Annotated in this window: 99 protein-coding genes (1 of these 99 running past the window's edge); 44 read left to right on the top strand and 55 right to left on the bottom strand. The window is 60.1% G+C overall.

Going from position 1 to position 115,343, the window contains the following annotated elements:
• The 3 genes in view from G5332_RS04150 to G5332_RS04140 are tightly spaced (at most 27 nt apart) and all read left to right on the top strand, a layout consistent with a single transcriptional unit that may run on beyond the window.
• Positions 1-925, top strand: the 3' portion of a protein-coding gene (locus tag G5332_RS04150) for a sucrose-specific PTS transporter subunit IIBC (RefSeq protein ID WP_040065997.1). 440 nt of this gene lie to the left of the window's left edge; only the last 925 of its 1,365 coding nucleotides appear in the window; the start codon falls outside the window, past its left edge; the stop codon is at positions 923-925.
• Positions 925-2,340, top strand: a complete 1,416-nt coding sequence (locus G5332_RS04145; RefSeq protein ID WP_319920198.1) for a sucrose-6-phosphate hydrolase — start codon at positions 925-927, stop codon at positions 2,338-2,340. Before G5332_RS04150 ends, G5332_RS04145 begins: the two co-directional genes overlap by 1 nt.
• 27 nt (positions 2,341-2,367) lie before the next feature.
• Positions 2,368-3,378, top strand: a complete 1,011-nt coding sequence (locus G5332_RS04140) for a substrate-binding domain-containing protein (RefSeq protein ID WP_100654144.1) — start codon at positions 2,368-2,370, stop codon at positions 3,376-3,378.
• Positions 3,379-3,468: 90 nt separating this feature from the next.
• Here G5332_RS04140 and G5332_RS04135 read toward each other — a convergent pair whose 3' ends face one another.
• From G5332_RS04135 to G5332_RS04125, 3 genes are all read right to left on the bottom strand, one after another.
• Complete coding sequence (locus G5332_RS04135; RefSeq protein WP_201990472.1) at positions 3,469-4,197, bottom strand: MgtC/SapB family protein; 729 nt, start codon at positions 4,195-4,197, stop codon at positions 3,469-3,471.
• A gap of 228 nt (positions 4,198-4,425) precedes the next feature.
• On the bottom strand, positions 4,426-4,830 hold the full coding sequence (locus tag G5332_RS04130; protein WP_266134452.1) for a hypothetical protein: 405 nt from the start codon (positions 4,828-4,830) through the stop codon (positions 4,426-4,428).
• Between the two features lie 422 nt (positions 4,831-5,252).
• Positions 5,253-5,438, bottom strand: a complete 186-nt coding sequence (locus tag G5332_RS04125; protein WP_337073604.1) for a DUF2892 domain-containing protein — start codon at positions 5,436-5,438, stop codon at positions 5,253-5,255.
• An 88-nt stretch (positions 5,439-5,526) separates the two neighbouring features.
• Between G5332_RS04125 and G5332_RS04120 the strand changes: the two genes are divergently transcribed.
• Genes G5332_RS04120 through G5332_RS04080 form a run of 9 tightly spaced genes read left to right on the top strand, consistent with a single transcriptional unit; the run spans position 5,527 to position 15,208 of the window.
• The gene (locus tag G5332_RS04120) at positions 5,527-5,841 is read left to right on the top strand and encodes an ArsR/SmtB family transcription factor (RefSeq protein WP_124243227.1); all 315 of its coding nucleotides are present in this window, start codon (positions 5,527-5,529) and stop codon (positions 5,839-5,841) included.
• Complete coding sequence (locus G5332_RS04115; RefSeq protein WP_201951797.1) at positions 5,841-6,254, top strand: YeeE/YedE family protein; 414 nt, start codon at positions 5,841-5,843, stop codon at positions 6,252-6,254. Before G5332_RS04120 ends, G5332_RS04115 begins: the two co-directional genes overlap by 1 nt.
• Before the next feature lie 13 nt (positions 6,255-6,267).
• Positions 6,268-6,714, top strand: coding sequence for a YeeE/YedE family protein (locus G5332_RS04110; RefSeq protein ID WP_160881858.1), 447 nt, complete (start codon positions 6,268-6,270; stop codon positions 6,712-6,714).
• A gap of 36 nt (positions 6,715-6,750) precedes the next feature.
• Positions 6,751-7,788: an efflux RND transporter periplasmic adaptor subunit gene (locus tag G5332_RS04105; protein WP_421311135.1), complete on the top strand. Its 1,038-nt coding sequence runs from the start codon at positions 6,751-6,753 to the stop codon at positions 7,786-7,788.
• A complete protein-coding gene (locus G5332_RS04100; RefSeq protein ID WP_335849298.1) occupies positions 7,781-10,945 on the top strand; it encodes an efflux RND transporter permease subunit in 3,165 nt (1,054 codons plus the stop codon). The genes G5332_RS04105 and G5332_RS04100 overlap by 8 nt, the downstream gene beginning before the upstream one ends.
• A gap of 27 nt (positions 10,946-10,972) precedes the next feature.
• The gene (locus tag G5332_RS04095) at positions 10,973-12,112 is read left to right on the top strand and encodes an efflux RND transporter periplasmic adaptor subunit (protein ID WP_227340905.1); all 1,140 of its coding nucleotides are present in this window, start codon (positions 10,973-10,975) and stop codon (positions 12,110-12,112) included.
• Positions 12,105-12,794, top strand: coding sequence for an ABC transporter ATP-binding protein (locus tag G5332_RS04090; protein ID WP_227340904.1), 690 nt, complete (start codon positions 12,105-12,107; stop codon positions 12,792-12,794). Before G5332_RS04095 ends, G5332_RS04090 begins: the two co-directional genes overlap by 8 nt.
• Positions 12,795-14,009 carry an ABC transporter permease gene (locus tag G5332_RS04085; RefSeq protein ID WP_227340903.1) on the top strand — a complete coding sequence of 405 codons (1,215 nt, stop codon included), beginning with the start codon at positions 12,795-12,797 and terminating at the stop codon, positions 14,007-14,009.
• The gene (locus tag G5332_RS04080; protein ID WP_227340902.1) at positions 14,009-15,208 is read left to right on the top strand and encodes an ABC transporter permease; all 1,200 of its coding nucleotides are present in this window, start codon (positions 14,009-14,011) and stop codon (positions 15,206-15,208) included. The genes G5332_RS04085 and G5332_RS04080 overlap by 1 nt, the downstream gene beginning before the upstream one ends.
• 51 nt (positions 15,209-15,259) lie before the next feature.
• Here the strand turns inward: G5332_RS04080 and G5332_RS04075 are convergent, their stop codons facing one another.
• A complete protein-coding gene (locus G5332_RS04075) occupies positions 15,260-17,722 on the bottom strand; it encodes a diguanylate cyclase domain-containing protein (RefSeq protein ID WP_421254201.1) in 2,463 nt (820 codons plus the stop codon).
• A 430-nt stretch (positions 17,723-18,152) separates the two neighbouring features.
• Between G5332_RS04075 and G5332_RS04070 the strand changes: the two genes are divergently transcribed.
• Complete coding sequence (locus G5332_RS04070) at positions 18,153-19,169, top strand: lipoate--protein ligase A (RefSeq protein ID WP_421249151.1); 1,017 nt, start codon at positions 18,153-18,155, stop codon at positions 19,167-19,169.
• 224 nt (positions 19,170-19,393) lie between these two features.
• Positions 19,394-21,088 (top strand): pyridoxal phosphate-dependent decarboxylase family protein, encoded by a 1,695-nt coding sequence (locus G5332_RS04065; protein WP_421311134.1) that lies wholly within the window; start codon positions 19,394-19,396, stop codon positions 21,086-21,088.
• Positions 21,089-21,232: 144 nt separating this feature from the next.
• On the opposite strand, the gene G5332_RS04060 is transcribed toward G5332_RS04065, so the two are convergent.
• The 3 genes from G5332_RS04060 to yiaY form a co-directional block, all read right to left on the bottom strand.
• Positions 21,233-21,862, bottom strand: a complete 630-nt coding sequence (locus G5332_RS04060; RefSeq protein ID WP_421259176.1) for an NAD(P)H-binding protein — start codon at positions 21,860-21,862, stop codon at positions 21,233-21,235.
• Between the two features lie 171 nt (positions 21,863-22,033).
• Complete coding sequence (gene bamE, locus G5332_RS04055; protein ID WP_005337980.1) at positions 22,034-22,372, bottom strand: outer membrane protein assembly factor BamE; 339 nt, start codon at positions 22,370-22,372, stop codon at positions 22,034-22,036.
• A gap of 136 nt (positions 22,373-22,508) precedes the next feature.
• Complete coding sequence (gene yiaY / locus G5332_RS04050; protein WP_005359322.1) at positions 22,509-23,660, bottom strand: L-threonine dehydrogenase; 1,152 nt, start codon at positions 23,658-23,660, stop codon at positions 22,509-22,511.
• Between the two features lie 382 nt (positions 23,661-24,042).
• Between yiaY and udp the strand changes: the two genes are divergently transcribed.
• Positions 24,043-24,798: a uridine phosphorylase gene (gene udp, locus G5332_RS04045; protein ID WP_005337975.1), complete on the top strand. Its 756-nt coding sequence runs from the start codon at positions 24,043-24,045 to the stop codon at positions 24,796-24,798.
• Positions 24,799-24,938: 140 nt separating this feature from the next.
• On the opposite strand, the gene G5332_RS04040 is transcribed toward udp, so the two are convergent.
• Positions 24,939-25,634, bottom strand: a complete 696-nt coding sequence (locus G5332_RS04040) for an RluA family pseudouridine synthase (RefSeq protein WP_421311154.1) — start codon at positions 25,632-25,634, stop codon at positions 24,939-24,941.
• 255 nt (positions 25,635-25,889) lie between these two features.
• Between G5332_RS04040 and rihA the strand changes: the two genes are divergently transcribed.
• Positions 25,890-26,825, top strand: a complete 936-nt coding sequence (gene rihA, locus G5332_RS04035) for a pyrimidine-specific ribonucleoside hydrolase RihA (RefSeq protein WP_421171985.1) — start codon at positions 25,890-25,892, stop codon at positions 26,823-26,825.
• A gap of 33 nt (positions 26,826-26,858) precedes the next feature.
• Positions 26,859-27,326, top strand: coding sequence for a hypothetical protein (locus tag G5332_RS04030; protein WP_005350434.1), 468 nt, complete (start codon positions 26,859-26,861; stop codon positions 27,324-27,326).
• A 185-nt stretch (positions 27,327-27,511) separates the two neighbouring features.
• Here the strand turns inward: G5332_RS04030 and G5332_RS04025 are convergent, their stop codons facing one another.
• The 3 genes from G5332_RS04025 to G5332_RS04015 form a co-directional block, all read right to left on the bottom strand.
• Positions 27,512-27,808: a winged helix-turn-helix domain-containing protein gene (locus G5332_RS04025; protein WP_005344341.1), complete on the bottom strand. Its 297-nt coding sequence runs from the start codon at positions 27,806-27,808 to the stop codon at positions 27,512-27,514.
• The gene (locus tag G5332_RS04020; RefSeq protein WP_005350438.1) at positions 27,805-28,335 is read right to left on the bottom strand and encodes a DUF1523 family protein; all 531 of its coding nucleotides are present in this window, start codon (positions 28,333-28,335) and stop codon (positions 27,805-27,807) included. The genes G5332_RS04025 and G5332_RS04020 overlap by 4 nt, the downstream gene beginning before the upstream one ends.
• A gap of 175 nt (positions 28,336-28,510) precedes the next feature.
• Complete coding sequence (locus tag G5332_RS04015) at positions 28,511-30,133, bottom strand: methyl-accepting chemotaxis protein (protein WP_216954225.1); 1,623 nt, start codon at positions 30,131-30,133, stop codon at positions 28,511-28,513.
• Positions 30,134-30,365: 232 nt separating this feature from the next.
• On the opposite strand from G5332_RS04015, the gene G5332_RS04010 reads away from it, so the two are divergent.
• Complete coding sequence (locus G5332_RS04010; protein WP_216954223.1) at positions 30,366-30,998, top strand: LysE family translocator; 633 nt, start codon at positions 30,366-30,368, stop codon at positions 30,996-30,998.
• Positions 30,999-31,071: 73 nt separating this feature from the next.
• On the opposite strand, the gene G5332_RS04005 is transcribed toward G5332_RS04010, so the two are convergent.
• The 8 genes from G5332_RS04005 to G5332_RS03970 all read right to left on the bottom strand — a co-directional run bounded on the left by G5332_RS04005 (position 31,072) and on the right by G5332_RS03970 (position 38,548).
• Positions 31,072-32,280 (bottom strand): cation:proton antiporter, encoded by a 1,209-nt coding sequence (locus G5332_RS04005; RefSeq protein ID WP_421205789.1) that lies wholly within the window; start codon positions 32,278-32,280, stop codon positions 31,072-31,074.
• Between the two features lie 153 nt (positions 32,281-32,433).
• Positions 32,434-33,537, bottom strand: coding sequence for a beta-N-acetylglucosaminidase domain-containing protein (locus tag G5332_RS04000; RefSeq protein ID WP_421311133.1), 1,104 nt, complete (start codon positions 33,535-33,537; stop codon positions 32,434-32,436).
• A gap of 43 nt (positions 33,538-33,580) precedes the next feature.
• Positions 33,581-35,308 carry a potassium/proton antiporter gene (locus G5332_RS03995; RefSeq protein WP_005359340.1) on the bottom strand — a complete coding sequence of 576 codons (1,728 nt, stop codon included), beginning with the start codon at positions 35,306-35,308 and terminating at the stop codon, positions 33,581-33,583.
• A 280-nt stretch (positions 35,309-35,588) separates the two neighbouring features.
• Positions 35,589-35,735: a hypothetical protein gene (locus tag G5332_RS03990; RefSeq protein ID WP_005337933.1), complete on the bottom strand. Its 147-nt coding sequence runs from the start codon at positions 35,733-35,735 to the stop codon at positions 35,589-35,591.
• Complete coding sequence (locus G5332_RS03985) at positions 35,732-36,421, bottom strand: M15 family metallopeptidase (protein ID WP_216954216.1); 690 nt, start codon at positions 36,419-36,421, stop codon at positions 35,732-35,734. The genes G5332_RS03990 and G5332_RS03985 overlap by 4 nt, the downstream gene beginning before the upstream one ends.
• A complete protein-coding gene (dapE, locus tag G5332_RS03980) occupies positions 36,418-37,545 on the bottom strand; it encodes a succinyl-diaminopimelate desuccinylase (RefSeq protein ID WP_216954214.1) in 1,128 nt (375 codons plus the stop codon). The genes G5332_RS03985 and dapE overlap by 4 nt, the downstream gene beginning before the upstream one ends.
• A gap of 19 nt (positions 37,546-37,564) precedes the next feature.
• Positions 37,565-37,915, bottom strand: coding sequence for an ArsC family reductase (locus tag G5332_RS03975; protein WP_005337930.1), 351 nt, complete (start codon positions 37,913-37,915; stop codon positions 37,565-37,567).
• 318 nt (positions 37,916-38,233) lie between these two features.
• Positions 38,234-38,548 (bottom strand): hypothetical protein, encoded by a 315-nt coding sequence (locus tag G5332_RS03970; protein WP_266134434.1) that lies wholly within the window; start codon positions 38,546-38,548, stop codon positions 38,234-38,236.
• Positions 38,549-38,833: 285 nt separating this feature from the next.
• On the opposite strand from G5332_RS03970, the gene dcuC reads away from it, so the two are divergent.
• Both dcuC and G5332_RS03960 read left to right on the top strand, forming a co-directional pair.
• Positions 38,834-40,210 carry a C4-dicarboxylate transporter DcuC gene (gene dcuC, locus G5332_RS03965; protein WP_216954209.1) on the top strand — a complete coding sequence of 459 codons (1,377 nt, stop codon included), beginning with the start codon at positions 38,834-38,836 and terminating at the stop codon, positions 40,208-40,210.
• An 84-nt stretch (positions 40,211-40,294) separates the two neighbouring features.
• The gene (locus G5332_RS03960; RefSeq protein ID WP_421311132.1) at positions 40,295-41,434 is read left to right on the top strand and encodes a M20 family metallopeptidase; all 1,140 of its coding nucleotides are present in this window, start codon (positions 40,295-40,297) and stop codon (positions 41,432-41,434) included.
• A 140-nt stretch (positions 41,435-41,574) separates the two neighbouring features.
• Here the strand turns inward: G5332_RS03960 and G5332_RS03955 are convergent, their stop codons facing one another.
• The 4 genes from G5332_RS03955 to asnS all read right to left on the bottom strand — a co-directional run bounded on the left by G5332_RS03955 (position 41,575) and on the right by asnS (position 46,389).
• Positions 41,575-42,231, bottom strand: a complete 657-nt coding sequence (locus tag G5332_RS03955) for a hypothetical protein (RefSeq protein ID WP_421171978.1) — start codon at positions 42,229-42,231, stop codon at positions 41,575-41,577.
• Positions 42,232-42,404: 173 nt separating this feature from the next.
• Positions 42,405-43,748, bottom strand: coding sequence for an anaerobic C4-dicarboxylate transporter (locus G5332_RS03950; protein ID WP_005337916.1), 1,344 nt, complete (start codon positions 43,746-43,748; stop codon positions 42,405-42,407).
• A gap of 374 nt (positions 43,749-44,122) precedes the next feature.
• Positions 44,123-44,878, bottom strand: a complete 756-nt coding sequence (locus tag G5332_RS03945) for a substrate-binding periplasmic protein (protein ID WP_421311131.1) — start codon at positions 44,876-44,878, stop codon at positions 44,123-44,125.
• A gap of 110 nt (positions 44,879-44,988) precedes the next feature.
• On the bottom strand, positions 44,989-46,389 hold the full coding sequence (gene asnS, locus G5332_RS03940; RefSeq protein WP_005344365.1) for an asparagine--tRNA ligase: 1,401 nt from the start codon (positions 46,387-46,389) through the stop codon (positions 44,989-44,991).
• 194 nt (positions 46,390-46,583) lie between these two features.
• Between asnS and G5332_RS03935 the strand changes: the two genes are divergently transcribed.
• The gene (locus G5332_RS03935; protein ID WP_216979128.1) at positions 46,584-46,934 is read left to right on the top strand and encodes a hypothetical protein; all 351 of its coding nucleotides are present in this window, start codon (positions 46,584-46,586) and stop codon (positions 46,932-46,934) included.
• Between the two features lie 23 nt (positions 46,935-46,957).
• On the opposite strand, the gene G5332_RS03930 is transcribed toward G5332_RS03935, so the two are convergent.
• Both G5332_RS03930 and bioA read right to left on the bottom strand, forming a co-directional pair.
• Positions 46,958-47,770 carry a HAMP domain-containing protein gene (locus G5332_RS03930; RefSeq protein WP_216979127.1) on the bottom strand — a complete coding sequence of 271 codons (813 nt, stop codon included), beginning with the start codon at positions 47,768-47,770 and terminating at the stop codon, positions 46,958-46,960.
• Positions 47,771-47,946: 176 nt separating this feature from the next.
• On the bottom strand, positions 47,947-49,221 hold the full coding sequence (bioA, locus tag G5332_RS03925) for an adenosylmethionine--8-amino-7-oxononanoate transaminase (protein WP_421171976.1): 1,275 nt from the start codon (positions 49,219-49,221) through the stop codon (positions 47,947-47,949).
• A gap of 193 nt (positions 49,222-49,414) precedes the next feature.
• Between bioA and bioB the strand changes: the two genes are divergently transcribed.
• The 5 genes from bioB (at position 49,415) to htpX (ending at position 54,225) form a co-directional block, all read left to right on the top strand.
• Positions 49,415-50,503 (top strand): biotin synthase BioB, encoded by a 1,089-nt coding sequence (bioB, locus tag G5332_RS03920; RefSeq protein WP_421171975.1) that lies wholly within the window; start codon positions 49,415-49,417, stop codon positions 50,501-50,503.
• Complete coding sequence (bioF, locus tag G5332_RS03915) at positions 50,500-51,696, top strand: 8-amino-7-oxononanoate synthase (RefSeq protein WP_421311130.1); 1,197 nt, start codon at positions 50,500-50,502, stop codon at positions 51,694-51,696. The genes bioB and bioF overlap by 4 nt, the downstream gene beginning before the upstream one ends.
• The gene (gene bioC / locus G5332_RS03910) at positions 51,689-52,504 is read left to right on the top strand and encodes a malonyl-ACP O-methyltransferase BioC (protein WP_421311129.1); all 816 of its coding nucleotides are present in this window, start codon (positions 51,689-51,691) and stop codon (positions 52,502-52,504) included. Before bioF ends, bioC begins: the two co-directional genes overlap by 8 nt.
• Before the next feature lie 60 nt (positions 52,505-52,564).
• Entirely contained in the window at positions 52,565-53,242 is a 678-nt protein-coding gene (gene bioD, locus G5332_RS03905; RefSeq protein WP_227340888.1) for a dethiobiotin synthase, read from the top strand.
• A gap of 110 nt (positions 53,243-53,352) precedes the next feature.
• Positions 53,353-54,225: a protease HtpX gene (gene htpX, locus G5332_RS03900; protein ID WP_069527876.1), complete on the top strand. Its 873-nt coding sequence runs from the start codon at positions 53,353-53,355 to the stop codon at positions 54,223-54,225.
• 77 nt (positions 54,226-54,302) lie between these two features.
• Here htpX and G5332_RS03895 read toward each other — a convergent pair whose 3' ends face one another.
• Together G5332_RS03895 and G5332_RS03890 are read right to left on the bottom strand one after the other, a co-directional pair.
• Entirely contained in the window at positions 54,303-56,015 is a 1,713-nt protein-coding gene (locus G5332_RS03895; protein ID WP_266134426.1) for a methyl-accepting chemotaxis protein, read from the bottom strand.
• A 224-nt stretch (positions 56,016-56,239) separates the two neighbouring features.
• Entirely contained in the window at positions 56,240-58,042 is a 1,803-nt protein-coding gene (locus G5332_RS03890; protein ID WP_421249155.1) for an MOSC N-terminal beta barrel domain-containing protein, read from the bottom strand.
• A gap of 125 nt (positions 58,043-58,167) precedes the next feature.
• On the opposite strand from G5332_RS03890, the gene G5332_RS03885 reads away from it, so the two are divergent.
• From G5332_RS03885 to yciA, 6 genes are all read left to right on the top strand, one after another.
• Positions 58,168-58,920, top strand: a complete 753-nt coding sequence (locus G5332_RS03885; RefSeq protein WP_216954185.1) for a substrate-binding periplasmic protein — start codon at positions 58,168-58,170, stop codon at positions 58,918-58,920.
• 176 nt (positions 58,921-59,096) lie between these two features.
• On the top strand, positions 59,097-60,743 hold the full coding sequence (locus tag G5332_RS03880) for an NAD(P)-binding protein (RefSeq protein WP_421311128.1): 1,647 nt from the start codon (positions 59,097-59,099) through the stop codon (positions 60,741-60,743).
• Positions 60,740-64,315, top strand: a complete 3,576-nt coding sequence (gene nifJ, locus G5332_RS03875; protein WP_421311127.1) for a pyruvate:ferredoxin (flavodoxin) oxidoreductase — start codon at positions 60,740-60,742, stop codon at positions 64,313-64,315. Before G5332_RS03880 ends, nifJ begins: the two co-directional genes overlap by 4 nt.
• A 310-nt stretch (positions 64,316-64,625) precedes the next feature.
• Positions 64,626-65,459, top strand: coding sequence for a hypothetical protein (locus G5332_RS03870; protein WP_421311126.1), 834 nt, complete (start codon positions 64,626-64,628; stop codon positions 65,457-65,459).
• Positions 65,460-65,845: 386 nt separating this feature from the next.
• Positions 65,846-66,694, top strand: coding sequence for an NAD-dependent epimerase/dehydratase family protein (locus G5332_RS03865; RefSeq protein WP_421311125.1), 849 nt, complete (start codon positions 65,846-65,848; stop codon positions 66,692-66,694).
• A gap of 59 nt (positions 66,695-66,753) precedes the next feature.
• Entirely contained in the window at positions 66,754-67,158 is a 405-nt protein-coding gene (gene yciA / locus G5332_RS03860) for an acyl-CoA thioester hydrolase YciA (RefSeq protein WP_005337875.1), read from the top strand.
• Here yciA and G5332_RS03855 read toward each other — a convergent pair whose 3' ends face one another.
• Entirely contained in the window at positions 67,159-67,383 is a 225-nt protein-coding gene (locus G5332_RS03855) for a hypothetical protein (protein WP_005337874.1), read from the bottom strand.
• A gap of 107 nt (positions 67,384-67,490) precedes the next feature.
• On the opposite strand from G5332_RS03855, the gene G5332_RS03850 reads away from it, so the two are divergent.
• On the top strand, positions 67,491-68,336 hold the full coding sequence (locus G5332_RS03850; protein ID WP_069527864.1) for an endonuclease/exonuclease/phosphatase family protein: 846 nt from the start codon (positions 67,491-67,493) through the stop codon (positions 68,334-68,336).
• Between the two features lie 127 nt (positions 68,337-68,463).
• Here the strand turns inward: G5332_RS03850 and G5332_RS03845 are convergent, their stop codons facing one another.
• The 9 genes from G5332_RS03845 to G5332_RS03805 form a co-directional block, all read right to left on the bottom strand.
• Positions 68,464-68,760 carry a GrxA family glutaredoxin gene (locus G5332_RS03845; RefSeq protein WP_223849348.1) on the bottom strand — a complete coding sequence of 99 codons (297 nt, stop codon included), beginning with the start codon at positions 68,758-68,760 and terminating at the stop codon, positions 68,464-68,466.
• A 94-nt stretch (positions 68,761-68,854) separates the two neighbouring features.
• On the bottom strand, positions 68,855-70,294 hold the full coding sequence (gene dacB / locus G5332_RS03840) for a D-alanyl-D-alanine carboxypeptidase/D-alanyl-D-alanine endopeptidase (RefSeq protein WP_005350510.1): 1,440 nt from the start codon (positions 70,292-70,294) through the stop codon (positions 68,855-68,857).
• A gap of 112 nt (positions 70,295-70,406) precedes the next feature.
• Positions 70,407-72,167: a DEAD/DEAH box helicase gene (locus G5332_RS03835; RefSeq protein WP_421249159.1), complete on the bottom strand. Its 1,761-nt coding sequence runs from the start codon at positions 72,165-72,167 to the stop codon at positions 70,407-70,409.
• A 115-nt stretch (positions 72,168-72,282) separates the two neighbouring features.
• Positions 72,283-73,320 (bottom strand): HlyD family secretion protein, encoded by a 1,038-nt coding sequence (locus G5332_RS03830; protein WP_042055557.1) that lies wholly within the window; start codon positions 73,318-73,320, stop codon positions 72,283-72,285.
• A gap of 3 nt (positions 73,321-73,323) precedes the next feature.
• Positions 73,324-73,662 carry a DUF3302 domain-containing protein gene (locus G5332_RS03825; RefSeq protein ID WP_257124649.1) on the bottom strand — a complete coding sequence of 113 codons (339 nt, stop codon included), beginning with the start codon at positions 73,660-73,662 and terminating at the stop codon, positions 73,324-73,326.
• 223 nt (positions 73,663-73,885) lie between these two features.
• A complete protein-coding gene (locus tag G5332_RS03820; protein ID WP_216954174.1) occupies positions 73,886-75,307 on the bottom strand; it encodes a carbon starvation protein A in 1,422 nt (473 codons plus the stop codon).
• A gap of 140 nt (positions 75,308-75,447) precedes the next feature.
• Positions 75,448-76,152 carry a two-component system response regulator BtsR gene (gene btsR / locus G5332_RS03815; protein WP_005350523.1) on the bottom strand — a complete coding sequence of 235 codons (705 nt, stop codon included), beginning with the start codon at positions 76,150-76,152 and terminating at the stop codon, positions 75,448-75,450.
• Complete coding sequence (locus G5332_RS03810) at positions 76,149-77,819, bottom strand: LytS/YhcK type 5TM receptor domain-containing protein (RefSeq protein WP_421311124.1); 1,671 nt, start codon at positions 77,817-77,819, stop codon at positions 76,149-76,151. The genes btsR and G5332_RS03810 overlap by 4 nt, the downstream gene beginning before the upstream one ends.
• A gap of 353 nt (positions 77,820-78,172) precedes the next feature.
• Positions 78,173-79,408: an HD-GYP domain-containing protein gene (locus G5332_RS03805; RefSeq protein ID WP_421171966.1), complete on the bottom strand. Its 1,236-nt coding sequence runs from the start codon at positions 79,406-79,408 to the stop codon at positions 78,173-78,175.
• A 226-nt stretch (positions 79,409-79,634) separates the two neighbouring features.
• Here G5332_RS03805 and G5332_RS03800 point away from each other — a divergent pair, with 226 nt between their 5' ends.
• The gene (locus tag G5332_RS03800; protein WP_421252182.1) at positions 79,635-81,251 is read left to right on the top strand and encodes a phosphoethanolamine transferase; all 1,617 of its coding nucleotides are present in this window, start codon (positions 79,635-79,637) and stop codon (positions 81,249-81,251) included.
• A 71-nt stretch (positions 81,252-81,322) separates the two neighbouring features.
• On the opposite strand, the gene nagC is transcribed toward G5332_RS03800, so the two are convergent.
• Genes nagC through nagB form a run of 3 tightly spaced genes read right to left on the bottom strand, consistent with a single transcriptional unit; the run spans position 81,323 to position 84,497 of the window.
• Entirely contained in the window at positions 81,323-82,537 is a 1,215-nt protein-coding gene (gene nagC / locus G5332_RS03795) for a DNA-binding transcriptional regulator NagC (protein ID WP_216954163.1), read from the bottom strand.
• 4 nt (positions 82,538-82,541) lie between these two features.
• Positions 82,542-83,687, bottom strand: coding sequence for an N-acetylglucosamine-6-phosphate deacetylase (gene nagA / locus G5332_RS03790; RefSeq protein ID WP_216954161.1), 1,146 nt, complete (start codon positions 83,685-83,687; stop codon positions 82,542-82,544).
• A gap of 9 nt (positions 83,688-83,696) precedes the next feature.
• Positions 83,697-84,497 carry a glucosamine-6-phosphate deaminase gene (gene nagB / locus G5332_RS03785; RefSeq protein WP_421259182.1) on the bottom strand — a complete coding sequence of 267 codons (801 nt, stop codon included), beginning with the start codon at positions 84,495-84,497 and terminating at the stop codon, positions 83,697-83,699.
• Positions 84,498-84,770: 273 nt separating this feature from the next.
• Here nagB and nagE point away from each other — a divergent pair, with 273 nt between their 5' ends.
• The 3 genes from nagE to glnS all read left to right on the top strand — a co-directional run bounded on the left by nagE (position 84,771) and on the right by glnS (position 91,051).
• Positions 84,771-86,249 carry an N-acetylglucosamine-specific PTS transporter subunit IIBC gene (gene nagE / locus G5332_RS03780; protein ID WP_421171964.1) on the top strand — a complete coding sequence of 493 codons (1,479 nt, stop codon included), beginning with the start codon at positions 84,771-84,773 and terminating at the stop codon, positions 86,247-86,249.
• Positions 86,250-86,370: 121 nt separating this feature from the next.
• Complete coding sequence (locus G5332_RS03775) at positions 86,371-89,034, top strand: beta-N-acetylhexosaminidase (protein ID WP_005334304.1); 2,664 nt, start codon at positions 86,371-86,373, stop codon at positions 89,032-89,034.
• A gap of 355 nt (positions 89,035-89,389) precedes the next feature.
• Entirely contained in the window at positions 89,390-91,051 is a 1,662-nt protein-coding gene (glnS, locus tag G5332_RS03770) for a glutamine--tRNA ligase (protein WP_216977397.1), read from the top strand.
• A gap of 116 nt (positions 91,052-91,167) precedes the next feature.
• Here the strand turns inward: glnS and fur are convergent, their stop codons facing one another.
• Entirely contained in the window at positions 91,168-91,596 is a 429-nt protein-coding gene (gene fur, locus G5332_RS03765; RefSeq protein WP_005334301.1) for a ferric iron uptake transcriptional regulator, read from the bottom strand.
• Positions 91,597-91,838: 242 nt separating this feature from the next.
• Here fur and G5332_RS03760 point away from each other — a divergent pair, with 242 nt between their 5' ends.
• Complete coding sequence (locus tag G5332_RS03760; RefSeq protein ID WP_227340874.1) at positions 91,839-92,312, top strand: DUF4442 domain-containing protein; 474 nt, start codon at positions 91,839-91,841, stop codon at positions 92,310-92,312.
• Positions 92,313-92,402: 90 nt separating this feature from the next.
• Here the strand turns inward: G5332_RS03760 and fldA are convergent, their stop codons facing one another.
• Genes fldA through G5332_RS03740 form a run of 4 tightly spaced genes read right to left on the bottom strand, consistent with a single transcriptional unit; the run spans position 92,403 to position 94,342 of the window.
• A complete protein-coding gene (gene fldA / locus G5332_RS03755) occupies positions 92,403-92,927 on the bottom strand; it encodes a flavodoxin FldA (RefSeq protein ID WP_005344430.1) in 525 nt (174 codons plus the stop codon).
• Positions 92,928-92,966: 39 nt separating this feature from the next.
• Positions 92,967-93,263: a LexA regulated protein gene (gene ybfE, locus G5332_RS03750; RefSeq protein WP_005334297.1), complete on the bottom strand. Its 297-nt coding sequence runs from the start codon at positions 93,261-93,263 to the stop codon at positions 92,967-92,969.
• A gap of 19 nt (positions 93,264-93,282) precedes the next feature.
• Positions 93,283-93,504: a DUF2788 domain-containing protein gene (locus G5332_RS03745; RefSeq protein WP_005334296.1), complete on the bottom strand. Its 222-nt coding sequence runs from the start codon at positions 93,502-93,504 to the stop codon at positions 93,283-93,285.
• Between the two features lie 55 nt (positions 93,505-93,559).
• Positions 93,560-94,342, bottom strand: a complete 783-nt coding sequence (locus tag G5332_RS03740) for an alpha/beta fold hydrolase (RefSeq protein WP_227340873.1) — start codon at positions 94,340-94,342, stop codon at positions 93,560-93,562.
• A gap of 274 nt (positions 94,343-94,616) precedes the next feature.
• On the opposite strand from G5332_RS03740, the gene seqA reads away from it, so the two are divergent.
• A complete protein-coding gene (gene seqA, locus G5332_RS03735; protein ID WP_421311123.1) occupies positions 94,617-95,126 on the top strand; it encodes a replication initiation negative regulator SeqA in 510 nt (169 codons plus the stop codon).
• Positions 95,127-95,184: 58 nt separating this feature from the next.
• The gene (pgm, locus tag G5332_RS03730) at positions 95,185-96,849 is read left to right on the top strand and encodes a phosphoglucomutase (alpha-D-glucose-1,6-bisphosphate-dependent) (protein ID WP_201994304.1); all 1,665 of its coding nucleotides are present in this window, start codon (positions 95,185-95,187) and stop codon (positions 96,847-96,849) included.
• Between the two features lie 102 nt (positions 96,850-96,951).
• On the opposite strand, the gene mltB is transcribed toward pgm, so the two are convergent.
• From mltB to G5332_RS03690, 8 genes are all read right to left on the bottom strand, one after another.
• Entirely contained in the window at positions 96,952-98,034 is a 1,083-nt protein-coding gene (mltB, locus tag G5332_RS03725) for a lytic murein transglycosylase B (RefSeq protein WP_227340870.1), read from the bottom strand.
• A 132-nt stretch (positions 98,035-98,166) separates the two neighbouring features.
• Positions 98,167-98,781 carry a CDP-alcohol phosphatidyltransferase family protein gene (locus G5332_RS03720; protein WP_042010154.1) on the bottom strand — a complete coding sequence of 205 codons (615 nt, stop codon included), beginning with the start codon at positions 98,779-98,781 and terminating at the stop codon, positions 98,167-98,169.
• A 16-nt stretch (positions 98,782-98,797) separates the two neighbouring features.
• Entirely contained in the window at positions 98,798-99,448 is a 651-nt protein-coding gene (locus tag G5332_RS03715; RefSeq protein ID WP_158113229.1) for an ATP-binding cassette domain-containing protein, read from the bottom strand.
• A gap of 23 nt (positions 99,449-99,471) precedes the next feature.
• Positions 99,472-101,106: an ABC transporter permease gene (locus G5332_RS03710; RefSeq protein ID WP_421311122.1), complete on the bottom strand. Its 1,635-nt coding sequence runs from the start codon at positions 101,104-101,106 to the stop codon at positions 99,472-99,474.
• Between the two features lie 77 nt (positions 101,107-101,183).
• Complete coding sequence (locus G5332_RS03705; protein ID WP_233267768.1) at positions 101,184-102,407, bottom strand: ABC transporter substrate-binding protein; 1,224 nt, start codon at positions 102,405-102,407, stop codon at positions 101,184-101,186.
• A gap of 17 nt (positions 102,408-102,424) precedes the next feature.
• A complete protein-coding gene (locus G5332_RS03700; RefSeq protein ID WP_421311121.1) occupies positions 102,425-104,578 on the bottom strand; it encodes an FAD-dependent oxidoreductase in 2,154 nt (717 codons plus the stop codon).
• Positions 104,578-105,159, bottom strand: coding sequence for a carboxymuconolactone decarboxylase family protein (locus G5332_RS03695; RefSeq protein WP_100654088.1), 582 nt, complete (start codon positions 105,157-105,159; stop codon positions 104,578-104,580). Before G5332_RS03695 ends, G5332_RS03700 begins: the two co-directional genes overlap by 1 nt.
• 25 nt (positions 105,160-105,184) lie before the next feature.
• Complete coding sequence (locus G5332_RS03690; RefSeq protein WP_421311120.1) at positions 105,185-105,859, bottom strand: DUF1499 domain-containing protein; 675 nt, start codon at positions 105,857-105,859, stop codon at positions 105,185-105,187.
• A 355-nt stretch (positions 105,860-106,214) separates the two neighbouring features.
• On the opposite strand from G5332_RS03690, the gene G5332_RS03685 reads away from it, so the two are divergent.
• Positions 106,215-107,456: an AAA family ATPase gene (locus tag G5332_RS03685; protein WP_216977406.1), complete on the top strand. Its 1,242-nt coding sequence runs from the start codon at positions 106,215-106,217 to the stop codon at positions 107,454-107,456.
• A 1-nt stretch (position 107,457) separates the two neighbouring features.
• Positions 107,458-108,126, top strand: a complete 669-nt coding sequence (locus G5332_RS03680; RefSeq protein WP_421311119.1) for an HNH endonuclease — start codon at positions 107,458-107,460, stop codon at positions 108,124-108,126.
• Between the two features lie 38 nt (positions 108,127-108,164).
• On the opposite strand, the gene G5332_RS03675 is transcribed toward G5332_RS03680, so the two are convergent.
• Both G5332_RS03675 and G5332_RS03670 read right to left on the bottom strand, forming a co-directional pair.
• A complete protein-coding gene (locus tag G5332_RS03675) occupies positions 108,165-108,443 on the bottom strand; it encodes a peptidylprolyl isomerase (RefSeq protein ID WP_005334269.1) in 279 nt (92 codons plus the stop codon).
• 122 nt (positions 108,444-108,565) lie between these two features.
• Positions 108,566-108,940, bottom strand: coding sequence for a hypothetical protein (locus G5332_RS03670; protein WP_213389145.1), 375 nt, complete (start codon positions 108,938-108,940; stop codon positions 108,566-108,568).
• A gap of 514 nt (positions 108,941-109,454) precedes the next feature.
• On the opposite strand from G5332_RS03670, the gene G5332_RS03665 reads away from it, so the two are divergent.
• A complete protein-coding gene (locus G5332_RS03665; RefSeq protein WP_005334265.1) occupies positions 109,455-111,230 on the top strand; it encodes an autotransporter assembly complex protein TamA in 1,776 nt (591 codons plus the stop codon).
• Positions 111,231-111,291: 61 nt separating this feature from the next.
• Complete coding sequence (locus G5332_RS03660) at positions 111,292-115,092, top strand: translocation/assembly module TamB domain-containing protein (protein ID WP_421295615.1); 3,801 nt, start codon at positions 111,292-111,294, stop codon at positions 115,090-115,092.
• Positions 115,093-115,343: the final 251 nt, after the last annotated feature.

The following is a 115,343-nucleotide window of genomic DNA, read 5'->3' as shown; positions in this document are numbered from 1 at the left end:
GATGCTCGACATGTTCAGCTCGGCGGCCTTTATCATATTGCCGATCCTCATCGGTTTTACGGCAGCGCGTGAGTTTGGCGGCAATCCGTACCTCGGGGCGACCCTTGGCGGCATTCTCACCCACCCAGCGCTAACCAACGCCTGGGGCGTGGCCGGTGGCTTCAAGACCATGGATTTCTTCGGGCTCGATGTCGCCATGATCGGCTATCAGGGCACCGTCTTCCCGGTGCTCTTGGCGGTCTGGTTTATGTCCCATCTGGAGAAACAGCTGCGCAAGCGCATCCCGGATGCACTGGATCTGATCCTCACGCCGTTCCTCACCGTCATCATCACCGGTTTCGTGGCGCTGCTCTTTATCGGCCCGGCGGGTCGGGTATTGGGGGATGGCATCTCGTTTGGTCTGAGCGCCCTCTATGAGCAGGCGGGCTGGCTGGCGGGGCTGGTGTTTGGCGGCACTTACTCGCTTATCGTCATCACCGGCATCCACCACAGCTTCCACGCCATCGAGGCGGGATTGCTGGCCAATCCGCAAATTGGCGTCAACTTCCTGCTGCCCATCTGGGCCATGGCCAACGTGGCGCAGGGCGGGGCTTGCCTCGCGGTCTACTTCAAGACTCGCGACGTGAAGATCAAGGCCATTACCGTGCCGGCTGCCATGTCCTGCCTGCTGGGTATCACGGAAGCGGCGATCTTCGGGGTGAACCTGCGCTACATCAAACCCTTCCTCGCCGGTCTGTTTGGCGGGGCCTGCGGCGGCGCCTACGTGGTGGCGGCCAAGGTGGGGATGACGGCGGTGGGGCTGACCGGTATTCCCGGCATGGCCATCGTCCAGCCCATGAGCCTGATTCATTACATCATCGGGCTGGTGATCGCCTTTGGCGCCGCCTTCGCCGCTTCCTACCTGCTCAAATACAAGGTGGAGTGATGAAGGAAAGCGATCTTCTCAACCAGATTGTCCGGTCGCTGCTGGCCGGACAGCTCAAGGCGGCGGCCGATCCCCATCGGCCCCGCTGGCATCTGGCAGCCCCGGTGGGGCTGCTCAACGATCCCAACGGCTTTATCGAGCACGACGGGCGCTACCACCTCTTCTACCAGTGGAATCCGCTGGGCTGCGAGCACCGCAACAAGGGCTGGGGCCATGTCACCTCCACCGATCTGCTGCATTGGCAGCACGAGCCGGTGGCGCTGTTGCCCACCGAAGCCTATGAGAGCCACGGCTGCTATTCGGGCTCTGCGGTGAGCGACGAGCAGGGGCGTCTGACCCTTATCTACACCGGCAATGTCAAATACCCAGATGGCAGCCGCACCGCCTATCAGTGTCTGGCCCGCGCCGACGGTGAGGGTAGTTTTGCCAAGCTGGGGCCGGTGCTGGATCTACCCGCAGGCTACAGCGGCCATGTACGCGATCCCAAGGTGTGGCACGACGGCAAACAGTGGCTGATGGTGCTGGGGGCCCGAACCCTGGATGACAAGGGGGAAGTGCTGCTCTATCGTGGCGACACCCTGCAAAGCTGGCAGCGGGTGGGGCCCATCGCCGGCAGCGGGCGAGGGGGGCTGGGTGAGTTTGGCTATATGTGGGAGTGCCCGGATCTCTTCCCGCTGGAGGAGCGCCATGTGCTGATCAGCTGCCCGCAGGGGATTGCCCCGGCAGGCGAGGATTATCGCAACCTCTACCAGTGCGGTTGGCTGGTGGGCAACTTCGACGGCGAGCGCTTCGGGCACGGGGCTTTTCACGAGCTGGACCGGGGCTTCGAGTTCTATGCGCCGCAAACCACTCTGGATAGCCAGGGTCGGCGCTTGCTGTTTGGCTGGCTGGGTCTGCCGGAGGAGAACGAGATGAGCCAGCCTACGGTCGCTCACGGCTGGATCCACCAGATGAGCTGCCCGCGGGAGCTGTTCTGGCAGGATGAGTGGCTTTGCCAGCGGCCGGTGGCGGAGCTTGCGGCGCTCAAGGGAGAACTGACCCGCTTCGAGGGGACGCTTGGCGAATTTCCGGGGCTGGCCATCGACTCGGCCTGGCTCGATCTGGATCTCTGCGGTGAGGGGAGCCTCTGTTTCGGCGCCGTGGCCGAGCTGGTGTGGCAGCCGGACCGCATCACCTTGCGGCGCCAGAACTGGCAGAGCGGAGCGTGGGAGACTCGCAGCAGCCCATGGGCTGGCGGGCGGATCACCGTGCTGTGCGATCGCTCCAGTCTGGAGTGTTTCATTGATGAGGGTCGCCACAGCCTGTCGGCGCGCTACTTCCCCGGGGAGAAGCCGCAACTATCATCAGGTAGCGGCGATGATGGCTGCAAAATTTGCCTCAATCACTGGCCGCTGTCGGCATGCCTAGTACAATAGCCCGGTTCTAGTCAGCCGGGAGGCCAGGTGGAGAAGAAGAAACGGATCACGATTGCCCAGATCGCCGAACTGGCGGGGGTGTCCAAGGCGACCGCCAGTCTGGTGCTCAACGGGAAGAGTGCGGAGTACCGCATTGCCGATGATACCCGCAAGCGCATTCAGGCGGTGGCGGAGGAGTGTCACTACCTGCCGAGCTTTCATGCCCGCTCCCTGCGCGAGACCCGCAGCTACACCTGGGGGTTGGTGATCCCCGATCTCACCAACTTCGGTTTTGCCCGCATCGCCCGCGCCCTCGAGGCGCACTGCCGGGAGGCGGGTATCCAGCTGCTGATCGCCTGCTCCGAGGATGATCCCGCCCTCGAGCAGCGGGTGGTGGACAACCTCATCAGCCGCCAGGTGGATGGGCTGATTGTCGCCTCCAGCGGCCACAGCGATGACATCTATGCCCGCATCCACGACCGCCTGCCGGTGGTGCAGCTCGACCGCCATATTGGCGAGTCGCGCCTGCCCATGGTGATCTCCGATGCCTGCAAGGCCACCGCCGAGCTGGTGCGGGATATGGCCAGCGAGTGCGGCGAGCAGATCTACTACTTCGGCGGTTTGCTGGATCTCTCCCCCAGCCGTCACCGGCTGGCGGGCTATGAGCTGGGGCTCCATCGCGCCGGTTTTGAAGCCGATGCAGCAAGGGTGCGTCATCGCGACTACCAGCCGAGCTCCGGTTATCAGCTGATGGCCGAGCTGGTGGCCGAGCTGGGAGCCCCCCCCAGGGGGCTCTTTACCGCCTCCTTTACCCTGCTGGAAGGGGTACTGCGCTACCTCAACGAGGCGGGGTTGATGGAGACAGGGATGCGGCTGTGTACCTTCGATGATCACGACTTGCTCGACTGCATTCCCATGCGCATCGACTCGGTGGCGCAGGATTGTCCGGCGCTGGCCCTCGCCGCTTTCGAGCTGATGCAGCAACTGATAGCGGGCAGTCCTCCCGCACAGACCGCCCAGGTGATCACCCCCAGGGTGCGCTGGCGCAGCCGCCGCTAGCCACTCTTCGCTCATCCATATGAAAAAGCCCCGCCATTGCTGGCGGGGCTTTTTGCTGTGGGCGGGTGGCTCGTTCCTCTGACCGGCAGCTCAGTCTGTGGTACTGGCGCGCCAGAATATCTGCTTGATATGGGGATGAATGCCGAGTTTCACCATCAGGGCATCCAGTTCGTCGCCATCAATGGAGGTGGCCAGCAGCACCGCCGAGATCTCCAGATCCCTCTCGCCAAATGGCTCGATGTCGAGCTCGCTCATGGGATAGTTGGCCTGCTCCAGCATCTCCTCGAGCCAGTGCAGCACCTCCTTTTGATGCTCACGGGGGGTCAGGGCAGTCACCTTGTAGGTGACTTCAGTATCCAGATTGTCTACCGGGCGACGGTTGATCTGGTTGACCAGTGGTCGCAGCAGGGTGTTGGCGGCCAGCACGAATAACGCGCCCAGGATTGCTTCCATGGCGAGCCCTGCGCCACAGGCGGCGCCGACCGCTGCCACGCCCCAGAGGGTGGCGGCGGTGTTGATGCCGCGTATATTGCCCGACTCGCGCATGATGACGCCGGCGCCGAGAAAGCCGATGCCGGAGACAATATAGGCCACCACATGGACCACGTTGTAGTTGCCGCCGTGCAGGTCATAGATTCGCTGGGCCAGGCTGACGAACAGGGCGGCTCCCACGGCGACCAGCACGTTGGTGCGCAGGCCCGCGGTACGTTGGCGGTACTGGCGCTCCAGCCCGACCAGACTGCCGAGCACAAAGGCGAGCAGCAGGCTAGCCAGAGTGTCGAGCAGTGAGAGCATGTCTAGTTGTTGCCACATCTTCATGGCGTACTCCTTCTTATGAAAGCTGGCTTGGCACAATCCATGATGAAACGCCGGGTGGCGGATGGATCAGAGGGGGATTGAGCGGATGGCCAGCAGAAAAACGCAGCGTCCCGGGTTTAGCTTCCGGGGCGCGAGCATCATCAGATGCCCTGACGCTCGGAGAGGACGCAACAAGTGGGGCCAGCGTGGCTGGCCCCTTGAACGGTCGTTAGTGCAGCAGGATGCGCGTCAGTTGAGTTCGGGAGCCGTGTCGATGCGCGGACGCAGCTCCCAGCGCACCGGATGCGCTACTCCGACCTGATGAACAAACTGCACCAGATAGCGGCGCTGGGGTGGAGTGCAGTGCACATTGAGCACCAGCTCTCGCCCGCCGCTGCGACCCGGTTTCATCGATTGCATCGGTTGCAGTCCGGCCGGTTGCAGGGTGTGGCTCACCATATCCAGCACTTGCTCCATATCGGCGCGATCCTCGCAACGGATCTGCAGCCTATAGTGGTGCTGGCGCGGTTTGCCGCCCAGCCAGCGTGGCAGCATGCCACGGCCGAGCCGGCTCAACAGGGGGTGAGCCCGGGTAGCAACAGAACCTGTTGCTACCGCGCGATCCGCAGCCGGTTTGATTGAGATAAAACGCATAGCAGCCTCCTTGTGGGAAGCAGAAACTATGCAGGCAAGGTGTCATGGCAAAGCCAGATCACCTGACGTCAAGTGTGAAAAAAGAGAAGAGGGGAGTGGATTTCCGCTTCTCGCAGGGTTGCGAGCATGCGGCAGAGAAAGACCTGCGGCTAGCTCGCGACCTTGGTACCGACGATGAGGGTCGGTCTACAACTGTCACTTGATGAGTTGCCCACTGATGGTCTCCGCTGTGTTAAGAACGGCAAAATGGTACTCATCCAGAGCGGTGAGGTAAAGCCTTATCGACCTTCCAGCAACATTTAGATACAAGTTTGTCAATAATGGGGCCGACTGGCTACCTCCATAAGCATCAGGGAGCGACGATAGCCATCGCCGCGCGATGACGCCCCGCTAGCAGGACCGCCCCTGTCTTGCGCGACCTGTTACTTCAGCCCCAAGCGCTTCAGGATCAGGGCTGCCGGGCAGAACCCAGTGAACGCACTCTGGATCAGGTTGACCCCGACAAAGACGCTTAGCCAGACAAAGCCCGGATGCACCCAGGTGGTAAGGATCAGCGAGAGCAGCAACATACAACCCGCGACGATTCTGACTCCGTTATCTACTGTCATGGTCTTTCTCCCCATATATTTTAGATATTGCTAATTTAGTGTTGTTTTATACAATAGAACAAATATCAGCAATTGCTAATTTACTTCTATGAGCCAATTCGACGAGATGAACAGACATGCGACAGCCGCCGCCTCCCTGCTCAAGGCGTTGGCTCACCCTGAACGCCTGCTGGTGCTCTGCCAACTGGTGGAGGGGGAGAAGGGAGTCGGGGAATTGCTGGCCCACAGCCAGCTGGGCCAGTCGGCCTTCTCCCAGCAACTGTCGGTATTGAAGCGCTACGGCCTTATCCGTTCGCGCAAGGTCTCCCAGCAGATCTACTACTCGCTGGTGAGCGAGGCAGCTGCCGATGTGCTGGGGGCGCTGCAAACCCATTTTTGTCACTCGGAAAATAAGGAATCTTGATGATGGAAAGCCAATGGCTGCTCTCTTTGGGCGGCGGCATGCTGGCAGGGCTGTCGGCCCTGATCCTGATGTTGTTCAACGGCCGGGTGGCCGGGATCAGCGGCATTCTGGCCGGTGCGTTGCAACACCGGGCGCCGTGGCGGGTACTGTTTCTGCTGGGGCTCGGGGCGGGCGCCTGGCTGGCACTGAGCTTGGGCTGGGCCAGCATGCCCGCATTCACCACCTTGCCCGGTTGGCCTGTTGTGCTGCTGGCCGGTTTGCTGGTTGGCATCGGTACCCGTCTTGGCAATGGCTGCACCAGCGGCCACGGCATCTGCGGCATGGGGCGGCTCTCCCTGCGCTCCATTGTCGCCACCCTGACCTTTATGGCGGCTGGCTTTATCACCGTCTTCATCACTCATCATCTGCTGTAAGGGGCTGATTGCCATGAAATTGCTGACAAGTTTGTTCGCGGGCCTGCTGTTTGGACTGGGGATGGCCATCTCCGGCATGGTGGATCCCGCCCGGGTCACCGGTTTTCTCGATCTGGCTGGCGCCTGGGATCCCAGCCTCGCCTTCGTGATGGGGGGGGCCCTGCTGGTCTTTATGCCGGGTTACTTCCTGCTGGTGAAACCCCGTCGTCAGAGTGTGCTGGGCGAGCCCATCGCGGCAGTACCTGCCCCCACGCTGGATCACCGCCTGATCGGTGGTGCCGCGCTGTTCGGTATCGGCTGGGGATTGGTGGGTATCTGCCCGGGGCCTGCCTTGAGTCTCATTTCCAGCGGCCAGCCCATGATAATGTTGTTTATAGTGGCCATGGTGGCCGGGATTTTGCTTGTTGATCGGGTTTGGGTGAAGGTGCGGGAGAAGCGCTGCCACCCCCGCTCTGTCTGAACGGATTGCCCCTAGTGTCGGGGAAGGAGGATTATCATGGAACAGATCCGCGTGCTGGGGGCCACCATGCTGGCCATGGTCTCCGCTCTTGTCTCTCCGATAACATGGTCTGCCGAGGCGAATGGCGATGCAACCCTGACCCTTGCCCCTCGTCAGGTGACTGACTGGCTGACGCTGGATGGCACCGTCAGTGCCATCAATCAGGGGACGGTGGCGGCCCAGACCAGCGGCCGGGTCTCCCGCATGCTGGTGGATGTGAACGATCAGGTGCAAACGGGGCAACCGCTGCTGGAGATCAGCGGCAAGGAGCAGTTTGCCGCCGTCACGGGTGCCGAGGCGCGGCTGGCGCGGGCGCAGGCTCAGCAAGTGGAAGCCGAGCGCCAGCTCGCCCGCTTTCAGGCGCTGATTGCCAAGGGGGTGATCACCCGCGCCCAGCTCGACAATGCCCAGGCGACTGATCGCGCCGCCCGCGCCGAGGTCAATGCGGCCGATGCGGCCCTCACTCAGGCCCGCGAGGCCTACGGTTATACCCGTATTCTGGCCCCTTACGCCGGAGTGGTGACCAAACGGCTGGTAGAGCTGGGGGAGACTGTCGCCCCCGGCACCCCTCTGCTCTCCGGCTTCTCCCTAGACACACTGCGGGTGGAGGTGGAATTGCCCCAATCCGCCCTGACGCTCGCTCGGTCACCTGCTGATGTGCAGGTGCTGCTGCCGGATGGCAAGTCTGTTATCCCGGTCAAATTGACCCGCTTCAACTATGCCGACAGCCAGAGCCACGCCTTCAGGTTGCGCCTCGACTTGCCGCCGCAAACCACCGGGGTATTGCCCGGCATGTGGCTCAAGGTGCAGCTCAAGCAGGGTGAACGTCAGGTGTTGCAGGTGCCGGATCGCGCCCTGCTGCGGCAAGGGGAGTTCAACGGTGTCTATCTGCAACAGCCCGCTGGCTGGGCCCTGACGCCGGTGCGGGTAGGCCATTGCTTTGAAGGGCAGTGCGAGATCCTGGCCGGTCTGCAAGCCGGTGACAAGCTGGCCCCCGATGGCTGGGCGCAGCAGCAGGAGATGGCCCATGAGTAGCGAACTGAACAGCAACAAGGAGAGGCTGGGGCCTGCCGGTCGGCTGGCTGCGCTGTTTCAGGGCTCGGCCATCACTCCGCTGCTGGCACTGGTGGGGCTGCTGCTCGGCCTGTTTGCAGTGCTGGTGACTCCCAAGGAGGAGGAGCCGCAGATCGATGTCACCTTCGCCGATGTCTACATTCCCTTCCCGGGGGCCAGCCCGGCTGAAGTGGCCTCTCTCGTCACCACCCCTGCCGAGCAGGTGGTTTCCCAGATAAAGGGCATTGATACCCTCTACTCTTTTTCCCAACCCGATGGCGCCCTGCTGGTGGTGGTATTCAAGGTAGGGGTGAGCCGCGAACAGGCCATCGTCGATCTCAACAACCAGCTCGACTCCAACCGCGACTGGTTGCCACAGGGGATCGGAGTCGGTCAGCCGCTGGTGAAACCCCGGGGGATCGATGATGTCCCTATCGTCAGTTTGACCTTATGGAGCAAAGAGGGGAGCAAGCAACTGGGGGCTCCCGAGTTGACCCAGGTCGCCCATGAGCTGGAGACCGAACTCAAGCGCATTCCCGGTACCCGCGATATTTACACGCTGGGCAGCCAGAGCGCCGTGTTGCGGGTGATGCCGGATCCGGCGGCCCTCAGCGCCCACGGCATCAGCTGGGGCGATCTGAGCCAGCGACTTGCGGCCGCCAATCAGGTGGGCCCGACACAGGCCATCGAGCAAGATAACCGGGAGATCAAGGTGCAGGTCGGGCAGTTCCTGCAAAGTGAGCAGGAGGCTAGAGAACTGGTGGTGGGGCTGCACGACGGCAAGCCGGTCTATCTGGGAGAGGTGGCCAAGGTCTCTCTGGGTCAGGAGACTCCGACCAAGCGCAGCTGGATGGGGCTGGGGCAGGCCAGTTATCCGGCGGTGACCCTGGCCATCGGCAAACAGCCGGGCCAGAACGCGGTTGATGTGGCCAAGCGGGTGGAGGCGCGGGTCGAGAGTTTGCAGAACCGACTGATCCCTGCCGGGGTCAAGGTGACGGTGACCCGGGACTACGGCGTTACCGCCGAGACCAAATCCAACACCCTGATCGGCAAGCTGATTTTTGCCACCACGGCGGTGGTGCTGCTGGTACTGGTGAGCATGGGTTGGCGCGAGGCGCTGGTAGTTGGCGTTGCCATCGTCATCACCCTGGCGCTGACCCTGTTTGCCAGCTGGGCCTGGGGCTTTACCCTCAACCGGGTGTCGCTGTTTGCGCTGATCTTCTCCATCGGCATTCTGGTGGATGACGCCATTGTGGTGGTGGAGAACATCCACCGCCATCGCGGTTTGGGCAAGGGGGCGCTCAAGGATCTGATTCCGGGGGCGGTGGACGAGGTGGGGGGGCCGACCATACTGGCGACCCTGACCGTCATCGCGGCCCTGTTGCCGATGGCCTTTGTCAGTGGCCTGATGGGCCCCTACATGAGCCCCATCCCCATCAATGCCAGCATGGGGATGCTTATCTCCCTGCTGGTGGCCTTTATCTTCTCCCCCTGGCTGGCGAGCCATTTGCTCAAGGATTCGGCGCACGGTGCCCACGGCGAGGCCAAGGCGGGTCTTTTTCACCGGCTGATGACCCCTTTCCTGATCGGTGATGGCGCCAAGCGCGCCAGACGCAAGCTCTGGCTGGCGGTGTTGCTGCTGGTCGGGGCGGCTACCGCCATGCCGGTGGTGCAGTGGGTGGTGCTCAAGATGCTCCCCTTTGACAACAAGTCGGAATTTCAGCTGGTGCTCGATATGCCGGAGGGGGCGACCCTGGAGCAGACCGAGCGCACCCTGCTGGCGGTCGGGCGGGAGCTTGCCAAGGTGCCCGAGGTGAAGGATTACCAGATCTATGCCGGTACCGCGGCCCCCATCAACTTCAACGGGTTGGTGCGTCACTACTTTATCCGCAGCGGCGCCAACGTGGGGGATATTCAGGTCAATCTGGTGGACAAGCATGAGCGGGATCGCAGCAGTCACCAGATTGCCCAGTCGGTTCGGGAGCCGCTGCAGGCCATCGCCAGTGCGGCAGGGGGTAACCTGAAAGTCGTTGAGGTGCCGCCCGGCCCGCCGGTCTGGTCCCCCATCGTTGCCGAGATCTATGGCCCGACTCAGGCCGCCCGCGAAGCGGCGGCGCGCGCCGTACAGGCCCGTTTTGTGGCCACGGCGGATCTGGTGGATGTGGATATCTATCTGACCGACCCGCAGCCCAAGTGGCGGCTGGTGGTGGATCGCAGCAAGGCGACCCTGCTCGGGGTCGATCTCGGGGATCTGGTGAATACCCTCAATGGCGGGGTGGGTTATCAGGATGCCAGCTGGCTGCAGGGGCACGGCGCCAAGTATCCGGTGCCGATCCGCATCGAACTGGCTCCCGGTGACAAACGGGATCTGGCGGGCGTACTGGCCCTCAAGGTGCGCAGCCAGAGCGGCCAGCTGGTGCGGGTCTCCGAGCTGGTGAGTCGCCGTGATGAGGTGGCCCCCAGCTATATCATGCACAAGAACATGCAGCCCATGGTGATGGTGGTGGCCGACATGGGCGGCCATACCGACAGTCCGCTCTACGGCATGTTTGCCGCCAGTGCCGATATCGACCTGCCCCAGTATTACGTGCAGCAGCCCGACAAGTTGGGAGAGGTGGCGCTGTTGTGGGACGGTGAGTGGAGGATCACCTACGAGACCTTCCGCGACATGGGGCTAGCCTACGGGGTGGGGATGATCCTCATCTACCTGCTGGTGGTGGCCCAGTTCCGCTCCTATCTGGTGCCGCTCATCATCATGGCCCCCATTCCGCTCACCCTCATCGGGGTGATGCCGGGCCACGCCCTGCTGGGGGCCCAGTTTACCGCCACCTCGATGATCGGGATGATTGCTCTGGCCGGGATCATCGTGCGCAACAGCATCCTGCTGGTGGACTTTATCGAGCAGCAGCGCAGCGCCGGAGTGGCGTTCGAGCAGGCGGTGATCGAAGCGGCACAGGTGCGGGCCAAACCCATCATGCTGACGGCGCTGGCGGCGATGATCGGGGCCCTGTTTATCCTCGATGATCCCATCTTCAACGGACTGGCCATCAGCCTGATTTTCGGGATCCTGGTCTCCACTTTGCTCACCCTGGTGGTGATACCCTTGCTCTATTATGCCCTGCTCTCCCGACGCTCATGACGGGAGTCACTAGCGAAAGGATGCGCGATGAAGAGAGGTTGGTTGTGGTGGGGAAGTGGCGCCGTGGTGGCGGTGGCGGCTGTGGCATGGTGGTGGCGACCGCAGCCGACGCCGATCAGGCTGGCTGAGGTCGGGCGGGGGGATGTGCTGGTCACCGTGGTCAACACCCGGGCTGGCACCATCAAGTCGTGTCAGCGGGCCGGACTCAGTCTGCCCGGTGGCGGCGTGGTGGAGCAGATCGCCGTCAAGGCTGGGGAGCGGGTAGCCCGGGGAGATCTGCTGCTGACCCTCTGGAGTGACGACATTCACGCCGATCTTGCCCGTGCCCGTGCCCAGCAGGCCCTCGGCAAGACCCAGCGCGAGGAGCGTTGCAGCGAGGCGGCCTACTACGAGCGGGAGGCCAACCGGCTGGCCACCTTGCTGGCCAAAAATCTCACCTCCCGCACCCTCGCCGAGCAGGCCCAGAATCTGGCCGATACCCGCCGCTATGTCTGTCAGGCATTCCGTCAGCAGGAGCGGGTCGACGAGGTGCAGGTCGCCCAGGTGGAGGCTCGCTTGAGCGAGCGTCGTCTGCTGGCGCCGTTTGCCGGAGTGGTGGCGGAGGTCAACAGCAAGTTGGGCGAATACATGACTCCCTCACCGCCCGGAGTGGCCATGCCTCCGGTGATCGATCTTATCGACGATCGCTGTCTGTATGTCTCAGCCCCCATCGATGAGGTGGATGCTGCCCGCCTCAAGGTGGGCCAGTCTGCCCGGGTGCTGCTCGACGCCATGCCCGGGCGCGATTTTGCCGCCACCGTCACCCGTATCGCGCCCTATGTGAAGGAGCTGGAGAAGCAGGCCCGCACCGTGGAGGTGGAGGCGGCGCTCACTGCCCTGCCCACCGATGTCCCCCTGCTTATCGGCTACAGCGCCGACCTTGAGGTCGAAGTGACCCGCGCCACCGATGTGCTGCGGGTAGCGGCCAGCAGCCGGGCCGACGATGGTAGCGTGTTGCGGCTGGAAGGGGATAAGCTGGTGCGGGTGGTGCCCCGTTGGGGCGTGGAGAACTGGAACTGGATTGAAGTCGCCGAGGGACTCGCCGTCGGTGATCGGCTGGCAGCCCAGCCCGGACAGATTGTCGGGGAGGGCCCTTTCAGCGCCGCCACGGAACAAACGGATGAGTGATCTCATTCGCCTCGAGGCCGTCAGCCGTCGTTTCACTCTGGGGGGGAGCGAGGTGGCCGCCCTCGATCGCGTCTCCCTGCGGGTTGCCGAGGGGGAGTATCTGGCGGTGATGGGCCCCTCGGGCTCCGGCAAATCGACACTACTCAATGTGCTGGGGCTGCTGGATCGGCCAGACGAGGGGCGCTACTGGCTGGGAGGGGAGGACACCGCCACCCTGTCAGAGCCGGCGCTGGCCCAGCTGCGCGGTCATCGCATCGGCTTCGTGTTCCAGTCGTTTCACCTTATCTCCCGCCTCACCGCCCGTGAAAACGTCGAGCTGCCGCTGATGTTGTGCAGGATCGCCCCCGCCGAGCGCCATCGCCGCAGCCAGCAGTTGCTGGGGGAGCTGGGGCTGGAGAACCGGGCCGGACACCGCCCTGCCGAGCTTTCCGGTGGTCAGCGTCAGCGGGTAGCCATCGCCCGTGCCATGGCGATGGCGCCGCGGCTGATCCTGGCCGACGAGCCCACCGGCAATCTCGACTCCCGCTCCGGGGAGGAGGTGATTACCCTGCTGGAGGGGCTCAACCGGGAGCAGGGGATCACGCTGGTGGTAGTGACCCACGATCCGCGCCTTGGTGAGCGGGCGGGCAGGCGGATCCTGATGAACGATGGCCGCATCAACATTGATAGCGGCGGTGGCTGAATGCGGCGGCCCGATGTGATCCGCTTTGCCGCCGTGGCGTTATTGCGTCAGCGTTCACGGGCGCTGGTTTTGATCCTGGCGGTGAGTCTGAGCGTCACCTCCGTGCTGCTGCTCACCGCGCTGGGGGAGGGGGCGAGGCGCTATGTGGCCGACCAGTTCAGTTCCCTTGGCAAGGATCTGCTGGTGATGTTCCCGGGCCGCAAGGAGACCACCGGCGGGCTGCCGCCGGTCACTGGCAACAGTCTGCGGCAGATCACTCTCGATGATATGCACTACCTTGGCCAGCACCAGCCAAACGTGCGGCTGGTGCCGTTGGTGATGGGCTTTGCCGAGGCCAAACAAGGGGCGCGGCTGCGCCAGACTATGCTGCTTGGCAGCAGCAACGGGCTACGCGATACCCACGGGCTGGAACTGCTCTCCGGCCGCTGGCTGCCAGGGGATGCCGCAGAGGATCGACCGGCCGTCCTGCTCGGGGCCAAGGTGGCCCGTGAGCTGTTCGGTCAGGCCGATCCGGTCGGTCAGTGGCTGCGTTTTGACAATCGCCGCTTTCGGGTGGTGGGGGTCTTCACCAGCCAGAGCAGCAATCTGGGGATGGATATGGCCGAGGCGGCGCTGATCCCGGTGGGTAGCGCCATGCGGCTGTTCAACACCGAGGGGCTGTTTCGGCTGCTGATCCAGCCGCTGGCGGGACAAGCAGTGCCCCCGCTGGTCAAGCGACTGGAGCAGCTGATGCAGGCGCGCCACGGGGTGCTCGATGTAACCGTGGTGCGCCGTGACGCCATGCTGGCCACCTTCTCCACCATTCTCTCGACCCTCACCCTGGCAGTTGCCGGCATCGGCGCCATCAGCCTGCTGGTCTCCGGCATCATGATGATGAATCTGGCGCTGATCAGCACCCGCCAGCGCACCGGCGAGATCGGCCTGCTCAAGGCGCTGGGTGCCGATAGTCGCCAGATCCGCCAGCTGTTTTTGTGGGAGGCGCTGCTTCTGAGCGGCAGTGGCGCGCTGTTTGGCACTGTGTTGGGCTATGCCCTGGTTGGCCTCGCCGGAGTGATTTGGCCCGGATTTCCGGCGGCAGTCCCTCTGCTCGCTACTTTCTGCACCATACCGGCGGCCCTGCTGACCGGGATGTTTTTTAGCTGGCTGCCCGCCTCCCGTGCAGCACGGCAAGATCCGGTCAGCAGCCTGCGCTGCGGGCAGTGGAGCGGTGGCTGATGCGCGCCGCTGATCTGTTGTTCTGGCTCTGGCGTGCCTTGCTGGCGGGGCGCAGTCGCAGCCTGCTGTCGGCGCTCGGCATTGCCATCGGGATCGCCTCGGTGACCCTGCTCACCGGCATCGGCGAGGGGCTCAGGCTCTATCTGCTCGACAGCTTCTCCCAATTTGGCACCCGGTTGATCGCCGTGACCCCGGGCAAGACCGAAACCGCAGGCGGCCCGCCCGGCATCCTCTCCAGCAGCCGTCCCCTGCTGCTGGAGGATGCCGATGCCCTAGCCAGATTGGCAGGGGTAGAGGCGGCGCTCCCTGTGGTGCAGGGGCAAGGGGAGGTGCGCAGCCGCGGATTGACCCGCAGCACTGCCATTCTGGGCACAGGTTCGGCGGCGCTCTCCGGCTGGCGACTCACCCTGGTGCTGGGACGTTTTCTGCCCGCGGACGACAGTGCCATGCCCCGCGCCTATGCGGTGCTGGGGGCCAAGGTGGCGGCTGAGTTGTTTCCCGGCGGAGATGCGCCGGGCAGTCTGCTGCGGGCCGGTGATCGCCGTTTTCGGGTGGCCGGCGTGCTGGCGCCCAAGGGGCAATTTCTCGGCTTTGATCTGGATGACATGATCTATCTGCCCGCCGCTCACGCCCAGGCGCTGTTCAACAAGGAGGGGCTGCAGGAGATCGACGTCATCTATCGCGCCGGGCAGATGGAGGCCGATATCACCGCCCAGATCCGGCGGGTGCTGATCGCCCGCCACGGCGCCGAGGACTTCACCCTCACCTCCCAGCAGGACATGCTGACCAGCCTCGACAAGATCCTCTCCATCATCAAGCTGGCGGTTGGCGGGCTCGGCATTATCTCGCTGCTGATCGGGGCGGTCGGCATCTTCAGCATCATGAGCATCGCCCAGCAGGAGCGGATCCCTGAAGTGGGCTTGCTGATGGCGTTGGGTTGCCCACGGCGGCGCATTCTATTGTTGTTCCTGCTCGAAGCCGTGGTGTTGGCGCTGCTGGGCGGGGCCATGGGACTGGCCCTGCTCGGGGGGCTCAAGCTACTGCTCACCCTGCTGGCGGCCGGCTTGCCACTCACCCTCCATCCTCTCTATCTGCTGCTGGCGCTCGGTTGCAGCGCTCTGGTGGGTCTGCTGGCCGGGGTCGCTCCTGCACTGCGGGCAGTGCGTCTCGACCCCGTGGTGGCCCTGCGCGGTGACTAGGTCGCCCCTTCCGCAAGAGGCGCATTACGCTCGGGTCTGAGCAGAGGGGGACTAGGCGACCACCTCCGAAACCGACAGGCTGCGCTCAGATCTGAACAGGGGGAAGTAGCGGCGATCCGCCTGACTCATGTGGCCGACTACCAGCTCCTGAATGATGAAGTTGAGCAGCTCGTCGTTGCCCAATGTCCCCGCTTTGGCGGCGTGCAGCAGTTGGCTCGCCTTGTTGAGCAGGCGCTGGTGATCCTGACGGTGGCTGACGAGTTCCCGATAGTCTATCTCCGCCAGCATCTGCTCTTCAAAGGCGAAGTGGTGACGAGCCATGTCGAACAGGCTCTCCAGACTCTCCAGAAACGGGGCCGGATCCTCGTGCTGATCTTTCATCCGCTCCAGCAGCCGGTTGGTCAGCACGAAGAGCTGGCGATGCTCGGCATCGATGCGCGGGTGACCGCACTCGTGGCCGGGTTGCCACAGCAGGGCGCCCTGCTCGGGATCAAGGCCTTCGGTATAGAGGCAGACCCGGCCGCGGCCGCGATTCTTCGCCTGATACATGGCCTGATCGGCGTGGTGCATCAGGGTCTTGGCATCCTCCCCGTGCTCGGGGTAGAGCGCCAGCCCGATACTGCTGGAGATGAGCAGCTCCTGCCCCTCCAGCTGGAACGAATGGCGCAGCTGCTGGTGCAGCTTGTCGGCTACTGCCAGCACTTCGTCGCCGGTCTCCGGCAGCAAGATAACGAACTCGTCGCCCCCCAGCCGTGCCACCAGATCCTGTTTGCGCACGCAGTGGCTCATCCGCTCGGCCACCATATTGAGCAGAATATCCCCGGTCTCATGACCGAAGGTGTCGTTGATCGGCTTGAAGTGATCGAGATCGATAAACATCAATGCCAGCGGACGGGGCGTCTCCTGCTCCATCAGCTCCTTGAGCCGTTGCTGCAGCAAGCGGCGATTGGGCAGCCCGGTGAGGGGGTCGTAGAAGGCGAGGCGGCGCATCATCTCCTCTCGCGCTGCCCGCTCGGTGATATCCCGGGTGACCCCGAGGATCGCCTCCGGCTGGGCATTGTGGTTGCCATGGAGGGTGGTGATGGTTTCGGTCGCCACCAGATGGCCATCCTTGTGGCGCAGCTGGGTGCGAATGACCCGGCGAGTCTGGTCATGCTCCCCCCGCTGCCAGGCCTCCAGGGTGGCGGAGATCTCCTCGCGCAGCAGTTGCCTTGAGGCATCCGGCAGCAGCTGTTTGAGGGGCAGGGCAAACAACTCGGGGGCTTCGTAGCCGCTCAGAGGGGCTATGGCCGGGCTGACGTAGCGAAAGCGCAAGCTGGCGGCATCCATGGTCCAGATCACATCGGCGCTGTTCTCCGCCACGAAGCGATAGTGCTGCTCGCTCTGGGCCAGTTCACGGGTCAGCCGCTGGCGATCCCGCGCCTCCTCACGCAGGCGCAGATAGAGGTGCAAGAAGATGCCGAGCAGGGTCATCAGGGTAAAGGTGATAAGCATGGCCACCGCCACGCTCTTGTCGAGCAGTTGCCGTTGCTGGCGCAGCCGCTCCTGCGCCGGGTCGTAGATAAAGCGGTCGAGGTTGGGCAATACCGTGAGCATGCCCGCCTCCAGATAGGTTTTGGCGATCTGCAGCCAGCGCTCCTGCTGCATGTAGCCAGGTTCGATCAGATCTGGCTGCATCAGCTCTCTGGTTTCGCGAGCCTCGAACTCCAGCTGTTCACGGCCAGCCCCGGTCGGGTACTGCTCCATGATCAGGTTGATCATCTCGTCGGGGTGGTCCATCGCATAGCGCCACCCCTTGAGGCTGGCCTGCTGGAAGGCGTAGACCCGATCCTGTCGGGTGATCAGCTCCCGTTCGGAGGTAAACAGGTTGTCGCCGTAGAAGTCGAAGTCGATGGTGCGCGGACTGAAAACCCGATAGGGGATCCCTTTTTGTTGCAGATAGAAGGGCTCGGTAGTGCTGTAGGCGCTGATGGCATCCACCTTGCCCGCCAGCAGTGCCTGTATCCCCTGTTTGTATGGGAGGGTTACCCAGTCGCGGCTGCGGGTCTGGTGAGAAAGGTAGGTCAGCAGCTCATTGGAGCCAGGCTCCAGCATCAGTCGCTTGTTGGCCAGATCGGCCGGGTTGCGAATATCTGGCCGATCCAGCGTGAGCAGAACCAGCGGCGAGTGCTGCAGCAGGGCGGCGAGCACCACCACCGGACGACCGGCAGCCCGATCCAGCAGCAGATCACTGCCGCTGATGCCAAACTGGGCCTTTCCCGAGATCACCTCGCTGACCACATCGGTGCGGGAGTCCGCTTCACGCAAGGTCACATGCAGACCGGCCTCCCGATAAAACCCTTTGGCGATGGCTGCGTAGTAACCGGCAAACTGGAACTGGTGCTGCCACGGCAACTGGACGATGACCTGCTCGCCGGCTCGCACGGGGGAAGAGGTCAGGGTCGTGATGACCATACTGACCAGCATTGGCATAAACCAGCTGAGGGGCTGGCGGGGGGCTGCGTTCTCCGTCATACAACCTTTCTCTCGGGAGCGGTGTCTAGGCTAGATTCAAGCAATTTTGTGTCACCTGCAAGGGGAGAAAAGGCGTTTGCAATGGGGTATAGGGGGGTTGGAAAGTCATTTTTGTGTCGTTCATCACACGGGATGGATACATGCCGTTTTTTTGCAAGTTATGTGACCAATAAGAGAGTCATATGGCCTATCGAAGTGGTCGCATTCTAGCCACTTTTTCCCGTTTTTATCGTTATCATTGTGGCTAAACTGCATTTTTTCCGTGGTTGCACGTCAAGCTGTGTCGTTATATCAATAGATACTTTTAGGGGGCGGTCAGGTGTGACGCAAATGTGTCGCGGCTGCTGAGCACCGGTTAATGTGCGACAGCTCAGTGATGGTACCCCGTCAGTGTTATCATGCTGCTCCCAGTTACGGATAAGGTCTTTTTATGTCCCGCTTGCGTCTGCTTGTCTCCGACTCTCACGATCCCCTGTTCAATCTGGCCGTTGAGGAGTGCATCTTCCGCCAGATGGACCCCGGCCAGCGGGTGCTGTTCCTCTGGCGCAACGCCAATACCGTGGTGATTGGGCGTGCCCAGAACCCGTGGAAGGAGTGCAACACCCGTCGCATGGAAGAGGATGGGGTCACCCTGGCGCGTCGCAGCAGTGGGGGTGGCGCCGTGTTCCACGACCTTGGCAACAGCTGCTTCACCTTCATGGCGGGCAAGCCGGAGTATGACAAGAGCGTCTCCACCGCCATCGTGCTGGACGGGCTCAAGCGATTGGGGATTGAGGCCTTTGCCTCCGGTCGCAACGACTTGCTGGTGGCGACCCCGGACGGGGAGCGCAAAGTATCGGGGTCGGCCTATCGGGAGACTCTGGATCGCGGATTTCACCACGGCACCCTGCTGCTGGATGCCGATCTCGGCCGCCTTGCCAATTACCTCAACCCCGACCCCAAGAAGCTGGCGGCCAAGGGGATCACCTCGGTGCGCAGCCGGGTGGCCAATCTGTGCGAACTGCTGCCGGGGATCTACCATCAACAGGTGAGCGAGGCGCTGCAGGAGGCCTTTTTCCACCATTACGGCGCGCGAGTTGAGCCCGAGCATCTCTCCCCGGTGCAGATGCCGGATCTGCCCGGTTTTGCCGAGACCTTCGCCCGTCAGCGCAGTTGGGAGTGGAACTATGGTCATGCCCCGGCCTTCAGCCATCTGCTGGAGGAGCGGTTCAGCTGGGGCGGTGTGGAGCTGCACTTTGATGTGGAGAAAGGGGTCATCACCCGGGCGCAGCTCTTTAGCGATACTCTGGAGCCGGCCCCGTTTGATCTGCTGGCGGCCGAACTGGCGGGTTGCGGCTATCGACCGGACGCTGTCGCCGCGCGTCTGCAGCCCTGGCTGGCGGCTTTCCCGCAGCAGCAGTGCGAGCTGGCGGAGTTTGCCGAGTGGCTGTTGACCTCCCTGCGTTGAGGGGGGGCACTGCACTGATGGCGGTCCGTTAGTGAGGGCGCTGTCAGCCAGGATGGGAGCAAGATCACGAAATATAAAGAGGCGCCTCAAAGGCGCCTTTTTGCCAGCCCTTGTCATGGCTGATACATGACAAAAAGTAGGGTAGGCCATTAGATATTGTCGCTGTAGGCCCCGCTGGTACAGGGGTATAACGGCCGCACATTTGCTGTACTAATGGTATAAAAATGAGTGACTTAGTTTATCTGCAAGACGAAAGCGTCAATGCCGTCCACCCCGATTTCTCCGCCCGTTTCGCCACCGTCAAAGCCAACTTTTTCTCGCGCAATCCCGATCTTTGGCCCGTTTTTCGCGAACCCGGATTTGCCACCCTCAATGAATTTCGGGCCCGTGGCCTGGCGCCGGATGCCCGCCTGAACGCCTGGCCTGATGGCCGTGCCCGCCTGGCCGATCTCTGCGAGACCATGCCGGTGCCCGCCACCATGCGTACCCCGGGCGAGCCGATGGCCGAGCTGCTGTTTGCCGCCGCCCTGTCGAAGGATTGGGAGAACCCCTCCAGCGTCGAGAACGTCATCACCATGTCGGCAGATCCCGCCATCTACGGCGCCCAGCTGGGCATTCTGGCCAACCCCAATCTGGTCTACTCCGAATATGCCGGGGTCGCCGAGGAGCTGGAGAAAAAGGTAGTGCGCCAGATTGCCCTGCTGGCGGGTTACGACCCGGCTCGCGCCACCGGCATCTTCACCCAGGGGGGGACCTTTTGTAACCTCTATGGCTATCTGCTCGGTATTCGCAAAACTTTGCCGGAGGCCAAGCACAAGGGGCTCGGTCACTATCAGGATTACCGCATCATCAACTCCCAGGGCGGTCACTACTCCAATATCACCAACCTCTCCCTGCTCGGGGTCGATATCGAGAACAAGACCATCCGCATTCAGGTCGGCGAGAACAACGACATCGATCTCGACCACCTCGAGCGCACCCTGACCGCCTGTTTTGCCCTGAAACACGTGGTGCCCACCATCATGCTCACCATGGGCACCACCGACACCTTCGGGGTGGATCAGGTGAAACCCGTGTTCGAGCTGCGCAATCGCCTCTGCGAGCAGTTTGAGGTGGCGGCCAAGCCCCATATCCACGTCGATGCCGCCATCGGCTGGTCGATGATCTTCTTCCTGGGTTACGACTTTGCCGCCAACCCGCTTGCCATCAACAGCGCGACTCTGGCAGGGATCGAGCGCAACGTGGCACGCTTTGCCGAGCTCAAATATGCCGACTCCTTCACCGTCGACTTCCAGAAGTGGGGCTATGTGCCCTACACCTCCAGTCTGGTGATGCTCAAGGAGCAGGATGACCTCAAGGCGATGGAGAATGACCCGGAGAACTTCTCCTACTTCGAGCGGGACATTCAGGGCCAGACCCACCTGCAATCCACCATCGAGTGTTCCCGCGGCGCGAGCGGTCTGTTCGGTGCCTATGCGGTGCTCAACTATATGGGGGTGGAGGGGTATCGCACCGTGCTGGCCCACTGCCTGCAAAATGCCAACTACTTCCGCTATCGCCTGAGTCAGCTTGGCAACGTCAAGCTGGTGGCGCAGGAGAATCAGGGGCCGAGCGTCGGCTTCAAGATCTACAACCCCGAGTGGGTGAGCGATCCGGAAGCCGAATTCGCCTTCGAGCTGGCCCGCTCCAGCGACCCTGCCTATAAGGCGCGGCTGCAGCGTAACACCGACTACCACCGCAGCCTGTTCAAGGGGCGCGGCAAGGTGGGGCTCTACACCAACTGGGTGGAGGCGGTGGCCCACTCCGACTACGATGCCCGCGGCAAATACTCCTACATCGCCGGGGAGAAGGCGGTCTTTATGAATCCTGCCTGCACTCGCGAGCAGATCGACGCCTTTATCGACCATATTCGCGGTTGATGGATGTTGCCCTGACAGTCGAGCGCGGCCTGTGATGGCAAGAGGCGGTCAGGGGACCTCGCCAACAGATAAACAAAGGGCAAGCCGGCTGGCTTGCCCTGCTGTTTTTGCGGCACAGAGCTTAAGTAGTGGGGAAGGCCTAGTTCAGAGGGCCAGCAACTGCTCGTTCTCGACAATCTCGCACCCGGCAGGCAGTTTCGAGAGGGCGATCATTGCGCGAGCCACCTGACTGGCCTCGATGGCGCGCCAGCGGGCGAGCTTGCCCACCAGCAGCGGCCGAAACAGCGGGTAGATGGTCTGAAAGATCTGCTCGGAGAGGCGCGGTGGCTGGCGATCCCCGAGCAGCATGGCGGGCCGCACGATGGCGAGCCGTGGCCAGGATTGGGCCAGCAGGGCCTGCTCCATCTCCCCCTTGGTACGCGGATAGAGAGCCGGGGACGATGCACTGGCCCCCATGCTCGAGACCACGATGAGCCGCTGACAGCCGTGACGGTGGGCCAGCTCGGCAAAGGCGACCACATAGTCGAGATCGACCCGGCGAAACGCCTCGGCAGAGCCCGCCTCCTTGCGGGTGGTGCCGAGGGCACAGAAGGCGATATCCACCGGGCGGGAGAGGGTAACGCTGGCCAGATCATCAAAATTGACCGGTAGCCAGTGGTGCGCCTCCTTGCCCGGCTTGCGACAGAGCAGGGTCAGTTCATGTTCGGCAGGCAGTTGCTGCACCAGTTCGCGACCGATCAGGCCGCTGGCTCCGGCAATCAGGATCCGGCTCATGGGGATTCTCCCTGTGTCATTCGATGGTGTTGATGCCATGGTGGCTGCTCATCAGCATCAGGCAATTTGCGAGCAGCTGCAATGGGGAGAAATGACTCAGTGTTGTCGGGCAGGATGAATTACGCGGGGCTGGATAAAACAAAACCGGCGCGAGGCCGGTTTTGCGGGATATCAGAGCGGGGTATTGAAAGCTGCTGGCAGCGGGAAGTCACCCGTCACTGTGGTCAGCCTGTCGTTGGCGAAGGTGACAGTGAGCTCTTTGCGCTCCTTGTCGCCGTGGCCCGGCTGGAATTCATAGAGGTAGTACCAGGTGTTGGGGTCAAAGCCGTCACGCAGCATGGGGGTTCCCAGTACATAGCTGACCTGCTCGCGGGTCATCCCCTGGCGCAGTTTGTCGACCTGTTTTTGTTCCACATAGTTGCCCTGGGGAATATCGATACGATAGACCAGGCTGCAACCGGAGAGGGTGAGGGCGGTCAAAGCCGCGGCAATCAGGTGTTTCATCCGCATATCGAGTTCAGATCATCCATACAGTCTTTTTGGCTCGGCAAATCATACCGACTCCCTCCACGGAAGTAAAAAGCCATTGATCCATCAGCCAATAAAAAGGGTCGCACTGCGACCCTTTCTGGCAATCCGGCTGCTGTTACATCGCCGCGCGGAAGATGGCAACGATCTCTTCGTGGCTAGCCTGTTTCGGGTTGGTGAAGCCGCAGGCATCTTTCAGGGCGTTGCTGGCCAGGGTATCGAAGTCATCGGCCTTGACGCCGAGCTGCTCCAGACCGGCCGGGATCTTCACATCCAGCGCCAGCTGCTTGATGGCGGCAATGGCAGCGGCAGCGCCCTGCTCATCGCTCATGGCACTCACGTCCACCCCCATGTAGCGGGCCACATCCTTCAGACGAGCGGCGCTTACCTGGGCGTTGAACGCCTGAACGTGGGGCAGCAGCACGGCGTTGCAGACACCGTGGGGCAGGTCATAGAAGCCGCCCAGCTGGTGGGCCATGGCGTGCACGTAGCCGAGGCTTGCGTTGTTGAAGGCCATGCCGGCCAGGAACTGGGCGTAGGCCATCTGCTCGCGGGCATGCAGGTCATCGCCATGGTGAACGGCGGTGCGCAGGTGCTTGGCAATCAGCTCGATGGCCATCACGGCGCTGGCATCGGTTACCGGGGTGGCGATGGTGGAGACATAGGCTTCGATGGCGTGGGTCAGGGCATCCATACCGGTGGCGGCGGTGAGACCGGCTGGCTTGGCCAGCATCAGCTCGGGGTCGTTGACCGACATCAGCGGGGTAACGTGCTTGTCGATGATGGCCATTTTCACGTGGCGCGCTTCGTCGGTGATGATGCAGAAGCGGGTCATCTCGGAGGCGGTACCGGCGGTGGTGTTGATGGCGATAAGCGGCAGTTGCGGTTTGGCGGAGCGATCCACCCCTTCGTAATCCTTGATGCTGCCACCGTTGGCGGCGACCAGCGCGATGCCCTTGGCGCAGTCGTGGGGCGAGCCGCCACCCAGCGAGATGACGCAATCGCAGCCGTTGGCCTTGATCATGGCCAGACCCGCTTCGACGTTGCTGGTAGTGGGGTTGGGTTTGGTCTCATCGAAAACTGCGCTTTCAATGCCATGTTCAGCCAGCAGGGTGGTGAGCTTGGCGACCACGCCGATCTGGTTGAGGATTTTGTCGGTGACGATCAGCGCCTTGCGGTAGCCGTAACCCTTGATATCGGCGGCAGCCTCTTGCAGGCAGCCGGCACCCATCAGGTTGATAGCGGGAATATAGAATTTGAATGTAGCCATGATGGACTTCCTATAGTTAGCCATTAAGTGGTATTTGAGCGCTAGGCTACCATCTAGAAAGGGATACAAAAGCATCTTGTTTACAACTTTACGGGGTCGATCACGAGTCGTTAATTAAGCGCTGAACCAGGCTTGACTTTCCCGCATCTGACTCGATTTGCAGAAAAACGTTTGTCAATTATTTCATTGAGTTAGCAAACGTTTTGCGCAATGTTTGTCACTGTCAATGCGTGGAAGTGTGAGGCGCTTCAAGGAATTGGAAAGCGCTTTCGACCATAGTTGGCGCCTCCCCGAAGAGGGGGGTAAAGGCTTGAAAGTATCATAAAGAATCATCTTAACTTGTGCCCTGACCATGCTGGCAGGGGGCAACCAGGAGTCCACTATGTCTGATGTATTTCACTTGGGTTTGAAGAAAGCGGATCTGCAAGGCGCCACCCTGGCGATCGTCCCCGGTGACCCCGAGCGCGTGAAGCGTATCGCAGAGCTGTTGGATAACCCGGTGCACCTGGCCAGCCATCGTGAATTCACTACCTGGCGCGGCGAGATGGACGGCAAGGCCGTGATCATCTGCTCTACCGGTATCGGTGGCCCGTCCACCTCCATCGCGGTAGAAGAGCTGGCCCAGCTGGGTATCCGCACCTTCCTGCGTATCGGTACCACCGGCGCCATCCAGCCGCACCTGAACGTGGGTGACGTGATCGTGACCACCGGTTCCGTGCGCCTCGACGGTGCCAGCTTGCACTTCGCACCGATGGAGTTCCCGGCTGTTGCCGACTTCGACTGCACCACTGCGCTGGTTAACACCGCCAAAGAGATGGGCTCCAAGCTGCACATCGGTGTGACTGCCTCCTCCGACACCTTCTACCCGGGTCAGGAGCGTTACGACACCGTATCCGGCCGCGTAGTGAGCCGTTTCCAGGGTTCCATGAAAGAGTGGCAAGCCATGGGCGTGCTGAACTATGAGATGGAGTCTGCAACCCTGCTGACCATGTGCTCCAGCCAGGGCCTGCGTGCCGGTATGGTGGCTGGCGTTATCGTCAACCGTACCCAGCAGGAAATCCCGAACGCCGAGACCATGGCGAAGACCGAATCTGATGCCATCAAGATCGTATTGGGCGCTGCCCGCAAGCTGATCTGATAGCACCACAAAGAGTGGGGGGTGGGGGCCGTTGCGAAAGCGCGGCCCCTATCTTTATCCGCCGTTTACCGCTTTTCCTCTCCCGTCACGCCTTTCACTGATCCCGTTGCACTCGCACTTGTTGTCTCTACCCATTGCTTCTAAAACGGCGCTGGACAGCGCGCTTGCATCGGCTCGCCGCTCACCGGATGAGTCAAATCCAGCTCGCTGGCATGCAGCATCAGCCGCGGCGCCTGTTTGCAGCCGGGGGGAAGCAGGCCACCATAGAGATCGCAACCGAGGATGGGGTGGCCCAGCAGCTGGCTGTGGATGCGCAGCTGATGGGTGCGGCCGGTCTGTGGCACCAGTCGTACCCGGGTCAGGGGAACGGTCTGCCCCTGAATCTGCTGCGCCAGCCGCTCCACCACCTGATAGCGGGAGCGGGCGGGTTTGCCGCTGGCGGCGCAGATCTTCATCAGCGGAAAGAGAGCCGGATCCTTGGCGATAGGGGCGTCGATAACTCCTTCGTCGTCAATCAGATGACCGCAGAGCAGGGCGCTGTAGGCTTTGCTCACCGCCCGCTGACTGAACTGCTGGCAGAGCAGGGCATTGATGGCCTTGTTTCTGGCCACCACCATGATGCCTGAGGTGCCAAAATCTAGGCGATGCACCAGGGTGCAGCCGGGGAAATCCTGCACCAGTCGATAGTGAACCGAGTCGAGGTTCTGCGGATTTTTGCCCGACAGACTCAGCAGGCCGCTCGGCTTGTTGATTAGCAGCAGGTGCTCATCTTCGAACAGGATCTCGATGGCGGCCTTGCAGGGCGGGGCGATAAAGGTGTCGACGATAACGGACATAGGTGGCACGGGCAGAAAACGGGGTGCGATCATACCCGAACCGGCGCGGCCGGGCGAATGGGTGGTGCGCAGCCTCGGAAAATGAACGTCATGACGCCATGCAACCTTTTGATAATGAGCCGTGTTGAGCGAGGTGGTGTACAGTGCAAACCGCCCAGGTCAGCAACAAGGCCCCGTTTTGTGACCCCTTCCCGAGTTCATCCTAGGCTTGCTTGTTAAGGTATGGCTCCCTGTTATGTTGTAAGGACTCATCCCATGGCACTGCCCGTTATTCTCGATTGTGATCCCGGCCACGACGACGCCATCGCCCTCATTCTGGCGCTGGCCAGCCCTGAACTGAAGGTGCTGGCGGTTACCACCAGCGCGGGCAACCAGACGCCGGACAAGACCCTCAACAATGCCCTGCGCATCCTCACCTTGCTGGGACGTGACGATATTCCGGTGGCGGCCGGGGCACCGAAACCGCTGGCCCGCGAGTTGATCATCGCCGACAACGTCCACGGCGAGTCGGGCCTCGATGGCCCCAAACTGCCTGATCCTGCCTTTGCGCCACAGGCCATGACTGGGCTTGAATTGATGGCCAAATGTCTGCGCGAGAGCCTAGAACCTGTGACCCTGGTGCCGACCGGCCCGCTCACCAATATCGCCCTGCTGCTGGCGGCTCACCCGGAACTAAAGGGCAAGATCGCCCGCATCGTATTGATGGGGGGCGCCGCAGGGGCTGGCAACTGGACGCCGGCGGCGGAATTCAATATTTATGTGGACCCGGAAGCAGCCGATATGGTCTTCAAGTCGGGGATCCCTATCACCATGTGTGGCCTTGATGTGACCCACGAGGCGCAGGTGATGGACGAGGATATCGAGCGGGTGCGCGCCATCACCAATCCGGTGGCCCAGTGTGTGGCCGGGCTGCTCGACTTTTTCATGATCTACCATCGGGATCCCAAGTGGGGATTTGCTGGTGCACCGCTCCACGACCCCTGTACCATTGCCTGGTTGCTGGCTCCCGAGCTGTTCCACGGGGTCGAGTGCCGGGTCGATATCGAGACCAGCGGGGAGCATACCGTGGGGATGACGGTGGTGGATCGTTATGGTCTGACCGGCAAGCCAGCCAATGCGCTGGTATTGTTGGGGCTGGATCGTCCGGGCTTTATTGATCTGCTGGTGACGCGGCTGCGGGCGTTTGACTGAGCGCCGGTTCATTTTTGCAAGAAGGGGCGGGGAATGTGGAAGAGAGGCTTGGTGCTGCTGGCCGGGTTGCAACTGACAGGCTGTGCGACGCCATTTGAGCGGATGTGGCAGGGGCTGGCGACCTGTGAATTTACCGATCTCTATGTGGATGAGACGGGCAGGCCCGCCAATCTACAACTGGCCAACTACACCCCCTACAAGGTGAGCGATGGCTTTGCCTGGTACAAGGTGCACGAGGAGCTGCACGGCCTGCCGGTGGTCGGTTTTATCGTGCCCGCCTCCAGCTTCGAAGTGCACGCCCTGTTTGTTGATACCCCCATCGCCAATGCCCGCCGCTTGACCCACAACGCCTACGGCAGCGAGTTTGGCGACGAGCAGAAGCATGACGAGGGCTCAGCCCCTCTGCTTTTGCGCGATCCCAACAACCCCAAGCGCTCCATCATTGACTGCACCCGCGGCGAGTCTGATGGGGAACTTGAGGATTCGGCCATGCCTGAGTAGGACTACCTGTCATGCTATCGGCCTGAAATAGAGGGGCCAGCCTTGCCGGCTGGCCCCTCTTTTTTATTGTTGCTTAGCGCCCTGATCAGGGATAGCTCAGCGTCTCCTTGATAAGAGGCAGCTGGGCCTTGATCCATGCCGGATTGCAATAGGTTCCCCAGTCGCAGGCCTGACTCGACATCATTTCAGGGATAGCTCAAAGTCTCTTTGATAAGCGGCAGTTGAGCCTTGATCCACGCTGGGTTGATGGGGCCCCAGTCGCTGATGCGGTAGTGTCCCTGCAGGTGGCGAGCCCCCTCGGTCTGCTCGAAGGCGCAGCTGATGTCGAGCTCGGCCAGCGCGCTCAGGGTATCCTGCGCTGTGCGGCGCGGCATGCCGGTCGCCTCCATAATGGCAGGCACCGTATCTGTGCCCTGGCTGATCAGCCAGGCCACGTAGAGCCGCCGGTAGAAGCTGGTGCGGGTCTTGCTCGGCTCACTCATAGCTCGTCCTCAAGGCGATCGAAGTAGCGCCAGGTCGCGATGGCGGCTTTGCCCATCACCAGCGCCCAGAGGCCGAACCAGAACCAGCGGAAGAAGCTCCAGGTGGAGGCGTCAGGCTCGGTACTCTCAATCTTGGTGACGTTGGGGAACATGGAGAACATGTTCACGCGCCATCCGTAGGAGGTAATGATGGCCAGGCGTTTCTCGAACTCCATGGACTTGGCCTTGGCCTGGACGTCGGCGGCGTTGAACTTGAAGTAGAAGGGCCAGCCCCACTCGGTATCTTCATTGCGAAACACCCGGATCTTCTCGCCGGGGCGCTCGGTGTAGATGTAATAGACGTCGGTGGTGGGGCCGTCTGCCGGGTTCTTTTGGCTGATGGGGCCATCCTTGTCGGTGCGCTTCACCTCGACCCCGGTGATGGTGGCGATGGTGTGCTCCGGCAGGTAGTAGTCGAGCCAGGCGGCGGAAATGAGGGCGATGAGCCCCAGTGCGATAAAAGCGGGTTTCTTGAATCTCAGGCTCATGGTGTGCTCACGTGAGGGGGAGTAACGTGCCTCTACCATACCGATATTTGACAGGGCAGCCCAGCCCCTTAAGGCGCCACAAGCCAAAAAATGGCGTTTAAAACAGAGACAAAGCCATTGCTCCATCAACAAGAAAGGCCCTTGCGGGCCTTTTTGTCTGGTTCACTTTGTGCGCTTACAGCTGGAATTGAGCCAGCTGTTTGCGTTGCTGCTCGGCGAGCTGGGAGAGCTCGTTGCTGGCACTGGCGCTCTGGCTGATGCCGGCGGAGCTCTGGCTCACGATCTCGTGAATATTGGTGATGTTGCGGTTGATGTCGGCAGTGACGCAGGACTGCTCCTCGGCTGCGGTGGCGACCTGGGCGTTGGCGTCGTTGATCTGGCGTACGGCACCGGTAATGCCGCTCAGCAGATCCTGCACCTGAGCTGACAGGCGTTGGTTATGACCGAGGATCTCCAGGGTCTCCTGCACGCCGTTGTTGGCGGATTGGGACTGGCTCTGCAGCCGCTCGATGATGGCCTGGATCTCCTTGGTGGAGTCCTGGGTACGGGCTGCCAGCATTCTCACCTCGTCGGCCACCACCGCAAAACCACGACCCGTTTCGCCGGCACGGGCCGCTTCGATGGCGGCATTGAGCGCCAGCAGGTTGGTCTGCTCGGAGATCCCCTGGATCACTTCAATTACCTTGCCGATCTGCTCGGACTGGGATTTGAGCTGAGCCACGATGGCGGCAGCATCTTCCAGACTGCCTGCCATCCGGCTGTTGGCGGCGATGCTTTCGGTAAAGAGGGCGAGCCCCTGTTCGACCCGGCCATTGGCATCCCGCGCCAGCTCGTCGGCGATGGCGGCGTTGTGGTTGACGTTGTCTGCTGTGCTGGAGAGTTCGGTCACGGCGGAGGCGACCTGTTCGATCTCGCTGTGCTGCTGCTGGGCGTTGGCTTCAGCCTGGGTCATCACGGCGGCCAGCTCGGTGGCGGCGGAGGCGACGCTGTTGCTGATCCCGGTCAGGTTCTCGATGGTGCTACCAAGTTGCCCCAGAGTGAGGTTGATATCTTTGGCCAGACGGGTCAGCTCGTTGTTGCCATCCGCTTTGGCGCGCACGTTGAAGCGCCCTTGCGCCACGGCGTGCATCACCTCTTGCAACTGACCGATGGGGCTGACGATGCGACCGGAGAGGACCCAGCCACAGATCAGCGCCGCCAGTAGGGTACCGGCGGTGAGCAGCAGGGTACGCAGCAGGGTTGCGTCGTAGTGAGCCTGCTCGTCGGCCAGCTCTTGCTGGATCAGCTGGTTGATGTGGGCCGACATGCTGTCGATCTGTTTGATCAGCTGTTCACCCAGCTCGCGGAAATGGAGGCGGGCCGCCTCGTAGGCGACCGGATCGCCGCCACCCTGATGTTTTTGCGCCAGCAGCGGCAGCATGTTGCTGCGGGTATGGCTGAGGTAGGCCTGCAGGGCGGCAGCGACCTGCCGGTTATCCTGCTCGGCACCGGGGAGCACCAGACGGCCGAGAATGGTGTTGATCTCCTGCTCGGCGCTGTTGAGGTTCGCAGGTAGTGCGGCAAACAGCTTGGCATCGTAGAGGCCATAGATGGCGCTGGTGCGCAGCCGGTAGGTGGCGTGGATCAGTTTGGCAATATCGTCCTTGTGCTGGACCACGCTCTGGGTCGTCTCATCTATGTCATTGATGGCTTCATCCAGCCCCTGTTTACTGATGGCAATCATCACCATCATCAGCAGGCTGGCCAGCAGCAGCGGTATCAGGACCTGGACACGTATTGATAGATTATTCAATGACATAAATGGCTCTAATCCGAAATGGGAGGAGCCGACATATTACACACCTACGTCAGGAGCTGTCACAGGCTTTTATTGCTGAAATTTGCTGAAGAAAAGGTTTTTCCTTGTGAAAAAGGCGCCATATATGCATGATTGAACGCTTGATCCCCTGAATATGTGGTACAACTGGCCGGATTGAGTCAATCCTGTCCCGTTTTCGTGATTCCCCGCTCTTGGCGTATGGAGGTGTGTAGTGTCCAGCTGGATCGATCCGGCCATTCTGGCTCTGTTTATCCCGACCTTTTTCTTTGTCTCGGTGACCCCCGGCATGTGCATGACCCTGTCGATGACGTTGGGGATGAGCCTGGGGGTGCGCCGTACCCTGCACATGATGTGGGGGGAGCTGATCGGAGTCGGGTTGGTCTCGGTGCTGTCGGTGATCGGGGTGGCTGCCATCATGCTCAACTATCCGGGGATCTTTGCCGCCTTCAAATATGTGGGGGGCGCCTATCTGGTTTGGCTCGGTATCCAGATGTGGCAGGCCAAGGGGAAGATGGCCATTCCGGCGGATCTTTCGTCCGGTCAGCAGACCAGCGCCATGGGACTGGCGGTGCAGGGTTTCGTCACCGCCATTGCCAACCCCAAGGGGTGGGCCTTCATGATCTCCCTGCTGCCACCGTTCATTTCGGCCAGCAAGCCGATGGTGCCGCAGATCACTGCGCTGGTGGCGCTGATCCTGGTCATCGAATTCTCCTGCCTGCTGCTCTACGCCAGTGGTGGCCGAACTCTGCGCCACTTCCTCGCCAAGAGCGGCAACGTCACCCTGATGAACCGCATCGCCGGTACTCTGATGCTGGGGGTGGGAGTCTGGCTGGCGCTTGGTTAAGCGCTGTTAGTGACCCCCACCAGACAAGAAAAATGCCACCGGTCGGTGGCATTTTTTATGAGTGCCAAGTGGTTCAGCGGGGTTTGAAACGTGTGACCCAGGGGTTGGCGGTGATGCCATGCAGCAGCACGCTCAATATGATGGTGCAGAGCACAGTGGCGATGATGGGGCGCTGGCCAATCAGGGCAGGCTGGTTTTGCAGCACCATCACTGCAAAGACGATACTGGCAAGGCCCCGCGGGCCGAACCAGCCGATAAAGAGCTTGAGCTCTGGCTTGAGGCCGGTGCCGAGCAGGCTCAGCCAGACCGGCACCATCCGCAGCAGGGTGAGGCTGGCAATGGCATAGAGCCAGTATTGCCAGTGCATCAGCTCCGACAACATGGGGAGCAGAGTTGCGCCAAACACCATCCAGATCACCACGGAGAGCAGGTCGCCGTAGCCTTCGCAACTGTCCATATAGGCGTGCTTGTGTTCACCGAGTCTGCGCCCGATAAAGAGACCGCCGACAAAGGCGGCGATAAAGCCGCTCCCCCCCAGACTCTGGGCCAGCGCAAAGCAGAGCAGGGCCAGTCCCGGCATGGTGAGCTGGCGCCAGAGCGGCAGTTGCCAGCCGTTGAGATAGGAGATTTTCAGCAGCCGTATGGTTAGGCTGGTCAGTACAAAAGCGACCAGGAGGCCAATGCCGATCTCCTCCAGCATCAGGGTGATGGCCAGCGTGGCTGTGCCTGCGTGCTGCTCTGTGGGGGCGATAAGGGCCAGCAGCAGAAGCAGCACAGGCACACAGATGCCGTCGTTGAGGCCGCTCTCCTGATTGAGCCCTTCGCGCAGTGGCGCCGGTACGGCCGGGTTGCTCACCACCGCCTTGCCGAGCGCCGCATCCGTGGGGGCAAGAATGGTGGAGAGGATGGCCATCTCCAGCAGTGGCAGGTCGGGGAAGATCCAGTGACCAAACAGGGCTCCGGCGATGAGCGTCAGTGGCAGGCCGATCATTAGCAGCCGGATGGGGAGCTGCCGGTTGGCCAGCAATACTTGCCAGTTGGTGTTGGCGGCATCGTTGAACAGCACGATAACCAGAGTCAGCTCGGCCAGCAGCTTGATGCCGGCGCTGTCGATAGAGAGGGAGAGCAGCTCCAGCCCGCCAGGCCCCAGCAACCAGCCGGTCAGCAGAAAGAGCAGGGGGCCGTTGACCAGCTTTGATTCGAAGCGCCCCGCGATCAGGCTGTAGATCAGCAAGAAGGCAGCGATCACCGCCAGATTCTGGTAAAGCAGATGTGTATCCATACAAGCTCCCTTGAAACCATCTTGTCAGGGCTGTTTAACTGCCATCCTGGCCCCGGGTTATGCCCGATATTCTCAGTGATTAACTCTTTGTTGCCGTAACTGTGCGCACACCTTGTCCAGAGTGGCTGTGCCCATCACGCCTGCCGAGGCAGATCAATCGGTCAGGCAGTCGGGGTCGAACACATACTCCCCATCCAGCCAGCGCACGATTTCGTCGACGCAGGATTGGTCACGAAACGGCAGGTAGCGGGCCTTGAGATGGGCCACCTGCTCAGGGGTCAGCTGGGCCATCCCTATGTCCTGAAACAGCGGCAGGTCGGCCTCGATCATCGCCGAGATCTGTGGGCCGCAGGTGGCGTTGAGGGCGGCATGCTGCGCCTTGTCGGGGTCGTACTGCTTGCCGAGGCGGTAGCTCATCGGCAGGGTGGCGAGGGGTAGGGTCGACAGCGCCGCCTGTTTCATCGGGTTGACCGCGTGGCCAGAGACCAGCTCTGCCAGCTCGGCAGGGCGATTCTCGAAGGCGCGCAGGTGCAGGTAGCTGCTCGCCTTGCTGCCATCGTTGACCGGGTAGTTGTCCCACAGGAAGGGCTTGCGGCCGAGCAGTTCGGTCACCTGCTTGAGGTGGCTGGCCGGATATTCGCTGGAGCAGACCTTGGGGCCGGTCCAGAAGATCTCGAAACGGCGATCGAGCCGCTCGCCAAGCTCCTCCAGATAGTGGGGAGGCATGGCGCCAAACACATTCTCCAGCACCGGATCGGTCGAGTAGTAGCTGGGGCAGAAGATGAGGCGGGTCGCCTTGCTGTGGGCCGCGATGTCGTGGGCGATGATGAGCTGATGGTGCGCCAGATCCGGGGTATCCCCCTTCATGTCGTCAAACAGCACTGCCAGAATGTCAGGCTGCAGCATCTCGTCGATGAGGCGCACTTTCTCAAGCAGCGCCGAGCGTTTGCGATCGTAGTCGTGATGAGCCCCCATGGGGCTCAAGCCCACCCCGAAGGCGAGCCCGTTGGCGCGGCACTGGCGCGCCAGTTCGGCGAGATCCGCCAGCTGCTGCTCGGGCCAGGGGAGGGCCCAGTGCTTGCGCAGATAGCCATCCTCTTTCGGTGCATAGATATAGAAACCGTAACCGTGGCGTGGCAGCCACTGGGCGTAGCGGGCGCGGGCCTGCCAGCTCCATCCCTTGCCAAAAAAGCCTTCAATGACCCCCAGATTGGCAGCGGGGGGCAGGGGGCCGGACAGCAAACTTTGATATGGCATAACTCTCTCCCTTCTTGCTGGGGACTTGATACGGGACGGTCAGTCAGACCGGGTCCTCTTCCTGAAAGCGCACCCCGATCTTGCTCGGCACGCTCTCGTCCATTTCGGCCACGGTCCAGATCAGGCCCTGCCATTCGATGTTGTCACCGACCACCAGATTATCGCCCAACTGACTGGCAATAAAATCGCCCAGTGTCTGATCCGCCACCTCGCTCACATCCAGCCCGTAAAGAGGGGCGAGATCCACCAGCCGTGCCGCCGCTTCCAGCAGGAAGTCACCGAAGAAGCGGGGGCCGAGATCTTGCTCCGGTGCCTGACTAAAGAGCTGACCGAGGGCGGGGAGGTCACGTTCGTGACCGATGACGCAGAGGATGTCATCGGCCTGCAGACAGGTACTACCCGAGGGGTGGAGCAGCTCGCGGCCACGAAACAGGGCGCAGATCCGGGTGCCGGTGGGCATCTGCAGATCCCGCAGTGGCGAGCCGATGCACCACTTCTCTTCCCCCAGCTGGTAGACGAAGGTCTCCCACTGGCTGTCGAGATCGATTTCGAGCCCGGAGCGGTTGATGGGCGACGGCGGTGCCGGTACCTCCACCCGCGCCAGTTTTGAGGCCAGCGGTAGCGAGCTGCCCTGCAAAATCAGCGAGACCAGTACTACAAAGAAGGCGACGTTGAAGTAGAGCTGGGCGTTGGGCAGCCCCGCCATCATGGGGAACACCGCCAGAATGATGGGCACGGCGCCGCGCAGGCCAACCCAGGAGATAAACCAGCGCTCGCGGGGGGCGAAGTTCTTGAACGGTAGCAGCCCGATCCAGACCGACACCGGGCGGGCAAACAGGATCATCCACATCGCCAGCGCCAGCGCGGGCAGGGCGATGGGCAGCAGCTTGTGGGGGGAGGCAAGCAGCCCCAGCACCAGAAACATGCCGATTTGGCTGAGCCAGGTCAGACCGTCCAGCACCGACAATGTGGTGCTGCGGCTGCGCAGGGCGAGGTTACCGAGCAACAGACCGGTGAGATAGATGGCGAGAATGCCGCTGCCACCGACCGCCGTGGTGAGGGCGAAGATCAGCAGACCGCCGCTGACGGTGAGCAGCGGATAGAGCCCCGGCGCCAAGCGGGCTGTGTTGATGAGGCGCCACAGCAGCCAGCCGCCGCCAAGGCCGATCCCGGCGCCAAGACCAAACTGCTTGACCAGTTGCAGCAGCAGGAAGCCCCCATCCAGCCCTTGCTGGGCGGTGGCGAGCACCTCGATCAGGGTGACGGTAAGAAACACTGCCATAGGATCGTTGCTGCCCGACTCTATCTCCAGCGTCGCGCTCACCCGCTCGTTGAGGCTGCGCCCGCCAAGCAGGGAGAAAACCGCTGCCGCATCGGTGGAGCCGACGATGGCGCCGATCAGCATCCCCTGCATCAGGTTGAGGTCAAACAGCCAGGCTGCGGCAAGCCCCGTCAGGCCGGTGGTGATAGCCACCCCGACTGTCGCCAGCGACAAGGCAGGCCAGAGTGCAACCCGAAACGAGGAGACCCGGGTGCGCATGCCACCGTCGAGCAGAATGATGGCAAGCGCCAGGTTGCCCACCAGATAGGCGATGGAGTAGTCGGCGAAGTGGATGCCACCAGGGCCATCCTCACCGGCCAGCATGCCGACGGCGAGGAAGATAACCAGAATGGGAATACCGAGGCGGGAAGAGAGGGCGCTCAACAGTACGCTGGCTCCCACCAACAGGGCAGCGACAAAAAAGAAACTGTTGATGGTAGCGGCATCCAAGGGCGAACTCCTTCCTGGTAATGTGCAAAGTAGGCACATTATATGCAGTTAGGCACCCCTTGTGTGGCTTATTTGTGCATCAATTTTCACTTTCTTACATTTTTCATCCCTTTTTTCAGCATGGCCGCGCCATATTCTGACTGTGACGGGGTTAACGAAAGCGGAGTCAAAGGAGCGTCGATTTCAGGATGCGCAGGGAGGAGAGGGCGGGGAAAAGCGAAACGGCACAGCAGAGGGAGAGGGGAGCACAAGGGCGCTCCCCACGGGATGGGGGCGGGATTCAGTCGTCCTCGTCATCCTTTACTTCGCGGATCTTGTCCTTGTAGTTGGGCAACTGCTTCTCCAGCCGTTTCATGTCTTTGATGGCATTGAGAAACAGCCCGAGCAGGAACAGCAGCGGCAACCCTATCCACAGCCAGAGATTCATGGGATTTTCCTTTCGTCAGGACAGGTGGTGACATAACAGGCCAAAATTTCATCAAGGTTGGCCAATATGGTCGACTTGCCTTCAATATCCGCCTGTTGCAGGCAAAGCGCCAGTGCCGCGGGATCAAGTCGCTGCTCGTCGGACTCCAGCGAGAAGCTAATATGCCAGGGCTCGTAGGCGACCCCGCTCTCTGCCCCGACCGGCTTGGCATAAGGGAGGAAGAAGCCGAAGTCGCTCATATGGTCGCTGAGCCACTCGCTCAAGCCTGCAAACCAGCCCCCGGCTTCATACTCCCACGGCTCCAGTGCCAGTTTGGTATTGGCGGGCAGGCAGTCCGGGTCGTAGATATCGAGATCGGTCCCCCAGTGGTGACGGCTGGTGCCGGGCAGGGCGCTCCAGCGCAGGATAGCGTGGAGGCGCTCCTCGTCGCTCAGTTGCAGGGCGTCGATGGGCTGGCTGTGGGCATCGAGCAGTGGCCGTTCGCCGCGCCACTTGCCATTCCAGATGGCGAGTTGGCGCTCGAAGCTGCGCCAGCTGGAGGCCGCCTGCAGGTTGAACCCCTCGTAGGCGGCCGCCACCTGCATGTCGTTGAAGGCCGCCGCGGTGGCGGCGGTCAGCCGATGGGGGCCGCGCCCCACCAGAATAAGGTGGCTCTCGTCGAGCCCCAGCAGTTGTTCCTGCGTCATGCCAGCAATCTCTCGAGCACCCCTTGGTACATGTCGGCCAGCAGATCCAGATCGTCCGCCTTCACGCACTCGTTCACCTTGTGAATGGTGGCGTTGACCGGCCCGAGCTCAATCACCTCGGCGCCGGTGGGGGCGATAAAGCGCCCGTCGGAGGTGCCACCAGTGGTGAGCAGGGCCGGTCGCTGACCGTTCACCGCCTCGATGGCCGCCACGGCCGCATCAAGCAGCGCGCCGGTATCGGTGAGGAACGGCTGGCCGGAGAGGGTCCAGCTCAGCTGATAATCGAGGCCATGTTTATCCAGCAGCGCCTCGACCCGCTCGCGGATATCCAGGTCGGTCAGTTCGGTGCTGAAGCGGAAGTTAAACTGCACCTGCAATTCGCCCGGAATGACGTTGGAAGCGCCGGTGCCGGCCGAGATGTTGGCAATCTGGAAGCTGGTGGGGGGGAAGTAGGCGTTGCCCTCATCCCACACGGTGGCGGCAAGTTCGGCCAGCGCTGGCGCCGCCTTGTGGATCGGGTTGTCAGCCAGATGGGGATAAGCCACATGGCCCTGCACCCCGCGTACCAGCAGATCGCCGGTGATGGAGCCGCGGCGGCCGTTCTTCACTACATCCCCTACCACGGCGGTAGAGGAGGGCTCGCCGACGATGCACCAGCGGATCTTCTCGTTGCGGGCCTCCAGGGTGTCGATCACCCGGGTGGTGCCATTGATAAAGGGCCCCTCCTCATCGGAGGTGATGAGAAAGGCGATGGACCCGGTGTGATCCGGATGCTCGGCCACGAAGCGCTCTACCGCCACCACCATGGCAGCCAGCGAGCCCTTCATGTCGGCGGCGCCGCGTCCGTAGAGCACGCCATCCTTGATGGTCGGCTCGAACGGCGGGGTGTGCCATTTGTCCAGCGGCCCGGCGGGCACCACGTCGGTGTGACCGGCGAAGCAGAACAGTGGCCCCTCGCTGCCACGACGGGCCCAGAGGTTGGTGGTGTCCTCAAACACCATGGGCTCGATGACAAACCCGAGCTTGGCGAGGCGCTCCGCCATCAGGGTCTGGCACCCTTCATCGAGGGGGGTAACGGAGGGGCGGCGGATCAGATCCTTGGCCAGTGCGATGACATCCGACATCAGTTGTCCTTAGTTGTCCTTAACGGGAAAAGAGGGATTGGTAGTGATCAGCCTTGAAACCCAGGGTCAGTTCGCCGTCACGGTCGAGCAGCGGGCGCTTGATCATGGCCGGATGTTCCAGCAGCAGGGCGCGCGCCTTGGCGGTGTCGAGCCCCTGTTTGGCCTCATCCGGCAGGGCGCGGAAGGTGGTGCCGCGGCTGTTGAGCAGGGCTTCCCAGCCGAGTTTTGCCAGCCAGCTGTCCAGATCGTCCGGGTTCAGGCCGTCGGCGCGGTGGTCGTGAAAGCGGTAGTCGATACCGGCCTCATCCAGCCACTTGCGGGCTTTCTTGATGGTGTCGCAGTTCTTGATGCCATAGAGGGTGATGGCCATGGGGAGTCCTTCTCTTGTGGGCGCTGGCCGTGGCCGCGCCCGAAAATCCGAATCAACAGAGTGCAAGGGCCCGATTCTGGCATTGTGGCAATCCCATGGCAACGCCGATGGTCCGGCTCGCGGGTTTTACCGGAACTGGTCACACCTGAACGGCGATTTTGAGCACAAAGTCAGAAGCAGTGGGGCTGGCGTGCCCGATGGGGTTGGGTATTGCGGGAGAAGATCGACTATTGCAGGAGAAAAAGAGAAGGGGGCAAACGCCAGATAGCCAAAACGCGCCAGTGGGCGCGTTTTGGTCGGCATCATCAAGTACCTCAATCAGTGCAGGGTGGTCCACTCATGGTCAAAGACCCGGGCCCGTTCCCAGGGTGCATCAGGCAGGCTGGAAGAGAGGCCAGTGTATTTGCCCACGTCGTCCACCACGATGGCGGAGAGGATCGGCAGGTTGTTTTCGGTGCAGTACATGCGGATGCGTTGCAGCAGGGTGCGCAGTTCATCCTGGCACTGCTCCAGCCCGGCCTGCTTGGCCAGTTTGGAATAACGAATGGTAGTGCGTTCCTTTGCTGACTCGACGAGGATGTCCCACAGCTTGTAGTCGCAGGTCGAGACACCTGCGGTGGCTTGGCTTGTCATAACTCTCTCCGGCGCGAAATGGTCGCTATATGTCGAAGCGCATCTTCGCCACTTCGGCGCTGTCGTATGTTGATCCAACGCAAAAAAGAGGGGAGTCGCGTCAGACAATTCTCTTTCCGAGAATGGTAAAGGTTTTTCTGTGGGTGAAAAAACGAAAATTTGGCACTTGGCTAACATATTGTGCTGTCAAAGCCCAATGTCGTCACCTTTATTGATGGGGATCAAAGGCAAACAGTAGTCAGATCACTAGATTTCGCTCCTCGATAAATTTATCAGGAGTGAATATTGGAACTTTTATTCGTCTTGCTCGTTCTGGTCGCCGTGGTCTACGGCATCATCAAGGATTACAACCCGCAGGCGGTGCTGGCGCTGGCGGGCATGGCCATTTTTGCAGTGGCCTACTGGTTGGGGCTGCACCCCATTCTCCCCGCTGACAAGAGCACCGGCTTCGCCCTGTTCGACCTGTTCGAAGTGTTCAAGGGGATCTTCTCCTACCGCGCGGCGGGCCTCGGCCTCACCATCATGGCGGTGGCGGGTTTTGCCACTTACATGTCCCATATCGGGGCCTCCCAGGCGCTGGTGCGGGTGGCGGTCAAGCCGGTGGCGGGCATCCAGTCCAGCTACCTGATGCTCGCCATCTGTTATCTGGTGGCGGTCTTTGTCTCCCTGTTCGTCACCTCCGCCACCGGCCTTGGCCTGTTGTTGATGGTCACCATGTATCCGGTGATGCGCAACCTCGGCATCAGCCCGGCCTCCGCCTGTGGTGTCATCGCCACCTCCCAGGCGTTTGAAATTGGCCCGACCCAGACCAACGCCATCTTCTCCGCCGGTCAATCCGGCATGGATCCGACCAGCTATTTCGTCGACTACCAGATCTGGCTGGTGGCCCCCATGCTGCTGGTGACCATGGTGCTGCACTTCTTCTGGCAGCGTCACTGCGATCGCAAGGATGGCTGGGATCCTGCGCTCCATCGCGGCGATCACGCCGAGCTGGACGAGCAGGGCACCGAGAGCGTGCAGGCGCCCACCTGGTATGCCCTGCTGCCGATAATCCCCTTCGTGCTGATGATGACCTTCTCCAAGCTGCTGGTGAGCGACATCAAGATGAGCGTGGAGGTGGCCATGCTGCTGTCGGTCTTTATCGGCATGCTGTGCGAGCTGCTGCGTAGCCGCTCGGTGCGAACCGCATTCGCGGGGCTGTCGAGCTTCCTCGATGGCATGGGCAAGGTGTTTGGCCCTGTGGTGGCGCTCATCGTCTGTGCCGAGCTGTTTGCCGAATCTCTCAAGGCCATCGGCGCCATCGATACCCTGCTGCACTCTGCCAGCAATGCCGGTATCGGCAGCGGCCTGATGACCCTGGTGATGGTGGGCCTCATCATGGTGGCGGCGGTCATCATGGGCTCCGGCAACGCGGCGTTCCTGAGCTTCTCGACCCTGGCACCGGCGGTGGCGGCCAAGTTTGGCGTGCCTGCGGTGACCATGTTGCTGCCGATGCAGCTCGCTTCCAGTATCGGCCGCACCATCTCTCCCATCGCGGCGGTGCTGATCGCCTGTGCGGGGATTGCCAAGGTGTCGCCCTTTACCGTGGTCAAACGCACCAGCGTGCCGATGGCGGGGGCGCTGGTGACGGCGCTGACCCTCAACTATCTGCTGTTTATGTAAGCGGGTGGCGGACGGCACGAGCTGTCCGCCCCTTTCACTCGGCTGTCGGACGGGAGGCCTGCCCTCCCGTCCCAGGAGATGACAATGACAGACTCTCGCAACGCTTTTTCTCTGGATGCCTACCTGGCAGATCTGGCCCCGCTCATCAACCTCGATTGCGGTACTCGCACCCCGGCCGGGGTGGCCAAAGTGGCCGACATCATGACCGAGAAATATGAGGCCATCGGCTGGCAGGTGACCCGCCACCAGTTTGCTGCCGAGTGCGGCCCCTGCCTCGAGGCAACCAATGCACCGGGTGCCGCTCACTACGACGTGATGCTGGTGGGCCACATGGACACCGTCTTCCCCGAGGGAACAGCGGCCAAGCGCCCGTTGAAAATCGAAGGCAATCAAGCCTTTGGCCCCGGTGTCTCGGACATGAAGAGTGGCCTGCTCTCTATCTGGTATGCACTTAAAGAGATGGATCCGGTGCAGCTGGCCAAGCTCAAGGTGCTGGTCTGCTGCAACTGCGACGAAGAGATTGGCTCCCCCTGGTCGAAAGATTGGCTGGTGGAGAAGGCCAAACAGAGCGGCTGCGTGCTGGTGGCCGAAGCGGCGCGCCCCAACGGGGATCTCATCAGCGCCCGCAAGGGCAATGCCAAGTACCGCATCACCTTTCACGGCAAGGCGTCCCACGCCGGTTCGGCCCTGACCGAAGGGATCTCCGCCATCACCGAGCTGGCGCATTGGGTGCTGGCCATTAACGAGCAGGTCAACATGACCACGGGCACCACCATGAACGTCGGCGTGGTACAGGGCGGCACCGGCGTTAACGTGGTGCCCGACTTTGCCGAGGCAATCGTCGATCTGCGTTTCTGGAGTAACGAAGAGGCCGCTGCGGTGCACGAGCGGCTCACCTTTATGGCCAACAACCCCTTCCTTGCGGGCTGTCGGGTCGAGGTGGATCGCCAGACCTTCAAGCCGGCGATGCGCCCGAGCGGCGATACAGAAGCTGTGATGGCGCTGGTGGAGGCGGCTGCGAAAGAGGAGGGGGTCTCCTTCAACTGGCTGGAGGCCGGTGGCGGTTCGGATGCCAACTTTACCGCCGCCGCGGGGGTGCCGTCCCTCGATGGTTTCGGCCCCATGGGGGGCGGTTTTCACTCGGAGGCGGAATTCCTGCTGCTGGACAGCATCGAGCCGCGCATCCGCCTGCTGCAGCGGGTGCTGGGCAAGCTGGCGAAATAAGCCGGTTTATCCCTTGTTCGGGTCATCATGGCCCGCTCAAAATTGGTCCGCTCCACTCCAAACGGGAGGCTGTTGCCTCCCTTTTTTTATCTCGATTTTTCGCGCGTCCCTGAACGAGCGCGCCAGATGGCTTGAGGCCGTTACCCCTGTGGCTCAGCCAGATAGGCCAGATGATCCTGCCGTGCTACCTGCCAGCCATCGAGGCGCAGCGGGGCGGCAAAGCCCGGGCCGTCAGTCACCATGGTGTGGTACTCCCCCTGCTCGCCGCAGGCATCGAAGCCCTCGCGCTCGGCCAGTTGTTGTAGCTCGCAGAGGGTGGCGGCATCGAGGGGGCGTCCAGTCCATTCGGGGGCCAGCACCCGGGTATCGATGCAGGAGAGGTGGGCGACGATGCCGCGGGCCAGCATATCCGCCAGCAAGGCTTGGCGAGATTGCTGCCAGAGCGGGGTATGGACGGTGAGCCCGAGCGGGCGGCAGCGTTCGCGGATCCAGTTTGGTGCGCCCCCCACGCTGTCGATATCGCCGGTGACTACGCCATCGAGTTGCCACTCCTCCTTGAGCCGTGCCAGTTCCCGCTCATAACCGAGATCGAACGGCGCTTCTATGGTGACCAGCAGATGGGGCAGCCCGAGGGCTTCCGCCTGACGGCGCACCAGCGGCAAGGGGTGAGCGAGAAATCGGGGCTCTGGCGGCGCAAAGGTGGCCAGTGCCACCACCTGATGGCCCGCTTGACGGGCATGACAGAGAGCCAGCATGGCATCTTTGCCACCGCTCCAGAGCAGGATGACGCGAGACATGGATGAGATTCCGGTGGTGAACGAGGGGGCATGCTACCCAGCGGCGGGGGCAGAGGTAAAGGCATAGTGTCCGGAAATGGCGGCGGGGAAGTGGTTGAGGTAACGGAGCTGGAAAAAAGCAGGCCCCCGAAGCGGGGGCCTGTATTGCAATAGCGTGGTAAACACCGCTGCGATTAGAGCAGGATGCTGGTGAGGATAAAGCCCAGCGAGCAGGAGGTCACCACCCCGATCAGCCCTGGAATGATGAAGCTGTGGTTGATGATGAACTTGCCGATGCGGGTGGTGCCGGAGCGGTCGAAACCGATACAGGCCAGATCGCTCGGGTAGGTCGGCAGCACGAAGTAGCCGTAGCTCGCTGGCAGGAAGGCAATCAGCAGCTTGGGCTCGACACCCAGCGCCAGACCCATGGGGGCGATAGCGGTGAGGGCTGCGGCTTGGCTGTTCACCAGCTTGGAGATAAGGAACAGCACCAGGGCGTAGGTCCAGGGCTGGGCCTGTACCACGTGGGCCAGGGTTTCTTTGAGCAGCGGCATGTGAGCTTGGAAGAAGGTCTCACTCATCCATGCCACCCCGAATACGGAGAAGATGGCGACCATACCCGCCTTGAAGACGGCACCGTTGGCGATCTCGCCCGGCTTGACCTTGCAGCGCATCAGTATGATGGCACCGGCGATCAGCATCATCATCTGGATCACCAGGTTCATGGAGAGCGGGCCAGTTTTGTCCTTGATGGTGAACACCGGACGCAGACCTTCGTTGGCACCGAGCAATACCACGGCGGCGATGGCGGCGAAGAAGATCCAGGTAGACCAGTAGGCCTCTTTCGGGAACTTGGTGTTGAGCAGGGTTTCACCACCGCCGTAGATGAAGGCGCGCTGCTCTGGGTCTTTGATCTTGGCCTGGAACTCTTCGTCCTTGTCCAGATCCTTGCCGCGACGCAGGCTCCACAGGGCTGCCACGATGACACCGGTCAGGGAGGAGGGGATGGCGATCATCAGGATGTCGAGCAGGCCGTAAGCCTGACCGATACCGTGACCAGCCGCCAGAATGGAGACCATGGAGACCACGGCAACGGAGACCGGGGAGGCGCAGATGGCCATCTGGGAGGCAACGGAGGCGACAGCCATCGGGCGCTCGGGACGGATGTTCTTCTGCAGCGCAATGTCAGCGATGATGGGGAACATGGTGTAGACCACGTGGCCGGTACCGCACAGGAAGGTGAGGGTCCAGGTGGTGAGCGGCGCCAGGATAGTGATGTATTGCGGGTGACGGCGCAGCAGGCGCTCGGCCACTTGCATCATCAGGTTGAGGCCACCGGCAGTCTGCAGGGTGGCGGCACAGCCGATCACCGCCAGAATGGTCAGCATTACCTGAACAGGCGGTTCGCCCGGCACCAGGCCGAAGACGAAGGTCAGCAGGAAGAGACCGATACCACTGATGAGACCGAGTCCCATGCCACCAAAGCGGGTACCCAGCAGCAAGCAGCCGAGTACCACCAAAAATTCCATCAAGATCATTCCGTTACCTCGTGTGATTCAACCCATATTGCCGCGGGTAGCCTGAACCATGAATTGTCATTGTCTGTTTTATTTAGCCCAAAAGGGTTAGTTGCTATTCTGCTCCCCTGAAAAAGTGAAAAAATTGAGTTACTTCAATAACTCGATGAATTTTTGATTAAACCACTTAAAAACCACGTACTAACAAAAACATCATTTTTGTCACCAAGTGGTATCACTCGGGGCCAGCCCATCAGAGTGCAACCAGAGGCGTTGTGATGGGGAATGCGTTGGTAAGGAAGGTGTGGAAAAAGGCCCGGGTCAGGGGAGAAGAGGCTGTAAAAACACGGGTTAAAGATATCTTTTTTGACAAATGGGGTGTTCTGCGACTCTGCTCATCGGGGGGCGGGTGCTGATAGCAGATAGCGACGCTGATACTGTTCGCTCAGCTGCTTGATATCGAGTCTGGCTAGCGCATTGTTCACTCGCTGTTGCAGTTGCTGTTGATCGGGACGGAACATGATGTGCAGGCTCTTGTACCCGAGGATCTTCTGGTTGAACTGCAGCTGTTCGGGGTGGAGTTTGTCATCGTGATAGGTGAGCCAGTAGAAAACATCCCGGTCGATCACGGCCAGATCGAGCCGGTCGCGCTGCAATTTTCGCAGGTTGAGGTGATCGTCGTCCACGGCAAAGGTGTTGAGGCGCTTGCTGGTCATCAGGGCATCAAATTCACGGGTATTGATATAACCTGCGACGACCCCAATCCGGTAGGAAGCGAGATCTTCGAGTCGCTGCCAGTGGATAGGGGGGCCGGCTTGCTGCGCCATGCCCAGCACACTACTGCCCACGCTGGTGGAGATATGCCACCGTTTATCCAGATCATCGGCGAAGTATTTGGGGAAGTAGCCGCTGTAGTGCTGGGCGGGATCGGATGCCAGCAACATGGCTCGATGCCAGGGGTAGAAGTCAAACTGAACCTCCAGCCCCGCTTCGGCAAATGCACGCTTGACGATATGGCCGGTAAGGCCACCATCAGGGAGATGCTGGCTGGTATAGGGGGGCCACTCCAGGGTGGTCAGGTGCACGGGTTCTGCCCGCAATTGCAGGGGGAGCCAGAGCAGCAAGAGTGTCAGAAGCTGACGATATCCCATGAACGACCCATTCCTTGTGTCGATTGGTTCTGAGTATTACCCATAACGGGGGTAATAAAAAAGCCGACCCTGAGGACGGCTTTTGCAATGTAGTGGCAATATGCCGCTGATCAGAACTCGGCGGTACGCGGAGTACGCGGGAACGGGATCACGTCGCGGACGTTGCCCATACCGGTCACGTAAACCACCAGACGCTCGAAGCCCAGACCGAAGCCGGAGTGCGGGACTGTGCCGTAGCGGCGCAGATCGCGATACCACCAGTAGTCTTCCTGCTTCAGCCCCATCTCGGCCAGGCGGGCATCCAGCACCTCCAGACGCTCTTCACGTTGGGAGCCACCGATGATCTCGCCGATCCCCGGAGCCAGTACGTCCATCGCGGCAACGGTCTTGCCGTCGTCGTTGAGGCGCATGTAGAAGGCCTTGATATCTTTCGGGTAGTTCTTCACTACCACCGGAGACTTGAAGTGCTCCTCGGCCAGATAGCGTTCGTGTTCGGAGGAGAGGTCGATGCCCCAGGAGACCGGGAACTCGAACTTCTTGCCGCAGTTTTTCAGCACTTCGATGGCATCAGTGTAATCAATCTGGGCGAAGTCGGAGGCGACGAAACGCTCCAGACGGCCGATGGCATCCTTGTCCACGTGCTGGGCAAAGAACTCCAGATCGTCGCGACGCTCGGTCAGGACGGCGTTGAAGACGTACTTCAGCATGGCTTCAGCCAGCGCGGCGTTATCTTCCAGATTGTTGAAGGCCACTTCCGGCTCCACCATCCAGAACTCTGCCAGGTGACGACTGGTGTTGGAGTTTTCGGCGCGGAAGGTCGGCCCGAAGGTGTAGACCTTGGAGAGGGCGCAGGCATAGGTTTCGGCGTTCAGCTGGCCGGATACGGTCAGGAAGGCCTCTTTGCCGAAGAAATCTTCGTTGTAGTCCACCTTGCCAGCGTCGGTGCGCGGCAGGTTTTCCATATCCAGGGTAGAGACGCGGAACATCTCGCCGGCACCTTCGGTGTCAGAGGCGGTGATGAGCGGGGTCGCTACCCAGACAAAACCCTCTTCGTGGAAGAAGCGGTGGATGGCCTGAGCCAGGCAGTGACGAACCCGGGTCACGGCGCCAACGATGTTGGTGCGCGGGCGCAGGTGAGCCTGTTCACGCAGGTACTCGATGCTGTGGCGCTTGGCGGCCATCGGGTAGGTGTCCGGATCTTCGACCCAGCCGACAACCTTCACATCGGTCGCTTGCAGTTCGAAAGCCTGGCCGCTGCCCTGGGATTCGGCGATGATGCCAGTCACTTCCACGGAGCAGGCGGTGGTCAGACGCAGCACTTCATTCTCGTAATTGGCCAGGGTATTGGGGACGACGGCCTGTACCGGATGGAAACAGGAGCCATCGGAAATGGCCAAAAATGAGATCCCCGCCTTGGAATCACGGCGAGTCCGGATCCACCCTCGTACAGTCAGGGTGGTGCCAACCGCATATTTACCGGTCAGCACATCAACTACGGATGCGTGCGTCATCGAAATATTGTCTCCAGCTTGTTCTTGCAGCGCTATTTGCAACACTAGGGAGTCTGGCCCGGGCACAGATGGCCCACCATGGCAGACTAAGCCGTCAATCTTACCCGCGCGGGTTTGATAAACAAGCAAAAATGTCGGACTCTGGTGGGGTTTTCAGCATGGTTCACCCAAGCAGTGTTCCCTCGGGACAGGAGATGCGAGTGAAAGAGCGGCGACAAGGGCCGGATTGGCTGACACGACTGTTGCGAGCAATGGTGCTGATCTGCTGGTGCGGTTTTATCGTGCTGCTTGCGCTCTATCACTATGCCAGGCCGGAGATTGCATATGGTTTTCTGGTTTACGGCGGCATCAAGGTACGCGATTACTGGGATCCCGCACTCACTCCCTGGTTGGTGCATGGCCTGTGGGGTTGCAGCTTGCTGACCCTGGCTGTACTGCTGCTGGAGCGGCGGCGCAGTCGGCGCAGGGATGATGCCTATCACGTCAATCTGGCGATCCTGCTGCTGATCCTTATTGCTTGTCTGCTGTTCTATTACACCGGTTAGCCGATGCCGGGCGGTGTGGTCCGCTATTCGCCAGGGCGAGCTCCCGGCTTGCCGCCGAGCGGTCGCTTGCCGAGCTGGCGCTCCACACTGTCGAGCATCTGGTTGTAGGCCACCGCCACCCGGCCAATCTCGTCGCCGTCATCCCCCTCCAGCCGGTGGCCGAAGTCGTGCAGGTCGGTGGCCTCTTCCATGGAGCGGGTGAGCTGGTTGAGGGGGCGTACGATCCAGGTGCGGATGACCCAGAGGGTCAGCAGCAGTCCCATCCCGAAGATGCCGGTGAGGATCAGCGCCGAGGTGAGAATGTTCTGCTCGACCCGGGTAAACAGCGAATCGAGGGAGTAGTCAAAGCGCACCGCACCAAGCACAGTGTTCTCCGGCACCAGATGACAGCTGGTGCAGTCGGTGCCGCGAAAATCCTTCTTGGCCAGCAGCGGTCGGGTGACCACCAGACGGCTGTGCATGCCGTTGTGCACCACCTCCAGGCTCCCTTTGCCCGCCAGTGCCAGCTCATCAAACTCATCTTTTACCTGTTCTGTCTCCCGTCCCGGCCCGAACTGTTTGCTCACCGCGTCGCCACGAACGATGCGTGCATCCTCCACATGGGCGTGGTCGAGAAACTTGCCGCGCAGAGTATCGCGGGCATCCATCTTGCCGGTCAGCATCAGCATGTTGAGGCCGTCGAAATAGGCTTCGGTCTGCTCGCGGCTCTGCTCCTTGATGAGCGTCAGGATGAGATCGCGCTCGCGCACCGCCTGATAGGCGGCGGAGAAGACCAGTACCATGGAGAAGATGAAGAGCAGGAAAAAGTTGATTTTGGCAGCAATGGAGAGGCGCATGAGCAGTCTTTCTTGATGGTAAAACCGCAGCAGTTTACCCCTCTTGGGGCCTCAGGTCTGGTGTTTTGCTCACATTACGGCAAGTGAAAGTGCCCATAAGTGGATAAAGTTGCCCTCTTTATATATCAAATGCCGATAGTCAAACGGGCGGCTGCGATGGCCGCCCGCTGCATGCATTAAAACTCGCCCTCGGTGATGGCCTGACGGATGGCACCGGTCAATACCCTCAACTCTTCTGGGGTGATAACGAAGGGGGGCATCAGGTAGACCAGCTTGCCAAAGGGGCGGATCCAGGCGCCCAGTTCGACAAACTTGCGCTGGATGCGCGCTACATCCACCCGCTCTTTCATCTCCACCACCCCGATGGCGCCGAGCACCCGCACATCCGCGACCGCCGGGTGCAGGGTCAGCTCTACCAGTTCTGTTCGCAGCTGATGCTCGATGGCGCGCACCCGCTCCTGCCACGGTGAGGCCAGCAGCAGATCGATGGAGGCGTTGGCCACCGCGCAGGCGAGCGGGTTGCCCATAAAGGTGGGGCCGTGCATAAAGACCCCCGCCTTGCCGTCACAGATGGTGCGTGCGACATGCTCGGTGGTGAGGGTCGCCGAGAGGGTGAGGTAGCCGCCGGTCAGCGCCTTGCCCAGACACATGATATCGGGGCTAATCCCCGCCCAGTCGCAAGCAAACAGCTGGCCAGTGCGGCCAAAGCCGGTGGCAATCTCGTCGGCAATCAGCAGCACGCCGAATTCGTCGCACAGGGCGCGCACCCACTGCAGGTAGCGGGGGTGATAGAAGCGCATGCCGCCAGCGCCCTGCACTATGGGCTCAAGCACGATGGCGGCGATCTCCTCGTGATGATCGGCCATGAGTGTCGCCAGCTCCACCACGCACTGCTCGTCCCACTCGGCGTGGAAGCGGCAGCTGGGCGCGTCGACAAAATGGTGCTCCGGCAGGAATCCCTTGTAGAGCTCATGCATGCCGCCATCGGGATCGCAGACGCTCATGGCGCCAAAGGTGTCGCCGTGATAGCCGCTGCGCAGGGCGACAAATTTGGCTCTGGGCGTCCCCTTGGCATGCCAGTACTGCTGGGCCATCTTGAGCGCCACTTCCACTGCCACCGAGCCGGAATCGGCCAGAAAGACCCGATCAAGCCCCTTCGGAGTGATCTCCACCAGTTTGCGGCAGAGCTCGACCGCCGGGGGGTGGGTCAGCCCGCCAAACATCACGTGAGACATCTTGCCGAGCTGGGCGGTGGCGGCGGCGTCCAACTCTGGCACCTGATAGCCGTGCACGCAAGCCCACCAGGAGCTCATGCCATCCACCAGTTCACGGCCGTCGCTGAGGGTGATGGTCACCCCTTTGGCGCTGGCTACTTCATAGCAGGGCAGGGGGTGAGTGAGGGAGGTATAGGGGTGCCAGATGTGGTGCAGGTCGAATTCTTGGTTGGTCATTTGCTGTTCTGATGTCAATTGGTTTGATCTGGTCGGTGTTGACAGTCTACGCGTGCTCTCTACACTAGCCAACAATTTCAGCCACTTGGCACTGCGCATCACCCTGATCGCGCGGGCCCGGCGGCGGGTTTTGTGGCCGTCCATCCCAAGATGGCGGGCGCAGGATCCCACTAATAACAACCGGAAGCCATGTATGAATGCTCTCACCGCGGGCGGTCACGCCCTTCGTCACGACTGGACACTCGCCGAGGTTCAGGCCCTATTTGCCCTGCCATTCAACGATCTGCTGTTTCAGGCCCAGACTGTCCACCGCGCCCATTTCGACCCGAACGAAGTGCAGGTGAGCACCTTGCTCTCCATCAAGACCGGTGCTTGCCCGGAAGATTGCAAATACTGCCCCCAGAGCGCCCGTTACCACACCGGGCTCGAAGTCGAGCGGCTGATGGAGGTGGAGAAGGTGCTGGAGCGGGCCCGCGAAGCCAAGGCCAACGGCTCGTCCCGGTTCTGCATGGGGGCCGCCTGGCGCAACCCCAAAGAGAAGGACATGCCCTACATCATCCGGATGATTGAGGAGGTGCGCGGGCTGGGGATGGAGACCTGCATGACCCTGGGGATGCTCACCGCCGATCAGGCGGAGCGTCTTGGCGCTGCGGGGCTCGATTACTACAACCACAACCTCGACACCTCGCCGGAGTTTTACGGCGAGATCATCTCCACCCGCACCTATCAGGATCGGCTCGATACCCTGGAGCATGTGCGCAGCGCCGGCATGAAGGTCTGCTCTGGCGGCATCGTCGGCATGGGTGAGCAGGCCAAAGACCGTGCGGGCCTGCTGATGGCGCTGGCCAACCTGCCGCGTCACCCGGAGAGTGTGCCCATCAACATGCTGGTCAAGGTGAAGGGGACGCCGCTGGAGAACGAGGAGAACCTCGATCCGTTCGAATTTATCCGCACCATCGCAGTGGCGCGGATCATGATGCCGGCCTCCCATGTGCGCCTCTCTGCCGGGCGGGAGAAGATGAACGAGCAGATGCAGGCCATGTGCTTTATGGCGGGGGCCAACTCCATCTTCTACGGCTGCAAATTGCTGACCACGCCGAACCCGGACGAGAACAGCGATATGCAGCTGTTCAAGCGGCTCGGCATTCGTCCCGCCCAGCGCGCCCAGAAACCGGATCAGGTTCAAGAAGAGGAGTTGCTGGCCGAGGTGAGCCGCCAGAGCGAACCTGCCGAAATGTTTTATGACGCCACCCGCCCCCGTGCAGGGGCTGCGCGGTCATGACTGGCCCAGCAGTAACAGGCCCTTTTGCATTGGGCGTTGCGCTGGCCGGGCGCGAACAGGCTGGCCTGCTGCGCAACCGCATCGCGACCGACGGGGCGAGTGGCGGGCGGCTCAAGGTTGCGGGGTGCGACTACCTCAACTTTTCCGCCAACGACTATCTGGGGCTGGCGGATCACCCAGCCATCAAGGCTGCCTTCAAAGCGGGGGTTGAGCGCTATGGCGCGGGCTCCGGCGCCTCGCCGCTGGTGACCGGTTACAGCCGTGCCCACCAAGAGCTTGAGGAGACCCTGGCCGATTGGCTCGGGGTGGAGGCGGTGCTGCTCTTCAACTGCGGTTTTTCGGCCAATCAGGCGGTGCTTAAAGCGTTGCTCGGCAAGGAACACCTGCTGTGGCAGGACAAACTCAACCACGCCTCCCTGCAGGAGATGGGCAGCCAGCTCCCCTGCAAGATGAAGCGTTTTGCCCACAACGATATGGCGGCCCTTGAACGGCAGCTTGAGCCAAATCGCGGATTGATTGTCTCGGAAGGGGTGTTCAGCATGGACGGGGATCAGGCCCCCTGGGGTGAGCTCGCAACCCTCGCCGCCCGGAGCGGCAACTGGCTGATGATCGACGATGCCCATGGTCTCGGCGTGATGGGGCCCGAGGGGAGCGGCACTCTGGCGGCGCAGGAGGTAGATCCGGCCAGCGTACACATCCAGATGGGCACTTTTGGCAAGGCGCTTGGTGTGGCTGGCGCTTTTGTCGGCGGCAGCCGCGAGCTGGTGGAGTATCTGGTCAACTTCGCCCGCCACTATGTCTACAGCACCCATATGCCGGCGGCGCAGGCTTGCGCAGTCAGCAAGAGCATCGAGCTGGTGCGTGCCGCCGATGAGGCCCGCTCCCATCTTGGTAAGCTCATCGCCCGCTTCCGGCAAGGGGCACAGGCGTTGGGTTGGCAACTCGGTGCGAGCGATACCCCCATCCAGCCGCTGCTGGTGGGGGAGAGCAGTGTTGCCCTGCAACTGGCAGAACGGCTGCGGGAGCGCGGCGTCTGGGTGAGCGCCATCCGCCCGCCCACGGTGCCAGTTGGTACGGCGCGGCTGCGCATTACCCTGAGCGCGGCTCATCGCGAGCAGGATGTGGATCGCCTGCTCGATGCCTTGGGGGTCAGCCCTGCAGTTACAACGCTTGGGGAGGCTCACTATGGCTGAGCGTTTTCAAACGGTCGACAAGGCGCAGCTTGCTCGCCGTTTCGGCGCCGCCGCTCGTCATTACGATGCCCATGCCCGCTTTCAGCAGGAGGTGGGTCAGGCGCTGCTGGAATGGATGCCAGACAGGCTGGTTGGCACTGATCTGACGGTGAGCGGGCTGGATCTGGGCTGCGGCACCGGCTTTTTCTTGCCCCAACTGGCGAACCGTTGTCACCAGCTGGTGGGGCTTGATCTCGCCCCCGGCATGCTGGCGCAGGCCGCCTTGCGTGGCAGCGGTGCTCGCCTGCTCTGCGGCGATGCGGAGCAGCTTCCTTTCGCCGATAACTCGTTCGACTGGGTTTTCTCCAGTCTGGCGTTGCAGTGGTGCGAGCGTCCGGCCCAGGCTTTTGGCGAGTTGCTTCGGGTGGTCAAACCGGGCGGCCAGATCTTTTTCTCGACCCTGCTCGATGAGTCGCTCTGGCAGTTGCGAGCCGCCTGGCAGCAGCTTGATGGTCGCGCCCATGTCAATCGCTTCCTCAGCCTGCCACAATTGGAGCAGGCGCTGGCTAGCGCCGGGGTATCTGCTCCCGAGCTGCGTTGTATCACCTGGGATCTCGCCTATCTTGAATTGCCGCAGTTGTTGCGCGATCTCAAGGGGATTGGGGCCAATCAGATCAACGACAATCAAGGGGGCGCCGCCCCGGCCGGTCTGAGCGGTCGCGCCAGATTGCAGCAGCTGGCTCAGGCATATGAAGCATTTCGCCAGCCCGATGGCAGGTTGGTCGCCAGTTATCGGGTGTGTCTCGGTCGCCTCAGCAAGCCTCGCTGAGCGCCGGGAATTGCAGTGTGTGCAGGGCAGTGAGCCACTCCCTGCCAAGGAGAGAACCATATGAAATCATTCTTTATCACCGGCACAGATACCGATGCGGGCAAGACGCTGGTGGCACGCACTCTGCTGCGCGAATTCAGCGCACAGGGGATCCGCTGTGCCGGCTACAAGCCTATCTCGGCAGGGTGTGCCCGAACACCCGATGGATTGCGCAACCTCGACGCTGTTCTGTTGCAGGAGGCGGCGAGTGTTCAGCTGCCTTATGAGGTGGTCAATCCCTTTGCCTATGAGCCGCCGATTGCGCCCCATATCGCTGCCAGCGAGGCGCGCCAGCCCATTACCATGCAGGGGCTGAGCGAGGGGCTGCGCAAGATTGAACAGGCAGGGGCCGAGCTTGCAGTAGTGGAAGGGGCGGGGGGCTGGTATCTGCCGCTGGATCGCAAGCATCTGCTGTCGGATTGGGTGAAGCAGGAGAACATGCCGGTGATTTTGGTGGTGGGGGCCAAGCTGGGCTGTCTCAACCATGCACTGCTCACCTTTGCTGCCATTCGCAACGATCGGTTGCCAGTGGCGGGATGGGTTATTAATCGCCTTCACAGTGCCATGAGCCACTATCAGGAAAATCTGGACACCCTGAGGGGGATGTTACCGGCCCCGTTTCTGGGGGAAATTCCCTTTATAAACAATCCATTTGAGGCTGATTTGCAGGGGCGGCTTGATATCTCTCCGCTCTTGTGACGTCACATTCAGCGAACATTCATCGAGTCTCCCTAAAATTCATCCATAACATGGAGATAGGGAGGTCGAGTGATCTCTCTCCGTGTCTTTAATTCTCACAAGGAGTCTATATGAAGCGAATTATGCTATTCCTGGTGACCAACCTGGCCGTCATGCTGGTGCTGGGGGTGGTACTCAATATCCTGTTCTCGGTTCTGGGGATCAACAAGTCCAGCATTTCCGGGCTGTTGATGTTCTGTGCCGTGTTCGGTTTTGGGGGTTCCTTTATCTCCTTGCTGATGTCCAAGTGGATGGCCAAGCGCAGCTATGGCGTCCAGGTCATCGAGCAACCTCGTAACGAGACCGAGCACTGGCTGGTGAGCACTGTTGCCCGTCAGGCCCGCGAAGCGGGTATCAAGATGCCGGAAGTGGGGATCTACGACTCTCCCGAGATGAACGCCTTTGCGACCGGCGCCCGCCGAGATGATTCGCTGGTGGCGGTCTCCTCCGGCCTGCTCTACAGCATGAGCCGTGACGAGGCGGAAGCGGTACTGGCCCACGAGGTGAGCCACGTTGCCAACGGCGACATGGTGACCCTGACCCTGATCCAGGGGGTGGTGAACACCTTCGTGATGTTCTTCGCCCGCATCGTGGCTGGCGTCATCAGCAACTTCTTCAGTTCCAACAACGAGGAAGAGAGCAGCAGCACCGGTGGTTTTGCCTACATGATCACCGTGTTTGTGCTGGAGATGTTGTTCGGCATTCTGGCCTCCATCATCGTCATGTGGTTCAGCCGTCAGCGCGAGTTCCGTGCCGATGCCGGTGCCGCCAAGCTGGCCGGTCGCGACAAGATGATTGCCGCCCTTGAGCGCCTCTCCCGCGGTGCCGAGCCGCAGCTGGAAGGCTCAATGATGGCCTTTGGCATCAACGGCAAGCGCTCCATGAGCGAACTGTTCATGAGCCACCCGCCCATCGAGCAGCGTATCGCCGCCCTGCGTGGTTGATAGATACTGAATGACAGGGGATAACGCCGAATAAAAAACGGCTGCCTTGGGGCAGCCGTTTTGTTTTGCAGCCTTCTTTAAAGCTTGAAGTGCCCCATCTCCTGGCGCAGCACCCGTGACAGCTGCTTGAGCTTGGCTGCCTCTTGGGACACGTGGCGGGCGGCATCCCCCGATTGTTCCGAGAGGGAGGTGATGTTGCCGACGGTAGAGACCACCTCGTTGGCGGCGGTGGACTGCTCGCGCAGGGTGTGGCTGATCTCTCCCATCAGACCGGTGAGATTGGAGGCGTGGCTCTGGATGCTGGCGATTGCCTGCCCGGTCTGGTTGGCCAGTGTGACCCCGCGGGAGACGTTGTTGACCGTGTTCTCCATGCTGCGGATAGAGGCATCCGCCCCGCTCTGGATCTTGCTGATCATCCCGGTGATCTGCTGGGTCGAGGCCGCCGAGCGGCTGGCCAGATTGCGTACTTCGTCGGCAACTACCGCAAAGCCGCGACCCTGTTCACCGGCCCGCGCCGCCTCGATAGCCGCGTTGAGGGCCAGCAGGTTGGTCTGATCGGCGATGCCGCGGATCACGCCGATGATCTCCGAGATCTGCTGGGTATGGCTGTTGAGTTCTGCGATGGTGCTGGCTGCTTCACCGACCGTGGTGGAGATATTCTCGATGCTGCCAAGCGTCTCCTTGATGACCCCGGAGCCCTCCTCCAGCGTGTCGGCTGAGACCTTGCTGAGCTCGTCTGCATGGCTGGCATTGTCGGATAGGTGGCTGATGCTCACCACCAGCTCTTCGATGGCGGCGGCCATGGTCTGGGTACTGGTTTGCTGATCGGTGGCGAACTGGGCGGTCTGCTCCGCTATCTGGGCGATGCTGTCGGCCGAATTGGACAACTCCTCGGTGGAGTGGGATACCTTGCCGATGATCCCCTTGAGGGTGCTCTGTGTGGTGCCAAGCAGGCCGATAAGACTCTCTTTCGAGCCTTGGGGCACCTTGATGGGGCGGGAGAAATCCCCTTCCGCCAGCAGATGGAGATCGGTCTTGAGCTGTTCGACCGAGGTGCCCACCAGATCGAGCAGGGAGCGATATGTGCGCCAGAGGAAGAACATCAATACCAGGCCCAGAGCGATAAAAAGGTAGCGCAGCATGTCGGTATTGGCGGTGGCACTCTCGACCGCCTCCTGGTTGCGCCCCTCCATCATCACGTAGAAATCGTCGATGGGTGACATGATGCGACCCTTGTTCTGGTGATAGGCCTTGTCATGCATCATGGCGATGGCCTTCTGCTGGTTGGCGGCCAGATCACCGTCCGTCTGCTGCACCAGTTTGAAGGCAGCCACCTCGGTGTTGACCAGTGCATCCGAGTTGTTCTTGGCCTCGTTGAGCTTGGCGAGTTCAGCATCGGTGAAACCGGCATCCTTCATCAGATCGATCAGGCCGCGGCGAACATTGCTGTCGGGGCGAGGATTCTGGCCGTTGGCCGCGACAAAATCCCAATAGATACGGTTGTAGCCATCCGGTCTCGGCTGTTCGCCGTTGCGAATGGCCAGTATCCGCATGTACTGCTGCTCGTAGGCTGGATCCTTGGTGATGACGTAGGTGCGACCGAGTCGGGTCAGGTCATCGGAGGATTGGCGCAGCTCGTCGGCCAGCAGGTAGGAGAGATATTGTTGTCGATAACTCTCTTCCAGTTGTTTACCCGCCCAGCTGTAGGCGAAAAACACCAGTGACAGCAGGATCAGGGTGATCACGGAGAGCAAGAGGTTGAGTTGAAAGGCGGGTTTGTTCTGTTCCATGGTTTGAGCGTCCTTATTCTCACCGGGTAACCCCCTTGGTCAGACGGCAAAGGCCGCTACGTCGGAGGGGTTTTGTTGTTATTGCTGTGAGTATAGAAGTCATCGTCGGCATGGTTGCGCAGGCGGGGCGAGAAAGAGACGAGAATGGAGGAACCGCGGGTCGACAGGGGGGAAAAGGTCGGCCAGGATCGGGGCCCAGCCAGCCTTTTCGTGGCTCGATCACCTTATTTGATGACGATGTCTGTGAGCGGTACGGCGCAGCAGGTGAGGATTTTGCCCTCTGCCCGCTCGGCGGCACTGATGGCGGGGGCGTCGGGGTGATCCACCTCGCCCGAGATCAGCGTCTGTTTGCAACTGCCGCAGATCCCGGCGCGGCAGCTCCAGGGCAGCTCTACGCCTTGCTTGTTGGCCTGATCCAGCACAGTGCCCTGATTGTTGCCGGTAAAGGCTTGGGCGCCGATACGCAGTTGTACCGCCTGATGGGGGCGGGCCACCGAGAGAATGGCGCCGCCAAAACTCTCCTGTTTGATCCGTGCGGCCGGAACGCCGAGGGCCGCAACTTTGGCGGCAGCATCGGCCATAAAACCGTGGGGGCCGCAGATAAAGACCTCTTTTTCGGCCAACCCTTTGACCAGTCGCAGATGCTCATCATTGAGTCGCCCTTGCAGCCCCTGCCAGTGATTGTCCGGCTGGCTCAGGATAATGGTGAGGGTCATGCCCTGCTGCGCCATGGCGTACAGTTCGCTGGCGGCGGGAATGTCCGCTTCACTGCGGCACAGGTGCATAAAGTGAACCTCTTCCAGCTCCCCGCGTAGCGCCAGGGTGCGGGCTATCGCCAGCATGGGGGTGACGCCGGAGCCTGCGGAGAGCAACAGGAGGTTGCGCTCGGACCCTAAGTGAAAATCGCCAGCGGGGTTGGCGGCCAGCAGCCGATCACCCACCTGCAACTGCTGGTGCAGCCAGTGGGAGATGCGGCCACCCTCCACCTTCTTGACGCTGATGCCGTAACGCTCCGGGTGATCCGGCGTGGAGCTCAGGGTATAGCGCCGCTGGATCCGTTCATTTTTGATATCGAGGCTGATGGGCAGATGCTGGCCCGGCAGGTAGTCGGGCAGAGGCTCGCCATCGGCTGCTTCGAACCAGAAGGTCTCCAGAGCCCGCGCCAGCGGTTCGCGGGCCATGCAGACCAGCTCCCGCTTCTTCGGCGCGGCGGCGGGATAGACCACCGGACGGGTGCGCTCCAGCACTTCTATCTCGCTGCCTGCCTCAATCCAGCCCTCGTTCAGCGCCACCAGATTCTGGCCGAAGTAGACCTCGCCATCCTCGCCACGGCGGTAGCGGGTAAGGGTGGCCAGCGGCTCTTTCAGGGCGTTGAAACGATCGGTGCCCGCTTCCACCGTGGTCATGATGCAGCGGCTGCAGGGCTTGACCACTTTAAATTCCACTTCGCCGATGCGGATGCGCACCCAGCTGTCCTCCTCGAAGGGCTGGGTATTGCTTGCCACCAGATTGGTGCGGAACTGGCTCATCTGGTGCAGCGCATCGGAGCGCAGATTGAGATCCTCAAGGGAAGCCTGGCTTATCAGCAGCAGCGGATAACCGTCGGCAAAGCTGACCCGGGTGCCGGTCTTCTCGCGAAAGCGATCAGAGGTCTCACCCAGCCAGAGCAGTTGCACCGTTTCCCCTGCCACCCGGCTCAGCCACCCATCGGCTTTGGGGTCGGTGTGCAGGGCGGTGAAACGGTCGCTCCAGACTCCGGTAGCTTGCGGGGCGCAGCTGAAGTCGGCCTCTTGCAGGGTGAGCGGTTCAAAGCCCGGATAGCGCAGTTGCAAGCCTCCTTCGATGGGGGTGGCCACGACCTGTTGCAGCTGGGGATGGGTACGGGCGGTGATAAAGGTGCCGTCCGGTTTGACCACCATGTAGCGGCGATCCCCTGCCAGTCCCTCTTCGGTCACCCGGGCGCGAGCCAGCGGCATACCTGCAGTCGATTTGATGGGGTAGAGGTGAATGCTGTCTAGCCTGGGCATCTTCATATCCTTGTGACGCGGCGCGATCGCCTAGAAAAAGGGGAACATAACGGTTCCCCGGCGATCCGGCAATCCTTTCAAGGGGGCGGTCTATAGTTGGGAAAAGAGAACAAGAGGGCATCGGGATGAAAATAAGCTGGTTGCTGGCGGGGAGCCTTTTTTGCCACGGGCTCTGGGCGCAGGAGCTGACCCTGACCACGGGAGAGTATCCCCCTTACTGCTCCGAGACGCTGAAATATCAGGGGCTTATCCCCCATGTGGTGAGCGAGGCATTCAGGAGTGAAGGGGTGAGCGTCAAGTTCCAGTTTCTGCCCTGGAAGCGGGCCTTTCGCTTGTCGGAGGAGGGAGTGGTGGATGGCACTGTCCACTGGTATGAGTCGAGCGAGCGGCGCAAAACCCATCTCTACAGCGATCCCATCCTGAGCGAAACCTACGTCTGGTTCTATCTCAAATCAAACCCGCTGGAATGGCGTGGCTATCAGGATCTGGCGGATCGCAAGCTGGCTGCGGTCAGTGGCTATACCTACAATGCAGATTTTTTTGCAGCCATCGCGCAGGTGCCGCTGCAGGTGCAGTTCGTCACCCGGCTGCGCCAGAGCTTTGATCTGCTGCTCTCCGGCCGCGCCGACCTGACCCTGGAGAACATAGATGTCGGCTACTACTCCCTGCGTCAGTTCTACCCGGCCAGCACGGTCGATCTCTTTGCAACCCATTCAAAACCCGTGATGAAAGTTGAAGGCCACCTGCTGATCAGCCGCAAGCGTGCCAACGCTGACGAGCTGATCAAAACCTTCAATCGGGGGCTCGCCAAACTGAAAGCCAGCGGTCAGCTGGAGAAGATGTTACTTGAGTCACGTTCTGGTCTCTATGAACCATAAAGTGCAACATTTTTTGATCCTGATTCGCTAATCAGTACAAAAAAGCGGCCATTATCGACTCAGTTCCCAGTTTCTAACGCTTTCGCTTCTTCCCCATCCGGCCACCGTCCGCTTCGGCTACACGGTATCAAGCGCCATCGGGTGGGGCCTGTCACACAAAAAGAAGAAAGCAATGTATGAGCAAACAACTGGACATGACCCCATTGCCGGATCTCTCCCTGAAAACGGGAACAGGCCCGGTGCGTACCCGGCTACCCGTTTGGCGGCCGGCCCTGCCACCCTGCAATCACGCCTGCCCGGCCGGAGAAAATATCCAGGCCTGGCTCTCTTTGGCGCAGGCCGGCCGTTTTGAGGCGGCCTGGCAGACCCTGATCGAAGAGAACCCCTTGCCCGCCATCCATGGCCGGGTCTGCTATCACCCCTGCGAGAGCGCCTGCAACCGCGGTCAGGTGGATGAATCCGTCTCTATCCACGCCATCGAACGCTTCCTCGGCGACGAAGCGCTGGCCCGTGGTTGGCAGCCTGCGCCACCTGCCCCTGCCAGCGGCAAGAAGGTGCTGGTCATAGGCGCTGGTCCCTCAGGTCTCTCCTGCGCCTGGCACCTCAACCGGCTCGGTCATCAGGTGGAGATCCGCGAAGCGGGGCCGCTTGCTGGCGGCATGCTGCGCTTTGGCATTCCCGCCTACCGTCTGCCCCGCGACGTGCTGGATCGGGAGGTGGCCCGCATCGTGGCTGCTGGTGTCACCCTGACCCTCAACCACAAGGTGGAGGATGTGCTGCGCGAGCGCGACGAGGGGGGCTTTGATGCCGTCTTTATGGCCATCGGCGCCCATCTGGCCAAGCGGGTCGATATTCCGGCCCGGGAAGCGGGCAAGATCCTCGATGCGGTGAGTTTCCTAGAGCAGGCCAGTCTGGCCGAAGAGCAGGGCTTGCCGCCCCCCAAACTGGGACGGCGGGTAGCGATTTATGGGGGTGGCAATACCGCCATGGATGCGGCCCGTACCGCCCGCCGTTTGGGCGTTGAAGAGGCAATGATCATCTACCGCCGCGACCGGGACCATATGCCTGCTCACGCCTTTGAAGCCGACGAGGCCGAGGAGGAGGGGATCAAGATCAACTGGCTGCGCAGCATCCGCCAGCTCGACAATACCCATATCGAGGTGGAGGTGATGGCGCTGGATGCCGAGGGCAAGCCGGTGCCCACCGGCAAGTTTGAAACTCTCGAAGCGGATTCCCTTATTCTGGCGCTCGGTCAGGAGGTCGACCTCTCGGTGCTGGAGAGCATTCCCGGCGTGCGGGTCAACAAGGAGGGAGTGGTGCAGGTAGCGGGTAACCTGATGACGGATGTGCCGGGTTTGTTTGCGGGCGGCGACATGGTGCCCTCCGAGCGCACCGTCACCATCGCCACCGGCCATGGCAAGAAGGCGGCGCGCCATATGGATGCCTGGCTGCGCGGTCGCCACTACCAAAAGATGGTCTCCTACCCGCTGGTGGGGCCAGAGCAGTTGCAGCTCTGGTTCCAGACCCACGCTCCGGCCAGCAGTCAGCCGGTCAAACCGGCGTGGGCGCGGGATGACTTTGGCGAGATCATCGGCGGGCTGGATGAGGTGGCCGCCCGCTACGAGGCGGCGCGCTGCTACTCCTGCGGCAACTGCTTCGAGTGCGACGGCTGCTATGGCAGTTGCCCCGAGCAGGCCATAGCCAAGCTGGGGCCGGGCAAGGGGTATCAGGTGGATGCCGAGCGCTGCACCGGCTGCGGTGCCTGTCATGATCAGTGCCCTTGTCACGCCATCGAGCTGCGCCAACCGGAGGAGTCCCTATGAAACATGAATTGATCATGGTCGACGGTAACGAAGCCGCGGCTCGGGTGGCGTACCAGCTGAGTGAAGTGTGTGCCATCTACCCCATCACCCCGAGCTCGACTATGGCCGAACTGGCCGATGCCTGGGCGGCAGAAGGGCAGACCAACCTGTGGGGCAACATCCCCACCGTGGTGGAGATGCAGAGTGAAGGGGGGGCGGCCGGCACGGTACACGGCGCCCTGCAGGCGGGGGCGCTCGCCACCACCTTCACCGCCAGTCAAGGGCTGATGCTGATGCTGCCCAACATGTACAAGATCGCCGGTGAATTGACTTCGGCGGTGTTCCATGTGGCGGCCCGCTCGCTGGCGGCGCAGGGGCTGTCGATTTTTGGTGACCATCAGGACGTGATGGCGGCGCGCAGCACCGGCTTTGCCATGCTCGCCTCCGGCTCGGTGCAGGAGGCGCAGGACCTGGCCTTGGTCGCCCACAGCGTCACCCTGCAGTGCCGGGTGCCCTTTATCCACTTTTTCGACGGCTTTCGTACCTCCCACGAGGTGAACAAGATCACCGCCCTGCATCGGGATGAGATCCGGGCGCTGATCGACAACGATTGGGTACGCGCCCACCGTGCGCGGGCCCTCAACCCGGATCATCCGGTGATGCGCGGTACCGCCCAGAACCCGGATACCTATTTCCAGTCCCGCGAGAGCGTCAACCCCTTCTACGAAGCGGTACCGGCGCGGGTGCAGCAGTGCATGGACAATCTCGGCGAGCTGACCGGCCGCCACTACCGGCTGGTGGAGTACCACGGCGCGCCCGATGCCACCGACGTCATCGTACTGATGGGCTCGGGAGCGGCCACCGCCCGCACGACTGTGGATTGGCTCAATCAACAGGATCGCAAGACCGGGGTCTTGGTTGTGCGCCTCTATCGCCCCTTCCCGGTACAGGCGCTGCTCGATGCGCTACCGCAGAGCGTGCGGCGCATGGCGGTGCTGGATCGCACCAAGGAGCCGGGGGCGGGCGGCGAGCCGCTGCTGCTGGATGTGCAGAGCGCCCTTATCGACGGTTTGCAGCGCGGCCTTATCAAGCGGCTGCCCTGGCTGAGCGGCGGTCGCTATGGCCTCTCTTCCAAAGAGTTCACCCCCGCCATGTGCGCGGCGGTGTTCGAGGAGTTGGCATCCGATGCGCCGCGCCCCCGCTTTACGGTGGGGATTGTGGATGATGTGTCGGGCCTCAGTCTGGCCTGGCACCCCATCGGCGATCTGGAGCCTGCCAGCCGGGTGCGGGCGCTCTTCTTCGGCCTCGGTGCCGACGGCACGGTGGGCGCCAACAAGAACAGCATCAAGATCATCGGTGAGCTGGAGGGCTTCCACGCCCAGGGCTACTTCGTCTACGACTCCAAAAAGTCGGGCTCGCGCACCGTCTCCCACCTGCGCTTTGGCCCCGAGCCCATCGACGCCCCCTGGCTTATCGAGCAGGCGAGCTTTATCGGCTGCCATCAGTGGGGCTTTGTCGAATCGGTCGATCTGCTGGAGCACGCCGCCGAAGGGGCGACCCTGCTGCTCAATGCCCCCTACGAGGCTGACAAGGTGTGGGGCCAGCTGCCCGAGCGGCTGCGTGCCCGCATTCGCGCCCTCGATATCCGCCTCTACTGCATCGATGGGGATCGGGTGGCCGAGCAAAACGGCATGGGCAATCGCATAAACACCATTATGCAGACCTGCTTTTTCGCGCTGGCCGGAGTCTTGCCGCGGGATGAGGCCATTGCGCTGATCAAGGAGAGCATCGAGAAGAGTTATGCCCGCAAGGGGCCCGAAGTGGTTGAGCGCAACTTCGCGGCGGTGGATGACACTCTGGCTCATCTCCATCAGGTGGCCATCCCGGCCGGTGAGGAGCAGATCAGCGACTATCCGCTACCGCTGGCACCGGGTGGCAGCGAGTTTGTCCAGCGGGTCACCGGCGAGATGCTGGCGGGGCGTGGCGATCTTATTCCGGTCTCCATGTTGCCGGTGGATGGCACTTACCCCACCGCCACCAGTCGCTTCGAGAAGCGGGATATCGCCCGCGAGATCCCGATCTGGCACTCCGATATCTGCATCCAGTGCGGCAACTGTGTCTTTGTCTGCCCCCACGCGGCGCTGCGGGCCAAGTTCTACCATCAGGACTGGCTGGCGACCGCCCCCGAGGCAGCCCAGTCGGTGCCCGTTACCGCCAAGGGCTTCCCCGACAGCCGCTACACCCTGCAACTCTATCCGGAGGATTGCACCGGCTGCGGTCAGTGCGTGCAGGCCTGTCCGGTGCGGGTCGGGGCCGATGAGGAACACGAGGGCGAGCGCGCCATCACCATGATGGACAAGGCGCCCCATCTGGCTGGCCAGAAACAGGCGCTGCGCTGGTTCGAGAGTCTGCCGTGGCCTGCCCGCGAGCGGGTGGATTTCTCCACGGTGCGCGGTGCCCAGTTCCTCGAACCCCTGTTCGAGTTCTCCGGTGCCTGCGCCGGCTGTGGCGAGACCCCCTATCTCAAGCTGCTGACCCAGCTGTTTGGCGATCGCATGCTGGTAGCCAACGCTACCGGTTGCTCCTCCATCTATGGTGGCAACCTGCCGACCACGCCGTGGGCCAAGAATGGCGAAGGGAAGGGGCCAGCCTGGTCCAACTCCCTGTTCGAGGACAACGCCGAGTTTGGCTTTGGTTTTCGTCTCACCGCCGATCAGCATCACGGTCAGGCGGTGGCAGCCCTCGAAGCGATGAAGGGGGAGCTGGGCGCCGAGCTGGTCGATACCCTGATTAGCGCCCCGCAGCGGCTGGAGTCGGAGATCCGCGCCCAGCGCACCCGGGTCGCGCAAGTGCGCGAGCGGCTGGAAGAGGTAAAGTCCGGCAAGGCCCGCGAGCTGCTGTCGCTTATCGATCAGCTGGTGCGCCGCTCGGTCTGGATCATCGGCGGCGATGGCTGGGCCTATGACATCGGCTCGGCGGGGCTCGATCATGTGCTCGCCTCCGGGCGCGATGTGAACGTGCTGGTGATGGATACCGAGGTCTACTCCAACACCGGCGGCCAGATGTCGAAATCGACCCCGCTCGGTGCCGTCGCCAAATTCGCGGCGGGAGGCAAGACGCTGGCCAAGAAGGATGTGGCGTTGCAGGCCATCTCCTACGGCAACGTCTATGTTGCCCGCATCGCCTTTGGTGCCAACCCGCAGCAGGCGCTGCAAGCCTTGCGTGAGGCCGAAGCCTATCCGGGCCCGTCGCTGATCATCGCCTACAGCCACTGCATCGCCCACGGCATCGATATGGAGTTTGGCCTGACCCAGCAAAAACGGGCCGTGGCCTCCGGTCACTGGCCGCTGATGCGCTACAACCCGGTACTGCGCAGATCGGGGCAGAACCCCTTCAGCCTCGACAGCCTGCGCCCCTCTATCCCCCTTGCTGAATATCGGCAGGAGGAGACCCGTTATCGGGTGCTGGCCCAGAGCCATCCGGAGGAGGCCGAGCGGCTGATGCAGGTGGCGCAACAAGTGGCGTGGCAGAAGTGGGCCACCTACGAGGAGATGGCCACCCGCGAAGCCAGCCATTTCCATCCGCCGGTGTGAGGATTGTGTGAGTGAAATATAACCAAGCGGGCCATTGGCCCGCTATTTTTATATTGATAGCAAAGGGTTCTTGGCTTACGAATATATGCACCACCTACAATGTTGTAAATTTATAAAACTTGGGTGGGAGTGATACAATAGATTGTCTATAAAGGGAGAGCTTCCATTTATCCGATAGTAAGGGTAGGGCTATCTTGAAGATGCCGACAGTAAAATATTGAAAAGACATGTCATTTTTATTGAACTGTCTGACAGAACTGGGCACGATATACGAAGCAATATGTGTTCTGTAGATAATTGAGGTTTTAAATTGAAAGAACAACGTAGTACTAATATCATTTTTAGTAATGAAGCTATAGCAGGACTAGTTATAACTGCAATATCCTATTTGGTGGCATATATTTTTGAGAGAAGCTATCTCTCATATTTTGAAGTTCCAGAAGGGTTACTACAGGTTGAGGTTAAGTCAATAATTTTAGCATGTTTGTCTATTCTAGGTCTGACGGGATTGGTTTATCAAGTTTTAGATCTGGTTACTACGGTTATTAATGATAAGTATGCGGATAAACCAATAGCTAAAATTTTTGACTCATATGGGGTTATTTTTATTCCTGCGGTGATATTGTGTCTTTTTATTGATGCAGAGTGGTATAAGAAGGTTTTCTTTCTGACTATCCCTTTTATGAATATGTGGTTTCAGATAATAATGCCATTTTTTGAAATAAAAAATTATGGTTCGTATAGTGATGCTCAAAGTAAAGTTATTGAGTGGTCGAGGGGTTATGGTGGTTTAACTCAGAGATATAAAGTATTTGGTGAGGTATCGATTGGGCGTGTTGTATTAATATGTTTTTACCTAGCTGTCGCTGCGCATGCTGCTGGTAATGTTTCAGCATCAAACCAAAAAGAATATTTTTCGGATGAATTAGGTCGAGTGCTTATTCGAGCTTACTCAGGAAATGCCATAATGGCTTATTCTAATGAAAACAAACTGACTGGCATGTTTGTTTTAACGCCTATAAATGGTCTCAAGCTTAAAAAAATTGAATCTGAGCAAAATATACTTAACAAGGAAGGGATTGACAGCAAAATGTATGGGTTGTTTGATAGAGTGTTTAATTTAATTAAAAACGGTTTGTCATAATGTATATAACAAATGCTTCAAGAATAACTATCAACGTTTGGCTCTTCTAGTTCCAAGATGCTGCGGTAGTTGTGTTATTGCGTTATAAGTCCTTTAGCCGGGAGTTATGTTTACCCTAGCAACAGGTTCTACCCTCTCGAGATAACTGAGAAGTTACATATTCAGTTTTTAATTCGCATCAATGGCACAGGGAAATAAGGTTGAGTGATCGAGGAAAAGAGAGTTGGAAAAAATATGACGCCCGATATGACTTACGACATCACTCACTAATAGAAACGATATGCCGCAGCTATTGGCGGCATTTGTCTATCTGCAGGCCAAAGCTTTCTTTTTATTCCAAGGCAGGTAAGCTGCGGGGCAAATAGCGTCAAACAGGAGAAGGGACGATGACAGAACAACATATCGCCGGGACGATCAGTATTCTGGGGGCGGGGTGGCTGGGGCTGCCGCTGGCGCGGGCCCTGCTGGCGGCAGGCAAGCCGGTGGCGGTGACGGTCAGCAGCGCCGAGAAGGCGGCCCGTCTGCAGGGGGAGGGGATCAACGCCTATCCGCTGACCATCTCTGCCAACATGGGCTCTGCCGAGATGTCCGTTGCTGATCAACAAGCGCCGTGGCCCATCCCCTGCGAGAGTCTGGTTATCTGCGTACCGCCCAGCAAGACCGATGACTATCCGCAGGCGGTGGCAAAGGCCTGCGCGTTGGCCAAAGCGAGTGGCACCCGGCGGGTGCTGTTTGTCAGCGCCACCTCGGTATGGGGCGCGGGGCAGCAGGAGGGTGAACAGCCCAAACCGCGCCATGCCCGTGGCGAGCGGATGCTGGCAGCGGAGCAGGCGGTGCTGGCAGCCGGTTTCGAGGTGGTGATGATAGTGCGCCCCTCCGGCCTTTATGGCCCGGATCGTCATCCCGGCCGTTTCCTCGCGGGCAAGACCCTGGATGGCGGCGCCCAGTCGGTCAATCTGGTCCATCTGGACGATGTGGTGGCGGCTTGCATGTTGCTGCTGGAACGGGGTAAGGACGGGGATGTTTTCAACCTGAGCGCGCCTGTGCATCCGCGCCGCGAGCAGTTCTACCCCTTTGCGGCGCGCCAGCAGGGGCTGCCTGTGCCGGTCTTTATCGAGCCTGCCGGTGAATTTCAGCCCATCGACGGTCAGCTGATTTGCCAGCAGATGGGATTCAACTATCGCTGGCCCGATCCGGCCCACTGGTTTGCCGAGCTCGCCGCCTTGGGCAATTGAGGTTTGCCAAGGGGGTGATCGCCCCCTATCATGCCGCCATCCATGAGAGAGAGGCGGTAATGATGGTAGATACAAAACGTCACCCCGATGGGGAGTTGTTGCTGAGAACCCTGGCAATGCCAGCCGATACCAACCCCAATGGCGACATCTTTGGTGGCTGGATCATGTCCCAGATGGATATAGGTGGGGGCATTATGGCCAAGGAGCTGGCAAAAGGACGTATTTGTACCGTATCCGTCGAAGGCATGACCTTCCACAGTCCGGTCAAGGTGGGCGATGTGGTCTGCTGCTACGGCCGCTGCATGAAGATCGGCCGCAGCTCCATGAAGCTCAAGCTGGAGGTGTGGGTCAAGCCGGTACTGCGGGAAAACGATGCCCAGCGTTACTGTGTGACCGAGGGGATCTTCACCTATGTCGCCATCGACGAACAGGGCAAATCCCGCCCGGTTCCAGTGAGTGCCTGATTAAATCAGCCGGGCATTGATGATGGATATTTCCTGCTCAAGCCCGGTTTTTTGCCGTATCATGCGTTCAAGCATCTCTTCCGAGCCCACATATTGCAGGGTGTCAAACAGGCAGAGATCGCATTGAGGGTCCCGTCTTATCTGATAGACGGTGGCCAGCTCCACTTGATGACAATTTCCTTGTTGATCATAAAACGTCACGTTGTACCGAAGTTCTTTCGCCATGAGACAAGGTCCTTCTGGTTGGGTGGAACAGGGACTATCAGCTTAGTCGGCGTGAATGACGTTTGTGATGGTCTCAACAAAAAGCAAAGGCGGGCGGTTGTTAGCCAATGAAAAATAGTTATCGCATTCTTGGTACCTCCCTGCTGACCCTGGGGTTGGTAGGCTGTTTTGAGGTGCCGGATCAGAACCATCTGGTCACAGCTCAAGGGATTGTGCCGGGACTCGACTGCCAGCGTCCGCCGCTGGTAGCGTTGGCGACCACGGCGCTGCCCCGTGAATTCGGGGTGACGGTGTGGAATCTCTACAAGGGCCAGCGCAAGAACTGGCGCGAGGGGATGGACAGTTATGCCAAGGGGCAGGATCTGGTGCTGCTGCAAGAGTCGGCCACCCGTCCCGATATGCTCGACTGGCTGCGCGCCGGTGATTTCCAGTGGCAACAGCTGCAAGCCTTCACCCAGGGCGGCGTCTCGTTCGGGGTGATGACGGTGGCCAAGACCCCGCAGGCGTTCGTCTGTGGCGTGCGCTCCCCCGAGCCTTTGCTGCGCATCCCCAAATCCGGGCTGGTGAGCCTCTATCCGCTGCAGGGCGATCCTGACGGCGTCATGGTCATCAATATCCATGCGGTCAATTTCGAGCTGGGGATGGCTACCTTCCGCGAGCAGCTCAACGATTTGACTGCCTTGGTGCGCCGCCATCAGGGGCCGGTGATCCTGGCCGGTGATTTCAATACCTGGAGCGACAAGCGCCAGTTCTGGCTGAATAAATTGGTGGACGAGCTGGGGCTGCAAGAGGCCCTGCCGGTGCCTGACCTGCGCCGCACCGCCTTCGGTCGCCCGCTGGATCACCTCTACTACCGCAATCTGGACCTGGTTGAGGTGAGTTCACCGGCGACCGACAGTTCGGATCACAACCCCATCATTGCGCGCTTTGCCGCCCAGTCTGTGACTCCCTGACCCCAGTCTGTGACTCCCTGATCGGGAATGATGTGTGCGTGTTGCCCATAAAAAAATCCGGCGCCTGATGGCGCCGGATTTTTTTATACGCTCTGGCGGTCAACCCGCTCGGGATGACCCGCAAGAATTACTGGTAGAGACCCAGATTCGCTTTGGCGTAGGCTTCGAAATCGGTGCAGCCACCGATGTGCTGCTCATCCAGGAAGATCTGCGGCACGGTATTGACCGGCTTGCCGGCGCTCTTGGCCAGATCTTCTTTGGTGATCCCTTCGGCATGGATATCCACGTAGCGGAATTTGAAGTCATCGCGCTGTTCGGTCAGCTGCTCGGCGATCTGTACGGCACGGACACAGTAGGGGCAACCCGGGCGACCAAAAATCACTGCAAACATATTTTCTCTCCGTTTTTTAAGCCGTTTATGTATGGCCGTTGAAATGAGGCAGGCAACAGCATAGCCCTGCCTCGTGGCGACTTGAAGCCGAAATTATCGATACCGTGATTCGAGCGGGCCTATTGGCTCAGCTCTCATCGGCGATCTGGATCGGCTGCTGCTGATAGATGCTCTCCAGCACCCCCTTCTCGAACACAGTCCAGGGCCACGGCGCCTTGCTGGCACGGTAGCGCTCATGGGTGGCCGGATCTTGGGACAGGCCACGCTGGAACATCACAAACGCCTTGCGCTGGCCGCCCGCAGTGTCGATAAAGCCCACCAGGTTGGAAGTGCCGGTGATGGTGCCGGTCTTGGCGTGGACCTTGTTCTTCATCATGGGGGCGGTGACGCTGCGGCGCCACGCCAGGGTGCCATCCACCTGAGAGCTTGGCAGCAGCTTGATCAGGCCAAGCTCGGCATCATTTTTCTGGATGAAGTTCAGCACCGACATCATCTGACGGGCGCTGATGAGATTGTGAGCGGAAAGACCGGAGCCGTCTGCCAGAGTGGCATTGCCCAGATCGATGCCGTTCTTGGTCAGGATGGCGCGCACCGCCATGGTGCCGCTGCGATAGCTGCCCGGCTTGTTGTAGTAGTGACGGCCCACGGTTTTGAGGAAGGTATCGGCGTAGAGGTTGTCCGATTTCTTCAGCATCTTGGCGAGCATCACCGGCAGGGAGACCGAGTAGTGGGTGCCGAGGGTCTCTGCCCCTTCAGGGGCCTTGTGGGTGACCCGCAGCAGGCCATCATGCTTGATACCGGCCCGGTTCATCGCCCAGCGGATGTTGTCCCAGCCCCAGGCTTCCACGTCGTGGATGGCGAAACGCAGCCCCTGCGGCTCCTTGTTCGGGGTGATACAGCCCTTGAGCTCGTAGAAGTTGCCCTTGGCCATGTCCACTTCCAGTGCGCAGAACTGGCGCGCCATGTCGCCATAGCTCATCACCTCCACGTTGTCGGCACCGATGCCGATGGGGACGCCGGTGGCCACGTTGCCGACCGCCGGTTTGCCAATCTGGGTGGCAGTGATGGTGCCGTAGGCGCAGTTCTTGTCGATGATGACCGAGGAGACAGGAGCGGCGAAGCAGAGGGTCTGATCCCCCCACGACCAGCCGTTGCCGCGCTCGTAGCCGTTGTAGGCGCCGGTGTTGACGTAGACATTGCCCTTGATGCTGGTGACGCCGAGCTGTTTGAACAGGGCCAGCAGATCCATGCGGGAGAGGGTGGGGTCGCCGACGAAGTTGATCCAGATATCGCCGTTGATGGTGTCACCCTGTTTGGCACCCGGTTGGGCCTGAATGTCAGTGGCGAAGCGGAAATCGGCACCCAGCTCGAGGCGGGCCGCCAGCGCGGTGAGCACCTTCATGGTGGAGGCGGGGGCGATCATCTGATCGGCGTGGCGGGCGAACTCGACGCCGTTATTGCCCTGCACCATGATGGCGTACTGGCCACCCTGAGGGGGCGTCAGCGGGGCGGCATGAGCCGCCAGAGAAGAAAAGAGAGCACAAAAACCAATCAACAGCCGCTGCATAACATCCTCTAACGTGACGAAGGGCCCGGCAGTGGTGCCGACCCTGATAATTCAACCAGCCGATGCGGGATCGACGGGATAACGCAATTCATGCCATGTATGCCGGTCGCCATCATGTCATCGAGTTGGCGGTACGATAGCGACCCTCATAATCAAAAATTTTCTCTTTTATCTGCCAGAAGCGACCCGATTTGCGGGCGATGACAAAATCCGGATGACGGAACTGGCTTTGCGCGGCCAGCACGCTCGCCAGGGTGGCAAATTCGGGCTCCAGCCCCGGGGCGGGCCAATGATGACGCACAAAGTGCTGTTGAAACAAGCGCCGTGCGCCCGGGGAGTGAAATCCGAAGTATTCACTGAGGGTCAATCCATCCTCATCGTGGTAGGTCACCTCCAGCCGCTCCCCCTGTTTGCCGCGCCCTGCTGTGAGGGTTAGCCCGGCGCAGCGGATCACCATGCAATCCTTGAGATTGAGCGCCTCTTTGAGCTTGTCGTCAGGGTCCACCAGCAGCTGATCGCAGCTCTGGCAGCGGCGGGCGGCGATGTCATTCTCCGCACCGCAGCCGGGGCAGATCTTGGCGCGAAAGCGGTAGTCACACTCTTCACGGTTGCCCTCATCATCTTCGAACAGCCCCTGACAGCGGCGGCCGTAGTGCTCGATCACCTTGCCATCCTCGTCGGTCTTGCCCCAGAAGGTGTTGGCAAAACCGCAGGCGGGGCAGGGCACCTGTACCGGCTCGGTACCGGCGTGGGGGCGGGGCTCCCCCACTTCGGGGGCGAACAGGTTGAAGTTGTTGCCCGCATAGTCGAGTACCAGACAATCCTCCTTGCCTGGCGAGAGGCGCAGGCCCCGCCCGACGATCTGCTGATAGAGGGAGACCGACTCGGTAGGTCTGAGCATCACGATAAGATCGACATGAGGGGCATCGAAACCGGTGGTGAGCACCGCCACGTTGACCAGAAACTTGAGCTCGCGCGCCTTGAAGGCGTTGATGAGGGCATCGCGCTCCGGCCCCGGCGTTTCGCCGGTGATAAGGGCCGCCAGCTGGCCTCTGGCGCCAAGCAGGCCGTGAATTTCGCGGGCGTGTTCGACGGTAGCGGCGAAGATCATCACCCCCTGCCGGTCGGCGGCATACTCCAGCACCTGACTGATGATATGGGGGGTGACCCGCTGCTGGCGTTTGAGCTCGCCGTTGAGATCCGCCTCGCTAAAGAGGCCATTCTCCCGCGCCACCAGCTTGCTGAAGTCGTAGTGGACGATGGGGGCATCCACCATGCGCGGCGGTGTCAGGTAGCCGTTTTTGACCATAAAACGCAAGGGCAGCTCGAACACGCAGTCGCCAAACAGCCGCTCGCCGTGGCTTTTGACCATGCCGTGGTAGTGGCGCCGGTAGATCCAGCCCAGCCCGAGCCGATAGGGGGTCGCGGTGAGGCCGAGGATCTTGAGGGCCGGATTGGCAGCCTTGAGATGGTCGATCACCTGATGGTACTGGCTGTCGTCATCGAGCGAGACCCGATGGCACTCGTCGATGATCAGCAGCGAAAACGCCCCGTCGAAGGCAGCCAGATTGCGCGCTACCGACTGCACCGAGCCAAACACCACCTGGGCGCTTGCCTCCTTGCGATCCAGACCGGCGGCGAAGATGTCGGCCTTGAGCCCCCACGCCTCGTACTTGGCATGGTTCTGCTCCACCAGCTCCTTGACGTGGGCCAGCACCAGCACCCGACCGCGCGCCTTGCGGGCCAGCTCGGCAATCACCAGACTCTTGCCGGCACCAGTTGGCAGCACTACCACGGCGGGATCCGGGTGTTGGCGAAAGTGGCTGATCACGGCATTGACGGCGTCGGTCTGATAGGGTCTGAGAACGAACATGCAGGCTTGGGTATGTCGATGTGGGGTGGTGCAAGATGGCGCCATTATAGGGTGCTTGCCGTCACAAAAACAGCGGGCCGGCATGATGCCGGCCCGCAGGGTGCTTGGGTGCTGATCAATGGAACGGGAAGATGTAGTTCATCCAGCTTGCCATGCGCAGCAGTACTTTGCGCATCACAGATACATGGTGGAAGTAGTGGGTATAGATGGCAGCCTGCCCGCTGGAGCCTGCTATTACCTGATACTTGGCCCACTCGGGGTCGGTGATGGAGATAACCACCGGCAGACGACCCGGGCGCACCGCAGTGGTTTGATCCAGCAGACCGGCGTTGGCCTGCACGTTACCGGCGGCAATGGCCGGAACCACGGCGGTTACCTTGCCTTTGAAGATCTTGCCGGGTACGCCATCGATCACCACTTCGGCCTCATCGCCCACCGCCAGTCGCTGCATGCTGTTCTGCCAGAACCAGCCGACGTAGGCGGTGTCATCCTTGTGGATGAAGGTCATCACCGGACGATACATGAAGGGGGTGGCGATCATGCCGGGGCGCAGGGCCAATTGCACCACATGACCATCGCTCGGGGCATAGACCACGGTTTGGGACTGCTGGTACTTGGCTTCCATCAGCTGGGCCTGCAGATCGTTCAGGGTGGCTTTCTGCTGGTCAATTTGGGCCACGATGTCGTCCACGTTGGCTTGGGTGACGTCGAGGTCACGCTGCTTGCCCACGCCACGGCGCATCAGGTCGCTGGCACGATCCCGATCCAGTCTGGCGGAGCGCAGTCTCGCCTCGATGGACTTGAGGTGCTCGCGGTTGGATTCGACCCGTGCGGTGAGGCTCTCCACTTTCAGGCGGAACGGCTCGTCATCAAGGCGAAACAGCACATCCCCTTTTTTCACCGGCTGGTTGGCCTGTACCGGCACCTCAACCACCCGGCCCTTGACCAGCGGCACTATGGGGGTGGAGACGTAGTAGTTGCGCGCCATCTCGGAGTAGGGGTGGTTGTAGTTCATCAGCATGATCAGGGTGCCGATGAGCAGCACGCCGCCCAGTGCTGCGGTGGGGACGGTCCACTTGTTGAGCGGGATGCGGAAGATTTTGAATATAGCGACACACAGTGCCGTGTAGGTCAGGATCAGTAGCAGGTCCATGGTTTATCCCTGTTGCTCACTCTGTTCGATAGTGTTGATACGGCTCTTCAGATCCGCCAACTCCTGCTTGAGGGCCGCCAGCTCCTCTTCATCTTCTTGCAGCCGCTGGCTAAAGCCCCAGCCGCGATCGGGGCGATAGAGGGTTGCCCAGATCCAGAGGAAGGGCCACAGCACATGCAGGGTAAACAGGCTGACCCAACCTGCCACGTGAATGGCATCCTGATGAGGGTGATTCCGATGTTTGGCAATCTCGTAAGGAATATCGTGGATAACGATGACGCCATAAAAAATGACTAGCCCGACAAAGACGAGCAGACCAAGGGCAAAATAATCAAGGGCCATTTATAACCTCCACTGGCATGACGCACAGCTTAATCATGGGTTCCAACAAGCACTAAAGCAATTAAGAATCACACATTTATCGTCAGTTTGCCCGGAATCTTAAAGCTATTCGCTGTATTAAAGCTGAAGCCGTTCGACAGTTGTCTTATTAGTCTTTTTGTCATTAAAAAAGGCGCCATCAGGCGCCTTTTTTGTGCTGCTTTCGCAGCAATTTTTTGCTGTTTTACCCTTCGCTGGTACTGCTGACCAAGGGCTGGCGGAACTTCATCAGGAAGGCCACGGTAATGGCCGCCGTTGCCGTCAGGCCGATGATGGTGGAGGTTCCCATCTCCAGCCCGAACCCGATGGGGGCGTTGGCCAGATAGGTGATCACGACAGCAGTCATGAACATGGCGGGAATGGTGCAGACCCAGTGCAGCTTGCCCTCTTTGATGAGGTAGGCAGCCGCAGCCCACAGCATGATGACAGCGGTGGTCTGGTTGGCCCAGCCAAAGTAGCGCCAGATCACCCCGAATTCAGCCTTGGAGATGATGAAGCCAAGGATAAACATGGGGATGGCGATCAGCAGACGCTTGGCCAGCGGCTTCTGGGTCATCTTCAGGAAGTCCGCCACGATCAGGCGAGCACTGCGAAACGCGGTGTCACCGGAGGTGATGGGCAGGATCACCACGCCGAGGATGGCCAGAATACCGCCCACGGTGCCGAGCAGGCTGGTGGATACTTCGTGTACCACGGCTGCCGGGCCGCCGTTGGCCATGGTGGCGTTGAGTGCTTCGGTGCTGTCGTAGAAGGAGAGACCCAGGGTGCACCAGATAAGGGCGATGATCCCTTCACCGATCATTGCACCGTAGAAGATGAAGCGGCCGGATTTTTCGTTCTGCATGCAGCGCGCCATCAGCGGTGACTGGGTGGCGTGGAAGCCGGATACCGCGCCACAGGCGATGGTGATGAAGAGCAGCGGCCAGAGCGGCAGTTCGGTCGGGTGCAGGTTGGAGAAGTCCATCCCGGTGTTGTAGAAGCCTTTGCCGGAGGCGATCAGGCCAACGATGAGGCCGACCGACATGAAGACCAGCAGGGCGCCGAAGATGGGGTAGAAGCGGCCGATGATCTTGTCGATGGGGACTATGGTCGCGAGGATGTAGTAGGCAAAGATTGCCACGATCCAGTAGACCAGATCGGTGGAGGTGAGGTTGGCGAGCAGCCCTGCCGGGCTCAGCACGAATACCACGCCCACCAGCATCAGCAGCACCACGGCAAACAGGTTCATGAAGTGCTTGGCGGCGGTGCCAAGATGCTCACCGACCACGGTTGGCACCGAGGCCCCCTTGGCGCGTACCGATAGCATGCCGGAGAAGTAGTCATGTACTGCACCGGCGAAGATGCAGCCAAAGACGATCCACAGCATGGCGACCGGGCCGTAGAGGGCACCCAGGATGGGGCCGAAGATAGGGCCGACACCTGCGATGTTGAGCAGTTGAACCAGATAGACTTTCTTGTCCGACATCGGGACATAGTCCACCCCGTCAGCCATGGTGATGGCGGGGGTTTTCAGCTCGGGTTTCGGGCTGAATATCCGTTCGATGAATTTGCCGTATATGAAGTAGCCGGCCACAAGTAAGCCGACACAGAGGAAGAACCAGATCATTGCTACGCTCCTGCATTGTTATTTTTTAGTGTGCAGAGCGAGTCTAAAACGGTTGCGCCTGTCTGGCAGGTGAAACTCCCCGAGCGGCGCTTTGGCGCGCCGAGCGGTCGGCGGCTGTGATCAGGCGCACACTCCGTGGCTCAGTCCAGCCCCAGCTGATCTTTGAGCTCCTTGAGATAGCGACGACTGACCGGCACCCGGGCGCCGCTCGGGGTGACAATCTCTGCCAGCTGGTTATCCAGCAGCCGGATCTCGAAGATGGCGTTGGGGGAGACCAGATACTGGCGGTGGCAGCGCAGCAGCGGGCTCTTTTCTTCCAGCGATTTGAGGGTGAGCTGGGTGTGGAACAGCTCGCCCTGACAGGCCACATGGACCCCGCCCAGATCGGAGAAGGCATACTCCACCTGCGCGATGGGCAGCAGCCTGACCCGATTGTGCAGATAGCCCGGAATATGTTCGATAGTCGGGGCCAGCCGCTCGATGGGCTGCGGGGAGATATCCTGCTTGAGGCGAGCGAGGGTCTTGGCGAGCCGAGCGGGCTCCACCGGTTTGAGCAGGTAGTCGAAGGCGTTCTCTTCAAAGGCCTGAATGGCATATTCGTCAAAAGCGGTGACAAAGACGATGCGGGGCAGGGGGTCGAGCATGGCGACCAGCTCCATGCCGCTCAGCTTGGGCATCTGGATATCGAGGAACACCACATCGGGCTTGAGGCGCTGAATAAGCGGCAGCGCCTCGATGGCGTTGGCCGCTTCCCCCACGATCTCGATGGCAGGATCGCAGGCCAGCTGCTGCCTCAGCTCTTCGCGGGCATAGTGTTCGTCATCGACTATCAGGGTGCGGATCATGGTTGCTCCTTGGGGATGGTGAACGAGACCCGGGTCCACTGTTCCGGCTCGCAGGCAATAGTCACGCCATAGCGCTCGCCAAAGGCGCTTTTCAGTCGCCGATCGACAATGGTCATGCCCAGGCCGTCGCCAGCGGGGTGCGCTTGCCAGGTGCCTGCATTATCTTCCACATGGATGGTGACACTGGTGGGATGCTCATCGGTATAAAGGCGAATGCGCCCTTGCTCCAGCAGGGTCGAGATGCCGTGCTTGATGGCATTCTCGATCAGCGGTTGCAGGGTGAAGCTGGGCAGTCGCAGTGTGGCCACGTGGGGCGGGATCTCGTTTATCACCGTCAGCCGATCGCCAAAGCGGGCCAGCTCGATCTCCAGATAGGATTGGCAGTGCTCCTGCTCTTCCTGCAGGGTCGCAAGGCCGCTCTGGCGCTTGAGGTTCTTGCGAAAAAAGAGCGAAAGATGCAGCAGCAGATCCCGCGCCTTGTCCGGATCGCGCCGGGTGATGGCACTGATGGTGTTGAGGGTGTTGAACAGAAAGTGGGGGTTGATCTGGGCCTGGATAAGTTTCAACTCGGACTGCACCAGCAGCCGCTGATGCTGCTCCAGCCGACCGGCCAGCAACTGCTGTGACAGCAGGTTGGCAATCCCTTCCCCCAGGGTGTGGTTGATCTTGAGAAACAGCCGCTTCTTCGGCTCGTAGAGCTTGATGGTGCCGATCACTCCTTTGCCCCCCTGCAGCGGGATCACCAGCACCGAACCCAGCTGGCATGCGGAGGAGAGGCTGCAGCGATAGGGCTGGCTGTTGCCATCGGCAAACAGCACCTTGTTCTGGGCGATGGCCTGCATGGTGATGGCTGACGCGATGGGGGTACCCGGCAGATGGTGATCTTCGCCGGTGCCGATAAAGGCGAGGATCTGCTCGGTGTCCGTGATGGCGACCGCCCCCACGCCTGTCTCCTCCTGAATGATGCGGGCAATCTTGTTGCTCGCCTCCGGGGTAAAGCCCTGACTCATGATCCCCACTGTGCGGTTGGCGATATTGAGCGCCTTGGCGGAGAAGACCCGGGAGAACTTCTCATACATCCGCTGCTGGTCGCGGATCATGCTGATAAAGAGCGCCGCGCCGCAGGAGTTGGCCAGAATCATCGGGGTGGCGATGGTGCGCACCAGCAGCAGGGATTTGTCGAACGGGGTCGCCACCAGCAGGATGATGACCATCTGCATGATCTCGGCGTAGAGGGTGGTAAAAAAGGCGATGCGCGGTTCAAACAGGGCATCCGTTCGTCCCGAGCGCATCAGGCGCCAGTGCACCATGCCCCCGAGCAACCCCTCGCAGGTGGTGGAGATGGCGCAGGCGAGATCGGTAAATCCCCCCAGCGTATAGCGGTGCAGACCGCCGGTCAGCCCCACCAGAAAGCCCACCAGCGGTCCCCCCAATAATCCCCCCAAGACGGCGCCTACCGCCCGGGTGTTGGCGATGGCATCGTCGATATCGAGGCCTACATAGGTGCCGAGGATACAAAAGCTAGAAAAGATGATGTATATCAGTATCTTGTGAGGTAGTCTCACTGAATAGTTGGCAAGCGGGCGCAGCAGCGGGCTTTTCGAGAAGAGATAGGCGATCACCAGGCTGACGCTCATCTGTTGCAGCAAGGAGAGGACCAACTGCATAAAAAACGCTCCTCATAAGCCAGCTGAAAAAATAGCCAGCCCGTGAATAAGTGTGATTAGGATCTTGTTCTGTTGGCCCAACTGGGCGCAACGGGCCGTCAGTTTGCCAGAACAAGTGGATAAAACCATATTAAATCAGCATGTTAAATTGATATTTGTGTAAGCGGCAGCGGGTTGATATTGATGGATGGAGCATGAATGTATCCGCTGGATACGCCACACGGAGGTGGCATGCTCCGCCCGGCCCCTTGGCTGGGCGTTTTTTATACATGGTCAGTTGGCAACCTTCTGATGGGGGTTTGAGCAATTATTCCGGTTTGTCCAATGAGTTATCCCCAGCTTCTGGGGATAACTCAGAATGCAAAGTAGTAGCAGAAGCGGCGGGTCAGGTTGAAGAACTGCCGTTGTCCCTCATCCAGCTCTTCCTGTTTGATAAAAGCAGTGATGGTGCGTTCATCTTCCCGCAGATCGATCATGGCGACGGCTTCTGGCCGCTGGGCCTTGATATAGGGCAGGATCTTCGGCTTGAGGGGCATGGTGGGTTCGGTAGAGAGCACCAGCGCGATGCTCTCGTCCGAGAGTTTCACCAGTGATCCCGGCGGATAGACCCCCAGTACTTTGACCAGCAACTTGACCAGATTCTGGTCGAACTTCTTCTGGGATAACTTGTAGAGCTGGCTGATGGCCTGACTCGGCGCGGCCGGGTTGCCGCTGTTGCGGGGATGGAGCAGCTCATCGTAGAAGTCGACCAGCCCGATCAACCGCGCCAGCGGCGGGATCTCCCCCCCCTTGATCCCCAGCGGATAACCGCTACCGTCGAGCCGTTCGTGGTGCAGATGGGCTACCTGACGAATTTTGGGCTCAAAGGCGTTGAGCTGGGTCAGCATGTCAAATCCGTACTGGGGATGCATATTGAGGAAGTTCTGCTCGGCCTTGTTGAGATCCCCGCGTTTTTGGGTGATCTGGCTCGGGATCTTCAGTTCACCTATATCGTGGATAAGTCCCGCAAGTCCCGTCTCTTCCAGTTCTATAGGATTCATCCCCAATTCGCGTGCCATCAGCATGGCAATGAAAGCCACATTGAGGCTGTGTTGCAGCAGGATATCGGTGTGGGGGCTGCGAATAAGGTGGAGCCCGAGAGGCCCTTCATGCTGACTGAGGGTGAAGGCGGCATTGCGGACGATCTGGGCGGTATTGGCCAGCCCCTCATCCGGTTTGAGGTTGAGCGCCCCGAGTGCATCGCGCAGCTCACTCATGGACTGGCCAAAGGCCTTGTCGGCGGCGCGCATGGAGCGGCGAAAGGCTTTCTCGTCAAAGGGGGGCGGGCCCGAGGCAATCAGCTCTTCCAGTTCATCAAGATCAGGCCCGGCATCGGGGATATCGCCACGCAACAGTGGCTCGATAGGCAGATCGCTCTTGTCCGGATCCACCATCATCAGGCTCAGATCAAGGTGGCGGATGATATCCAGCTGCTGCTGATCTTTGATTTTGAAGGCATTGAACATAAACGGGTGGTTGGTCCATCCGGTGGGGAGATGGATATAGTGGCCTACCCGCAACTGTTCTATGGAGGCTTGGATCAGTGCCATCGGTTAACCTGCATTTCTGGAATGCCTACTCAACAAGCTAGCAAAATCCGATGGATAGACAACTAAAAATCCATTAAGGGGAGTGGGATCCCCCGCGCTGTGATAAAGCGCACTAGCATCAGAGGGCTCTTAATTTGCTCTTAAGTTTTACTTCCTACGCTGGCCCCGTCGTTTTTGTTGGCTTGACCGGCCCCCTGTACTGCAGGCCGGTATGTAGGAGTTGTTTATGCGTGTAACCCTCGGTGTACTGCAGACCAATCTGCTGCTTGTTCTCTTTTTCGCGCTGGTTCTCAACTGGCCAATCCTGTTGCACTTTTACACGGCGCTCAGTGAGCTGAGTCACGTCAAAGCCGGATTTGTCATTTCGATCCCGCTGGTGCTGATTGCGGCGCTAAATACAGTGTTTATTCCCTTCACGTTCCGGTTTGTGCTCAAGCCGTTTTTTACCGTGCTGATCCTGAGTGGCTCCATCGTCAGTTACGCCATGCTCAAATACGGCGTCATCTTTGATGCCGGCATGATCCAGAACATAGTAGAGACTAACAGCGGTGAGGCGGGGGCCTATTTGAATGGTTCGGTTGCGCTCTGGTTTCTGCTGACCGGGCTGCTGCCTGTTATGGTGCTCTGGTCACTGCGGATCCGCTATCCGGCTCGCTGGTATCAGGGGTTGGCGTTGCGGACGGGTGCACTGGCTATCTCTCTGCTGTTTATCGGGGGCGTCGCGTCACTTTACTATCAGGATTACGCCTCGGTCGGGCGCAACAACAAGTCGCTGGCCAAAGAGATTGTGCCAGCCAACTATGTGCACGGCCTCTACAAGTATGGGCGGGATGTGCTGTTTGCCACGCCGATCCCTTACCAGTATTTGGGGACAGATGCCAGGGTGGTGGCACGGGGAAGCAAGCCGACTTTGATGTTCCTGGTGGTGGGTGAGACGGCGCGCAGCCAGAACTACTCCCTTAACGGGTATGGCAAGGCGACCAACAGCTTTACGGCAAAAGAGCAGGGGGTGGTGTCGTTCAGAGATGTGCGTTCCTGCGGTACGGCCACTGCGGTCTCGGTGCCCTGCATGTTCTCCAACCTCACTCGCCGCGGTTACGATGAACAGCTTGCCAGCTCCCGTGACGGCCTGCTCGATGTGCTGCAACATGCCGGTGTATCTGTGCTGTGGAAAGAGAACGATGGCGGCTGCAAAGGGGTGTGCCGCAATGTACCGACCATCGAGATCCTCCCCAAATCCTATCCTGCGCTCTGTCAGGGGGAGTCCTGCTATGACGAGGTGCTGCTGGAGGGGCTGGATCAGCAGATTGCCGGCATGAAGGGCAACAAGCTGGTGGCTTTTCACCTGATGGGTAGCCATGGCCCGACCTACTATCGCCGCTATCCTGCCACTGATCGGGTATTCGTGCCCGACTGCCCGCGCAGCGACATCGAAAACTGCAGCAACGAAGAGCTGGTCAACACCTATGACAACACCATCCGCTACACCGACAAGGTGGTGGGGCTGCTGATAGATAAGCTCAAGTTGCTGGAGAGCCAGTACGATGTGGGACTGGTCTATCTCTCCGATCACGGCGAATCCCTTGGGGCTATGGGGCTCTATCTGCACGGCACGCCCTACAAGTTTGCGCCGGATGATCAGACCCGGGTGCCGCTGCTGACCTGGTTCTCGCCCCAGTTACAGGCCGATCGCCAGCTTGATATGGGTTGCCTGGCGGCGGAGGCGAGCAGTCAGCGCTTCTCCCATGACAACCTCTTTCACTCCATGCTGGGGATCATGGATGTGCAGACGAGTGTTTACGACAACAAGCTGGATCTGTTCAAGCCATGTCGGGCGGGCTAAACCGCTAGCAAGCACACAATAGAAAACGGCAGCCACTGGCTGCCGTTTTGTTATCTCGCAAGATCAGTGTCTTACTTCTGCTCCATGATGATCTGCAGCAGATCTCCCTCCAGCAGGGCGCGCTTGACCAGCGCAAAGCCGCCATAGGTCGGCTGGTTCTGGAAGCGGGCCTTCACGATGGGCAGGCCACGGTGGAAGCTCGGCAGGGATTGATGCTCGACACAGCGACGAATGGCCGGGAAGAGGAGCTCTTCGGCGGCGGTGATTTCTCCGGCGATCAGCACCTTCTGCGGGTTGAACAGGTTGACCGTAATCGCCACCGCCCGTCCCAGATGCTCACCCACGTTCTCGATGACGCTGCGGGCCAGTTCATCGCCCGCCAGCGCCGCCTTGCACACCTCCTGAATGGTGATGTGCTTCTCTTGCAGCACGCTCTGGTGACCGCGGCTGATAAGCTCCTTCACCTTGTCGACAATGGCCTCGTTGGAGGCGATGGTCTCGAGGCAGCCGAAGTTGCCGCAGTGGCAGCGCTTGCCGAGCGGTTCGACCTGGATATGGCCGATCTCGCCGACGTTGCGGTTCTGACCGAGGAACACCTGACCCTTGGTGATGATCCCCGAGCCCGTCCCCTGGTGAACACTCACCAGAATGGAGTCCATGCAGTCGCGGGACTCACCGAAGAAGTGTTCGGCCAGCGCGAGGGAACGGGTGTCGTTACCCACGTAGCAGGGAAGGTTGAAGTGGTTCTCAAGCAGCTTCGCCAGCCCCAGATTGCGGATCTGGTACTTGGGGGTGTAGATGACCATACCGGATTCCGGGTTGACCAGACCCGGCATGGTCAGCGCGATGCTGATGAGGTTGCGACAGCGTTCGCTGTTGGCATCGATGAAGGCGCCAATCTCCCGCAGTAGCATGTCGACCACGGGTTGCTGATCGATCTCGGTCACCTGAATGACGTGCTGGTCGAGCTCCTTGCCATCGAGGTCATAGAGACTCAGTTGCAGGTAGCCGCGGCCCAGCTTGGCAGAGACAAACTGAAAGCGATGTTTGATGGTGGTCAGGGAGATGGCACGCCGCCCGCCGGTTGAGGCTTGCGGAGAGGTCTCCTTAATCAGGCCATGCTCGATCAGTTGCCGGGTTATTTTGGTCACGCTGGCCGGGGCCAGCTGACTCAACTCGGCAATCTTGACCCGGGAGATGGGGCCTTGCAAGTCGATGAGCCGATACACGGCTGCACTGTTGACCTGCTTGATAAGATCTACGTTTGCTATTTGTCCGCCAGTCATGATGTCACTGTTGTGTGTAGTGTCCGTTAACCACGGTCCCACGGACCGTGAAGTCCTGATCGAAGACAGTGAGGTTGGCTACTTTACCGACCTGGATACTACCGAGACGTGAGTCCCATCCAATGGCGCGAGCGGGGTAGAGGCTGGCCATTCTCAGTGCTTCATCGAGCGGTAATCCGACCTGCTTGACCAGATTTTCCACCCCCTCAATCATGGTGAGGGAGGAACCGCCGAGTGTACCATTCTCGTCGACACACTGACCATCGCGTAAAAAGACGGTGGTGCCACAAAAATCAAATTTCTCAAAGCCTTCCGGCGCTCCGGCTGCTGCGGTGGCATCGGTGACCAGCACCAGTCGCTCCCCCAGCGCCTTGTGAGCCAGACGCACGTTGGCCCAGTGCACATGGTGGCCATCGACGATGATGCCCGCGTAGACATCCTTGCGATCGTAGATGGCGCCTACGACGCCCGGCTCGCGACCGTTGAGGGTCGGGGTCATGGCGTTGTAGAGGTGGGTCGCAAAGCGAATACCGTTATCAAACCCGGCCATGGCCTGATCGTAACTGGCGGCAGTGTGACCGGCCGAGACCAGAATGCCCGCTTCCACCAGACGGCGGATATGGGCCGGCTCGTTGCGTTCCGGTGCCAGGGTGATTTTGGTGATGGCATCCGCGTTGGCGCAGAAGAAGTCGATCATCTCGTCCGCTGGCTGACGAATTTGCGCGGCAGGGTGGATCCCCTTGCGCTTGAGGTTGGTGTAAGGCCCTTCCAGATGGACGCCCAGCACCTCGTTGGGGTGTGCAGCCATGTAATCACGGGTCACCGCAACGGCCTGCTTCATGTCGGCATCCGGACTGGTGATCAGGGTCGGCAGGAAGCTGGTGGTACCGGATTTGAGGTTGGCCGCCTGCATGGTTGCCAGGGTCTCGACCGTGATGTCGGTGTTGAACATCACCCCGCCACAGCCGTTGAGCTGCACGTCGATAAAACCGGCGGTCAGGTTGGCGCCCTTGAGGTCAATCTGCTCGATGCCCGCAGGCAGTTCGGCCTGGTGAGAGATGGCGACAATCTTGTCGCCCTCGATAAGCACCCCGTAACCGGTCAGCACGCAGCTGCTGGTGTAGAGGGTGCAGTTGGTCAATGCGTACATGACGACTCCTTACAGACGGCCGATGTTGGCGGCTTCCAGTTGCTGGAAGTAGCGAACGGTCTTGACCTTGAGCTCCATGGTGGAGGGCTCGTCGCACACCATCACTCCCTTCGGATGCAGTTGCAGGGTAGAGATGGTCCACATGTGGTTGACGCTGCCTTCCACTGCGGCCTGCAGGGCCAGTGCCTTGCCGTGACCGGTGACCAAGATCATGATCTCTTCCGCATCCATCAGGGTGCCGACACCCACGGTCAGGGCCAGCTTGGGCACCTGCTCCATGTCGCCACCGAAGAAGCGGGAGTTGGCGATGCGGGTGTCTTCGGTCAGGGTCTTGACCCGGGTGCGGGAAGAGAGGGAAGAGGCCGGCTCGTTGAACGCGATGTGACCATCGTTACCCACGCCACCCATGAACAGGTGGATCTTGCCGTAGGACTTGATCTTCTCTTCGTAGCGCTTGCACTCGGCCACCAGATCCTCGGCATTGCCGTTGAGGATGTTGATGTTTTCGGGACGAATGTCGATGTGACTGAAGAAGTTGTTGTGCATGAAGCTGTGGTAGCTCTCCGGGTGATCTTCCGGCAGGCCGACGTACTCGTCCATGTTGAAGGTGACCACGTTCTGGAAGCTCACTTCACCGGCTTTGTGCAACTCGATCAGGCGCTTGTAGGTATTGAGCGGCGTGCCGCCGGTGGGCAGGCCCAGCACGAAGGGACGATCTGCAGTCGGTTTGAACGCATTGATACGGTCAACGATGTAACGGGCAGACCAGAGGCCTACTTGGCTGGCAGATTTCAACGGGATCAGGCGCATGATGGATACCTCTGTTTCGGGTTGCGACCGGTTTGCTGGTGGCAATGGGCTAATACGGATTCTAGTTGTTTTATAGCGTAAATAAAGATTGCGGACTAAGCCACATCTATCCACCACCTTTATCTTGTTTGGGTGATAAAGATCACGATTATCGGTTTATTAATTTGCGCAGCGAAATAAAAGTCCTAGACTGCCAATCAAGCCTTGATGGCTTATGCGTCAAACGTGATAAGCACTTAATTTCTAGAAAAACATTAACTAAGGAGAGGAACCGTGAACATTCTCGGTTATTTGCAAAAGATCGGCCGTGCCTTGATGGTGCCGGTAGCGGTATTGCCTGCCGCAGCGATCCTGATGGGGGTTGGCTACTGGATTGACCCGAATGGTTGGGGTGGTGACAGTGCGCTGGCTGCCTTCCTGATCAAGGCGGGTGCCGCCATTATCGACAACATGTCCGTACTGTTCGCAGTCGGTGTCGCCTACGGTATGTCCAAGGATAAAGACGGTTCTGCTGCCCTGGCAGGTCTGGTTGGCTTCCTGGTCGTGACCACTCTGCTGAGCCCGGGTGCCGTGGCCCAGATCAAGAGCATCCCGCTGGAACAGGTTCCTGCCGCATTCGGCAAGATCAACAACCAGTTCGTGGGTATCCTGTGTGGTGTCATCGCCGCTGAACTGTACAACCGCTTCAGTAGCGTCGAGCTGCACAAGGCGCTCTCCTTCTTCTCCGGTCGTCGTCTGGTACCGATTGTGACCTCCGTGGTGATGATCATCGTATCTTTCATCCTGATGGCCGTGTGGCCGGCAATCTACGGTGGTCTGGTTGGTTTCGGTGAATCCATAGTCAGCCTGGGCTCTACCGGCGCCGGTATCTACGCCTTCTTCAACCGTCTGCTGATCCCGATCGGTCTGCACCACGCCCTGAACTCCGTGTTCTGGTTCAACGTGGCCGGTATCAACGACATCCCGAACTTCCTGGGTGGTCAGGCTACCATCGATGCCGCTCTGGCCGCTGGCAAGAGCCTGGAGCAGGTGAAAGGCGTGGTTGGTATGTACCAGGCTGGCTTCTTCCCCATCATGATGTTCGGTCTGCCGGGTGCCGCTCTGGCCATCTATCACTCCGCCAAGAAAGAGAACAAAGAGAAAGTTGCTTCCATCATGATCGCAGCTGCCTTTGCCTCCTTCTTCACCGGTGTTACCGAGCCGCTCGAGTTCTCCTTCATGTTCGTGGCGCCGGTACTGTATGTCATCCACGCCGTACTGACCGGTATCTCCGTGTTCATCGCTGCCTCCATGCAGTGGATGGCCGGTTTCGGTTTCAGTGCCGGTCTGGTGGATATGGTGCTCTCCAGCCGTAACCCGCTGGCGACCAACTGGTACATGCTGATCCCTCAGGGTCTGGTCTTCTTCGGCCTCTACTACACCGTGTTCCGCGTAGTGATCGCCAAGCTGAACCTGAAAACCCCGGGTCGTGAAGATGATGAAGAGACTGCTCCGGCTGCCGCTCAATCTACCAACCGTACCGAGCTGGCCAAGCAATACCTGGAAGTGCTGGGTGGTCAAGAGAACCTGGTCTCCATCGATGCCTGCATCACCCGTCTGCGTCTGACTCTGAAAGACCGCAGCATCGTCGATGAGCGCAAGCTGAAAGCCCTGGGTGCGGCCGGTGTGGTCAAACTCGGTGAGCAAAACCTGCAGGTGATTCTGGGCCCATTGGCCGAAATCATCGCCGGTGAGATGAAAGCCCTGCGTTAATCGAGCGACTCGCTCACCTCAAGTCTAAGTCCATTGTTGACATAACTAAGGGCCCCGCTCAGGGGCCCCATATAAAAAAGCCAAGAAAATCCAACCTTTACTTCAAATGAGAGCAGCAGTTATGAACTTGAAACATTCTCTGTTAGCCATTGCCATGTCTACCGTTTTTGTCAGCCAGGTCCAGGCAGCCGATGCCGCCAAGCAGGCTGTGGTCGACTCCCTCGCCAACAACCTGGTGGTCAAGTATGAAGTGGTCACCAACGACGGTGCCGGTGCCGGCCTCGATTGCCAGGCACTCGGTTCCGAGTGGGCGAGCTGTGGCGTTGCCAAGCTGCACCTGACCAATACCGGTGCGGACGTCACCTCCAAAGACTGGAGCATCTACGTCTCCTCCATCCGTCGTATCCAGCGTGTGGATAACGACCAGTTCACCATCACTCACCTGACCGGCGATCTCTATCGTTTGACGCCAACCGAGAAGTTCCAAGGCTTTGCCAAGGATGCCACGGTCGAAGTGCCGCTGGTGGTGGAATACTGGGTACTGTTCGAATCTGACATCATGCCGAACTGGTATGTCGCCAGCGAAGGTGCCGAGCCGAAAGTACTGGCCAGCATGAGCAACATCAATGATGCCAGCACCTACGAGAAGCCGATGCCAGCTGATGGCTGGAAGCGTACCAAGGATGACAAGAACATCCTGATGAACAGCGAGACCCGCTTCGCGGCCAACCAGACCAGCACCCTGCTACCAGCTGGCAAGATTGACAACCAGATCCTGCCGACCCCGATGAAGCAGGTAGTCAAAGCTGGCCCGCAGGTTGACTTCTCTACCATCAAACTCAATGCCCTGGACTTGCCGAGCGATCGCGCCGAGGCCCTGAAGGCTCAACTGACCAAGCTGGGTGTTACCCTCTCCGACACCGGTTACCCGGTGACCATCAAGCTCGGCAGCAAGCTCAAGCAGGCTGAAGGCTATGACATGACCATCGGTCAGAAGGGCACCGTGATCCAGGGTCGCGATATCGACGGGGCATTCTGGGGTGCACAATCCCTGATCTCCCTGCTGGGTGTTGATGACAAGCTGGTGAGCCCGATGACCGTTGAGGATGCGCCGCGCTTTGAATACCGTGGCATGCAGACCGACGTGGCCCGCCACTTCCGCAGCCTGGATACCATGAAGAAGCTGGTTGACCAGATGTCTGCCATGAAGCTCAACGTGCTGCACCTTGGCCTGACCAACGATGAAGGCTGGCGTCTGGAGATCCCGGGTCTGCCGGAGCTGACCCAGGTCGGTAGCCAGCGTTGCCACGACGAGTCCGAAACCAAGTGCCTGATGCCGCAACTGGGTTCCGGCCCGACCAGCGACAACCAGGGTTCCGGTTTCTACAGCAAGTCTGACTACGTGGATCTGGTGCGTTATGCCAAGGCCCGCGGTGTGACCGTGATCCCCGAGATCAACATGCCGGCCCACGCCCGTGCTGCCGTGGTCTCCATGGAAGCGCGCTACAAGCGTCTGATGGCGGAAGGCAAAGAAGCGGAAGCCAACCAGTTCCGTCTGACTGATCCGGCTGATACCTCCAACGTCACCTCCGTCCAGTTCTACGACAAGATGTCCTTCATCAACCCTTGCCAGCCAGGTGCTGCCACCTTCGTGGCCAAGGTAATGGATGAAGTTGCCCAGATGCACCAGGCCGCCGGTCAGCCGCTGACCGCATGGCACTACGGTGGTGATGAGGCGAAGAACATCATGCAGGGCGGTGGCTATCAGGATCCGGCCGTCACCAAGAAAGAAGAGCTGGTCGCCTGGAAAGGTAACGTCGACTCCAGCAAGCAGGACAAGCCGTTTGGCAAGTCTCCGATGTGCCAGAAGATGATCGACGAAGGCAAGATCAAGGAAGTGGGCGAGCTGCCGGTTTACTTCGCCAAAGAAGTGGGCCAGATGGTCAAAGACCGCGGCTTCTCCACCCTGCAGGCGTGGGAAGATGGTCTGAAGTACGCCAGCGGTGCCAAAGACTTCGCCACCGACAACACCCGCGTCAACTTCTGGGAAACCCTCTACTGGGGTGGCTTCAACGAAGCGATGAAGTGGGCGCACAAGGGTTACCAAGTGGTGCTGTCCAACCCGGATTACCTCTACTTCGACTTCCCGAACGAAGTACACCCGGCTGAGCGTGGCTACTACTGGGCTACCCGTTTCAACGACACTCGCAAGGTATTCGCCTTCGCCCCGGAAAACCTGCCGCAGAACGCCGAGACCTCGGTTGACCGCGACGGCAACGCCTTCGTGGCCAAGGGTGACCAGGATCCGGTCAAGTTCAAGGGGATCTCCGGTCAGCAGTGGAGTGAAACCGTGCGTACCGATGCTCAGTACGAGTACATGGTCTACCCGCGTATCTTCTCCGTGGCCGAGCGTGCCTGGCACAAAGGTGGCTTCGAGCTGAACTATGTGAAGGGTCGTGAGTTCTCCGGCGAGACCAAGTTCGTCAACAAGGCCACCCTCAACAAAGAGTGGAACCAGTTTGCCAACGTACTGGGTCAGCGCGTGCTGCCGAAACTGGATCAGGCCGGTGTTGAATACCGCCTCTCCGTACCGGGTGCCAAGGTAGTGAACGGTGTGCTGGAAGCGAACGTGGATCTGCCGGGTCTGCCCATCCAGTACAGCCTGGACGGTACCAACTGGAGTGCCTATGACGCCGCGGCCAAGCCGAGCGTGAATGGCAAGGTCTACCTGCGTACCACCAGCTTCGATGGCAAGCGTACCAGCCGCGTCACCGAACTGAACTGATAGCAGTCAACCGTTAACATGAGGTGGGTCGCAAGACCCGCCTTTCCCAAGGGCGATGGCGTATCGGGTTTGGGAAAGGTTGACTGTGCGTGTGAGCCTTTGTTGTGTGTAATTGTCTGTTTTGTGTTTTTCATCACTTTCAGCCCCGCCTTGTGCGGGGCTTTTTTATGCATTTGGTGCGCAATGTGCCAAGCCACGCCGTTTTTAGTGGCGCAATGGCCGGGAAATGGCCCGGAAGTGCCAAATTCAGGTTGAGACAGCGCCCGTAATAAGGGATCATACCCGGCTTGACGGCGGGGGGATGAGGGTGCCAGCCGGCACAACTTCCGCCAGTGACGCTTTTTTGAGGTGAGCCATGAGTCAGGCGAACAGCCCAACTAACTTTATTCGTCAGATCATTGATGAAGATCTGGCCAGCGGTAAGCACAGCAGCGTGCATACCCGTTTTCCGCCCGAGCCGAACGGTTATCTCCATATCGGCCACGCCAAATCCATCTGCCTGAACTTCGGCATCGCCCGCGACTATCAGGGCCAGTGCAACCTGCGTTTCGATGACACCAACCCGGTGAAGGAAGATATCGAGTACGTAGAGTCCATCAAGCAGGACGTACAGTGGCTCGGCTTCCAGTGGAACGGCGAGATCTGCTACTCCTCCGACTATTTCGACAAGCTGCACGGCTACGCCATCGAGCTGATTGAAAAGGGTCTGGCCTATGTGGACGAGCTAACGCCCGAGCAGATGCGCGAGTACCGTGGCACCCTGACTGAAGCTGGCAAGAACAGCCCGTTCCGCGATCGCAGCGTGGAAGAGAACCTGGCGCTGTTTGCCAAGATGAAGAACGGCGAGTTCGCCGAAGGCACCGCCTGCCTGCGCGCCAAGATCGACATGGCATCCCCCTTTATGGTGATGCGTGATCCGGTTATCTACCGTATCAAGTTTGCCCACCACCACCAGACCGGTGACAAGTGGTGCATCTACCCGATGTATGACTTCACCCACTGCATCTCGGACGCACTGGAAGGGATCACCCACTCCATCTGCACCCTGGAGTTCCAGGACAACCGTCGTCTGTACGACTGGGTGCTGGACAACATCACCATCGACTGCCACCCCCGTCAGTACGAGTTCTCTCGTCTGAACCTCGAATACACCGTCATGTCCAAGCGCAAGCTGAACCTGCTGGTGACCGAGAAGCACGTCGATGGTTGGGATGACCCGCGCATGCTGACCGTCTCCGGTCTGCGTCGTCGTGGTTACACCCCGGCCTCCATCCGCGAGTTCTGCAAGCGCATCGGCGTCACCAAGCAGGACAACATCGTCGAGATGAGCATGCTGGAAGCCTGTATCCGTGAAGACCTCAACGAACATGCACCGCGCGCCATGGCCGTGCTGCATCCGGTGAAAGTGGTTATCGAGAACCTGGCTGCCGACGAAGTGCTGACTGCCCCGGCCCACCCGAGCAATGCCGAGATGGGTACCCGCGAGCTGAACTTTACCCGTGAAATCTTCATCGACGAAGCGGACTTCAAAGAAGAGGCGAACAAGCAGTTCAAGCGTCTGGTGTTGGGCAAGGAGGTGCGTCTGCGCAATGCCTATGTGATCAAGGCCGAGCGCATCGAGAAAGATGCCGATGGCAAAGTCACCTGCATCTACTGCTCCTACGATCCCGAGACCCTGGGCAAGGATCCGGCCGATGGCCGCAAGGTGAAAGGGGTGATCCACTGGGTCAGCGCCACTTACTCCCTGCCAGCGGAAGTGCGTCTCTACGACCGTCTGTTCAAGGTACCGAACCCGGGCGCCGAGGATGACTTCGAAGCCGCGCTGAACCCGGAATCCCTGGTGATCATCGAGGGTGCCCGTGTCGAGGCGTCGCTCAAAAACGCCAAGCCGGAGCAGGCTTACCAGTTCGAGCGTGAAGGTTACTTCTGCGCCGACAACAAGCTCTCTAGCCCGGAGCATCTGGTGTTTAACCGCACCGTTGCCCTGCGCGATTCCTGGGGCAAGGTAGAAGGCTAAGCCGATGGGGCAGGGGAGACCCTGCCCTGTGTGCTGCCAGCGGCCTGCGCCGGACAATAAAAAAGCCAGCTGATGCTGGCTTTTTTATTGTCCGTTATCTGCAAGTCGCGGCCGACTTATTCGTCGTGCTTGCACTCACCGGTAGCACAATGACCGTAGAGGTATAGGCTGTGGTTGGTGAGACGGATATTGAATTTCTTGGCGATCTCGCGCTGACGCTGTTCGATCACTTCGTCGGAGAACTCGATCACCTTGCCGCAGTCGAGGCAAACCAGGTGGTCGTGGTGCTCCTGAGTGGCCAGCTCGAATACCGACTTGCCACCTTCGAAGTGGTGACGGGTAACGATACCTGCATCATCAAACTGGTTGAGAACGCGATAGACGGTAGCGAGACCAATCTCTTCACCCAGGTCGATCAGTCGTTTATAGAGATCTTCGGCGCTGGTGTGCTGGCAGTCCGGCTGTTGCAGGATTTCCAGGATTTTGACCCGGGGCAAGGTGATCTTGAGCCCGGCCTTTTTTAACGCTTGGTTGTTGTCTGCCATATTCTACTTATTCGCATTCTCGAAGGTGGGGTTATTCTGATGGACTGCCGCAGGAATGGCAACCTTGAACTCGCTTGGCCTGTCATTATAGGTCGTAGCCTCCCTAAAAATAAACCCAGCAATTCAAGGGGTTTAGCCATAAATGGCCGGTTGGATTGAAATAATCAATCGTGTCGTCCGACTTGCTGGCATGGCAGATGTTGATAAGATGTAACTTTCATATTTCTGGTCGGATGAGATCCATGGATTGGCTTTTTGACAATGCGGCCTGGGTGCGCCGCGCACTCAACGCTTGGCCCCCCTTCTGGGGCGCCGGTATCAAGATAGAGACCCTGAGCGATGACTTTCGCTACTGTCGGGTGACCCTGAAATCCCGCTGGTGGAACAAGAACGCCAACCGCACTCAGTTTGGCGGCAGCATGTTTGCCATGACGGACCCCATCTATCCGCTGATGCTTATGGGCTACTTCAAGAATCGCTATTACGTCTGGGACAAGGCGGGCAGCATCAACTACATCAAGCCGGGCAAGGGCAAGCTGGTGGCCGAGTTCAACCTGACCGAGGGCAAGTTGGCCGAAATCGTGGCGGCGACTGAAGGTGGCACCAAACACTTCCCCGAATTCGAGGTCACGGTACAGGACAAGAGCGGCGAACTGGTGGCGCAGGTCAAGCGTACCCTCTATGTGCGAGCCAAACCGGAGCACAGAGGTGAATAACAGGAGAGAATAAAGGCCGGTATCGCAACAAGCAGATACAACAAGGGCCCCGTCGGGGCCCTTGTTGTCAGAGGTATGAGGGGAAGCGGATTACTCCAGCTCGCCCAGGCACATCTCTTCGTGCAGCTGTTTGCACCAGCCCTTGACGCGCTCGGCGGTCAGCTCCGGCTGGCGATCTTCATCGATACCCAGACCGACAAAGTGCTTGTCATCGACCAGTGCCTTGGAGGCTTCGAACTCGTAGCCGGCAGTCGGCCAGTGACCGATGATGATGGCGCCTTTGGCTTCAACGATGTCGCGCAGGGTGCCCATGGCGTCGAGGAAGTACTCGGAATAGTCTTCCTGATCACCGCAACCGAAGATGGCGACCAGCTTGTTGGTGAAGTCGATTTCGCCCAGATCGGGGAAGAAGTCGTCCCAGTCGGCCTGTGCTTCGCCGTAGTACCAGGTCGGGATGCCGAACATCAGCAGATCGAAGTTCTCGATGTCGGCCTTGCTGCTCTTGGCGATGTCACGGACTTCAATCAGATTCTTGCCCAGCTCTTTCTGGATCATCTTGGCGACAGCTTCGGTGTTACCGGTATCGCTGCCAAAAAACAGACCTACACTTGCCATAGTGTTTAGTTACCCGTATTTGGTGTTAATGCTTGACGCTCAGACTGCAATATCCACCGCAAAGGCGGATTCAATCTGTTGCTTCAGGATAGATTGGATCAGCTCGGCTCGGCTGATGTTCTGTTGCAACGCAAGTTGGTTCAGGCGCTCCAGCAACTCGGCCTCTACCTTTAACTCTACCCGTTTCAGACCATTCTCCCGATCGCGCTTAAGCTGGTTACGCTTGTTGATCTTGAGCTGGGTCTCGCGGGGGAGTGGGTTGGTCTTTGGCCTGCCGGGGCGCTTCTCGTTTGCGAACAGATCCAGTGTTGTTCGATCAGTTTGCTGTTTGGCCATACATCACAGATGAAAATTGTTAGCCTAGTCCTGAGCCTTCCCAGCCCAGTTCGATCAGCCCCTTGGCGACAAAACCTGCACAACCCAGAAACAGTACCAACCAGACGATGAAACGACCGAAACGGGGCACATTGCCGCGTTTGAGCACGTCCTGAATGGCCAGGCCAATCAATATGAAAATGGCCACAAAGAATAACTTGAGGCCCAAACTTTCGATCAGGTCGATATGTTCACTTAGCATGGATTGCGCACACTCCTTATGACGGGCGCACTATATCACAAAGGATTTGGAACTGTTAACCGCCTGTCGACAGGAAATCCACAACCAGTTTGTTGAACAACATCGGTTTTTCAGCATGCAGCCAGTGGCCGGTTCCGGCGATGACACGCACCTTTGCCGCTGGGAATTGGGCCAGTGCGGCCTCGCTGTATTGCGGCTGCATATAGTCAGAATCCCCCCCTTTGATAAAGAGCACCGGCCCTTCGAAGCGGTGTTCACTCTCTGGCCAGCCCATGATGTTGGCGTAGTTTTGCTCAAGGGCGGACACATTGAAGCGCCAACCCCAGCCATGCTCGCCTCTGGCGAAGGATTTGAGCAGAAACTGGCGCACCCCGGCGAGCTCGATATGCTGCGCCAGCATGGCTTCCGCTTCACTGCGGTTTTGCGGCGGCGTGCGCAGTGTGGCGTTGAGTCCGGCAAAGACATTCTGGTGGCGGGAGTGGGGATAGGCGATCGGGGCCATGTCGGCCACCACCAGCTTGGTCACCCGCGCGGGCGCCAGCTTGGCGACCTGCATCCCTACCTTGCCACCCATCGAGTGGCCAATCAGGGTTGCTTCGGCAATATTCAGCCGATCCATCAGGGTCAGGATGTCGCCAGCTTGCGCCGGATAGCTCATCTCACTGCTATGAAAGGAGGCGCCGTGGTTGCGCAGATCAACGCTGATGACCCGGTATTGTTCACAGAGAGCACGGGCCAGCAGGCCGAGGTTGTCGAGGCTGCCAAACAGGCCGTGGATCAGAATGACCGCCGGGCCCTGACCCTGCTCCTTGAAGTTCAATATGCTGTTTTGTTGCAAAATGACACCTTGTCGGTCGTGGGTGCGTATCGCTGTTTTATTTAACGCACTGGAAAGAAAAGGATTTCGTCCAATGGATTGGGATTTTATGTGGTTTTTTTTCTAAAAAATCCCGTCCGGATCGGCTATCAGTGCGGCTGATCACACACTTGGCCCGCTATTATGCCGTATTCTCGATGAGATTCATGTACATCTGCCAGCCCCTTGCTTGGGCTGTCGGGTTTGCCTATGTATAATCGCCGCATCCGAATTTCGACGAGTCCAGCGCATCCCTATGAAAACCATCGAGCTTGATGACGATCTCTACTTCTATATCGCCAGCCAGACCCGGCACATTGGTGAGAGTGCCTCCGATATCCTGCGCCGTCTGCTGGAACAGCCTGCTCACCAACGTGTGTCGGTTGCCGAGCCAGTTGCCGTCGCACAGTCCAGTACGGTAGCCACCCAACAAGGGCTGCAAGCCTTGCTCGATTCCGGTGAGCTGCAAAAGGAAGAGAAGTCCATCAACCGCTTTATGCTGGTGCTGAGTACCCTCTACCGGGATAACCCGGAAGGCTTTACCCAGGCCACCGAAATCAAGGGGCGCAAGCGCGTCTATTTCTCGCAGGATCCCGAGGCTCTGCGTGCCAGTGGCAGCACCACCAAGCCCAAGCCGGTACCGGAGACCCCGTTCTGGGTGATCACCAACACCAACACCAGCCGCAAGCAGAACATGGTGGCCCAGCTGATGGCCAGCATGGGCTATGGCGAAGAGGTGATCGCGCAAGTGTGTGGCGCCATTTAACGATTCTTCAAGACTCAGGCCTTGCCCGGCAAGGCCGCCATTACGCAAGGAAAACGCCATGGCTCAGCATTCCCACGCCGGTCAGCCGGCCCGTTTAAGCGACCTGACCAATATTCCCCGTCTGGTCAGCGCCTACTACCTCAACAAGCCGGACATGAGCCGCCCCGAGCAGCGAGTTGCCTTCGGTACCTCAGGCCACCGCGGCAGCGCCCTGCACAGTGCCTTTACCGAATCCCATATTCTGGCGGTGACTCAGGCCCTGGTGGAGTATCGCCAGCAGGCCGGCATCACTGGCCCGCTGTTTGTGGGCATGGATACTCACGCCCTGTCCGAATCCGCCTTTGCCAGCGCCGTCGAAGTGCTGGCCGCCAACGGCGTTGAAACCCGCATTCAGGCTGGCCTCGGCTTTACCCCGACCCCGGTCATCTCTCACGCCATCCTGCGCTACAACTCTGGCAAAGAAGGGGCCAGCAAGCCTGCTGCCCGCGCTGACGGTGTGGTGATCACCCCGTCTCACAACCCGCCGGAAGATGGTGGCTTCAAGTACAACCCGCCCCACGGTGGCCCCGCCGAAGGGGAGATCACCAAGTGGGTGGAGGATCGCGCCAACGCCATTCTGGAAGCGGGTCTGGCCGGTGTGAAACGGATGCCGTTCGCCGAGGCGCTCAAGAGCCCGTTCGTGGTCGAACACGACTATGTCACCCCCTATGTGGATGATCTGAAGAACGTGCTGGACATGGACGCCATCAAGAACGCAGGCATCAAGATCGGTGTCGATCCGCTGGGTGGCTCCGGCGTCGCCTACTGGGACGTCATCGCCAAGACCTATGACCTGAACATCGAGGTGGTGAACTACAAGGTCGACCCGACCTTCTCCTTCATGACCCTGGATAAAGACGGCAAGATCCGGATGGACTGCTCCAGCCCGTTCGCCATGGCGAGCCTGATTGCCCTCAAAGACAAGTTCGACATCGCCCTTGGCAACGATCCTGACTACGACCGTCACGGCATCGTCACCAAGTCCGGCCTGATGAACCCGAACCACTATCTGGCGGTGGCGATCCAGTATCTGTTTACCCATCGCACCGGCTGGTCTGCCGATGCAGCCGTCGGCAAGACGCTGGTCTCCTCGTCCATGATTGACCGGGTTGCCGGCGAGATTGGCCGCACCCTGAAAGAAGTGCCGGTCGGCTTCAAGTGGTTCGTGGATGGCCTCTACAGCGGCGAGTTCGGCTTTGGCGGCGAGGAGAGCGCGGGCGCCTCCTTCCTGCGCAAAGATGGTACCGTCTGGACCACCGACAAGGATGGTTTCATTCTGGCGCTGCTGGCGGCGGAAATTCTGGCGGTGACCGGCAAGGACCCGCAGGCTCATTACGATGCACTGGAAGCCAAGTTTGGCCGCTCCAGCTATCGCCGTATCGACGCCCCGGCCAACAGCGCCCAGAAAGCGGTGCTCTCCAAGCTGGATCCGGCACTGGTGGAAGCCTCAACGCTTGCCGGTGAGCCCATCATCGCCAAGCTGACCAAGGCGCCGGGCAACGATGCCGCCATCGGTGGTCTCAAGGTGGTGACCGAGAACGGCTGGTTCGCGGCGCGCCCCTCCGGCACCGAGTCCATCTACAAGATCTATATGGAGAGCTTCAAGGGCGATGCGCACCTCGACCTCATCCAGCAGGAAGCCCAGCAGATCGTCTCTGCTGCGCTGGCCAAGGCAGGTGTCTAAATCAGGTAGCCATCCTTGAGCCCTTAATGGGGTGGAACGTTGGATATAACAAAGGAGCCATAATGGCTCCTTTTTCATTGTCTGTTTTATGCCAGCGAGTTGTCAGCGCGCCGCCTTCACCGCCAGCCCCAACTGCCATACCGCCATGGCGTAGTGGGTGCTGTGGTTATAGCGGGTGATGGTGTAGAAGTTGGGCAGACCGTACCAGTATTGGTAGCCGGTGCCCACATCGAGGCGCAGCAGGCTCGCTTCGCTGTGGTTGCCGAGGGTGCTGGTGGGGGTGAGCCCTGCGCGGCGCAGGGTGGCGACCGGGTAGCGGGTCTGGAAGCCATGCTCATAGCCGGGCAGCTGGCCCTGACCGCGCACCGCTACCGGTTGGCCTTTCTCCCAGCCGTGGGCTTTGAAGTAGTTGGCGACGCTGCCGATGGCATCTACCGGATCCCACAGGTTGGTGTGGCCGTTGCCGTCAAAGTCCACCGCATAGCGCTGGAAGCTGGAGGGCATAAACTGGCCGTAGCCCATGGCGCCTGCATAGGAGCCCTTGGGTTCGGTGGGATCCATCCCCTCATCGCGGGTCATCACCAGGAAGGCTTCCAATTCGCTCGTGAAGAATTCGGCGCGGCGCGGGTAATCAAACGCCAGGGTGGCCAGTGCATCCAGAATGCGGGTCTTGCCCATAACCCGGCCCCAGCGGGTCTCGACCCCGATAATGCCGACGATGATCTCCGGCGGCACCCCGTAGATCTGCTCCGCCCGGTTCAGCTCGCTTGCGTATTCACGCCAGAAGTTGACGCCGTTCTGTACGTTGTCGGGGGTGATGAACTTGGCGCGATAGCGGTTCCAGGCGCCGGTCGGGCCAGTGGGCTTGGCGGTGGTCGGTGCCTGGGCATCCATCAGGCGGATGATCCAGTCGTAACGCTCTGCCTGTGCCAGCACCTGATGCAGCTGGGCGTTGTCAAAACCGTGCTTCTCGACCATTTTCTGGACGAACCGGTCCACGTTGGGGCGATTGGCGAAGTCCCCCTTGCTAACCCCTTGTGTATAAACGGGTTTGCTGGATGGCGCCTGATTGATAAAGGCGCTCTTGGGTTGGGGGACGACCACGGGCTTTGGCGCGGGGGCGCTGCTGCAGCCACCGAGCAGGGGGAATAACGACAGAGTGAGAAGAGAGGCAAGGCGACGCATAGGGTTCTCAAAGAGACTGATAAAAGTGCCGTCATGGTAAAACATTGTCATCCCCGTGCAAGTGTTCCGTGTGCCTTGTTTGCCGCCAATTCATCGTGCGATGGATTAGCCCTCCGGTGAGGGCTGTGCTGTTTATGGCTGGGGGGGACGTAGAGTGTGGTAGCCGCTCCAGAGTCGGGTCAGGGTGGTGATGGCGCAGAGCAGGGCAAAGCCGTAGGCGAGCGGGGCGAAGGCGGCGGGCCACAGGCACATCAGCACAAAGAGGGCGATGGTCTCGCTCCCCTCGGTGAGGCCGCCCAGATAGTAGAGGGATTTGTGGTGGTAGACCGGATTGTCGATGCCCCGCTTGCCCGCCATGATGGCAAACGCCAGAAAGCTCGAGCCGGTGCCCATAAAGGCAAACAGCAGGGTGGCGGCGGGCAGCGCATTGGCGGGGGCGGCGAGGGCAAAGCCCAGCACCACGGCGGCGTAGAAAATAAAGTCGAGGGTGATGTCGAGAAAGCCACCGCAATCGGTGATGCCGGTTTCCCGCGCCACGGCGCCATCGAGCCCGTCCAGCAGCCGGTTGAGCAGAATGGCTGCGAGCGCCCATTGATAGCAGCCAAAGGCCAGTAGCGGCAGCGCCAACATGCCGATGGCAAAGCCGGTGAGGCTCACCTGATTGGCACTGATCCCGGCGCGGCAGAGCGGTTTGGCAAGCTGGGTGAGGGGGCTGCGGATCACGGGGATCAGATGGCGATCAAACAAGGTGAACACTCCTCGGTTAACAGTGGCATTCGGTGAGGTTGAGTATGGTGCCCGGTGCGTCTTCCGCATCGTGGGTCACCAGGATGGCGGGGATGGCCAGCGCCTTGATCTGCGCGAACACCAGCTCGCGAAAGGCGGTCCGCAGCGGCTTGTCGAGGCGGGAGAAGGGCTCGTCCAGCAGCAGGGCGTCGGGTTCCGCCAACAGCGCCCGCAGCAGACTGACCCGCGCTCGCTGACCCCCTGACAACAGTTGTGGCAGCTTGTCAGCCTGATCCGCCAGTGCGACCTGTGCCAATGCGGTCAGCGCCTTTTCCCGCCGCGCACGTTTTCCCTTGATGATCGCAGGCATGCCGAACATCAGGTTCTCCGCCACTGTCAGATGGTCGAACAGCAGGTCATCCTGAAACAGCATGCCGATGCGCCGCGCTTGCGCAGGCAAGGTGTTGAGTGGCCGCTCGCCGAGCCTTATCTCCCCCTCCAGCCGGATCGGGCCATTTTCTGTCTGCGCGCTCGGTAGTACCCCGGCCAGCCCCGCCAGCAGGGAGCTTTTGCCGCAGCCGCTTGGCCCCATCAGGGTCAATACCTCGCCGGGGGCCACCTGCAGGGGGGGCAGCGAAAGCAGCAGATTTTCATCAAGGTAAAGTCGAAGAGGCGTGGTGCTCAGCATATGGCTGTTTCCATCGTGAGAGTTCATCGTGAGCCGCCCCCCTTGAGCGCCGGATTGATCCGCGCTGGCAGCCATAGCGCCAGCAGATAGATAACGAGCGGCAGCAGCAGTTGCAGCAGGCCGTAGAGCCCCGCCAGCCGCCGGTTGAGGCCGCTGCCGATGGCCACCGCTTCGGTGGTGATGGTGACCACTCTGCCAGCACCAAAGAGCAGGGTCGGCAGATACTGGGCCAAACTCACCGCCGCCCCGACGCTGAAGGCAAACAGCAGCGGGCGCGCCAGTAGCAGCGCTTTTATCTGCCACCAGGCTCGCCATGGCGTAGCCCCCAGCAGCAGGGCGCTCTGGGTGATCCGGGGATCGAACTGGCGATAGGGGCCGTGCAGGCAGAGGTAGACATATGGAAAGACAAACAACAGCTGGCTCCAGAGCACCCAGCCCCAGCCAATGCCGCTGCTTATCGAGTCATGAGCAAGCCAGTCCAGCCCGAGCCGGATGCCAAACAGCAGGCTTGCCTGCGGCAGCAACAGCGGCAGGCAGATAAGCCAGAGTGGCCAGGGGCGGCGGCCGGCTTGTGCCTCCAGACTGCACACCGCCATCATCAGTGCCAACAAGCCGCTCACCAGCGCCAGCAGTGCGCTGGTTACCAGCAGTGGCAGCAGGGTTGGCAGCAGATCCAGCCAGTAGTGACTGCTCCACTGGCTGGGCCAGAGGGCGGGAAAGGGCCAACGGCGCGCCAGTGACCAGAGCAGCAGGGCCGCCAGCACCGCCAGATTAAGGGTGATCAGAGTGAGTGCAGAGCCTGCTGCGAGCCGGTTGGCAAAGGAGTGGGACGCAGCTCGTTTGCCATCGAGCCAGCAGCCTTTGCCCACCTCTTGATGAAGCCACTCCAGTAATCTGAGCATGGCGATCAGCAGCGCCGTGATAGCGAGCAGCAGCAGGGCGCCGCTGGCGGTGGCGCCGCGCCAGAGCAGATCCGGATCCTGATACCAAAGCCACAGCCGTACCGCCAGCGGGGCGGGGGTGTCAGGCCCGAGCAGCTGGGCGAGATCCACCACCGCCACTCCGTAGGCCGCCACCGCATAGATGGGCAGGCGCAGGGCAGGCCAGAGCGCCGGCAGCAGCAGGCGCCACCAGATCTGGGGGGCGCTGAAGCCAAGGCTTGTCCCCAGCCACTGCTGGCGTGCCAGCTGGATGGGTTGCTGTGCGGCCATCGCCATCAGCAGTAAAAAGGGGGTCTCTTTGAAAACGAGCAGTGCAATCAGCCCGAGTCCCAGAGGGTCGCGAATGGTCTGCCAGTCGGGAGGCAGTTCAAACCCGGTCAGAGTTGGCGAGACGAGCCGCAGCAGCCAGCCGGAGGGGGCGAGCAGAAAGGCAAAGCCGATGGCAAAGGCGACGTGGGGCATGGCCAGCATAGGCGAGAGCAGGCGACGGAGCAGCCCGAAAGCCCGGCTGTCGCTGTGGGCCAGCAGCAGGGCGGTCAACAGCAGGCTGCCAAGGGTCGAGGCGGCGCCAATCCACAGGCTCAGTGCTGCTGAGTGCCAAAGACCGGGTTGGGCGAGCAGCAAGGCGAGATGAGAGGCGGTCATCCCCTCCGCCAGCAGTTGCCACAGCCCCGCCAGCAATGGGATGACGAAGAGTGCCAGATAAATGACCGCCATCCCCGTACTCATAGTGGGGTGGCGTGTCAACTGGCGCCACGGTCGGGAGCGGGAAAGCGGGTGACCAGCGGCACTCATCAGTGACCGTAACGCTCGGCCCAGGCCGCTTCCAGCTTGAGCTGCCAGCTGGGGTGAGGCTCGGCCACCGCTTTGAAGCGCAGTGCCGGTTGCCCCTTGGCGGGGTCAGGCAGGGCATCGGCCCGCAGCACGCTGGGATCACCCCAGAAGGCCGGATTGGCCTTGCGCGCCTGCGCCGCCGGGCTCAGCAGGAAGTTTGCCACCACCTTGGCACCCGCACGGGCACTGGCGTTGAAGGGGATGGCGAGAAAATGGCTGTTGGTGAGTGCCCCTTTCTCCATGGCGACCGCTTCCACACTGGGGGGCAGGGCGCCAATCTGGGCGGCGCTTTGCGCCTCCTGCGGGTTGAAGCTGATGGCCATGGCCAGTTCGCCATCATCGAGCAGTTGGCGGGTCTCGGCGGCGCTGGTGGGGAACAGTTTTCCCTTGCGCCAGAGTGCCGGATGCAGCTCATCGAGCCAGGCCCAGAGCGGGGCGGTGAGTTGGGTAAAGTCGCTCTCGGTCGCTTCCCGATAGAGGGGGGCCGGGTCTGGCGTCAATTCCAGCAGGATCTGCTTGAGAAAACTGGAGCCATGGAACTGGGGCGGCTTGGGATAGGTGAAGCGACCGGGATGGGCCTTGGCCCACGCCAGCAGGGCTGCTGCCGAGGTGGGCGCTCTGGCGACCTCTTCGGTGTCGACCATCAGATTGAGCTGGCCGATGCCCCAGGGGGCTTCCAGCCCTTCCACCGGCAGGGTGAAGTCCTCACTCACCGGCAGGGTGCTGTCTACCAGCGCCATGTTGGGTAGCTCGGCGGTAAAGGGAGCGCCGAGCAGCCCCTGCTCCTTGAGCGCCTTGAAGTTCTCGCCGTTGACCCAGAGCAGATCGATGGGGCCGCCAGCTTGCTTGCCCGCCTGCTTGTTGGCCAGCAACTGGCTGACGCTCTGGGCGATGTCATCCACCTTCACCTGCACCAGTTTGACCTGATAGTCGCGCGCCAGCTCCTGCCCGGCCCACACCAGATAGGCGTTGATCTCCGGGCTGCCGCCCCAGGCGTTGAAGTAGACGGTCTGTCCCTTCGCCTCCTCAAGGGTCCGTTGCCAGTTATCGTCTGGGTTGGCCGCCAACAGCGGGCCGCTGGCCAGCAGGGGCAGGGCGCACAGCAGCGCATTTAGCCGCTGTTTGAGCCGAGATCTGCAGTGTGAGTTGAGGTGTGAGCAGAGCTGTGAGAATGGCTTGAGCATAAATGTTTCCCTGATTGTCAGGCGCCACGGCGCCAGCGGTGATAACGGGCCAGCAACGCCAGCACCCGGGTGGGCTGGTGGGCCCGTTTCCATTCACCTGCCACATATTTGTTCCCCTCCATCAGGGTGGGATAGGCGTGAATGGTGCCGAGGATCTTGCCAAGGCCGAGACGGTGACGCATGGCGAGCACGAACTCGGCAATCCGCTCACCGGCGTGAGTGCCCACTATGGTGGCGCCAAGGATATTATCCTTGCCCGGCACGGTCAGCACTTCGATAAAACCGTGGCGCTCCCCATCGGCAATGGCGCGATCCAGCTCGGCCAGCTCGAAGCGGGTCACCTCGAAGGGAATGTCTTGCGCCTCGGCCTCCTTGCGATTGAGGCCGACCCGGGCAATCTCCGGCGTGGTGTAGGTGGCCGCTGGAATGACCCGATAGTCGGCCCGAAAGCGCTTGAACTGGCCAAACAGGGCATTGACCGCCGCATACCAGGCCTGATGGGCGGCGAAGTGGGTGAACTGGTAAGGGCCCGCTACGTCTCCCACCGCCAGTATGCTGGGGAAGTTGGTGGCAAGAAAGCCATCGACCGCTATGGTGCCGCGGGGGGCAAGCTCGACTCCCAACGCTTCGAGCCCGAAGCCGCTCACATTGGCGACCCGACCCAGTGCCAGCAGCAGTTGATCCCCTTCAATCACCTGCGTCTCATCGCCCCGGCGCAGTTGCAGCCGGATGGGCAGATCCCCCTCGGCTGCGGGCAGGTAGTCGGCTCGCTCGGCGCGCCAGCCGGTGAGTAGCCGCACGCCATCGCGGCTCATTTGCCCGGCAAGGGCGTCGGCTACCTCACTATCTTCGCGGGGCAGCAGTTGCTCCGAGAGTTCCACCAAGGTCACGGGAATGCCGAGCAGGGCGAAGCTCTGGGCCAGCTCGCAGCCGATAGGGCCACCGCCCAGCACCAGCAGGCGACGCGGCGGAGTGCGCAGCTGCCAGAGGCTATCCGAGGTGAGGTAAGGCACCTGATCCAGCCCCGGCAGCTTGGGCACCAGCGGCCGGGCGCCGGTGGCGATGACGATATGGCGGCTGGCAAGGCGCTGGCCGTTAACCTCCACCTCCCAGGGAGAGACCAGCCGCGCCTCCCCTTCGATGCACTCCACTCCAAGCCCCTGATAGCGTTCGATGGAGTCGTGTGGCTCGACCTCCTTGATAACTTCAGCCACCCGCTCCATCACGGCGGCAAAATCGGCGCGGGAGTGGCTTGGGCTAAAGCCCAGCTCGTCGGCTTTACGTTGCTCTGCGGCAAAGCGGGCGCTTCGGATCAATGCCTTGGAGGGGACGCAACCGCTGTTGAGGCAATCGCCCCCCATCTTGTGCTTCTCGATGAGCGCCACCTTGGCCTTCACCGCCGCGGCGATATAGCTGGTGACCAACCCACCTGCACCTGCACCGATCACCAGCAGGTTGTAGTCATAGCGAGCGGGTTTACGGTAAGGGGCGAGCAGGCGCCGTTGGGCGAGGTGGGCGGTCAATTTCTTGACCAGCCAGGGCATCAGCCCCAGCAGGGTCAACGCGACCATCAGGCCGGGGGAGAGGATATTGCCGGTGCTGGTTAACTGGCCAAGCTCGCTCCCCGCCAGCACATAGACGAAGGTGCCAGGCAGCATGCCAAGCTGGCTCACCCAGTAGTAGGTGCTGACTCTGATGGGGGTGAGCCCCATCAGTAGATTGACCAGAAAGAAGGGGAAGATGGGGATGAGGCGCAGGCTCAGCAGATAGAAGGCCCCCTCCTTCGCCATGCCGGACTGAAAGGTGGCCAGCTTGTCGCCAAAGCGCTGCTCGACCCAGTCGCGCAGCAAGAAGCGGGCGCTGAGAAAGGCGAGGGTTGCGCCTATGGTGCTGGCGAAGGAGACCAGCAGCAGCCCCCAAGCGACGCCGAACACAGCGCTGCCACCCAGGGTGAGCAGGCTGGCGCCGGGCAGGGAGAGGGCGGTGCTCAGCACATAGATAAGCACGAACAGCAGGCTGGCCGAGACAAAGTGGCTGTCAACCCATTGCGCCACTGCCGCCTGCTGGGCCTGCAAGGCGTCCAGAGTGAGGTAACGACCGAGATCGAGGGCAAAAAAGGTGCCGATAAGGCCCCCCATCACCAGCGCAAGCAGCAGGCGGGTCCGGTTCATCAGGCGTCCTTGCTGTCTGGCTGGGCAGGGCGTTCCGGTTGCACCGGCAGCTGGCAGAAGCCCTGCGGCGCGATATCGAGGGCGGCGTTGAACTTGGCCGACATGTTCTGGAAGGCGATAAGACCGGTCAGCTCCACCATGGCATCGTCGTCGAACCAGGGTTTGAGGCGGACCGCCTGCTCATCGCTCACCCCATCCAGCCCGGTCATCGCCTCGGTATAGTCGAGCACCGCTTTTTCCCGCTCGTCAAACAAGGGGCTTTCGCGCCAGTTGGCTAGCGCCTCCACCTTCTCGCTTGAACCTGCTCTCTTTACCAGGGTCATGGCGTTGATGTCGACGCAAAAACGACACCAGTTGAGCTGGGAGACCCGCACCGTCACCAGCGAGCGCAGCACGGGATCGATGGGGGAGCGCTTGCGGTTGATGACGCCATAGAGGGTGGCGACGGCGGCAAAGAGGCGCGGCGAGCGGCCCCAGCATTTGCCCGGAATAAGCACCTGACCATAGTTGCGTTTTTGCAGCCAGAAAAAGGGGCGGATAAACCAGGCATATTCCCGATCGGGTTTGACCTCAACGCGCATCAGTTACCTTCTTGTTGTTTCACACTTACGGTTTCAAATTGGGTTTGTAGGCCTGGCCGAGGCGCTCATTCAGGCGGGTCAGGAAATCCTCGATCCGCGCCCGGTTGGTGCCCAGATCGCTTTGCCCCTGACGGGAGGCTGATCGCATATCGATGCGGGTCTCTTTGGGGCCAGCAAAGACCCGCAGCGCAACATCATCCTGAAAGCCGAACCAGCCGGTGGTAACCACCGCATCCAGACCATCCGGGCTGGGTCGTACCTGCCAGCCCAGCTCCTGCATCAGTTCGTTGGCTTCAATCAGCACTTCGGCAGGAGAAGCCCTGGTAAAGAGAGGACCGGGTTTTGCTTCAACTGCTTTCAGCGGTGCGCTATTTATTGGCAGATCCTGCGCCGTTCTGAGCTCTGCCGCCCAGCGTAGCTGGGGGGGATTGTAGGGATCTGTGCTCACATCGTTGATCAGCGGCATCCGCAGCGCCTGCAGCACAAAGGTCAGCGGCAGCAGCAGCGGCAAGGCGCCGAGGACGCTGGCGTAGCGGTTGCGGCTCCAAGGCAGGCGTACCAGCAAGATCAGGGAGACAAGGGCTCCGATGAGACAGATCGCAAAACCGATCCACCAGGGCCAGAGATGAAAGCGGCTGCCGAGGGCGCCAGCGAGCGGGAGTAACCAGGCCAGCAGGGGCCACAAGCAAGAGCGGGGCATAGCACGGGATCCATCGTCGAATGTGGACAATGCCGAGAAGGATAAACTTAATTGCCTGATAACGTTAGTAAATTTCTATGCATTTATATAGGGTGTTTGGCCCATGGGGCAAGTGAGATGGCTCTCGCAGAGCGAGGCATACCTGTTGTGCTATAGCAACGTAGTACAGTGCTGTAAGCGCTAAACAATTGGGCGGTTAATTTTCGAACGTGACAGCATCTTGGATTTTTAATCCATAGGAAAAGTGATCTCCTAAGCGTGCTTTTTTTCCAATGGGCTCTCATTTTAAACATGTAGTTCTACACAAAAACATAGATTGCAATATAATCACCTCAATATTAATTGAGGTGATTATATGTCTGGTTATTTAACAAAAATCAAAACAAAAATACCCTATTCAGATAAGGTTGTTGATATTGACTTGGATGGAAAAACACTGATCTTAACTGGGGGGAATGGCTGTGGTAAAACCCAACTTATGAAATATTTATTTACGAAGCTCCAACAGGCCATTGTTGAAAAGAAAAATTATGACATTGATCAGCTTCACAGTAATTTGGGGTCTTACGAGAGTAATTTTGAAAGGTTGGGGCCAGCTGATCAACATTATGATCATTATAAAAGAATGGTTGCCGAGACCAAGGATAAAATAGAGAGTGTAAAAAATCCATCAATTGAAATAAAAAACATAGAAGAGTTTATTGTTAATTATCAGGGGTTCAAAAGTGTCTTAATCACTTTCGAAGCAATGCGAAAATCGGATATCACTAAGCCTTCATCTGTAATTAGTATTGATAAGTTGCGTTCTCAGGATCAAGAATTCACAAGGAATAGGGCAATAAATTCTTCGTCAATGTTGGAGGAGTTTCTTGTCTCCAATATTGCTAATCAAGCTTTTTCTGAGTCAAGGAAAATAAATAATAATCCAGAAGAGGCTATGCGTATTGAGAAGTGGTTTGATAAGCTAGAGATGGATCTACAAGATCTATTTGAAGACAATAGTCTAAGGCTGGTATTCAAATCAGATACCTTATCATTTGAAATCCATCAGCCTCACAAAGATCCATATACATTTCAAAGTTTATCTTCTGGTTTCTCTTCAATTATGGCGGTATATGCAGATCTAATTACTAAAGTATCTCTTCGCTCAATCGACCCAGATGAATTAACAGGGATTGTTCTGATCGATGAAATAGACGCACATTTACATGTTTCATTACAAAAGAAAATTCTCGCATTTTTAAAGAAAGCATTCCCAAAAGTACAGTTTATTGTTAGTACACACTCTCCATTTGTCGTCTCATCGGTTGATGATGCGGTGATCTATGACCTATCACGTCTTGAGCAGGTTAATGATCTCTCAATGTACTCCTATGAAGCTGTATTAGAAGGGTTGTTTGGCGTACTCCCCATATCCAGTTTGCTTCAAAAAAATATAGAGAAATTGGCGGCCTTATTGAAAGCATCACCTCTTGATATGGATGGAATAGAAGCGCTGATAAACATACTCCCGTCAGATGATACAACCTTGGATGCTGAGTCTTTATATTTTGTCAAATCGGCTAAAATTGCGCTTAGCAAGGCAAAGAGGTCGTAATATGTTCAATGTTGTTAGAAATGAACCAGCCCCGGCTTCGCTTGCTAATAAAGTGAAGTATGATTCACAGGATGTATGGGATGCTTTGAATCGGGTATTCCATAAGAAATGCTATATTTGTGAAACGAAAGAACCTCAAGATATAAATGTGGAACACTTTATTCCACACCAAGGTGATGAAAATCTAAAATTTGATTGGAATAACCTCTATTTTTCATGCGGTCGGTGTAATAATATAAAGTTGGCTAAATATGATGACCTTGTTGATTGTTGTGATGCAAGCGTTGATGTTTTGAGAGCGATCAAGCATGTTCCACCTGTAACTCCATATGCAAAAAAGCTTCAAATAGAAGCTCAATTTAATGATGCAAAAACAAATTTAACTTCAGAATTGCTCGATAAGATATTTAATAGCACCCATACACCGAATAAAACTGTTTCTGCATCATTCTTAAGAAAGAAAGTTTTCTCACAATACAATCGGTTACTAGACCTTCTGGATGAATATTATAGCGATACGGTATTGCCACAAGAAAAAGAAATTGCTTTAGAAAGAATGAAGCTATTAGTTAAACCCTCCGCGCCCTACAGCGCATTTCTCAGTTGGTGCATACTTGAGGATGACGAGCTTGGACCTTTATTGAATGACTTTATTGGTATTGCTGAATAGCAAAAAAAGAGCTGGCGTATACGCCAGCTCTTTTTTTCTCAATTCCGATATAAAACCTTGATCAGGTGAAAGCCGAATTTGGTGCGCACCGGCCCCAGCACCTTGAGCAGTTCACCCTTGAAGACGGCATCGTCAAAGGGCTTGACCATATCCCCTTTATTGAATTCCCCCAGATCGCCGCTACGTTTTGCAGAAGCGCAGGTGGAGAAGCGCTTGGCCATCTGGCCGAAGTCGGCTCCCTTCTCGATCTTCTCCTTGATCTCCAGACACTGTTTTTCGGTCTTGACCAGAATGTGCTGGGCACAGGCTTTTTTCATCGGGGCGCTCCTGGGTGTGATGGCGAAGGTTGTTACGCCAAGGGTGGTAGCAAATGGGGGCGCAAGAGTACCCCAATTTGCCACCGGCGTCAGCCATCACAGCCCGCCCTTTATCGGTCGTATTATTGGCGAGCACGGGTGGCCAGCATGGCGCGGGGACGCGCTTGCCAGATGATCTCCAGCCCGAGCAGGGCGTAGAGGCTCCAGATGGCCAGCGGATTGAGCCATTCGCCCCCCAGTTGCAGGGTCATCAGGGCGCAACCTGCCAGCAGCAAGGTGATCCCCGGCAGCCGCCAGTGGGCGGGCAGGGGGGCCAGCAGCGCCATCGCCAGCAAAATGCCGAGGCCAAACGGCAGGTTCAGGGCGGTAAAGGCCAGCGCCTGCTGGCCACTCATGCCGGTCAGCAGGGCCAGCAGGGCGCTGCAACAGGCGAGAAAGGTGATGAACTCGAGACGATCGGCAATATAGTCAGCCATCTGTTCGCTACGTGCATGCATGATGTGTCTCCTTCAGTTGATGGTTCAAGTGTGAGGGAGGGACGTTCGCAAAGGCAGCGGGATAATTCGATTGCGCTGAACGAGCAATTCTTAATCACCCGCTACGGCGGGCTTTAGGGTGTGCCGGGCCTGTTAAACGGTGAGGGTGGGGTGATGCCGACAAACTCTGTCGTGGTGGGTTTCTGGTGGTAAAGAGAGGAGGAGAGGTGACAAATGGTGCCTGATGGTGGGGTGAGCCTTATTCAGGGCAGGTCAGTTCGCTCCCATCGGGAAAGCGGGCGGCGTCATTGTCACCAAAATGTGTGATTTGTGGTCAACCTCTTAAAAGATATGGTGAATTTGCCAATGGCGCCGCGCTGTCGCTGGCCGATGCCTATGTTAGGATAAGGTTCGCCATTTTTCTGGCGCGCATTTTTGTGTCACGGCCATGCACGGCATGGCGTGCTGCGCCGTATTCGGGGTTGGCCCGAAAGGGCGCTGGTTTCCTTCACCACAGATTCAGGAATATTGACCTTTGACAGGATGCATTTCATCCCTGCTGGCAGGGCGTTCACTGTCCGGCCCTGCGTTTCGCCGCGGCCTGCGGGTACTGGGGGTGGGCCTGTTGCTGTCGCTGCTGGCTTCGCCCGCGTTTGCCGCCAAGCTCACCTATCAGGTCAAGGGGTTGAAAGGGGAGAACAAGGATAACGTCGAAGCCTATCTCAATGCCCTGCCAGTCTATCAGGAGCGGCAATACCGCCCGGCCCGCGCCAAAATCACCGAGAGCGTGCAAAAGGCGCTGCAGGTATATGGCTACTACCAGCCGAAAATCACCCTGAGTCGCGACAAGAAAACCCCGTCCAAAGTGGTGATTGAGGTAGACAAAGGGGAGCCGGTCATCGTCTCCCGCCTCGATATTCTGCTGGAGGGGGATGCGGGCAGCGACGAGCTCTACAGCGCCCTGCTGGACAAGTTGCCCCTCAAAGAGGGCGAGCCCCTCAACCACGCCAAATATGAATCCATCAAGGCCGATCTGGGCAGCCTCGGGCTGGCCCGCGGTTACTTTGATGCCAAGCTGAGCAAGAGTCAGGTCAAGGTGTTCCCGGACAAGGGGACGGCGGAGATCTTTATTCTGTTCGAATCGGGCCATCGCTACCGTTTTGGCGAGATCCGCTACGATGCCACCCCCGAAGCGCTTCACCTTATTCGCCCGCTTATCAACATCAAGAGCGGCGACCCCTATCTCGCCATCCGTCTGGCCGAGATGTCGCAGGATGTCTCCTCCACCAAGCTGTTCCGTCAGGTAGATATCAAGCCGGTATTGAGCGAGGCGAGCAACTATCGGGTTCCCATCGCGGTGACGCTGGATAACCGGGTCGATCACGAAATCGAGACCGGTATCGGTTATGCCACCGACGTAGGGCCGCGGATGAGTGCCACCTGGGAGAAGCCCTGGGTCAACCGCTACGGCCACCGTCTCTTTGCCACCGCCAAGGTGTCGGCGCCGGAGGCCGAGCTCAGCTTCGACTACCAGATCCCGGTGGGTAACCCGCTGAGGGACTACTACTCCATCCAGACCGGCTACCAGTACAAGGACAACAACGATACCCGCTCCGATCTCACTACCATCGGTGTACACCGCTGGACGCGACGGCCGGAGAGCTGGGATCGGGACGTCTTTATCCGGCTGGAGAACGAGATCTATACCCAGGGCGCCGACGAGGGGAACAGCTTGCTGCTGATCCCCGGGGTCTCCTGGTCCCGGCTGCGGGTGCGCGGCACTCTGGTGCCCGACTGGGGGGATCGCCAGCAGCTGACGCTGGAGTTCTCCGATCCCAGATGGGGCTCCGACATCAGCTTTATGCGGGTGTGGGGGCGCAGCAAGTGGCTGCGAACTCTTGGCGATAACCACAGATTCCTGATGCGGGCCGAGCAGGGGGCCATCATAGGTGACAGCTTCTCGTTGGTGCCGCCGTCTTTGCGCTTCTTTACCGGTGGCGATCAGACGGTGCGCGGCTTTGGTTACGAGAGCATCTCCCCCACCGGGCCGGATGGCAAGCTGACCGGTGGTCGTTACACCAGCGTGGCCAGTCTGGAATACAACTACCGCTTCAGCGAGAAGTGGCTGGGGGCCATGTTTGTGGATGGCGGCACCTCCACCACCGATTACAGCGAACCCTGGAAAATAGGTACCGGCGTCGGTGTACGCTGGGTCACCCCCATCGGTCAGGTCAGGTTGGATCTGGCGGTCGGGGTATCGGAAGAGGACAAGCCCTTGCGGCTGCATTTCGCATTGGGGCCTGAATTATGATGTTGTCTAAACGCTTTTTTCTTTGGCCGCTGCGGCTGTATCTTGCGCGGGGGTCTGCATTGTGATCTGGCTAAAACGCATTTTTCTCTGGCTGATGGGGCTGGTGTTCCTGCTGCTCATCGGCGTCAGCCTGCTGGGCTTTACCCATCAGGGCAACAAGTGGTTGTGGCAACAGGCCAAGGGAGCACTGCCTTCTCTCAAGGGGGAGCTGGTGGCCGGTCAGCTTGGCTATGGCTGGACTCTGGAAGGGGCGGGTTGGCAGGATGAGCTGGTGGATGTCACTGTGGATCGCGCCGTGCTCGACTGGGATCTGGGCAAGTTGCTGCAGGGCAAACTCTGGATCAAGTCGCTTGAAGTGACTCATCCGGTGGTGAAGGTGGCTGACTCGGAGCCTGCACCGGAAGAGCCTTCAGAACCCTTTGTCTGGCGCCCGCTGCCACTCAAAATTCAGGTCGACAGCCTCAAGGTAGCCGATCTCGATCTGGCGGTGCCCGGTGTTGCCGTGACCCTGGGGTCCCTCGATATCGGCGCCACCCTCAATCGCAAGGGGCTGATTGTGCGCGGCCCGGTGCTCGATAACCTGAAGGTGACGCTGGATGATGCGGCACCCGCCAGCGCAGCCAAATCTGCCAAGCAGCCGGCCGCTAACGAGAAGCAAGCCGGTGCTGCGGTGGCGCGCAACGACAAGGCCAGCGCCAAGACAGCCAAACAGGGTAAAGGGACGCCAGCTGCGAATACGGCAAAGGCAGCCCCCATTCTCCTGCCCGCCATTCACCTTCCTTTCCCCATCCAGCTGGAAGGGGTCAGTGCGACCCGGGTGCAATATAAGCAGGGCGAGCTGATCGAAGGGCTCGACAAGCTGCTGCTGTCGGCCACTGCTGCCGACGATCGCATCGAGGTGCGCGAGCTCTCGCTGCGCCACGCCATGGCCGATCTGGCGCTCAAGGGACACATCCAGCTCAGTGACGACTACCCGCTGGCGGTGACGCTGGATGCCAAGGCCCGCAAGGGGCTGCTGGATGGCGAGCTGCAGGGTGAGCAGGCCACGCTGGCGCTGAACGGTTCGGTTGGCAAGCTGGGGTTGGCGTTGTCGGCCAAGGGGCCGGTTGCCGCCAATCTCAAGGGCTCGCTGGCAGCCCTCGACCCGGATCTCCCTTTTGATCTGGCCCTCGACTGGAAGAGCCTCGGTTGGCCTCTTCACAAGCCAGCCAAAGATGAGCCGAGCTATCGGCTGGACAAAGGGAGCCTGACTGCCAAGGGCAAGCTCTCCGGCTACCAGTTTGCCCTCAATACCTCCGGCAAGGGGACCGATGTCCCCCCCTTCAAGCTTGCGCTGGACGGGAAGGGGGATCTGGAGCGGCTCAGCAAGATCGCCTTGCAGCTCAATGCCCTCAAGGGGGAGCTCAAGCTCGATGGCAAGCTGGCATGGAACAAGGGGATCGAGTGGCAGGGGACCACTCTGTTCAAGGGGATCAATCCGGCCGAGCTGTTGCCTGAGCTGAAAGGGACGCTGGCCGGTGAGCTGGAGAGCCGTTTCGTGATGAACGAAGCGGGCCACTGGGAGCTGAAACTGCCCAAGCTCAAGGTGGATGGCAAGCTCAACCAGTACCCGCTGGCCCTCAAGGGGGAGCTTAGCGGCAACGACAAGATGGAGTGGCAGATCCCGGCGCTCTCGCTGCAAAGTGGCCCCAACCAGTTGCAGGCCAAGGGCAGCATCAGCACTGCCCAATGGAAGCTCGATGCCAACCTGCAGGCTCCCCAGCTGGGGGGGATCTATCCCGGCCTGAAAGGGGATATCAAGGGACAGGTGAAGGTCAGTGGCAATCAGCAGACGCCAAAAATCGATGCGGATCTCGTCTCCGACCGGCTCTACTATGCCGGCACCGACCTGAAGGGCATTAGTCTCAAGGGCAATGCGGTGATCGGCGCCAAACCGGCCGGTGAGCTCGCGTTGTTGGTGGCGCAGCTGAAACAGGGCGAAACCAAGCTCAGCCAGCTGGCCCTGAACCTCAGCGGCGATATCAGTCAGCATCTGTTGACCCTGACCATGAAGGGTGACCCTGTTGCGGCCAACCTCAAACTGGGTGGCGGCGTGCGCGGGGATCACTGGCGCGGGGCGCTCTCCGAGTTGCGGCTGAAAACTCCGCTGCGCCGTTGGGACTTGAGCTCCCCCTGGGCACTGGATCTCGATCTGCCGCGTCAGCGGCTGGCGATGGGGGATCTTTGCCTCGGCTCCCAGGGCGCCAGCCTCTGCGTCAAGGGGAGTCAGGTCTCCGCTGCACAGGGCACTCTGGAGTTTGCCCTGAGCGAGTTTGATCTCAAGCGGCTACGCCCCTGGTTGCCGGACAACTTCCGCTGGCAGGCGATGCTCTCCGCCGATGGGCGTGCCAGCTGGCGTGGCAATCAGCCGACCCTGCATGCGGTGGTGCGAACCACGCCGGGCACTTTTGTGGCAGATGGCCTCAAGACCGACTATCAGCAGCTGGCTTTGGCCCTTGATTTCGAGCGGCAGCAGGCGGCCATTCGCCTCGATTTTGCCTCCAAACAGATCGGCAATATCGATACCGATCTACTGATCAGGGAACCCGCCGGTCGCGGTCTGCTCGGCGGTCAGCTCAAGTTTGACGATCTCAAGCTCAATACCTTCGCGCCGCTCATCCCTGAGGTGCGCTCCCTGCAAGGGATCATCTCCGCCGATGCCCGTTTCGACGGCACCCTGGCGGCGCCCCTGCTGTTTGGCCAGCTCAACCTGCGTGACGGTGAAGTGCAGACCCACTCCGACATGGTGACCCTGACTAAGCTGGTGACCCGCCTCAAGATCGAGGGCAACCGCGCCGAGCTCGATGGCTCCATGCTGGTGGGCAAGGGGCCGCTGGCGTTGGGCGGCTGGCTCAGTTGGGCCAAGATGCCGGTCAGCGGCAGCCTCACTATTCAGGGCAAGGATCTGGAGGCGCAATATCCGGGCATGGGCCGGGTCAGAGTCTCGCCCGATATCGCGGTGTCGCTGGGGGAGGAGACCCGGATTACCGGTCAGGTGGATATTCCCTGGGCGCGCATTCTGGTCAAGAGCTTGCCGGATTCGGCAGTGGCGGTCTCCGATGATGTGACTGTGGTCTATGACGATTTGCCCCCTGCTCCCAAGCAGGCAAGTCTGCCGCTGGCGATGAAGGTGGCGATCCGCCTTGGCAACGATGTGAAGCTCGATGCCATGGGACTGAAGACCGATGTCTCCGGCGGTCTCAATATCCGTCAGGACCCCGAGAAACCGCTGGCTGGCAATGGCCAGCTGGTGCTGACCAACGGCCGCTTCAAGGCTTACGGTCAGAACCTTATCATCAAGGAGGGGCGTATCCTCTTCTCCGGTCCGCTGGATCGGCCATTCCTCAACATCGAAGCCAACCGGGATCCCGATACCATCGAGGGTCAGGTGACGGTCGGGGTGCGGGTGACTGGCCCTGCCAGCAAGCCGGAGATCACTGTCTACTCCGAGCCGCAGATGGCGCAGTCGGAACAGCTCTCCTATCTGCTGCGCGGCAAAGGGTTGCAGACTGGCGGTGAGGATGGCGGTTTCAACGGCCTGCTGGTAGCCGGCGCGGTGAGTCAGGCCAACGGCGTGGTGTCGAGCATCGGCGAGTCGCTGGGGATGAGCGATGTCTCCCTCGATACGGCGGGCAGTGGCGACAACACCCAGGTGACTCTGTCGGCCTATCTGCTGCCGGGCTTGCAGTTCCAGTACGGGGTCGGGGTCTTCAGCCCCATCGCCGAATTCAAGCTGCGCTACGAGGTATTGCCACGGCTCTATCTGCAGGCGATGAGCGGGGTGGCCCAGGCGGTCGATATCTTCTATCGCTTTACTCTGTAACGCTTCATCCCGTAACAGGGCTGATATGAACGTAAACGGGAGGCGCAGGCCTCCCGTTTTTTATTGCGCGATCGGCTGCAGGCAAACAGCGATAAGGGGCTGGAGGGCAGAGGAATAACGGATTGGGCAGACCAGAAATGCGAAAACCCGGCGCCAAGCCGGGTTTTCTGAATGATGGTGGAGGGAGAAGGATTCGAACCTTCGAAGGCAGAGCCGTCAGATTTACAGTCTGATCCCTTTGGCCGCTCGGG

The organism is Aeromonas sp. 603757 (assembly GCF_049171255.1).
Lineage (GTDB): Bacteria > Pseudomonadota > Gammaproteobacteria > Enterobacterales > Aeromonadaceae > Aeromonas > Aeromonas veronii_A.
The sequence above is the reverse complement of the archived record's forward strand: the minus strand, read 5'-3'. Positions and strand labels throughout refer to the sequence as shown.

Coding starts and splice junctions, on each gene's coding strand:
- G5332_RS03865 (WP_421311125.1), top strand. CDS start 65,846: ATGACAGAACAACATATCGCCGGGACGATCAGTATTCTGGGGGCGGGG.
- G5332_RS03890 (WP_421249155.1), bottom strand. CDS start 58,042: ATGCCCAGGCTAGACAGCATTCACCTCTACCCCATCAAATCGACTGCA.
- bioD (WP_227340888.1), top strand. CDS start 52,565: ATGAAATCATTCTTTATCACCGGCACAGATACCGATGCGGGCAAGACG.
- G5332_RS03830 (WP_042055557.1), bottom strand. CDS start 73,320: ATGGACCTGCTACTGATCCTGACCTACACGGCACTGTGTGTCGCTATA.
- glnS (WP_216977397.1), top strand. CDS start 89,390: ATGAGTCAGGCGAACAGCCCAACTAACTTTATTCGTCAGATCATTGAT.
- G5332_RS03700 (WP_421311121.1), bottom strand. CDS start 104,578: ATGAACCGGACCCGCCTGCTGCTTGCGCTGGTGATGGGGGGCCTTATC.
- G5332_RS03800 (WP_421252182.1), top strand. CDS start 79,635: ATGCGTGTAACCCTCGGTGTACTGCAGACCAATCTGCTGCTTGTTCTC.
- G5332_RS04090 (WP_227340904.1), top strand. CDS start 12,105: ATGAGTGATCTCATTCGCCTCGAGGCCGTCAGCCGTCGTTTCACTCTG.
- G5332_RS03675 (WP_005334269.1), bottom strand. CDS start 108,443: ATGAAAAAAGCCTGTGCCCAGCACATTCTGGTCAAGACCGAAAAACAG.
- G5332_RS03835 (WP_421249159.1), bottom strand. CDS start 72,167: ATGTTCGTTCTCAGACCCTATCAGACCGACGCCGTCAATGCCGTGATC.
- G5332_RS04065 (WP_421311134.1), top strand. CDS start 19,394: ATGAGTGACTTAGTTTATCTGCAAGACGAAAGCGTCAATGCCGTCCAC.
- G5332_RS03670 (WP_213389145.1), bottom strand. CDS start 108,940: ATGCATGCACGTAGCGAACAGATGGCTGACTATATTGCCGATCGTCTC.
- bamE (WP_005337980.1), bottom strand. CDS start 22,372: ATGCGGATGAAACACCTGATTGCCGCGGCTTTGACCGCCCTCACCCTC.
- G5332_RS03705 (WP_233267768.1), bottom strand. CDS start 102,407: ATGCTCAAGCCATTCTCACAGCTCTGCTCACACCTCAACTCACACTGC.
- G5332_RS03895 (WP_266134426.1), bottom strand. CDS start 56,015: ATGGAACAGAACAAACCCGCCTTTCAACTCAACCTCTTGCTCTCCGTG.
- G5332_RS03945 (WP_421311131.1), bottom strand. CDS start 44,878: ATGGGATATCGTCAGCTTCTGACACTCTTGCTGCTCTGGCTCCCCCTG.
- G5332_RS04075 (WP_421254201.1), bottom strand. CDS start 17,722: ATGACGGAGAACGCAGCCCCCCGCCAGCCCCTCAGCTGGTTTATGCCA.
- G5332_RS03930 (WP_216979127.1), bottom strand. CDS start 47,770: ATGCGCCTCTCCATTGCTGCCAAAATCAACTTTTTCCTGCTCTTCATC.
- G5332_RS03885 (WP_216954185.1), top strand. CDS start 58,168: ATGAAAATAAGCTGGTTGCTGGCGGGGAGCCTTTTTTGCCACGGGCTC.
- bioB (WP_421171975.1), top strand. CDS start 49,415: ATGAATGCTCTCACCGCGGGCGGTCACGCCCTTCGTCACGACTGGACA.
- G5332_RS03805 (WP_421171966.1), bottom strand. CDS start 79,408: ATGGCACTGATCCAAGCCTCCATAGAACAGTTGCGGGTAGGCCACTAT.
- ybfE (WP_005334297.1), bottom strand. CDS start 93,263: ATGGCCAAACAGCAAACTGATCGAACAACACTGGATCTGTTCGCAAAC.
- G5332_RS04025 (WP_005344341.1), bottom strand. CDS start 27,808: ATGAGTGAGCCGAGCAAGACCCGCACCAGCTTCTACCGGCGGCTCTAC.
- rihA (WP_421171985.1), top strand. CDS start 25,890: ATGGCACTGCCCGTTATTCTCGATTGTGATCCCGGCCACGACGACGCC.
- yiaY (WP_005359322.1), bottom strand. CDS start 23,660: ATGGCTACATTCAAATTCTATATTCCCGCTATCAACCTGATGGGTGCC.
- nagB (WP_421259182.1), bottom strand. CDS start 84,497: ATGCGCCTGATCCCGTTGAAATCTGCCAGCCAAGTAGGCCTCTGGTCT.
- G5332_RS04060 (WP_421259176.1), bottom strand. CDS start 21,862: ATGAGCCGGATCCTGATTGCCGGAGCCAGCGGCCTGATCGGTCGCGAA.
- G5332_RS04130 (WP_266134452.1), bottom strand. CDS start 4,830: ATGCGTTTTATCTCAATCAAACCGGCTGCGGATCGCGCGGTAGCAACA.
- htpX (WP_069527876.1), top strand. CDS start 53,353: ATGAAGCGAATTATGCTATTCCTGGTGACCAACCTGGCCGTCATGCTG.
- nagC (WP_216954163.1), bottom strand. CDS start 82,537: ATGACTGGCGGACAAATAGCAAACGTAGATCTTATCAAGCAGGTCAAC.
- G5332_RS03760 (WP_227340874.1), top strand. CDS start 91,839: ATGGATTGGCTTTTTGACAATGCGGCCTGGGTGCGCCGCGCACTCAAC.
- G5332_RS03880 (WP_421311128.1), top strand. CDS start 59,097: ATGAGCAAACAACTGGACATGACCCCATTGCCGGATCTCTCCCTGAAA.
- G5332_RS03985 (WP_216954216.1), bottom strand. CDS start 36,421: ATGACGCAGGAACAACTGCTGGGGCTCGACGAGAGCCACCTTATTCTG.
- G5332_RS03955 (WP_421171978.1), bottom strand. CDS start 42,231: ATGTCTCGCGTCATCCTGCTCTGGAGCGGTGGCAAAGATGCCATGCTG.
- dacB (WP_005350510.1), bottom strand. CDS start 70,294: ATGCAGCGGCTGTTGATTGGTTTTTGTGCTCTCTTTTCTTCTCTGGCG.
- G5332_RS03775 (WP_005334304.1), top strand. CDS start 86,371: ATGAACTTGAAACATTCTCTGTTAGCCATTGCCATGTCTACCGTTTTT.
- G5332_RS04015 (WP_216954225.1), bottom strand. CDS start 30,133: ATGTCATTGAATAATCTATCAATACGTGTCCAGGTCCTGATACCGCTG.
- G5332_RS04070 (WP_421249151.1), top strand. CDS start 18,153: ATGTCCCGCTTGCGTCTGCTTGTCTCCGACTCTCACGATCCCCTGTTC.
- G5332_RS03685 (WP_216977406.1), top strand. CDS start 106,215: ATGTCTGGTTATTTAACAAAAATCAAAACAAAAATACCCTATTCAGAT.
- G5332_RS03950 (WP_005337916.1), bottom strand. CDS start 43,748: ATGATCTTGATGGAATTTTTGGTGGTACTCGGCTGCTTGCTGCTGGGT.
- G5332_RS04115 (WP_201951797.1), top strand. CDS start 5,841: ATGATGGAAAGCCAATGGCTGCTCTCTTTGGGCGGCGGCATGCTGGCA.
- udp (WP_005337975.1), top strand. CDS start 24,043: ATGTCTGATGTATTTCACTTGGGTTTGAAGAAAGCGGATCTGCAAGGC.
- G5332_RS03810 (WP_421311124.1), bottom strand. CDS start 77,819: ATGCAGTTGGTCCTCTCCTTGCTGCAACAGATGAGCGTCAGCCTGGTG.
- G5332_RS03710 (WP_421311122.1), bottom strand. CDS start 101,106: ATGGCGGTCATTTATCTGGCACTCTTCGTCATCCCATTGCTGGCGGGG.
- G5332_RS03970 (WP_266134434.1), bottom strand. CDS start 38,548: ATGACAAGCCAAGCCACCGCAGGTGTCTCGACCTGCGACTACAAGCTG.
- dapE (WP_216954214.1), bottom strand. CDS start 37,545: ATGTCGGATGTCATCGCACTGGCCAAGGATCTGATCCGCCGCCCCTCC.
- mltB (WP_227340870.1), bottom strand. CDS start 98,034: ATGCGTCGCCTTGCCTCTCTTCTCACTCTGTCGTTATTCCCCCTGCTC.
- G5332_RS04095 (WP_227340905.1), top strand. CDS start 10,973: ATGAAGAGAGGTTGGTTGTGGTGGGGAAGTGGCGCCGTGGTGGCGGTG.
- bioC (WP_421311129.1), top strand. CDS start 51,689: ATGGCTGAGCGTTTTCAAACGGTCGACAAGGCGCAGCTTGCTCGCCGT.
- G5332_RS03935 (WP_216979128.1), top strand. CDS start 46,584: ATGCGAGTGAAAGAGCGGCGACAAGGGCCGGATTGGCTGACACGACTG.
- G5332_RS04005 (WP_421205789.1), bottom strand. CDS start 32,280: ATGGATACACATCTGCTTTACCAGAATCTGGCGGTGATCGCTGCCTTC.
- G5332_RS04110 (WP_160881858.1), top strand. CDS start 6,268: ATGAAATTGCTGACAAGTTTGTTCGCGGGCCTGCTGTTTGGACTGGGG.
- G5332_RS03820 (WP_216954174.1), bottom strand. CDS start 75,307: ATGATCTGGTTCTTCCTCTGTGTCGGCTTACTTGTGGCCGGCTACTTC.
- G5332_RS04125 (WP_337073604.1), bottom strand. CDS start 5,438: ATGACAGTAGATAACGGAGTCAGAATCGTCGCGGGTTGTATGTTGCTG.
- G5332_RS03855 (WP_005337874.1), bottom strand. CDS start 67,383: ATGGCGAAAGAACTTCGGTACAACGTGACGTTTTATGATCAACAAGGA.
- G5332_RS04000 (WP_421311133.1), bottom strand. CDS start 33,537: ATGCCATATCAAAGTTTGCTGTCCGGCCCCCTGCCCCCCGCTGCCAAT.
- yciA (WP_005337875.1), top strand. CDS start 66,754: ATGATGGTAGATACAAAACGTCACCCCGATGGGGAGTTGTTGCTGAGA.
- seqA (WP_421311123.1), top strand. CDS start 94,617: ATGAAAACCATCGAGCTTGATGACGATCTCTACTTCTATATCGCCAGC.
- G5332_RS03960 (WP_421311132.1), top strand. CDS start 40,295: ATGACAGACTCTCGCAACGCTTTTTCTCTGGATGCCTACCTGGCAGAT.
- G5332_RS04020 (WP_005350438.1), bottom strand. CDS start 28,335: ATGAGCCTGAGATTCAAGAAACCCGCTTTTATCGCACTGGGGCTCATC.
- bioA (WP_421171976.1), bottom strand. CDS start 49,221: ATGACCAACCAAGAATTCGACCTGCACCACATCTGGCACCCCTATACC.
- G5332_RS04040 (WP_421311154.1), bottom strand. CDS start 25,634: ATGTCCGTTATCGTCGACACCTTTATCGCCCCGCCCTGCAAGGCCGCC.
- G5332_RS03695 (WP_100654088.1), bottom strand. CDS start 105,159: ATGCGCGTTGAGGTCAAACCCGATCGGGAATATGCCTGGTTTATCCGC.
- G5332_RS03715 (WP_158113229.1), bottom strand. CDS start 99,448: ATGCTGAGCACCACGCCTCTTCGACTTTACCTTGATGAAAATCTGCTG.
- G5332_RS04100 (WP_335849298.1), top strand. CDS start 7,781: ATGAGTAGCGAACTGAACAGCAACAAGGAGAGGCTGGGGCCTGCCGGT.
- G5332_RS03990 (WP_005337933.1), bottom strand. CDS start 35,735: ATGAATCTCTGGCTGTGGATAGGGTTGCCGCTGCTGTTCCTGCTCGGG.
- G5332_RS03975 (WP_005337930.1), bottom strand. CDS start 37,915: ATGGCCATCACCCTCTATGGCATCAAGAACTGCGACACCATCAAGAAA.
- G5332_RS04085 (WP_227340903.1), top strand. CDS start 12,795: ATGCGGCGGCCCGATGTGATCCGCTTTGCCGCCGTGGCGTTATTGCGT.
- G5332_RS04135 (WP_201990472.1), bottom strand. CDS start 4,197: ATGAAGATGTGGCAACAACTAGACATGCTCTCACTGCTCGACACTCTG.
- G5332_RS03690 (WP_421311120.1), bottom strand. CDS start 105,859: ATGCCCCGCTCTTGCTTGTGGCCCCTGCTGGCCTGGTTACTCCCGCTC.
- bioF (WP_421311130.1), top strand. CDS start 50,500: ATGACTGGCCCAGCAGTAACAGGCCCTTTTGCATTGGGCGTTGCGCTG.
- nagA (WP_216954161.1), bottom strand. CDS start 83,687: ATGTACGCATTGACCAACTGCACCCTCTACACCAGCAGCTGCGTGCTG.
- G5332_RS04105 (WP_421311135.1), top strand. CDS start 6,751: ATGGAACAGATCCGCGTGCTGGGGGCCACCATGCTGGCCATGGTCTCC.
- fur (WP_005334301.1), bottom strand. CDS start 91,596: ATGGCAGACAACAACCAAGCGTTAAAAAAGGCCGGGCTCAAGATCACC.
- G5332_RS03825 (WP_257124649.1), bottom strand. CDS start 73,662: ATGGCCCTTGATTATTTTGCCCTTGGTCTGCTCGTCTTTGTCGGGCTA.
- asnS (WP_005344365.1), bottom strand. CDS start 46,389: ATGACGCACGCATCCGTAGTTGATGTGCTGACCGGTAAATATGCGGTT.
- pgm (WP_201994304.1), top strand. CDS start 95,185: ATGGCTCAGCATTCCCACGCCGGTCAGCCGGCCCGTTTAAGCGACCTG.
- G5332_RS03850 (WP_069527864.1), top strand. CDS start 67,491: ATGAAAAATAGTTATCGCATTCTTGGTACCTCCCTGCTGACCCTGGGG.
- G5332_RS04145 (WP_319920198.1), top strand. CDS start 925: ATGAAGGAAAGCGATCTTCTCAACCAGATTGTCCGGTCGCTGCTGGCC.
- btsR (WP_005350523.1), bottom strand. CDS start 76,152: ATGATCCGCACCCTGATAGTCGATGACGAACACTATGCCCGCGAAGAG.
- nifJ (WP_421311127.1), top strand. CDS start 60,740: ATGAAACATGAATTGATCATGGTCGACGGTAACGAAGCCGCGGCTCGG.
- G5332_RS03680 (WP_421311119.1), top strand. CDS start 107,458: ATGTTCAATGTTGTTAGAAATGAACCAGCCCCGGCTTCGCTTGCTAAT.
- G5332_RS03745 (WP_005334296.1), bottom strand. CDS start 93,504: ATGCTAAGTGAACATATCGACCTGATCGAAAGTTTGGGCCTCAAGTTA.
- fldA (WP_005344430.1), bottom strand. CDS start 92,927: ATGGCAAGTGTAGGTCTGTTTTTTGGCAGCGATACCGGTAACACCGAA.
- G5332_RS04030 (WP_005350434.1), top strand. CDS start 26,859: ATGTGGAAGAGAGGCTTGGTGCTGCTGGCCGGGTTGCAACTGACAGGC.
- G5332_RS04120 (WP_124243227.1), top strand. CDS start 5,527: ATGAGCCAATTCGACGAGATGAACAGACATGCGACAGCCGCCGCCTCC.
- G5332_RS04080 (WP_227340902.1), top strand. CDS start 14,009: ATGCGCGCCGCTGATCTGTTGTTCTGGCTCTGGCGTGCCTTGCTGGCG.